Consider the following 115,343-nt stretch of genomic DNA (forward strand, 5'->3'; position numbering starts at 1 on the left):
TTTTAATTGAACCATCGTGTGCCAAAGAAGTATTATTAACCATTGAAGCCTTTGAAACAGAAGGATGTTGCGACGGATTAAAAATATACGACGGCAAGGACGAAACAGCTCCTTTGCTGGCCTCCATAAAAGGGGTAGCAGATGTTCCTATGCTCATAAAAGCAACTTCGGGCAGTATGTTTTTGGTTTTTAGTTCAGATGCCACAGTTTCGGCCAAAGGCTTTAAAGCAAGATGGAGTACGGTGGGTTTTGATAGCGGAACACAGGTAAAAGCCGATTTTTATGTAGAGGACGAAAACCTACCCGTTAACTTCGACTTGCATTTTGTGGATAACTCAAAGCCTAAGGCTAGCGTTTGGGAATGGGATTTTGGAAATGGGGACACTTCAAATGAGCCTAACCCTGTTTATAAATATACTCATTCCGGTAGCTACGAGGTGCAGCTTGCTGTAGATAATTGTGTTTCAAAAGATACTTTGAAAAAACAGCTTTCCATAAGTGCTCCCCCTCAGTTGTTAGTGGGCAACGATACCGTGCGTATAAACATCCTCAGCGGACAAAAGGTAGATAGTTTTATCAGGGTAGATAATATAAATCATGGTTTGTTGGCCTACACCGGTGAGTTAAAAGCCATCTATCAAAAAGGAAAACCGCAAAGCCCTATTCGGTATTATGATGCTACCGGTGCATATAATGGGCTTAGCGTGGGATTGGCACGAAATGTATTTTATTACATTGATTTAAAAAACAATTTAACAACGCAGGGGGCACTTTGTAAGCATATTACTAAAGCCAATCTGTCTGAGTCGCTTAATTCGTTGGATGTGCTGATAGTGGACGACTCGGCCGATTTTTTAGTTTCAGGAAAAAACGAACTGAGGGAGTGGATATGTAAAGGTGGATTTTTGATTATTCAGGGCGATGGCATTATTGCTCAATATAACGATGTGCTGCAAGGTACCGGAATAAGTTATGAGGCACAGGCCGCCAAAGGGGGCGAGGCTAATTTGTTAGCACATCAAATAACCGAATCCCTTAACGGATATTTAATTGGAAACTACGCTGAGTGTACCTTAAAGGTTAGCGCTCCTGCCGTTAGGCTTATAAATGATGGAGTAGGTAATTGCTATTCGGCATTGACAGAATTAGACAACGGAAAAATATTGGCCATGAGTGATGAGTCGTTCCAATATTTTAATGCTGCGGGTCATCAACAATTAATGTACAATGCTCTGATGCATTGTATAGCCGAATTAGGTACGAGCGTTTGCGATGTGGAAAGAGGCTATTCGTTTATGACAGGCATTCAAACAGACAGTTTAAGCTTTAAGATAAATGCGCGTAGGTTGATTCAAGGGGAGTATGTAGCCGATATTTTAATTAACAACAATGATATTGCTTCAGGCCCTGTAGTGGTTCCTGTTTTGCTTAAAGTTACCGGAATTGAGAATATTGTAACAGATGCCGACCAATTAAATTATGTGGATGTGCCCATCCATACCGAACAAACGCTCACTTTGAATATTAAAAATTCTGGCACACGCAATTTATCGCTCACCGAAATTAGCTCAACATCTGATGCCTTTAATGCGGTGTTTACTCCCATGGTACTTGTACCCGGTCAGGTATATTCGGTAGATGTTAATTTTGCACCAACCCTGAATCAAAATTATTTGGCCAATCTGAAAGTTCATTCGTCCGATCCGGATAGTCCCATTACTACTATAGTATTGCAAGGCTCAACAGTTGATGTGAGTACAGATGTAGAAAAGGCAATGGCCAATAATGCGCTACAGGTTTATCCTAATCCCGTGCAATCAGTGTTACACATTCAAACAAATAAGCGTATTGATACCTTGCAACTGATAGGTACAGACGGCAGGGTGGTTATTGTACCTTATGATTTAAATTTTGATAAAGCCCGGATTCATATGTCAGTACTGCCACATGGTGTGTACTTAGTGAAGATACGCACAGCTGACAAAGAATGGATCAGTAGAGTTATTAAAAGATAATAAACCTTCTATTGAGCTACACAGAATTATCATATTTTTACTGGATGTGGTTTTATTAAGTATCCCAACAAGACGTATAGTATATAAATGTCTTTTTGTCACAAAACATGACAGTCTTTAATGTGTTATCAACGCGCTCGTGTCAATATTTCATTATTATGTCACATTTTTATACTGGCACAGCATTTGAAACAAGGCTGTCCGAGTTAATAAAAAAGACTATTTACAAATTGTATATAAAATTAAAATAAAATGGGAAAAATAATTGGAATCGACTTAGGTACAACCAACTCATGTGTTTCTGTTATGGAAGGTAGTGAGCCCGTTGTAATCCCAAATAGCGAAGGAAAAAGAACAACACCATCTATTGTTGGATTTATTGATGGAGGAGAAAGAAAAGTAGGTGACCCTGCAAAACGACAGGCCATAACAAACCCTTCAAAAACGATATACTCTATTAAGCGTTTTATCGGAAGCAATTTCGATGAGATTCCGAAAGAGGTGTCGCGTGTACCTTATGAGGTTGTTAAAGGCGACAACAATACGCCACGTGTGCAAATTGACGACAAGAAATATTCCTCACAGGAAATTTCTGCCATGATTCTGCAGAAAATGAAGAAGACGGCGGAGGATTATCTGGGGCAGGATGTTACCGAGGCTGTTATCACCGTTCCTGCCTACTTTAACGACTCACAGCGTCAAGCGACTAAAGAAGCCGGGGAAATTGCAGGTTTAACGGTTAAGCGTATCATTAATGAGCCTACAGCTGCTTCATTGGCCTATGGTCTGGACAAGATGCACAAGGACATGAAGATAGCGGTTTTTGACCTTGGTGGAGGTACGTTCGATATTTCTATCCTTGAGCTTGGCGATGGAGTGTTTGAGGTGAAATCGACCAATGGCGACACCCACCTTGGTGGTGATGACTTCGACGATGTGATTATCGACTGGTTAGCCGAAGGTTTCCTGAAAGATGAAGGTATCGACTTACGCAAGGATCCGATGGCGCACCAACGTTTAAAAGATGCAGCCGAAAAAGCCAAGATAGAGCTTTCGAGCAGCAGCTCAACTGAGATAAACCTTCCATATATTATGCCTGTTGACGGTATACCAAAGCACTTGGTGCGTACATTGAGTCGTGCCCAGTTTGAGCAATTGGCCGACAAATTGATTCAGGCTACACTGGAGCCTTGTAAAGCTTCGTTGAAAGATGCAGGCTTATCACCATCGGATATTGATGAGGTTATTTTAGTGGGTGGTTCTACACGTATTCCTGCAATCCAGGAAATAGTAACCAAATTTTTTGGTAAAGAGCCTTCAAAAGGAGTTAACCCCGATGAGGTTGTAGCTGTGGGTGCCGCTATACAAGGTGGTGTTTTAACAGGCGAAGTTAAAGATGTGTTGCTGCTGGATGTTACCCCGCTTTCGTTGGGTATTGAAACAATGGGCGGTGTGATGACCAAATTAATTGAGTCTAACACTACCATTCCAACCAAAAAAGCAGAAACATTTACCACGGCAGCCGATAATCAGCCATCTGTAGAAATACATATATTGCAGGGTGAGCGCCCAATGGCCAATCAAAACAAAACCATCGGACGCTTCCATTTAGATGGTATTTCTCCTGCACAGCGTGGTGTGCCACAAATTGAAGTGACTTTTGATATCGACGCAAATGGTATTTTGCATGTGTCGGCCAAAGACAAAGCAACCGGTAAAGAACAGAGCATCCGTATTGAAGCTTCTTCAGGTTTGAGCGAAGAGGAAATTAAGCGTATGAAAGATGAAGCAACGGCCAACGCCGAAGCCGATAAGCAAGCCAAAGAGAAGATTGATAAGCTTAACGGAGCCGATAGCCTGATATTCCAAACAGAAAAGCAGTTGAAAGAGTTTGGCGATAAATTACCCGCCGACAAAAAGGGCCCTATTGAAGCAGCCCTGGAAAAATTGAAAACTGCACACAAAGCAGAGGATTTGCCAGGTATAGATGCGGCTACCACCGAATTGAACACCGTTTTTCAGGCGGCCTCGCAAGAAATGTACAATGCCAGTCAGGCACAGGATGGTCAGCAAGCCGGTAGTGCACAGCCAGGAGCAGAAGCACAAGGCAGCGACGACAAAGGCGGTGATGACGAAGTAACTGACGTAGATTTTGAAGAAGTGAAGTAATCCTTCTCTTTATAAAAGTATAGAATAATTAAAAGCCCCGGGATACCGGGGCTTTTTTGCTTCATGCTGTACCATGTTTCCAATCACTTACTTGTTTTTATTTAAACCGCTATATTCCTCCTTGATTTTCTGTATATTATGTTGTAATTTACCTCTTGTTGCAATCAGCTTAATTGAATAGTGCTTCTAGGATTTTATATTAATTACTCATTTAACAAAAATTATCAGTTATGGCAGAAAGTGTTTATAAAGTAATTGAATTGGTAGGTACAAGTACCGAATCATGGGAAAAAGCAGCAGCTGCTGCTATAAGCAGAGCATCCGAATCCTTGCGCGACCTTAGGGTAGCAGAGGTGTCTAAACTCGATTTAGTAATCAATGATGGTAAGGTTGAGGCTTACCGAGCCCGCCTGTCGGTTTCGTTTAAATATGAATCAGGTGAATAAAGCCGTAAGATAATAACCTTACTAAACATGTATAATTCCGCCATTTTTGCATTAAGTGGCGGTTTTTTTTACTCGTAATCATTAAGTTGATATTTCCCAGACCTTGTAGTTTCATTTTCATCTTGTTTACCTTTAAATAATAATCTATAACTTTGCTTTATGGATCATAAAGACAAAGTGTTTTTGGCCGTAGCCGAAAATTTAAGTTTTTCGAAGGCTGCCGAAGAGTTGTTTATCAGCCAACCGGCGGTAAGTAAGCATATTAAAGAGCTCGAGAGTAATTTAAACAGTACCCTATTCGAACGAAAGGGCAACAGAATATATCTTACCCAGGCAGGCAAGGTGAATTACGAGTATCTGAAAAAAATTGAATTGCAATATGCCGAACTCGAATTTGAATTGGGCAGGCTCAACAACACCTACAAAGGTATCCTGAAAATAGGTGCCAGCTCAACCATATCGCAATATGTAATTCCGGAAGTGCTGGCTTTATTTTATAAACGCTATCCCAATATCGATCTGCATCTTTATAGCTCCAACTCTTTTTACATAAAACAAATGCTTCTTGAGGGTGAAATTGACATAGCATTGGTGGAGAATGCCTCATCGCTAGCTGCTTTAAAGTACATCGACTTTTTAGATGATGAGTTAGTAGTGGTGACAGGCAGCAACAGCGTTTATGCTAAGCGTAAACAGATAGTACTGTCCGATTTTAAAGAAATGCCTATTGTGTTACGCGAAAAAGGTTCCGGCACATCGGAGGTAATTAACCGTGCCTTAAAGGCTAATAACCTACGAATAGATGATTTAAATGTGATTATACATTTGGGGAGTACCGAGGCCATTAAAAATTTTCTGTCTGATTTTGACGGAATAGCGTTGGTTTCTGAAAAAGCAATAAGTAAGGAACTGCAACTCAAAACTATTGTAAAAATTAAGGTCAAAAACCTTGTACTATCACGTAAATTCCGGATTGCATTGCGCCAGGGCAATGTGGCTAACAATGCACTTACGTTTATTAATTTACTCTCATCACATAACTTTTAGTTATCGCATATAGCAAATTTGTATTTGCTTTAGCTATTTGCATGGTTTACTTTTGTTGCATCAATTAAAACAAAATAACATGGCATTTACGGCAAAGCAAACACAAATTATTTACTTTTTGGTTGCAATACTTTGTTTTACACCCTTATTATCACCGGCTACTGCCTTGGTAATTGGTATTGTGTTTTCGTTGTTGGGGATAAAAATAAAGTCAAATCACGGATATACTTCTTTGTTTCTTAAAGCATCCATTGTTTTGATGGGCTTTGGAATGAATTTAGCGCAGGTAATAGAAACTTCGCAATCGGCTTTTTTAGAGACGGCTATTTCGGTAGTGAGCGTTATGGTGTTGGGTGTTTTTTTAGGAAAGTTGTTAAAAGTGGATTCCAAAATAAGTTTGCTGATTGCATCGGGTACTGCCATATGTGGAGGAAGTGCCATAGCTGCTGTATCGAGTGTTTTGAGCACTAAAAATTACCAGGTTTCGTTTTCGTTGGTGGTCATTTTTATTTTAAATGCGATTGCTCTGTTCTTATTTCCATACCTGGGGCATATATTTAATCTTTCGCAAGATACATTTGGCCATTGGGCTGCCATTGCTATTCACGACACAAGTTCGGTAGTAGGAGCCGGAGCCATATACGGCGAAAAGGCACTGCATATTGCCACAACGGTCAAGTTAATTAGGGCATTGTGGATAATTCCCTTGTCTGTTGTGATATCAATTGCGCAAAAGGATAAAAAAAATAAAATCCAGTTTCCTTACTTTATTTTACTTTTTGTTTTAGCCATGGTTATTGCCCATGTTGTTCCGGCTTGGGAAAGCACATATGAGCATTTTAATTGGTTGGGAAAAAAAGGAATGGTAGTGGCATTATTTTTAATTGGTACGGAAATTTCGCTGGATGAAGCAAAAGATGCAGGATTAAGAAGCTTTATCCTCGGTATTTTGCTTTGGGCTATTATCGCTTCGGGCTCCCTTATCATGCTCTTTTTAAAATAAGTGTTAGAATAGATTAGACTTTTTCGTACAAGGGAAAGCATTTGTAAATAAAATATTAGTAGGTAATTTTTAGCTTGCGATAAAAAGGAGAAAAATGGAATTATTTTGGATATTACTTATTGTTTCTGTTGCAAGCCTTATTAAAGGAATTACAGGTTTTGGATTTGCATTGGTAGCCTTGCCACCTCTGCTTATTTGGTATACACCGGTACAAATAATTCCGGTGTTGTTGCTGTGCAACCTTCTGTCATCTGTTATTATTGTGCTGCAAAAAAAAGACCAGGCGCTTGTTAAGCCGGAATACAAAACCTTAATTATTTGGGGTGGACTCTTCTCCTTAATGGGAGCGGCCTTGCTAAAGTACATACCCGAGAATATAATGATACGTGCGATAAGCGTGGTATTTATTGTGCTTACCCTTTTAAGCATATTTAGTTTTAAACGAACCGTTAGGATTTCTAAGCTTACCTACAAGATAAGCGGTGGGCTTATTGGTTTTTTAACCGGTGCCGTATCCGTTAGCGGTCCACCCTTGGCATTGTTATTAAACCTTACAAAGGTAAGCAACAGAGAGTTTCGCGAAATATTTTCGTGGTTTAACATTGTAACTTCTGTAGTTGCCATTGCAGGCTACCTTGGTATGGGCTTACTTACCCATGAAACTATAAAAACGGTGGTGTTGTTTGCACCCATTTTGTACATGGGTTCCTTTATAGGCAAACGAATTAATAGTTTTATCCCCGGCATTATTTTTAGAAATGCCACATTGGCCATTACGTTGGTTTCGTGTATTGTATTGTTGATAAGAACGGCATAGATGCTACCCGGATTGGGATAGAATATCCTTATTATTGGTTATGTGTTTTTTTTAGATTTTAGTATGTGGTTGCGGTTTAATCGATTGTAAAAAGTTGTTAGTGAGCTTGTTGTATGTGTTGCGCTTTGTGTTGAAGCCAAATGTATTGCATCCCTGTTATTCACTTCTCTCATCAAATTTTAGCTATAAATGGTTATTTCCCGCAAAAAGGTAATGAAATACCTTTGTATTGTTGAGGTGATAAAAGAATCACCTCATTTATTAAAACTAATTAAACCAACAATTGATGAAGACTATATTTTTATTTATGGCTTTAACCGCGTGTTCTATTGTAATGAGAGCTCAGGTGGCCGACAATCAAAATCAATATTTTAATGCTGCCGAAAAAATGTTGCAAACAGAGGGCAACTTACAAGTAGGCGGTTATGCCGAGGTGCACTACAATCAACCCCTAAGCTCAGCTGTTAAAAGTAATGGAAAATTAGACGTGCACAGAGTTGTAATGTTGTTTGGCTATCAATTTAACGAACGGACCCAATTTATAACCGAAATTGAATTTGAACATGTAAGCGAGGTGTATATTGAGCAGGCTTTTTTGCAGTATAAGATAAATAATGCACTTAATCTAAGAGCCGGTTTAATATTAACACCTATGGGTATCATTAACGAATATCACGAGCCTAATACTTTTAATGGGGTAGAGCGTCCGCATATAGATAAGTTAATAGCACCTACTACCTGGCGCGAGATAGGGGTAGGTTTTACGGGTGTAGTTGTTCCGGCTAATATGCGATATCAGGCTTACCTGATGAATGGTTTTAACGGTTTTAACGGGGCAGGTAAATTTCGTGGTAAGGATGGTCTGCGCAAAGGGCGGCAAAAGGGTGCGGAATCCTATATTAGTTCGCCCAACTTTACCGCTAAAGTGGAATATTTTGGTATCAGAGGACTTAATCTGGGGCTGTCGGGATATGTGGGTAAGTCGCAAAGTACATTGTATGATGGCATAAACAAAGATGATGTTAATGCCTTGGCGGTGGCCGATTCTTCTGTGATAAATATGGCTATGATTGGTGCCGACTTTCGTTATTCACGAAGTGGCCTTAGTGTAAAGGGGCAGTTCTATTATAATAGTTTGGGCAATACAAACGAGTACAATGTGTTCACGGCCAAAGATGGTAAAAATAACGATCTTGGAAAATCAATGATAGGTTACTATGCCGAAGTGGGCTATAATGTTTTTAATACCGTTGAGGAGGTTAAAACGGAGTTGATTCCATTTATTAGATTGGAGAAGTACGATACACAAAATTCATTGGAGAAAGGAATAGTGCGCAATAAGGCTTATGCAGCCAACGTTATCACTACCGGGCTTACCTGGAAAGTGGCACCCAATGCTGCATTTAAGTCCGATGTACAGTTTGTGAAAACGGAAGCCGACAATAAGGCCAAAGCCTCTTTTAATGCCGGTTTTGGTATAATGTTCTAGGCTCACATAGCCAGTAAGTTAAGAAGCAAGTGTTTTACCCTGCTATACAATTAAATCATGATGAGTAAAAATAAATGGATATTGGCCACTCTTTGCACATGGCTGCTTGTTACATCCGGTATGGCACAAGCCAATATTGATTATACCCACAGAACCTTAAAAAAGGAAATGGAAAAAAACTGGGGTGCTAAATTGGATGATCTTATTCAAATGGAAATGGCGGCAGGTACGTCGTTGGAAGGTCAGTTTTTTACGGTGATGAAACCAAATACCAAGTACGTGTATGTGGGTAGGGTGAATAGTTGCCGTAGCGGAGGATGCAATATAAGTACCGAATCCCAGGGAAGCTCAGAATATTTTGATTATTTTATTTTCTTTGATGCTAAAGCTAATGTGGAGCTGATTAAAGTGTATAACTACGCAGCTACCCATGGCCACGAAGTGATGGCAAAGGGTTGGTTAAAGCAATTTAAAGGATATAACAATAGCAAGGAACTCCGGGTGGGGAAGAATGTGGATACTATATCCGGTGCTACTATCTCAGTAAACGCAATAACGGAAGATATCCGGCAAAAAACCAACCTGATAGTCAATCTCCTTAACTCAAAAGTAGCAAGCAAATAATGAGCAGCCTACCTCGTATGGTGAATTTTATAAATTAAAATAAAAACTTCCCTCAAAACAGACTTTGAAGGGAAGTTTTTTTTATCCTTCTTGCTACTTAAAACCGGAAGCTAACACCAACACTCAGATAGCTTACGCCAAAACCTATTTCGCCAAAGGCACCTATATGAGGGGTAAAAGCATAGCGGATACCGGCAAACAAATCGGTAACCAGCTTAGTATTATTGTTTTTTAATTTTTTACTGGTGTTGGGCTCGGTGTATTTGGCACTTTCAAATTTAAGCCCCAGAAAGGCACCGCTATACACATCCAGGTTTTGCCAGTCTTTATTGCCTGTCAGGTCAACCATATCAAAGTGGTAGGCGGCCCTTGGTCCGATTAGGGTTTGACTTAACTTGTACGATACAGATTGGCTTAATATTGGTGCATTATATTCGCCACCGGCCAAGGATAGTAAACCGCCTACACCAATATAACCAATCCCAATTTTATCACTAATCCCGTATTCGTAGAGAGCGCTTATCGCAGGCGATTGTTTTGTGTAGGCGTGGTCGTACATAGACGGGATGCCAATAGAAATACCGATGCTTTGCTGCCCAAATGTTAATGGCTGGGCTAAAGTAGAACTTAAAACGCCTAAAAAAAAGGCGATAGTTAATGATAATTGTTTCATAATATGTGTGTTGCTTTTATTTGTTTTTTAACTGTTTATTTCTTATTTTTCTTTACACTCACCACTCAATACTCACCACCCGCTGCTTCCACTCATCGCACCTTGTCTCATGCGATAAAACGCACAAAAATATAAAATATTAGATAAGGTAAAAGGTTTAACATTTTGTTACAGACTGCACCTAACAATTTATTAACTTTGTAGCAGTTAAAAACAAAATGGTAGATTATGTCGGTAACAATGAATCGTCAACGAAAGGTGACTACTCATGTATTGAGTGAAATGAAGCATAATAAGGAAAAAATAGCTATGCTAACTTCTTATGATTTCTCATTGGCCAAGATTGTAGATCAGGCTGGTGTGGATGTTATATTGGTTGGCGATTCCGCATCGAACGTGATGGCGGGGTGGGAGACTACCTTACCCATTACTTTGGATCAGATGATATATCATGGTGCTTCCGTTGTACGTGGTGTAAAACGAGCACTGGTGGTGGTGGATATGCCTTTTGGTACCTATCAGGGTAATTCTAAAGAGGCACTGTCGTCGGCTATCAGAATAATGAAAGAAACAGCCGCTGATGCGGTTAAACTGGAAGGTGGTGCCGAGGTAGTAGAATGTATTACCAGAATACTTTCGGCCGGCATACCCGTAATGGGGCATCTTGGTCTTACACCACAATCTATCCATAAGTTTGGGACTTATACGGTTAGGGCCAAGCAGGAAGATGAAGCCAAAAAACTGATTGAAGATGCCCATTTGTTACAGGAAACCGGCTGTTTTGGTATCGTATTAGAAAAAATACCCGCTGATCTGGCTAAAAGAGTGGCCGATGAGCTTACCATTCCTATCGTAGGCATCGGTGCCGGTAGTGGTGTGGATGGTCAGGTATTGGTGCTGCACGATATGCTGGGCATCAATCAGGAGTTTTCGCCGCGTTTTTTGCGTCGTTACCATAATCTGTTTGCAGAGATAAGCGGCGCCGTAGGTAATTATATCCAGGATGTAAAATCGGTTGATTTCCCCAACGAAAGAGAGCAGTATTAAAGCCCCCTCCATCTCCCCCGAATGGGGGAGGGAATGGAAAACCGCTCTTTGAGCGCTTTGGGTGTGACGTGAAGATAGCCTCCAATTAACAAAGTAATTGACAGCTTGGAAAATGTCCTGAAGACATGCTTTTCTTTTTTTTATGGTGAGGGGGTCTATTTCTCTTTTACCCCAAAACCAAACTCCTTTAAATGATCCCAATACCTGGGATAGGATTTAGATACCACACCGGGATCATCAATTTGCATATCGCCAATAATTAATGCGGCAGGGGCAAAGGCCATGGCCATACGATGATCCTTATAAGTACTAATGCAGGGTTTTTCGTCTTTTTTACAAGTAGCACCGTCCCAGCTTAAATCGTCTATTTGATTAGAGTTGAGTACAAAGCCCATTTTTTTTAGTTCCACAATCAATGCGTTGATACGATCGGTTTCCTTAATTTTTAGGGTCTGCAATCCGGTAAACTTAAAGGGTATGCCTAAGCAACAGCAAGTTACGGCAAAGGTCTGGGCCAAATCGGGCTGTTCGATAAAATTATAGCTAAACTTATTTGTGGTTATTTCGCTACTTGTCAGCATCAGTCCTTTTTGCGAGAACTTAGCGTTTACTCCCAGTTGTTTAAAAAGCGCTGCCACTTTGGCATCGCCTTGTTCGCTGTATCTTTTAAGCCCTTGCAGGTTCAGCTGGCAATCTTTGCTTAAAGCAGCTATCTGGAACCAGTACGATGCGGCACTCCAGTCGGCTTCTACGCTAAAGTCGGTCGCCTGGTAATTGCCTTCGGGTACGGTAATGGTATTTCCTTTCCAATAACTTTTTACTCCAAAGGTTTCCATCATCTTCAGGGTTAATGAAATGTATGGACGTGATATAATTTCTCCGCTCAGTGTTAGTCGTAGGCCATCTTTCATGGTAGGTCCTATCATTAGTAAAGCCGAAATATACTGACTGCTCACATTACCGGACAGCTCCAGATCACCTCCCTCTAAAGCACTTCCGTAAATGCGTAGTGGGGGATAGCCTTCCTGTTCGATATACTCAATTTTGGCACCCAGCTTGTTAAGTGCTTCTACCAATATTTTTATGGGACGCTGCTTCATACGCTCGGAGCCGGTGATGGTCCATTCGCCCACTATTTTGGATAAAAAAGCTGTTAAAAAGCGCATGGTGGTGCCGGCTGCACCTACATCAAATACATTGCTTTCGGACTGAAGTGCTTTAAGCATCAACTGGGTATCGTCGCTATCGGATAAGTTTTTGATGGGCTTGGCGCTATAGGCGAGGGCATTTAAAATAAGTGCCCTGTTGCTAATGCTTTTGGAAGTAGGTAAGGCTACTTTATAGGCTGACACCTGCTTAGGCGCTGAAATGGTATATTGCATTGTTTTATTTTTTTAGTACAAAGTATCAAGTCTTTATTTACGTTTATTTTTTATTGCTATCTCCTTCCTTGCGCTCTCCACTGTATGCGCTGCGCTTTCCGTTCTCCTCCTTTTTTGCTTTTCGCTTTCCGCTATTTATCTTCGTGTCTAACATCGACTACCGAACTCCCAAACCGCAATTCCCACTCCTGGTTCTTAGGCCTCCATGTAAAAATGCAACGCCTCAAATATCTCCTCCTTCGTGCAGTGCTGGTCTATGGCAATCCGGCCAATATCCTTTAAAAGGGTAAAGTTAATCAGGTTTTTCTCGTTCTTTTTGTCATGAGTCATCAAGTTAAACAAGGCATCAAAATCACTTTCAGTAATTGTAAACTTACCATAGATGGAAATGATTATCTGAATTATCGCCTGAACTTTTTGTATAGGGAAAGCACATTTTTTATGGCAAAGGTACAATTCGGCAATCATACCATAGGCAACTGCAAAGCCGTGTAAAACAGGTTTTTTGGTACTCATGGCATAGCTTTCGAAGGCATGTCCGATGGTATGCCCAAAATTTAATGACTTACGCACGTTTTGTTCGGTTGGATCAGTTTTTACAAAGCCCTCCTTTATATGGATGGAGTTTACCACCAGAGGTTTAAGTTTTTCCAGATCGGGATGAAGTATCTTAAAGTTTTTAATCGTTTGCCAGGTGTCCTCCGAATGTATTAGGGCATGTTTTATCATTTCGGCAAAGCCCGATGAAATATTTGCCTGATCCTGTGAGGCAATAAAGTCGTTGCAAACCAATACGGCGGTGGCATGTTTAAAGGCCCCTATCTCATTTTTGTATCCGTTAAAATTAATGCCTGTCTTACCTCCAACACTGGCATCCACCTGGCTCAACAGGGTGGTAGGAATATTTATAAAGTCGATACCTCGTTTAAAAGTTGCTGCAGCAAAACCACCCAGGTCGCAAGGCATGCCACCGGCCAAATTAATGAGTAAGGATTTTCTGTCGGCACCATGGGTATTTAAAAAGTGCCATACTTTAGCCAGTGCATCCACATTTTTATGCTCATCGCCCTGTTCAATAACAAGGTAATTGCTTTCATCAATTTCGGGCAATCCTTTTATCAGTGGATAGCAATGTTGGTACGATCCGCTATCCATCAACAAAAAGACCTTACCTCGTCCATGTTTTTTTATGAGCGTTGAAAGATCCTTTTTTAAATCATCGCTTCCATATACTTTGGATTCACTATCTTCAATTACCTGCATGGTGCTATCTAGTTTGTATTTTTTGTAAAAACTTCAAAAATAGGCAAAAAAGCTTATTCTGCATAGTTAAGCTATACTATTCATGTTTTTTTGAAAATATGGATTTTAAACGAGAGAGGTATTTCCCGGACATATGAAAATTGTATTTCCTCACCCATTTTGTAATTCCCTTATTTTTAATTTTATTTGCTGAAAACAAGGAACGTATTATGAATAATAGAATTACAGCCGGCAGAATACAACTAATATTTACATTTTTTGTGCTTGCATTTTTGGCACTTTGGGTGTGTTCTTTAACCATTCAGTTGTTGATGCTAACCTGGCTTCAATGGACGAGTGCGCTTTTATTTGCTCTTACCGTGTATTGCTTTATGTATGGCGGGTATTTTTACTTTGAGATTTTGGAGAAGGATAAACATATCGAAATTAAGTATTATAATTCTTTTCCCTTTAGCCGCGAGTTTAAGATGTTTCGTATACCGGTTTCCGCTTTTGTAAAATATCAGATTCAAGGTTCCCTGTTTTTCAGACGCAAGTTGTTTGTATTCCAAAAACAAGGTGCCCAGATGGCCAAATACCCGCCCATTATGGTGTCGGCCTTTTCGAGAGAAAATAATGAGGCTTTGCATAAGTTTTTTGCTAAGGTAAAGAAGAAGGGTAAAAAGTAGAATGATATCTTGTTTGATACCTATCTTTAATTGAGGGTTTGACTAGTAATATCAGAGGGAGAATAGGAGAGAGTGTCATGCAAAAATATTTACCTTCTGAGTTGTTTTTAACTGCAGGATAGATAGGTAGGGAGTTGCTGTAATTCACCACTTGCCGGTATGTTAATAAGATAAAATATTTTCGTTGTGAATCGGCTCTTCTTCTTGCATATTGAAAAAAGGGGACTTTTCTGCTGCAAAAATGGAAGTGCCGTACCGATAAGGTGGATAGGACCCATTTTTTTAGTAAAGCGCCCCCATTATTGATTCCCTGCAGTTTGCTTAGTACCCTGTGCTTTATGTTCTTTTATTTTGAGCCTTATGCTCAGTTATTCGTTTTTTTAAATTCTTCCCGGATAAATCGCCAGTGCTTTCTCTAAAACTACCAAGGCTTTCTTTAGGTCTTCGATATTTAGCACATAAGCAATTCTCACTTCATCGTGTCCTCTATTGGGACTATTGTAAAAACCTGATCCCGGAGCCATCATAACGGTTTGTCCTTCATATTCAAAATCACTTAATATCCAACTGCAAAAATCTTCAGCATCTTTTACCGGAAGTTTTACCATGGTATAAAAAGCCCCTTTAGGAAGCAGTGATTTTACGCCCGGTATTTTATTCAACCCTTCTACCAACATATTCCTACGTTGAATATATTCGTTGTAAACTGACTCGGCATAGGCAGGAGTGGCATCAATTGAAGCGCAAGCTGCTATCTGGCCTATCAAGGGCGGACTCAAACGGGCTTGTGCAAACTTAACGGCAGCATTTATTACCTGATTGTTTCTGCTTATCAATGCACCAATCCGTAACCCACATTCGCTGTATCTTTTGCTCACCGAATCAATAATAACTACGTTATCTTCGATGCCTTTTAAACTCAATGCCGAAAAATGTTTGTTATCGTCGTAACAAAATTCGCGATATACTTCATCAGATAATAAAAACAGATCATGCTTTTTAACAAGATCTTTAAGGTCGTTCAGCTCTTCTTCGGTATATAAATAGCCGGTAGGGTTGTTGGGGTTACAGATAAATATACCTTTTGTGTTTGGGGTAATTAGTTTTTCAAACTCTTTTGCGGAAGGGAGGGAAAAGTCATCTTCAAAACTGGAACTAATAGGTTTTATCTTGATACCTACCGCGTTGGCAAAGCTGCTGTAATTCGCATAAAATGGTTCGGGTATAATAACCTCCTCGCCATAGCTAAAGCAGCATAAAAAGGCAAAATTAAATGCTTCGGAACCACCGGTGGTTACCAATATGTCTTCTTTGTTAAGATTAATGCCAAAACGATTGTAATATTCAACTAATTTTTGGCGGTACTCCAGTGTACCGGCCGAGTTGGTGTATTCCAGTACCTTACGATCAATGTTTTTTATGGCATCTATGGCAACTTGGGGTGTGGGTATATCCGGTTGGCCAATATTTAAATGATAAATTTTTACTCCCCGCTCTTCGGCGGCATCCGCTAGTGGTACAAGTTTACGAATGGGAGATAGGGGCATTTCACTACTTCTTCTGGATATTGACGGCATACACTTAGATGTTGATTAAGTTAATATTCAATTCGTTGATTACTTATAAAAGTACTTAAAGCTACATGCTTATTGCCAAATTCCAAAACTATTTACTCATATTTTACAATGAGGCATTAAAAACTTATTTCGCAGTTTATATAGGCGTATTTTATGTGAGGTGCATTATCGGCTGCAGGGGAGAGTGTACGGAAGTTAGGTGCTATTTTTATTCCTTTTACCGGATTAAATTCTGCACCTATGATAAATAAGTGGCCATCCGAGTCGGTATTCCAGTCAGCTTTGGATTTCAGCTTGTCGAAGCGTGCAAATAATTTTGCAGATTTTATTTGTAGGGTGGAGAAAAAAGAAAAACCATGCCAGTCCACTCCTTCTTTCATCTTTCGGTTGGTTTGAAGGCTGTACTCGGCTCCGAGCGCAAGTTTTTTAAATTGATATCCCACAAATAGGGCCGATGTGTTTTGACGTTTTATACTATCTTTTTCCTGGGTTGTGGTTTCGTAATACGCTCTGAGGGTTAAAGCGTCAATCGGATTTATTGTTAGTCCTGCACCGATTGAAAAAATACTGTCTTGTTCAATTTTTTTATGACCTTCGCCATTAACCATTATTAGGTCGGCACTTATTATGTTGTTGAATTGGTAGGCAGCACTGATACCTATATCGGCACTCGAAACAAAATTATGTCGGTTCTGGAAGGATTTTAACAGGTATCGGTATCCCCATTGTTGCTCCTGTGTTTTAAAAGCGGTGGTACCTATCAAACCAAAACTAACTGATAAGCCAGCATTTTTATAATTGACCAATGCGTTTTTTACATAAGCTGCCAGCTGATGTTGACCACCGTCCTTAGGGTTACCAACATCAAATATTACACGTGCCGACCATTTTTTACTAAATGTATGTGCATATCCCAAATAAGCACGTTTAATCTGAAACTGGTTAAATATTTCCCCCTCACTAAAGGTGCTGTGGTAATTGGAAAATATTTTAAGTATAGGTTTTCCTGAAGGTTCAAAAGCCGTTCTTTCTTGTGAAAAAGTTACAAGGGTAAAGCCTAAAAAAAGGACAATGGTAGTTATGATGTTTTTAATTTTCATTTTGCAATAATACAGAAACCGAATTAAAAGGACAATAAAAAAGTAAGTGTTCCAATAAGCACGCTGCATTTATAGCTCTTGTTTTATTTTTATACTGATCGCATGCGTTTAATTAATTGTGCACATTGCTAGCCCATTGGTATAGTTGTTCGCTAAAACCTGTCGCTTTAGCCAATCCATCGATGTGCGGTTGCACCTTTGGTTAGCCTTTTTTACTCAAGTATTGAAACCCTCGATGCATTCCACCTGTTATTTTACGGCTTTCGTAACCGCGTATAATCATCATAGCATGCCAGGGTGGGCTATGAATGCTAAATTTCGTGCGTAATTGGATAAACCAGAAGTGCTCGTTTTTATACGAGGAATAGGGTTCGATGTACAATGTATGTGGTAAAATAACAGCATCAGTACATCAATTCAAACGCACTGCGGTATGCGCCAATTTCATTTACATAATCCAAAAGTTGGCTGTAAAACCTATGCTGTCCTATGGTGGCACTATCGCCTATTATCACCAGCTTTTTGCGTGCCCGTGTCATAGCTACGTTCATGCGGCGGGTATCCGATAAAAAACCAATTTCTCCTTTCTCGTTACTGCGCACCAAACTAATATATATAATATCGCGTTCCTGACCCTGAAAGGAATCGATTGTATTTACCGACAGTTGCAGGGTGCATTTTTCAAATTCTGCCTCTATATCCTTAAAGATTTGCTGTAACAAATTTACCTGTGCTTTATATGGCGAAATGATACCCACGCTTGGATTGCATTGTGGCAGCTGATTTTCTGCTAAATGGATGTATTGCCTAAAATGCTTGAGCACCATATCGGCCTCTTCCGGATTAAATGAACTCTTGCTTTCTTTGACCACCTGCTCAAAAAAACCGCAGCCGGCTGTGTCGATAAATTCCAGTACCCTATCTTGGTTGAACATGCGCCAGTTTTCTGCTTCGCTGTTAGCGCGTACCTTATCCTTATAAAAATAGCGGCTCGAAAAACGCATGATATCTTTGTTCATACGATATTGTTCCTGCAGCATCACATCGGCCTTGTTGCGTTGGATGGTTTTTTCGAACAGTGTTTCGTCTAAACCCGCTCGGGCAGCTGTTATGGACTTAATGGTTGGGGGAAGTTGACAATGGTCTCCGGCAAAAATAACCCGCTTGGCTTTGGTAATAGGTATCCATGTGGCCGGTTCAAGACCTTGTGCTGCTTCGTCGATGAATACGGTGGTAAATCGTCTGTCTCTAATCTGATAATTGGATGCGCCCACCATGGTGGTGGCTATAACCTGAGCATGGGTTAAAATATCGTTTACAATATAATATGCTAACTGCTCGGCCTCTTTTTTCAACTGGGTCGATTCTTGCAACAGCAGGCGACGTTGCTGCCGTTCATCGTGCCCGAAGCTCCGTTTGTATTTTTTGGCGCTGCGAACATACTCCTCGGCCATTTTCTTTATGGCTTTTAAATCTTTATAACTACTGTGATGGGCAATTTGAGCATCCAGTGTGATGTTCAATATTTCGTTGGTTACTCTGGCCGGATGACCTATGCGTACTACCCTTATATCTTTACCTGTTAATTTTTCGCACAACAAATCAATGGCCGCATTGCTAGGTGCACACACTAATACCTGCTTTTCTTTTTTTAAGGTATGATGAATACTTTGTACCAGAGTGGTGGTTTTGCCCGTTCCGGGCGGACCGTGTACGATGGCCAGATCGCGGGCAGCAGAGATACGGTTCAGGGCATTGTTTTGGCTTGTATTTAGTTCAGGAAAGTGAATTGCCGGAACCTCGTCAAAGCTTGCCTCCTGGTCTTCCAGTAACAGTGCGCGCAGAAACAGTAAACGTTCGTCTTGCGGGTTTATCACTATGTTTAAAGCCCTTTCCATTTCCAGATATGCATTCTCATCGAACATTAGCTGTACCCCCAGGTGTCCTTTACGCAGCCATTCGGGTTCATCGTCGGCATTAAGGGTAATAATCATTTCGCTTTCGCCTACCCTGTTTACAACCGCACTTACGGCATCTTGCCGCTCCTTGTTATTGCCTGAATTGGAGAACAAAGAAACCAGTTTGCCCGACTGGAACAAATGCGACTCCCTGTGCTCTTTAGGTCGGGAAACGCGCACCAACAAACGTTCGCCTGCACTATATGCGGTACGTTCTATGGCTAACGGATACCAACAAACACCTTCCTTCCGCCTTTCGCTTAGTGAGGTGTCCGCCATTTTTCGCTTATATTGAAGTAAATCTTCTTCTTTTTCGTTTAAAAGGAGCGTACGTACTTTTTTAAGCTCTTCGACTGCTCTGTTCATTCAGTTTTTACATTTTATGCGAAAGTAACGAAAAATGGTAATTCTTTTTTGACAAAGTGGGAAGAAACCATTTTAATCATTTAATTTGTGTCGTACTAAATTTTAAAAATACATCTAACTATGAAACCGAGTAGATCGAATAAATTAAGAGTGATTAAAGACTTTGAAAAGCTCGATTCCGATATTCAGGAACAAATAAAACTGGTTTATCCGTACGGATTTAGCCAGCATTTGATTGAGTTTAAAAACAAAGACAACGAAACGGTTTATGCGCTTCCCTTCGAAACCGATGAAAAAATGTATATGGTGCGGATGTCGGTGAAAAAAGCAATTCAATTAGTAGAAGACGACGACGACTTTGATGATGAAGGTAACTTAAGGCATGACATCCGGGAGAAATATGAAGATGACCATGGTGATATCGAATACCTCGCCGAAAATGAAAACTATGATAGCTTGGAAGATTGAGCGTGAAAAAATTGAACTTAGCTTAGGTAAGCATTAATTGCAAATGCATGTATTAAATGAGCGAAAAGCTAATGTTGCAGATATCGTTTTACAACAAAGTTGTGGAGAAGTCCTTTCTTTCGTTAGAGAGGTAGTAGGCAAAGTAGGCACAATCTGTTTCAAGAGGTGTGGGTGGCGATGGAAAAGAAAATTACCCGGTGGGATCGTAAGTATTAGTTTAAATATCCGTAAGCCCTTCATTTCTATTTGCCTGCCGTATTGTGCGGACATCAAAACAAAGGATATGGCAATCTTTTGCTCCAACACACCATAGGATTTGCAACACCATAAGCAGCAAAAAATACACCTCGAGGTAAGTGTTAAAAGCGCGCATTTAATCGCCTGGTGCACAAAAATAGGGTTTTAGTACATAGGAATCGTAAGTCAATTATTATGCACGGGCAGAGGATACGGTAAAAATAGAATTGAAAATCGGCGTTACGCCTTTAACGTAAAAAGCCAGTAACGATATCAAGCAAACCAATATAGCTTTAGGATATTTAATTTCTGCAACTATATCAATACCAAAGCGATGGTTACTATGTTTCGTTATTGGCCTCGGCACGCGGACAAAGAATTATTGCGGGCAGCATAAGTATTCGTGATTTCCCCTGGCTAAGTGTTATCCATTCGGCAGCTTACGATATTGCGGGTTAACTAAAAAACTTCAGGTAGATATCTTGCAAAAGGTACCGGAGAGCGAGCTTGGGTTTGTTAATGTATCGGCGCAAAATTGTTTTTAAAAAAGGTTTAGCATCCTAAGGGTCAATTATAAGTACGATATGGCCATTTGCTTAATCCTTATAAAAGCACGCCATCCTGTTGTCAAAGGTTAAACAAGCCCCTAACCAAAAGGGTTGGTATGCGGAGCTTTTTACAAAAAAAAGATAGGGGTAAATTAAAAGAGTTCGGTACCGTGTTTTTTCGTGAAACTACCAGCGTAAACGTCATGCCTGAGAGTGCTTGAGGATGGCTTATACCGTAGGATTTATTTTTGATGATCCTTGGTCTATGTTAAGATGCTCCAACAAAAATATACCAACCCTAATTACTTAAGAAATATTAATTTTAAGTCCACCCACAACGGTCTTCATTCAATAGTTCTTCAATAAAAAGGTGCTGAGGAGAATAAATTACCTACTGGTTCTGAAAAAAAAATAACAGTGCCTTTCGTTTGCCAATATCATAGGGGAGGGTGAGGTGGAAATGCAGGCAGCTACCCACAAGCTATTTGCATATCGGATAGCAATAGCTCCTACGTGTAAAAGATTGAAATTACCGGGTAATAGATCTGCTTTATGCACTTTAATCGACTCTGTTTTTTCTTTTTAATTTTGTGGACAGCATGATGGGCATGCGTGTTTTTTTACGTACTTTTAAAAAAGTGTTTAATAATATTTGATTTTTGGCAAACATTTTACGAACCCTTTGGTTAATAAAGGAAGCCAATTATATCTATTTAGTGATGATAAAAACGCAGTCGTGTAAAAGTACAAATAACAATCAGGCGATACCGGATGAGGTGGTTGAGTTTAACCGAATTCTGCAAGGTTTGTCAAAATGTAATATGGAGCAAAAAAAGCGCCACCAGTCAAAGGCAAAGCTTTTGGCGCGTCAACGGATCGAGCTTTTGGTTGATCGCAACACACCCTTTGTAGAGCTTTCGGCATTGGCGGCCTACAATCAGTACGATAATGATTTTCCCTCGGCAGGAATCGTAACCGGTATTGGTGTTATTCAGGGGCGGGAGTCTGTTGTTATTGCCAATGATGCTACAGCCAAAGGTGGTACCTATGTAAAAGAAACCATTAAAAAACACCTACGTGCTCAGGAGATAGCCGAACAAAACAACCTGGCATGTGTGTATCTGGTGGATTCAGGGGGTGTTTTTTTGCCCGATCAAGCCAAAGTTTTTCCCGATAAAAACGATTTCGGAAGGATATTCTACAATCAGGCTCGTATGTCGGCCAAAGGCATTCCACAAATAAGTATCGTAATGGGATCGTGTACAGCCGGTGGGGCTTATATACCTGCAATGAGCGACGAAACCATTATCGTGGATAAACAGGGTACTATATTTTTAGCCGGTCCTCCCTTAGTGAAAGCAGCCACGGGCGAGGACGTTACGGCAGAAGAGCTGGGCGGTGGACGCTTGCACACATCAGAGTCCGGTGTGGCCGATCATCTGGCTCGCGACGACCATCATGCCATCCAAATATGTAGAGATATTTTTAAAACTTTACCACATCCCATCAAGGGGAGGTACAAAAGAGAAAAGCCTGAGCCCAACGGTTTTGCACCGGAAGATATTTATAAACATTTACCCACAGCCGGTGGTAAACAAAACGATGTTCGGGAGTTGATAAAGCATCTGACGGATAAAAGTGAATTGCACGAGTTTAAACCTGATTACGGTAATACCCTGGTAACAGGATATGCCAAAATAAATGGCTTTTGGGTAGGTATTCTGGCCAATAACGGAATCCTTTTTTCTGAGTCCGCTCAAAAAGGAGCACACTTTATACAATTATGTAATAACCGAAATATACCCATGGTGTTTCTGCAGAACATAACCGGTTTTATGGTGGGAAAAGCCTATGAGAAAAAGGGAATTGCCAAGGACGGTGCTAAAATGGTAAATGCGCTGGCCAATTCCCAGGTTCCGTTTTTTACCGTAATTATAGGCGGAAGCTATGGAGCCGGTAACTACGCCATGGGCGGCCGTTCGTTTGGTCCCCGCTTACTTTTTACCTGGCCGGGTTCCAGTATCTCCGTGATGGGGCCACGGCAAGCCGCCGATGTTTTGGTAACGGTTAAGCGCGATAAAGCTAATAGTACAGGAGCCCAAATATCTGACGAAGAACTTGAGCAACTCAGGGAGAAGACCCAACGTGGATACCAAAAACAAGCATCACCGTATTATGCTACCAGCCGGTTATGGGATGATGGCATTATTGATCCGGTACACACCCGTACGCTGTTATCCATTGGCTTATCCATTGCACAAAATAAATCCAATGATACCGCATCGTATGGTATCTTCAGAATGTAAAAAAGCTATGCAAAACATCACATTTTACATTGAAAACAAAATCGCATTTTTAGGACTAAACCGCCCCGATAAAAAAAATGCTCTCAACAAAGCTATGATAACGGAAATCATCGCCACGCTAAACATGCACAAGGCAAATCGTAGTTTTAGGGTTTTAATTATTTATGGCACAGGAGATTGTTTTTGTTCAGGTGCCGATTTAGATTGGATGAAGCAAGGATTAAAGCAATCCAAAACCCAAAATATTGACGATGCCAAGTTGTTTAATACTTTGTTCGAAACCATTTATACTTTCCCTGTTCCGGTGATATGCGAAGTGCGCAAATCGGCATTTGGCGGAGCCGTTGGGCTGCTGGCATGTTCCGATATTGTGGTGTGTGAAGCGGATTCTACTTTCGGTTTTCCGGAAGTTAAATTGGGTATTATACCGGCTACCATAGCGCCTTACATCATGTCGAAAATGGGAAATAGCAACGCGCGTAAACGTTTATTGATGCCGGAACCATTCTCAGCCAAAGAGGCACAAGCAGAAGCACTGGTGCATTTTATTGCTGATAAAGAGCCTGTTCGCGAAAAAACACTGGCCATTGCACGGGCGGTGGCCCAGGGAGCTCCCGATGCATTGATTCAGACCAAGGCATTGTTGCGTCGTCTTGAGGAGCACCTCGAGGACGAATCATCTAAGTTATTTTGTGCACGTATGATTGCCAGTGCCCGAATCTCGAACGAAGGACAGGAAGGTGTAACTGCATTTTTTGAAAAACGAAAGCCAGCATGGAACAAATAAATACGAAAAAACCAACTATTAATAGGATACTAATTGCCAACAGAGGGGAAATAGCTGTCCGGATAATTAAAACAGCCCGGCAAATGGGCATCGAAACTGTAGCTATTTATACCGCTGCCGAAAAATATGCACGGCATGTTGAAAATGCAGATATCAAAGTATTGTTAAAAGGGTCTACAATTGACCAAAGCTATTTGAATGCTGCGCAGATTGTAGATGTAGCATTACGTAACCAAGTGGATGCCATTCATCCGGGATATGGTTTTTTATCCGAAAATAATGACTTTGCCCAACGCTGTGCAAACAATGGTATCGTGTTTATTGGCCCTTCGCCTGCGCAAATTAAAATGATGGGCAATAAGGATGAGGCGAATAAAATAGCCGAAATCTGTAAAATTCCGTTGCTAAAAAAAGTAAAAGGAACGGTTCAACAGATACTGGAAAAGGCCGAGACCTTAAACCTGCCAATTGTAATTAAAGCCGCTGCCGGTGGTGGAGGTAAGGGGATGCGCGTAGTAAACGACTTTAAAAACCTGGAGACCGAATTGAACGTTGCAGCCGCCGAGGCTCTGCGTTATTTTGGAAATGCATCGGTTTATATTGAGGAATATGTGCAAAATACCCGCCATATCGAAGTGCAAGTTTTAGCCGACACGCATGGTAAGCTTATCCATCTTCACGAAAGGGAATGTTCGATTCAGCGCAGGCATCAAAAAGTGATTGAAGAGGCGCCAGCACCCAATTTAAGTGTTACAGTCAAAAATAACATTATAAACGATGCCTTATTATTAGCCCGGCACATCGGCTACACCAATGCCGGTACGGTTGAGTTTTTATTGACACCGAACGGAAAACATTATTTTTTGGAAATGAACACTCGTATTCAGGTAGAGCATCCGGTTACCGAAGAAATAACGGGGGTCGATATCGTAAGGGAACAGATTCGTATTGCCAATGGTTGGCCGCTTTCGATTAGCCAACAGGATATTACTGTCACAGGTCATGCTATTGAAGCGCGCATTTATGCCGAAGATCCCGGTAATAATTTTATTCCATCCTTTGGTAGTATTATCGATACCTATATGCCAAAGCATCCTCATATCAGAATAGATGCCGGTGCACATCCACAAGAAGAACTAAGCCCTAACTTCGATTCGTTGTTGACAAAAGTGATAGCCAAAGGAAAAAACAGAGCGGAGGCCATTGATCGTTTAAATGTTTTTTTAAGGGATTATGCGCTCTTTGGTATCAAAACTAACCGCGAAATAATTATGGAAGCTTTAAACGACCCGGATTTTAATGCAGGAAATTATTCTACTTCTTTTTTTAAAACAAAAAAGAAAGCACTCTTGAAACAAAAGTCAATCGATAACAATTGTATTAATATCCTATCCGCAGCCTTTGTAGCTTTAAAAAATTATCGTAAAAATCCGGGTAATGATGTGTGGAACCAACTCGGATATTGGCGTAGTTGGCATCATTATCAATTATTTATCCAAGGTAAAAGCGTGCGGGTAGACCTAAAGAATGTTTTTTCTGATTCTTTTGTCATTGTTGTGGATAATCAACAAAACTGTACTGTTTCGCATGTTAACATTGAAGCAAGAAAGCTGACCTTTCTTGTTGATAACGAGTTGTTTGAGGTGTGTTATGCGGTAAGCAAAGCGGGAATATGCTATATTCAGTACGATGGTTTGCAAGTACAGGTAACTGATATTCCCGAAAATAACCAAAAAAAGATGGAGAGCGATAACCTGGATGCTATCAGAACAATTATGGCACCCATGCCGGGTTTAATAGTTGATGTAATGGTGCAGGAGGGTGAGCAAATAAAAAAAGGAAATCCCTTACTGGTGCTGGAAGCCATGAAAACAGAAAATATAATTCATGCCTTTAAAGATACAACTATTACCAGGGTTTCGGTTGCCAAAGGGCAGCAAGTAAGTTTAAACCAATTGTTAATGGAAACGGAGTAACGGGTAGCTATCAGCTAATAACTAACAATTAAAATAGTATGAATCCTTATTACACTAAAGAAAAAGAAGAATTAAGGCAAAAAGTGCGGGAATTTGCCGAAAGAGAAATAAAACCATTGGCCCAGGAGTTGGACGCCAACGAAACATTTTCAATTGAACTGAGCCAAATGATGGGTCGTCATGGCCTGTATGGTATCGATATTCCAAAAAAGTATGGCGGACAAGGCATGGATACTTTATCGTATATTATTGCGGTGGAAGAAATTGCCCGGGTGGATGGCTCGCAGGCCGCTACTATGGCAGCCCATAACTCGCTGGGGGTAGCACCAATTTTTAATTATGGCACAAAGGAGCAAAAGCAAACTTTATTGCCCAATTTGCTCAATGGTAACGGTCTCTGGGCTTTTGGGCTTACCGAAGTAAATGCCGGTTCCGACGCCCGAGGTGTTGAATCAGAGGCTACCAAAACTCCGGACGGATGGGAGCTGAACGGTTCTAAAAGATATATTACCAACGGAAGTAACGATTTAATGGCAGGTGTTACCGTGCTTGCCAAAACAGGTGAGTTGAGCGGAAAACCCAGTTATTCTACTTTTATTGTAAAAAGAAATACTACGGGCTTTTCTTCAAAACGTACCTTGGGCAAAATGATGTGGAGAGCATCAGATACTGCGGAGATTGCCTTTGATAAATGTATGCTTAAAGAGGGTGACTTGTTAGGTGAAGAACATTATGGCTTGCCACAGATGCTAAAAACATTGGATAGCGGACGCTTGTCGATAGCCGCCATGGGATTGGGACTGGCGCAAGGGGCTTTTGAAATGGCGCTGGCTTATGCTAAAGAGCGCGAACAGTTTAAAAAGCGTATCGGTAGTTTCCAGTCCGTACAGTTTAAACTGGCCGAAATGGACATGAAAATTGAGTTAGCGCGCAATTTATTGTACAAAGCCTGTTGGCTTAAAGATAACAACCAGACTTTTGGTAAAGAAGCCGCCATGGCCAAATTGTATTGTAGTGAGGTGGCACAAGAGGTATCGGACCAGGGGATGCAAATTTTTGCCGGTGCCGGATTGTTTAAAAATCAGGATATAGAGCGTTTTTATCGCGACCACCGCATATTGCGTATTGGCGAGGGAACCACCGAAATACTTAAGATGGTGATTGGCAGACATATTGGTTTGTAATGTATTGGTTTTTTTGAGTTGGAAGAAAAGATTTGGGCTAAAGCCCGATGTGTGTTATCCAATTTCCCCAGGCTAAAGCCTAGGGCTAGTTATATGGTGAATCTAACATCTCAAAAATGCGAATGCACTTTTATAACTAGGCACGGCATTTATGCCGTGTGATAGTAATATTATGTAATTCGGTTTTAACCGAAATATAAATTGTAAGTTAACTAATAGAAAAATCACATGGAAGACCGAAAAAAAGAACACCTTCATTTGGCTTTTGAGGCAAATGTGAATCGTGCACAGGCCGACCCTCGTTTTATGTACGAACCTATGCTTTCCGCTCACCCCACCCGCGATTCTGAGCCATTTGTGTTTTTGGGAAAAACAATGAAGCTTCCTTTTTGGATATCTTCTATGACGGGTGGCACACAGCGTGCCGGAGCCATTAATTCAAATCTGGCCAAAGCAGCCGGTGAGTTTGGCTTGGGCATGGGATTGGGTTCGTGCCGATCTTTATTTTTATCAGACGATTATTGGGACGATTTTAAAGTGCGCGATCTCATTGGTAACGATTATCCTTTTTATTCTAACCTGGGCATTGCGCAGCTCGAAGAACTTTTAGTGAAAAATGAGGTCGAAAAAATCGACTACCTGAACCGTCAGCTTAAAACCGACGGAACTATTATCCATATTAATCCCTTGCAGGAAGCTTTTCAGCCCGAAGGGGATATACTGAAACGTCCTCCAATAGAGTGCATCCAGGAATTGTTAGAAAAGATAGCGTCGCCCATCATCGTAAAAGAAGTAGGGCAGGGTATGGGCTACGAGAGTATAAAGGCCTTGTTACACTTGGATATTGCGGCGCTTGAATTCGGTGCTTTAGGCGGTACCAATTTTACCAAGCTCGAACAGATGCGACGCATGGGTAATTCATCTTTATTTGAAGGCTTTACGCGGATAGGACATACCGCTGAGGAAATGACACTGATGGTAAACCAAATAGTTGAAAAGGGCGGTACTAAATGCCCACAGATTATTATCTCAGGTGGCATAAAATCATTGCTCGATGGTTATTATTTAACCCAATTATGTAAACTCCCTGCCGTGGTGGGTATGGGTGCCGCTTTTTTAAATTATGCACTCAAAGATTATACTGAGTTGCAAAATTTTATTGTTAATATGAGAAAAGGTTGGCAATTGGCCGAATCGTTTTTGCGGGTGAGGCAGCCGGAGGGAGTCGAGAGTTAAAAGTTGAGAGCAAAAAAGTTAAAAGCTAAAAGTAAAAAGATGAAAGTTACGAGTTAAGAATTTGAAAGAAAAAAGTTCGATATTACTTTTAGCCGATGGCTTTCATCTCAATACTTAACTGTTTAATACGGATACTTTTTATCTAACCTCTAATCTCTAATCTCTAACCACTAACCTTTTCTAATATCCCCCTTTCTGTTACAAATGGGGTTATCAATTGAATAACATGATTAAAGGATTTTCAAAGTTCAGCCAAGAACAAAAAGTAGATACGTTGGCAGCTCAGTTTAATTTGCCGGTATCTTTTAAAGAAACGTTAAGGTCACATCATCACCGTGAGCTTCAAGGCCTGTATAATCAGTTTGCCGAAAATACGATTAGCAATTTTTATTTACCTTATAATGTAGCGCCTGGTTTTGTTATCAATAAAAAGGAATACGCCATACCCATGGTTGTTGAGGAAAGCTCGGTGGTGGCAGCGGCTTCAAAAGCAGCTAAATTTTGGAGTGCTCATGGTGGTTTTAGCACAAAAGTACTTTCCGTCACCAAAAGTGGCCAATTGTTTTTTACTACGGAATGGAGTTTTGAGGAGCTAAGTGCTTTGATGCCTGACATTACAAGTGCATTGAGGTGCAGCGTAGGGGAAATTACTCACAACATGGAGAAAAGGGGAGGGGGTATTACGGGCTTTAAACTGACTTCCGAAAGCCTTGTTGATGAGCAAACCTATTGCTTAATGGTGAGTTTTGAAACCGCGGATTCCATGGGAGCTAATTTTATTAATACCTGTCTGGAAAAAATGGGCGATGCGTTGGTCACTTTTCTTATCCAAAAAAACGATAACCGGCATATAGAGATCAATATGGCCATTCTATCTAATTACACGCCGGAGTGTTTAGTGCAGTGTGCATTAAGTTGCCCTATTGAAGATTTACAGGCGTATAGTGGTGTTTATTCACCACAAGATTTTGCATTGCGATTTAAAAAGGCCGTCAGCTTGGCTAAACACAACCCTTCCAGAGCGGTAACGCATAACAAAGGGATAATGAACGGGATTGATGCCGTGGTGCTTGCTACCGGAAATGATTTTAGAGCCATTGAAGCTGGTGTGCATGCTTACGCCTCTCGGGCAGGTGCGTATGCATCACTCACCGACATTGTTTTGGAGAACGATACTTTTACTTACACCTTAAAGCTTCCATTGGCACTGGGAACCGTTGGCGGACTAACCTCGTTGCACCCCATGGCCAAATTATCCTTGCTGTTGCTGGACGAGCCCTCGGCATCGGAGCTGATGCAAATAGTTGCCGCTGCAGGTATGGCCAATAACTTTTCGGCAGTGGCGGCTTTGGTAACTTCCGGAATTCAGAAAGGCCATATGAAAATGCACCTGAGCAATATATTGGCTGCGTTAAATGCCGACCCTATGGAATGCCAAAAAGCCAAGAAGTATTTTAGTGAACGCGATGTCAGTCATTCTGCAGTTAAATTGTACTTGGATGCAGAGAGGCTGAAAAATAAGCGGCATGAATACTAAAAAATTGGACAAAAAACTTAAAAAAAGAGTACAAGTAACATGGTTAGCAATACTTCAGATCCCCTTATTTTTTCTTCCAGAGGCAATGGAAAGTTGTTGCTTTCGGGAGAGTATTTGGTTTTAAAAGGAGCACGTGCTTTGTCGGTTCCTTTAAAATTAGGGCAAAGTTTGGCTATTTACCAAAGCAGTGAGCCTGGCTTTGCGTGGGAGGCTCGTCACCCGCAAGGAATATGGAACACGGTGCAGTTTAATACTAAACTGAATATAAACTCGGCCAGCAATACTGATTTTGCCGAACAATTGCAAAAAATATTAAAGTTAGCTATGAACGCCGGTGGTTTTGAACCGGCCTGTTTAAAAGGAAAAAAGGCGATTACCCAAATGGATTTTATGCCAGAATGGGGGCTGGGCAGTAGCTCTACTTTAATTTATAATGTGGCTGCATTTTTTAATGTTGATGCATATCACCTGCTAAAATATACCTTTGGGGGTTCGGGTTACGATATTGCTATTGCAGGTAGGTATAAACCTATTTTTTTTAATTTAATTAAAGGTCGTCCGCAAGTTGCAGAAAGCGATTTTAATCCACCTTTTAGTAAAAATATTTACTTTGTTTATACCAATAAAAAGCAAAGCTCAAAGGAGGCGATAAAAGGTTTTAAGCAAAAAAACATTGCCTCGGAAAGAATACGACGAATAAGTGCTATTTCTGATTTAATGAGTACTTGTTCCCGCTTAGGCGAATTTCAGGAACTAATGACCGAGCACGAGGATATAATAGGAAGAATTTTGGGGGTAATTCCGGTGCAGCAAAAACATTTTAGCGACTTTGATGGTTGTATCAAATCATTGGGTGCCTGGGGTGGTGATTTTATAATGGCAGCAACCCACATGCCCCAAGACGATGTGATGGATTATTTTGGGCAAAAAAATATGAAAACCATATTTTCCTATAAGCAATTAATTATGTCTTAGTATAGATAATTAAGTTGTTGAATTGAAGGAGTTTAAAATGCGATAATAAATGAGGGTAAATAACAGAAGCTATTTGTCAAAAAGTGGATTGGTAGGTTACAGTAGTCCATCTAATATAGCCATCATCAAGTACTGGGGTAAAACAGGGGTTCAAATTCCGCTTAACCCTTCGCTTAGTTTTAGTTTAAAACATTCGGTTACCGAAACATCGGTTTCTTATGTATTAAATCCCGGGCAAAAAGACCTTTGTTTTAATTTTTATTTTGAGGAGGGTAAAAGTAAAAAGTTTGAACAAAAAATGGAGGTTTTTTTTAATCGGGTGATTGATAAATTTCTTTGGTTACATCACTATAAACTTAAAATAGAAAGTAAAAACACCTTTCCGCATTCTTCAGGAATAGCTTCATCGGCCAGTAGCTATGCTGCCATGGCTTTGTGTTTGGCAAAAATTCATCAACAAATAACAGGGATTAAACTATCTATGGAAGAGATCTCCAACATAGCACGTTTGGGCTCAGGAAGTGCATGCCGATCCGTTTTTGGAGCTTGGAATACATGGGGCAAGTTTGACATGGAGAATTCAAGTAATCTTAATGCACTTAATATCAGCCAGTACGTGCACCCTTCATTTGCAGATATTAAGGATACTATTTTAATTGTAAGTAAAGATAAAAAGGAGGTGAGTAGTACAACAGGACATCAACTGATGGAAAGCCATCCCTATAAAACAGGGCGAATACAACAAGCTAATGAGCACATGCTAAAGCTAATGGAGGTACTTAAAAATGGCGATTGGAATAGTTTTATTGAAGTAGCAGAAACTGAGGCGCTGAGCCTGCATGGTTTAATGATGAGTTCATCGCCGGGATACACTTTGCTTTTACCTAACTCTCTTCAAATTGTTCAACGTATTCGTAAATTTAGAGAACAAAACAAGATTCCTGTGTGTTTTACCATCGATGCAGGACCTAACATTCATGTGTTGTATTCAGCGTCAAATAAAAAGCAAGTCAGGGAGTTTATTCAAAAGGAATTATTACCCTATTGTGAAAATAAAAGTTTTATTAACGATGAGTTGGGCTCCGGGCCAACAGAAATAATTTAGCCGATGGCACTTAGCAAAAAAAACAGCATCTTTTATTCTAAGGTTCTCCTTTTTGGCGAATATTCCATTTTGTTGGAATCTAATGGATTAACTATTCCCTATGCCCATTTTAACGGTTCGCTAAATTTTATCAATTCCTCTGCGTATACCGATTTGGACTTTGCCAAAGAATCTAATCGTCAATTGAAGCGTTATGCGGAATTTCTGCGTGATAAGGCCAACGATATCATGGATACGGAAGAATTATTGGCAGACATCGAAAAAGGTCTTTACTTTGAATCGTCGATACCCGAAGGTTATGGTTTGGGCAGCAGTGGTGCGCTTGTGGCTGCTATTTATAAAAAATACGGCCTTAATATAATTAAGGCGAAGGCCGGACTCGATAACCACCAAACACAAAAGTTAAAAAGTCTATTTGCCAAGTTAGAATCGTACTTTCATGGAAAAAGCTCCGGTATTGATCCTCTTTTATGCTATTTAAAACACCCATTATTTATTAAAGATCAGCAGAATATTAGGGCTATTGGTATATCTCGTAAAAATATTAAATCCGACGATGCGGTTTTTATCGTTAATACCAAACAATCCGGAAAAACGGCTCCTTTGGTTGATTTGTTTATGACCAAATGTTTAAATTCTGTTTATATAGAAAGGATAAAAAAGGATTTAATTCCTACTACCAATCAATGCATTCATTCCCTGCTTCAGGGCGATATAAGTAATTTTTATAAGCATTTAAAGCAGCTGTCGAAGTTTCAGTTGGAGTATTTAAAAGAGATGATACCCAAGGAATTTATAAAGTATTGGGAAGAAGGGATAGCCAAAAATCATTATCTGCTCAAGCTATGCGGGTCGGGTGGGGGAGGATATATCCTTGGTTTTACGCGTGAGTTTAGCAAAGTAAAAATTGAACTGGCCGAGCAAGGTTTGGAAGTAATACCCGTGTATCAGGAATTTTAATAGAGCGGCTTTGTTTTTCCATAATATAAATATTCATTTGATTTTGTAGTATAATTCAATCATTGCTTTCTATTGTTGTTTTTATTTTTTAACTTCTGCCATTCAACCCCAAAACTTATCAATATGAAAACAACTTTTACACTACTGATTATCATTGGGCTAAGTATTCATACTTTTGCCCAGCACACCAATCCTTTTAACAAAAGATCGAATCAGCAAAATATTGAAAAAATAAATCAGCTCAAAAGCGGTCACCTCGGTTTTTTACCGGTTAGTATTACTATCGACAACTGGGAGGATGAAAGTTGGCAATTTAACCTAAGCAACACGTTTGAATACGACGAGCATGGTAACGTGCTGACTATGACCAGCGCTCAAGGTAAAACTATCAATACCTACGATGAAAATAATAACCTAATCACAAATATTTTTCAAGTTTATGTGCAAGGGGAAGGAAAATATGTTAACACGTTAAAATCAGAGTTTTTGTACGATGGACAAAATTTTCAATATGAAAGTCGTAGTTACATGTGGAGCAATGATGAGTGGCAGGTAACAACAGGTAACCGAACGGTTAGAGAATATGATACAAATGGTAATGTGATCAGTGAATTATTTTCCATGTATCAACCGGGCACAGGATGGTACGAATCGTATGGTTATAAAATTGAACGTATTTATTCCGGAGCATTGTTAACTACAGAGATATGGAACAACAGGGTAAGTGGAGGTTGGGAACCTGAGGAAAAAACAGAGTTTTTTTACGATACTGATAACAAACCCTATATGGCACGGGAATACGAGTACAACGGTAGCGATTTTCTGTTGCTGGGTCGGTATATCAATGTGAACTGGTATTTGTGGAATGGCAATATAATAGAAGATAGTTATCTCAATGGCTACACCTTTCAAACCTATAACGGTACGGGCGATATTGATGACGATGCCAGTTATACTAACGACGAAAAGATGACAGCTCTGTACCCCGAAGGGGTGGAAAATGGAATCCCCAGAGTGGCAGAAGAGCTGTATCAAACCTGGAAGGGGGGTGCCTGGGTAAATTCGTTAAGGGAAACGATGGAACACAGGAACAACTATGTAAGCGATAAGGAAGAGGAATGGCAGAATGACGTATGGATGACAAGTTACTACGAAAAAACATATACCACGCCAGCACTGGTTTACCACCTCCAGCATACCTATGCCGCAGGAACATTGATAAGAGTGGATCAGAATACAGAAAAGTTTGATGCATTTGCTAACCTTATTGAAGAAAAAAACGAGTGGCACAATGGTGATGCAAACTGGATACAGGAAGACGGGTATAAGTATAACATCAGCTACGAAGGTTCAACTGCTAAAATATTGGAACGTATCACCATGGTATGGAATTCATTTACCGGTGCGTATGTGAATGAAACAAGGGAAACATACGAATACGGAGCTACCAATATCAATGAGGAAGAAATAACGGTGTCAGTTTATCCAACTATTATTGATTCCAAAATTAATATTGTTTCAGATAAGGAAAGTTGGGCTACTTTTTATAGCTTAACGGGCAGTGTTGTACTGCAAAAACAGGTTTATGCCGGAGCTAATAATGTGTCAACGTCGGAATTGCCTGCAGGATATTATATTTTAAAAGTAAATAAGGATATTTTTAAAGTGATAAAAAAATAAGAAAGTCGTTCAAAAAAAACCCATCACAAATTTGTGATGGGTTTTTTTTGGGTGATTTCATGCTATTTTATAGTCTCAATATTATTTCTTAAAACTGGCAATGCTCTCCTCTATTGCTTTAATTTTAGCTTCTGCATCGGCTTGCTTCTGTTTTTCTATGGCTACTACTTTTTCGGGTGCACCCTTTACAAAACGTTCGTTGCTCAGTTTTTTTGTAACGGACAGTAAAAAGCCTTTGTTGTATTTTAAATCTTGTTCCAATCGAGCTATTTCGGCCTCTGTATCTACCAGGTCGCCCATGGGAATAAAAAACTCATTGGCCTTTACCATAAACGACAGTGCGCCGTTTACCTTTTCGTTTACAAAAATAAGTTCTTCGGCGTTGGCCAATTTTGCCAATACCGAATCGAAATATTTATCGTAGTTGCCGTTATTATCGAGTATGTTAAGGGCGATGGCATCCTTGTTGGGGATGTTTTTTTGTTTGCGTATGTTTCTCACCCCTGTAACCGCCTCTTTGGTCAGTTCAAAACCGGCCAGCAGATTTTGATCCACCTTTCCGGCAAGGGGCATATCCGATACCATGATGCTCTCACCGTCTTTTCTGTCTTCGAGCAACTGCCAGATTTCTTCCGAAATAAAAGGCATAAAGGGGTGCAACAAGCGCAACATCTTATCAAAGTTTTGGATGGTGGCAGTGTAGGTTTTAGTATCGATGGGCTGTTGGTAGCCAGGTTTTACAATTTCCAGATACCACGAGGAGAAGTCGTCGCGGAAAAGCGTATAAACGGCCATAAGCGCATCCGAAATGCGGAACTTGCTAAAATGGTCGTCCACCAAGGCTAAGGTTTGATCCAACTTATGGGCGAACCATTCTATGCCCCGGATTGAGCTTTCGGGTTGTGGTATACTGCTGTCAACCTGCCATCCTTTTACCAAACGGAAGGCGTTCCATATTTTGTTGGCAAAGTTACGTCCCTGTTCGGTCAATCCTTCATCAAAAAGCAAATCGCCTCCGGCAGGCGAGCAGAGCAGCATGCCCACGCGTACACCATCGGCACCAAATTGGGCAATCAAGTCCAGAGGATCGGGTGAGTTGCCTAATTGCTTGCTCATTTTACGGCCTAGCTTGTCGCGCACCATGCCGGTAAAATATACATTTTTAAAAGGGTAAGTGCCTTTAAATTCGTAACCGGCCATTATCATTCGCGCCACCCAAAAAAAGATAATGTCGTGTCCCGTCACCAAATCGTTGGTGGGGTAGTAGTAGTCAATCTCTTTATTGTCGGTGTTAAAACCGTCAAATACCGAGATGGGCCATATCCATGATGAGGCCCAGGTGTCAAGCACGTCTTCCTCTTGTTTTAAATCGTTTAAGGAAAGCGCAGTGTCGCCCGTTTTTTCACGGGCCTGTTTCAATGCTTCTTCAGCAGTTTTGGCTACTACATAATCACCATTGTCGAGATAATATACCGGTATGCGGTGTCCCCAATACAACTGGCGCGATATACACCAATCCTGCACGTTCTCCATCCAATGGCGGTAAACGTTTTTAAATTTGGCAGGATGAAACTGCACTTCGTCGGACATCACTGCACCGAGTGCTACCTTAGCCATATCGGTCATCTTCAGAAACCATTGTGTTGAGAGTTTAGGCTCAATCACGGCACCTGTACGTTCCGAGCAGCCCACTTTATTGTCGTAGGGTTCTACTTTTATCAGGTGTCCTGCTTTTTGTAATTCTTCTTCAATTTCCTTTCGCACCACAAAACGGTCTTTGCCAACAAATATTTCAGCCGCTTCGTTTAGGGTGCCATCGTCGTTTAAAATATCTATGCTATCCAGGTTATGACGCATACCTATTTCGTAGTCGTTTAAATCGTGTGCCGGGGTAATTTTTAAACATCCTGTACCAAATTCCATATCCACATAATCATCTTCGATAATAGGTATGGAGCGGTTAATCAAAGGCACCAAAACGCGTTTCCCTTTTAGATGTTTAAAACGCTCGTCGTTGGGGTTTATACATACGGCGGTGTCGCCCAAAATGGTTTCGGGGCGGGTGGTGGCGATGGTTACACTTTCTTCTTCGCCTTCAATTGTATAGTTTAGATAATATAGTTTAGAGTGCACTTCTTTATAGACCACCTCTTCGTCGGAAACGGCGGTAAGCGCATCAGGATCCCAGTTAACCATGCGCACACCTCTGTAAATCAAGCCTTTTTGGTACAGTTGTACAAAGGTATCCAAAACAGCATCGCTTCGCGTTTCGTCCAAAGTAAAACAGGTGCGATCCCAATCGCATGAGGCACCCAGTTTTTTGAGTTGCTCAAGGATGATACCGCCGTGCTTATGAGTCCAGTCCCAGGCGTGGCTTAGGAACTCTTCTCGTGTTAGGTCAGCTTTATCGATACCCTCCTCTTTAAGTTTACTCACCACCTTGGCTTCGGTGGCTATGGAAGCATGGTCAGTTCCTGGAACCCAGCATGCATTTTTGCCCATCATACGGGCACGGCGCACTAAAATATCCTGTATGGTGTTGTTGAGCATATGCCCCATGTGCAACATCCCCGTTACGTTGGGCGGTGGGATTACAACGGTGTAAGGTTCGCGCTCGTCGGGTTCCGAATGAAAAAACTTCTGATCCATCCAGTATTTATACCACTTATCCTCCGTATGAGCAGGGTTGTAGGTGCTTGCTAATTCCATGTGTTTTAAATTATATTTTTTAGATAAGAGATAATAGGCGGAAAATAATTCGCGTAACCCCTAGTTCTATACCATAGCTAAGCTGTGGCGCAACAGGACGGGGTACTGTTATTTTTGTTATCTCTTAATTTATATTGCTTATGTTGTTTAATTCGTTTTTATCTCTTATCAATATGCAAAAATATAAAAATATAATACATGGGCTACAATCGCTCTCTATACAAATACTTCAATTCCATTTTTTATTCAAGTACGGATAGTTCCTCTTGCGTAATGGTTAATTCTATTTTTAATTAGGCCGGGTGTACGATAAGGGATAAAATAAAAATATGATTGGCTGTTTTTTATAAAAATTATAACATCGCTGGCAATTTAAACAACTATATCAGCGGGGTAATAGCTAAGGTAACTCAGCTCCCTGGTATTATGGTACGGGCGGAGATAAATAGGGGAGCCAAATATATTTCCGCTTCATCGATACATTGTATTTGTGCAAAATATCTTATATATTGTAGTAAACTTATTATTGAATAATGGACGCTCTATGATAGGGTTTACATTTTGTGGACATTAAATATTAATTTTTTAAAAAATATAAGCATGAGCTCAGGAAAAGTATTTTTAGGATTGTTGGCCGGATTTGCCGCCGGCACTTTATTAGGTATGTTATTCGCACCTCATAATTGTGATACAGAGAACGGAAAACACTTTTGGAGCAAGGGTAAGGAGGTTGACGAAAGAGATGAGAAATTCAATGATTTTATTGAGGATATTGCGGAGAAATTTGAAGATTTAAAAGAAGAAATCGCGGTTGACAAATCAAAAGCCAAGTAAAATAGATAAGCATACATCGCCTTACATCCTTGTAGTCGCTTTTAATGTTCGTTTATACTAATTTTTCACCTATCATTCCCGCCAAAAATCCCAGGGAGGCGCCAAGCGAGGTTAAATAATTTTTTTCCAATTTACTTTCGGGTATGATATCTTGTATCAGCAAATATAGTATTCCACCACTTGCAAAGGTCATCAGGTGGGCAGTAAGGTTGGGGTAGTTACTTAATACAAAATGCCCTGTCAGTGCACCTGCGATACCAAAGAAGCTTAAAATAAAAAAGATAGTTAAGGTTTTTTTAACCGAGAAACCACTATTTACCAGATCGCGGAAGGAGTTAAATGCTTCGGGCAGGTTTTGCAATCCGATGATGATAGCCAGCAGCGTGGCCATACCTGGATGAATGGCAAATACAGCGCCCAGGGCAATCGATTCAGGTACAAAGTCCATCATCATGGCTAACAATGTTGAGGTTTGGCCGCCCTTTTTATCCAGATACCTGTCGATGAACATAAAGATGACAGCTCCGGCTAAAAATGAAGCTGACATTGGCACTAACTTAAGCTCTTCCATGCCTTTGGGTATCAGTACTAATGCTAAGGCAGATAAAATAATACCGGCTCCAAATGAAATGAGCGTATGGGTTATTTCGTATTTTACCGGGCTTTCTTTAACATGATGGTTAAAGTAGTAAGCCAAAAGTCCTCCTATAAAGACCGTTATTCCTGCAAATCCCGAGAATAATATTATTTCCGACAACATAGTTTTTTATTTATCGCGAGGCATCTTTATCACTTTTGTTATGGCAGGTTAATACTCACCCGAACGCCCCATCTATGGAAATCAACATCTTTGAAACCTACAAAAACCCCAAGGTTGGCCACGAGAAATATCCGGCTAATACCATAACCTATTTCGTTATAATTTTCAAAGTCGGGTACACTAAGGTGGCCAAAATACAGGTCCTCGTTCCATAGTTTATCTTGTAAAAAGGGCAAGTTTTTAATAAACAGGTAGGGCATGGAATAACTAAAGTGGGCTTCTACAAACCATTTGTTGGTGCTGTAGCGATAGTCGTGGAGCAGGTTAAAGCTGTTGCTCCATTTTTTGAACGATACAGGCACCTCGGCTGTATTAAAATGACTGAACTGTGAAAAGTGCATTGACGTATGATCGAAGTAATAGCCCGCCCTGGCGTTGTAATTTATTTTGTACATTAAGCTCCAATCCAATTCCTGCTCAATGCCAAGTTCCATCATGTGATAACGCGATTGGGTGTTGAACACGGCATCGGTGGCTCCTTTGTAGGTGAGGGTAAAAGTAGGGTAATCGGAGCTGACCATTCGTTTAAAATTATTTTCTATCCGGTAAAAGTATCTTGGCGTATATACCAATTTCGATTCCACCTCAAAAGCCCTGCGGTTAATGAAATGAGAATTCAGATTCCGATCGAATACCTTATTGTTGAGGCTGTAGTTTTTCTCGGGGTAGGCAAAGGAATAATCTGTTGTATTATTAAGTAGATCCATGTCGCGGTACTTTAGGTCTATAAAAAAGCGTAAACCATTGGCCAAATCCCTTCGCCCGCCTAGCCATAAGTAATTATTTCGATACAGCTTCATGTAGTTATCTTTTAGCAACAAGGAGGAAGCCATGTTTACAAAGGGAGAAATGCCCGTTTCTTCGTTAAAATCGGTGCTCCATTGGCCACCATCAACAAAAAAGCGGGTGTGGTTTATGTGCTCTGTATCTATCTTTATCCTTGCTTTCCACATAAGTTCCTGTGGTCCAAAAGCGTATTTAATCTTCGGGTAAAAATCGAGCCGCATACCATTGCTCAACAATTTTTTTATGTCGGCTTTCTGACTGAATGTTAGGGCATCTACCGAGTTAAAGTTGAAAGCGGTGGGGTTAATCAGTCCATAATATTTTATCCTGAAAGTAGAGTCGTGGTTATAATGTTTTGTTCCGGCGATGGCTTTGGCTATGAGCTCAACAAAATGTGATGTTTCCTTTTTATATTCGATGCTGTCCTCGGTAAGTCCGGCCATGGCCAGGGTAAGCGAATCGCGTATGCCAAAGCTTTGTATTTCTTTTTTACTAAGCGGAATGGGGCGATATTTGTTCCAGTCGATAGAATCGGGGCTTATGGTGTCCGTTACAATTTGAAACAGGCTGTCGCGTGATTTTAACCTTAATCCGGATTCCGATAGCTCGCGGTTTTGGTTTTCCTGCTCCATCAATCGCGATAGTTTTTTCATTTCGCGATTACTGATATTTTCTTTTTCCAGGAGCGATTCTATTTTCTGCTGTTCCTTAGTTTGCGTTTGTGTACTTTCTATTTCTTTCAGTATTTGTTTATCCGCTTCGGCCTTTGCATATGCTTTTTTTAGTGTTGTAGGCACAGGTAAGCCAAAATCTAAATCCACTTCTTTATACTTTACCGAGCCGCGGTAATTACCCGTAACATTAAATCCCAGTTTGTTTACTTCCACATCAAAATGATAGCTTACAGGCAACCAGGCTTTTCCTTTCACCGGTTCTTGTACTTGCTTTATGTGTATTTTACCCAGGAACTGCTCGTTTACCAAATCAACTGAATGAATGTTCCAGAGATTATCGACAATGTAAATGAATCCTTCGAACAGTTGTTGGTTTTTGCGTTTAGGGCTCACCTTTATCTTATTTACAAAATACTCCCCCTGCTGAAAAAAGCCTTCGTAACGGAAATCGTAAAAGGAGAATGCTTTGCGCGAAACGGGCGAGATGGCCAGCTCACTTTCGGAGTCGTAAAAACTGTAGTTTAAAAAGCCCAACACTTGTTCTTCGCCGTTGTTTGGGATAGTTGACCGTTTTGATATTTGTTTGTGCACAAACTGGTTGGGTGAATTAAAGGTGAGCTCATTCAGCGATTCGGCAACATAAGTTTTACCCTCTTCAATACCTTCATTCCTTAACTGGCGCCGAAACAAAGCAGGTATATTTTTCATTTCGAAACCACCTTTTAAGTATACAGTTGCCCTGTAATGTTTCACTTGCCTTAAAAAATAGGGAGCCAGACTAATGGTTTTACGCATAATTCCATAAGCCGGATCTTCATTGCCCGAATAAACCCGCACTTCCTTAATCATATAATCCTGGGTTTTTAATACAATATCCTTTCGTATGTCTGCTCCCTGCATGTTCACTTCCAGTTCTACTTTTATATAGCCCAAAGCTTGAATAGAAAGGTGAGTGATGCCCCTGGGCAATTCTATGCTGTATTCACCCTCGGCGTTGGTGGTGGTGCCGGTGGTGAGTTCCTTGATGTAGATAGATGCAAAAGGTATGGTTTCGCCATCGGATGAAGTGATAACGCCCGATATAACCTGAGAGAAAACAAGTGTACCTGCCATGTTTATCAGCAAAACAAGAAGCAGTGTTTTAAGCCTATAAGGCACTATATTTTTTTTAAATGTGTTTTTACTTGAGTTGTGCTGGAAGTATCGTGATAACATTCGGTTATTTTTAGTTTGCTTTATAAAATGTAATAATTATTGTAGCTCCTTTTTTATACAACAAATATACTGATTGTGTTTGGTAGGTTCACCCTTATAACAAGTTCGTTTTTGGATAGTTTAATTCATTCGGCTTGAAATGGTGATGGGTTTGATGCATGAATTTGTATTATGAACTTGAAATATGTCCTTGTACATATTGAACTCCTGAAATATATGTTGTAATTTAAGTTAAAAGTAATCAACACAAAATTTCTAAGCATGAAAAAGTCAGTCGTTATTGTTTGTGTCACTATCGCAGTTCTATTTACAGGATGCGATTTTATTAATAAAATAAAGGAGTTTTTAGGGGTAACAATACCCGATGCAACCGAACAGGCCATTGCGGTTATCGATCGGGGCATCAACCAGCTCGGCGTAGCTTCGGCCGATTGGCAGGACATTATGAGCACGGTAATAGAAGACCTGCCCGACGAAGTACAAAGCACCATTAAAAACGAGGTATCCAACCTTTTGCAACGCGGTATTGCAGCTGTGGGCGCCGAGTTTAGATGTAACGTCGATTTTTTGCGTATCCGGATGCGGCAAGGTTTGCAAAGGATTAAATCCAAATTGCTGGGCACGGAACTCCCTGCCATGGAACCGCATCTGTGCCAGGTGGTGCCCTCGGCCATTGATATGTCGCTGGAGCAGAACAGGCGCAATAAAATAGAGTTTTTTGGATATGATTTTGATGCCACCAATGTGCAGGTATTGCTGGTCAATGGATCCAGGGAAGTGAATGTCACCCGCCACCTGGACCGGCCCACCCATTACGCCATGACATTAAATTTAGGCGCTTCCGGAGTGCGGTTAAATGCGCAAAGCAAGCGTATTATTCTTCGGTGGAACGGGCGTAACATTTCTTCTATGGCTGTTATTCAGGCCGCACCAAATATTTGCGAAAGCAAGTTCAAAAATATTCTCCCATCCAACGTTTCCGGAATGCCATACCATACCGCAAAGCCGGGTAAAAGCAAGGGAGATAAAGAGTTTGACGGGCATGGGCCGCGCATGTATTGCAGCGTTACTTTAATAAACGAAGGGAACCGCGTGCGGGCCAAGGTTTATGCCACGGCAAGCGAAACAACCAGCGATTGGACTTATGGTAAAATGCAAAGGTTTTATACTTTGTATAACGTGGATCCCGGATATGTGATAGAAGATATAGTTAGCCCAACATTTGCGTCATATTCATATACGGATAGGAATCATGCCAAGGATGTGCATGCCGGGAGCGGGCCGGTGCAGAAATTTATATTAAACGGCGATGGGCCGGGCGACGATATAGGACGTAACACCAAAGTGGAGATTCAGTTTAACCCTATAAGGTTGCAGCTCAAAGAAACCGGTGATTGCGTTTCGACCGCTACCATACGTAAGTTGCAGATGGAAGGGGTAATAAGCACTGCTTTACAGAATAAAATTATAGCTACTCCCCAACTCAATTTCCTTGCCCCTTCCGAAATCGGGGAGATTGAAACAGAAACCATCCTGATGGTGGATACGCTCGGCCTAAGTGCCAACTGATAAAACAGAGCTATTGCATACCGGCTGCTACCCGTGAAAACAGCAGCCGGTTTTTTATTGCGTCAGCGAGAATCGGAAGCTCACCCCAAAATTACTGTTAGAAGTAGGGTAGGAGCTCGAAATGTAGGGTGATGTAACAGCACGGTCGTAGAACACTTGCATGTTAAAACGGTCACTTAGCACATAATCGGCTGTTACTTTTAAGGTGTTTATTTTGCGTCCCGAGGTGAGCTGGTTTACACCATCTTCAATCCTTCTGAAAATAGCAATATTGTCTTTCATGGAAAAGTCTACCCTGAGGTTCAGGTCGCTCGACATTTTTTTTGCGCCTGCTTTACTTCCCAGAATCAAATCCATTTTATCAAAACGGTAGCCCACCCCAATAGTCAGGTCGTTGTTGTGGTTTTCAATTATCTGGTTATTGCTAAGGCTTAGGTTGATGGTGCGTGTACGCTTGTTTTCAATTTTGGTAGTTAAGTTGTTTACCCAGGTGATGTTAAACCCGATAAGTGGCATAAACATTTCATTCAGCGATACGGAATTCACCTGATGCTCCGAAATAAAGTTGTCCTGTAAATTCCGAATCCAACTGATGCCATCCCCGCTGTTGCTGTTATAATCCGAATTGCTAACGAAGGAACCTACACTATAGGTAGATCGGTAACCATGTGTTATCTCAAATGTTTTGATGAGTTTTTTAACCGGCTTTATTTTGGTTAAGCCATTATAAGTAACCCGCCAGTTGGGGTGCATTTTCAGGATAGTGGGAAAAAGGTCGGTAAAAATATTATTGGCGTCCTTACCGCTGTAGGCTGCTAAAAATGCCGGAATTAGCACTTCCTGCGAGTTCAGTCCATAGCCATTCCCTCCGGCTTTGCCATCTTTGGGCAAGGGGTCGTACAGCTCGTTGGTGGCAGGGTCTACCAGGCCTACACGCTTCCGGGCCAATTTGCTGGCCAGAATCTGGCGGTTCTGCAAAAACTCATTGTAGGTCTTTGATTCGTATATACCCGTTTTGCTCACCTTTTCAAAGGCGGTGTTGATGAGGTTGAAAGTCATGGTGAAATTACCATTTTCGCGCATATTGTATGCCTGAAAACTGTCGCCTTGCTTATAGTAGTACTCGTTCATGTTATTAGAGTACCTTCTGTTTGCAGTTAAGTCAATTCTTAAACCGTCGATAGGCTCAATAGTCGATTTAATGGTAAAATCTTCCTGATGGGTCATTACATAAGCCTGATTGATGGTGTCAACGGTTACCCAACCTCTTTCTGCCGCCTTTCGGGCAAAGTCACGATCCTGCCAGCCCGCAATAAAACCATAGCCAGGTGCGTTAAAACCATTGTAGGTGGATGAACCCAAAAACTTAGATTCGGGCAGGTAACCGGGTAGAATCGTACCATTGGTTTCGGTATAGTTTACGCTGATGCTTTTAACTCCGGTAGCCAGCATTGCGGTATAATCGGCAATAGTTCCCAGGATGGTCGATTGGTCTTCGCGTGTTCCCGTTACCATCACGCGGGCGTTTTCGTAATCTACTGCGGGTATAAACTCTATTTTGTTTTGATCGATGGTAATTGATTCACCCCGTGCTGTACGTCCGTTTGCGTCGTACATGCGTGCTTTTGCGTCGTTACTACGCAATTTATGATTGATGATGTAGGATTGTCCCTTTTTAAGGTCAATGCCTTCTTTGTTGTATCTAACCGTTTGTTTGTTGCTGCTTCTGCTGCGTGGGTTGCGCCCACCGTATTTGCGCGACAGCCCTTTAAGGTAGCCCGAACGATTGTAAAGTGATTTTAAGTTGAGCTGCACACTCCCTTGTATGTTATTGGAATTACTTATGGTATTGCCCCATTCAATGGATTCGTTGGTTGATTGCGGTGCTGTTTGCCATCGGTACATGCCGCTGTAACGCACCGTTGTGTTGGTCCAATCCAGGTAGGGCAGTTTGTCAATAGGTACTTTATAGCTGGCGTTAAAGTTGTGCTGGTAATTGGTTACCCTGCCACCATTCATGATGTTGGACATAACGGAATCTTTCCATACGGTATAATCATCCTTTAAGTTTTTATCTACCACCAAAACACTTAGCGGCTCATCGATACGTGCATTGGTAACCGATTTAAAATCGAATTTTAACTGCTTGGTCAGGTTATAACGTAAGTCGAAATAGCGGTTCCAGTTAAAATCTTTACGCACGGTGATGGGTATGCTAAAATTGGGGTTATTCACATTACGTAATTGCTCCTGATTATATTGCCGGAGCATTTCGTTACGATACGATAATTGGGTGGGCATCAGGTAAAAGTTAAAGTCTTTTATCAGTTTAAAGGCTTCGCCATTCAGGGCCTTACTCTTTTTAAAGGGTTCGTACACCTTGGGTCTGTTGTTAAAGTTATAGGCCAGTACACCACGGTAATCCTTCGCTACTCTTTCCTCTGTATTGACGTTACGTGCGGTGGTAATATTGTAGGAGTAGGTGGCCGACAGGTTGGCTACGTCATAAATTTTTGATTGGTTGCTTTTGGGCATTAGGCGCACATTGGTAAAGTTTACACTCTTGCGTTTAACTACATCCTGCGACATTTTTTTAATACTGTCGCGTTGTGCACTACTGCCGGCATTGTCCAGTGCTACATCCAAGGGAATGTCCGGATCCAATGGGTAATAATCGGGGCTGGCCACCTCTTTTGAATAGCCAAAATAAAAGGGTATTGACAAGCGCGATTTAGCTCCGGTAAACTTACCCAGTTCCAGATTGGTGGCTATATCGTACTGGTAAAAATCTTCCTGGCTGCGCTCCATCACATTTTTCTCGATGCTCCCAAAACCCACGGTATGTGTGTTACCAGCCAGGGAAACGTTACCCAGATCCGATAGTTTTATGTTCATACGAGCATTGGCAGCCCAGCCACCTTCTTCGTTAAAATCGGTGAGTCTTAGTTCGTTAAACCAGGTTTCAAAAGTTACCACCTTACCTTCGGCCACGCTACGTACACCTATCATTATGTTGCGTACGTTGCTCAGGTTAGGGTTACCTTTAATTTTTACCCAGTTGCGGTTGTTCTCGTCGTCTTTGGCCGTATATACTTCATTTACCGGAGCGCCATTCTGATTTCGTTTTAACTTAACGCCCTGGAGTGCACTAAAGGCAAAGTCGAAACGGTTGTTCACCGGCCATATATCCCGCGCCGAGGTGGCACCATGCGGGGTCATCTCCAAAGGTATTTCGTACTCGTAATAATTGTTACGGCTGTCGGATCCTAATCGTATAAAAGCTCGTACATTGTTGTTGCCTATGCTGCCCTCTACAAACTCTTCGGCATGTACCTCCATCTTTAAGCGTCCGTACTGGCGCATGTCCATGTTCATGGTTTTAAACACGGCGCGACGGCTGTTTTTGGGCATGTCGCTTACTTTTAACGATATGGACTGCTCGTTTAGCTCGCGCAACTGTGGGTTGGCCGGGTCTATGATGCGGTCGATACCGGGAGGCAATACATAGTTGATGGGCGATCGGTTGGCATTTTCTTCAATGTTAACGGCGCCGGTTTCAAATTGGGTTTCTTCGTCACCTAATATTGTTTCGTTTTCGCTAAGGTCGTTGGTGTATTTGCGCCATTCGCTGCGAACCAAATCCAAGGTGGCAAAACGCAGTATGGTGGTGTCCCGGAAGTTGTGCATAAACATCCGCATAAAGCGGATAGAACGCATATCCTGGATGTTACCAATTGTGGTATCAGGCAGGCTGATGGGAATACGGAACTGATACCATTTTACGCGCTCCGTTTTTTTGTTTTTCAATTCCACCTCGGCCTCCCTCACATCGGTAATGTAGTTGGTACCCACTTCCATGTTGTTGGGGTCGAGGCTTACTTTATACTGGTAATAACTCTCGTTTTCGCTTAGAGTATTATCGCGATTGATATCCTCCATGTTAGGGGTAGATATAGAAGCTGTGGCGTAGGATTCGGGTGAATATTCGGAGGGAACCGAGTTGCCTTCCGGCCCGTTAAAATTTTTGTACCTGTCCAGAATGCTCACCTTATCACGGTCGAAGTCGCTGCCTCTGAAGTAATGGTAATCATCGGCAGCCGGATCGTTCATAATACCGTTGTAGGCCGCTTCCGACAGTGCTCCTGCTGCTCTAAGGGTTTCGATGCCTTCGATAAATTCTTTGTAGAATGTTCGTTCTTGTTCGCTGTTTAAGCCGTTTAATCCTACATCTTGTCGCAGCCGTGCATCCGGGTCGTTGCTAAAGGCGCTCACCAAACTCTGTTTGGTAGGTATTAGTCCCCATGCGGTGGAATCCACATCGAAAGGCTCGCCGGGCCCGGGCATGCCTTGCTCAAAAAACTTACGCGAATCGCTCAAAACATCTTCGGATATGTTACCAAGGTTAAAGTACAGATCGCCTGCTTTTTCGGGATTCTCATCATAAACAAACGGATCCATCATCCAAAATTCGATAAACTCGATGTTGGCGGCCTCAAAATCGCTCGTTTCCACCCGACGCTGAATGCCGCCCCAGCGGGTCTCGGGATTGATGAGGTTACCGTTGATATCAAGATCGGTGGTGAAGTTATAAGGGCCTCGTTCCTTGGGGTAGTAGGCAAAGTTTAGTACTGGTATATTGGTGGGTGTTCCTGTGGCTACATCCTGATTGGGGAATATCTCCTTGATAAATACCTCACGTGAAAAATGGTTCGACTGCAAGTCTAAATCGTTGCGCACATGGCTGGGCGTATATTGGTTGTCGCGCGAAAACAGCGGGTCGATAATATACCATGCCGCTTTGGCTCGTTCAAAGCCTGCACTCAAATCGTTGATAAGGTGGGCATTCGGAAATAAATCCGTTTGGCCTTGCGGTGTACTGGCAAGATTCCAGGCAGTCCAGTTGCGCATATCGATGGATATTTTGGTGCCTTCAAAGTCGTCGATGTATGCTTCGCCTTCGTTTTTGATTACATCGGGGTGTCCCGGTATTAATTGGGCAAATTCTCCCTCGAAGGAAATACTGGATGGTTCCTTCACTTGCAATAGGGGAATGTTATTAAGCAAATTCGTAATTACTTGCGACTCGGTAAAATACGAAGTGTTAAAACCGTAAATGGTATTGGCAATGGGTTCGTCGCCAATACTTACTTTTTGCGTAAGCGGTCTTTCGCGCAGGTGCATTATCGTACCCCCAAAATTAAAATCCTTATTGAACTGATAGTTCAAATGGGTACCCATCAGAGTTTTGGTTTGCAGGTTAAACAGGCTCTGACTTTCTAAGGATACCTGTATGGGCGAACCGCTGCCTAACAAGCCCTGATTGATTATTTTTACAGTACCAAAAGAATAATCTACCGTATAATCCACATTTTCCACCAGCTTAATTCCTCCTGCCGTAACAATGACCGAACCCTGTGGTATGTTTTGTGCGTTTAGCGATATCTCGCTTCCCGTGCTTGATTTATACTGACCTTTAAGTCGGAACTTGTTTTTCTCGGCGTTTTGTGTAGCTAATGTTTGGGTAGAATCGTAAAGCGCCTGGTAGCCATATTTTTTCCATCGTGGATCGTTTTCATCTCCACCAAACAGTTGTAATAGATGTGAGCCAAAAGGTTCCAGCACCGGAAAGATAACCCTTCCGTTTTGTGGATAGATGGTTTGGTTTTCGATATAGTCGAAGGTGCCATCAGGAATGGGATCGTAGGCTTCGTTCAGCTTGTCCAGTTCCATCAGGCTAAGCAAGAGTTTACCTTCTAAATTACCCTCGTCGGGCAGGTAATTGATCAACGCGCCGGTTGAATCGTCAACGTATACCACGTCAAAAACAAAATCTTCCCTATTCACCTGATAGGCACCGATGGCATAGATGTTTTTCATCATCAAATCCCATGTTTGTTTTACCGTTGGGGTAAGGTTGGTGCTTTTAAGCATTTTTAAAAACAGCGTTTGTGTGGATTCAATACCGTCGCCGGCAAATTCTCCTACCTGATAGGTTTGTCCGTTGTAATCGTACTCGTAGGCTACGGCCAACACTTCATCGGCATTGAGCGACATGTTTAAGGAGATAAATCCCAGGCGGCTATTTAAAGTGTACTCCGATGGCGATAGCAAACGGGCGTTCTCAATTTTTTCATAATCTCTGCCGTTAATCAATTGCGTACCGCTAAAATCTTGTGTTACGCGGTTAATATCTCTAACCGAACTGTAAGTGTTGTTGAGTTTTGAATATACGCCGTTGGCATCGTTGGCAGGGGGTGCATAGGGGCTGGTTCCCCATTCGGTTGTGTTACGGAGGTTTCTCGAGCCGGTTTCGCCCAGATCCATTAAGGCTAATATGTTACGGGCTTCATCAAATTGACCTGCCCGATTGGTAATCCATACCTCAATGCGGGTAACACTAATTTTTGAGAGCAAAGGATAATTCGACTGGGCATCGTTATATAAATCCCTAAAGTAGTTGGAGAGGAAAAAGTGGCGATTTTTATCGTATTCGTTAATGGGCAATTCATATTCTTGTTGCTGTGCACCGCCCTGGATGTCCATCACGGATGTTTCGCCCTTTTGTTGGGAAAACACAGAGGTAACACTTAGTTTGCCAAACTGCATTTCGGTTTTAACTCCAAACAAACTTTGGCTGCCCGTAATCAAGGTGCCGGGTAGGGGCAGGGAAACATTACCCGCTTCAATAGATTGTATGATGTCGTCTTCTTTACCTTCGTATTCGAGTTTCATTTCGTTTTCAAACTCAAAGGTTGCTTCGGTGTTATAGTTGATGCCCAGCTTTAGCTTATCGCCTATGTTACCCTGGATGTTCATTTGTATTTTCTCCTGAAAATCGAAGGTGGTAGTTTTTCGAAGGTTTTCCTGTAGCGTGGGATTGTCTATTTTATTACGGGTAACACCTATTTTAAGCTCGGCCATACCCTGTGGTTTTATGTTTATCAGGTTGCTGCCAAATATATTCCCCAGTTCACCGGCACCGATGTTTATGTTAGGATTAAAAATATTGAATTTATCGTTTTCTTCGGCTAGCCTGGCCCTGGACTCCCAATAGGATATCATCGAGTTGCGTGTTTGCTCATCGTTGTATTCTTCTAAAGTCATGGTATAGGGCAACTTAACATTTAGGTTGCCAATTTTACGGTACAAATGAACCTTACCTGTTTTGGCATCGTATTGGGTGGTATATTGCAAATTTTGCGGCGTAGCCAGCTCCATAGATTTTTCTTGCTCCGGATGCAAAAAAGGATTGTTGGATTGCTTTTCGATGGGGGCGAACCTGCTGCCTTGCTTTAGTTGTGCGCTGTCGGGTTGCTGTTGGATGTTTTGGTTGCCAGGAATGATGAAAGGATCAGCAAAATTGGTATCGGCACGAACTTCCAAAAATCCGGAACCCGCAAACAAAGTGACTATAAATGCACTAATTAAAATATATGGAAAAACTTTATTCAAGTTTTTTAGCATTGTTTTGGTTACTATTGATTAATACAGAGAAGGCTGGGTGTTAAATGAACGACGCACTGTAGCTATTTATTAAAGCATTTTCAGCGACCTTTTAATAACATCCTCCACTTTGCAATCCGGTTCTGAGGCTAAAATTTTATTAACTACTTTTTGTGCGCTTCCTTTCATAAAACCTAACATTACTAAAGCAGATAACGCCTCATCTTTTATTGTATTGTTTGGTTCGGTAAATATTTTTTGGTCGGCGGCCATCTTACCCAATTTGTCGGCCAGATCCACAATTATACGTTGTGCTGTTTTAACGCCGATACCTTTGATCCCTTTAAGTAAATTGACGTTTCCGGTAGCAATGGCTTCGTGTATCTCGCCCGGCGACATAGACGAAAGCATCATGCGGGCGGTATTGGCACCAATACCGCTCACCGAAATCAATTGCACAAACATATTGCGTTCGCCAGTTTCGTAAAAACCGTACAGGTTATGTGCGTCCTCGCGCAGGTGTTGGTAAATATATAATTGTATCTCTTTCTGGTTTTGTAGCTGGGTATAGGTATGCACCGAAATATTGATGAAATAACCTATCCCGTTGTTTTCGACAACACAATGTGCCGGACTCGTCTCTATAATATGACCTTTGATATATTCGTACATTTTTCTTCAGTTATCAGTAAACAGTTATCAGTAAACAGTTATCAGTAAACAGTTATCAGTAAACAGTTATCAGTAAACAGTTATCAGTAATCATAGTGTTTGTTTATTGCTTACTGTTCATTGTTTTTTGTGTATTCTTGTTGTTTTCAGAATCGAAAATAGAATTCTAGCTATTTCGTCGGCGGAATAAAATAAAATATGGTATTGTTCTTCAGGGATAAATTCTACTGCTAAAAATAAATCTAACCAAAATTTCGTCTCCAAGGTTTCTTTGTAAGCTATACTTACTTTGTTCGAAAAGTCTGCATCCGAAATTGCTCCATTTGCCTCAGCTAAGTTTGCACCTATGGATGTTCCACTACGTTGTAACTGATTGGCTAAATCAAATTCATGTTCTTCTTTTTTTAATACCCTACAAAACTTCACAATATTTACAGCAAAAATAAAGGCTTTCTGGTAAGCAATGCTTTTTTTCATGATACTAAGATTTGTATGGATGGAATTATTTCTACAATCAATTTGTCAATTGGAGTTTCTCTGCCTATGATTCAATGAGCGCAAGTACCTCTATTGTCCACTGCTAACTGTTCATTACTAACTGCTAACCGCTAACTGCTAACTGTTCATTGCTAACTGCTAACTGTTCATTGCTAACTGTTTACTGTACCGCGTTCCACCCTTGTGCTTGCAACTCCACTTCTTCATCACCATTGGTTACCAGATATTGGCCTTTACTTTCGTCGGTTATATGGCCAATAGTATATATTTTTATATCGGTTTCCTGGTTAAACTTGGCATAATCTTCTATGGAAATGGTAAAGAGGAGCTCATAATCTTCACCGCCGTTTAAAGCGGCTACAGTTGGATTCATGTTTATTTCTTCGGCAAAAAGTGAAGTGGCATGGTCAATGGGTATTTTGTTCTCATAGATACGGCACCCGGTGTTCGACTGTTTACAGATGTGCATGATTTCTGACGACAGCCCGTCCGAAATATCAATCATCGCCGTAGGCTTAACACCGATAGTTTTTAGGAACTCAATTACATCTTTGCGGGCTTCGGGTTTTAGTTGGCGTTCCAGAATGTAATCGTATCCGGATAGGTCGGGCTGGATTTCTGTATTGCCTTGATGTACACGCTTTTCGCGCTCTAACAACTGCAAGCCCATGTAGGCGGCGCCCAAATCGCCACTCACACAAATTAAATCGTTAGGTTTGGCACCGCTGCGATAAACGATGTCCTCTTTGTTGGCTTCGCCGATGGCGGTAATGCTGATGGTAAGTCCGGTAAGCGAGGTGGAGGTATCGCCACCAATTAAATCTACATTGTGCTTGTTGCAGGCCAATTTAATGCCATCGTACAGTTGCTCAACGATTGGTAAGCTGACTTTAGAACTCACACCGATAGAAACGGTTATTTGCTTTGGTGTGGCGTTCATGGCATACACATCGCTCAGGTTAACCATAACCGCTTTGTAACCTAAATGTACTATGGGCGTATATACCAAGTCGAAGTGAATGCCCTGAAGCAACAAATCCGTGGTTACGATTGTTTGTTTGTCCTTATAATCGAGCACTGCCGCATCGTCGCCTACCCCTTTAATGGTGCTGCCGTTTTTAATTTCAATGGAGTTAGTGAGGTGTTCTATCAGGCCGAACTCGCCAAGGGATTCAAGGGTTTTCTCTTTGTTTTCGCTCATATATGTTATCTTTTTTTCCTAAACCGACAAATTTAATAAAAAAACCTTGCGTGATACAAAGATATAGACTTAACTGGCTTATGCAATTTGCCGGTCAGGAACCTTTATCCGGTTGAATTAAATCTTTGCGCTGCGGGGCTTGAACCCCTTTGGATTATTCGTGTGTTTTAATGCAAGCGCTCATACCGGGCGCGCACAGGATATTGCAAATGGCACGTTTGGATACATAGTTGAAGCTTCGTGGCCAGTGCAGAGTTGAAAACAAAACTACTTTTCTTGATCTAAAAGAAAAATAAGGTATTGAATGAAGCTATTGAAAAACCGCATTGAAAAAGCCAGGAGGCCAATAGGGAAGCTGACCTTAACGTGGATGAACGTCCGCCAGCAAACAAAGGCAACGGCCAATGCAAGAAGACCTTAAGAGTTTTGCCGGTAACGTCGGTATTGAATCCCCTCAGGGGAGGCGCAGGCGCTACGGAGAAAAAACCAAACGATTGTAGCGGACAGCCTTGCGCAATAAATAATTGGCTTTTATGGGCAGGGAATGAGATGTAGGGGCATGTTGGAGTATATCCAAGAATGGTATCGCACGGCTATCTACCCTGCAGTTTTCACCCAAATAGCCAAAAAACATACCGGATGTAAAGGAATGGCAGAGCCGCCCCCTCCAGACCGTAAATGCCATTACTCGGCTGGATACTATGCACGTCAAAGTCAATGTGGGGAGGAAGGTAACCACCAACTCAATATTTTATTGTGTTGGTGGTTGTGAAAAAGGTGGCGCGGTATTAATCAACTATTTATTGGCCACCCTGAATTTCATTGTTTTGGTGCTTAGGTTGCCTAACTTATCTGTCGCTTCCACATTCACTACATACATTTTCTCCTTCTTAAATAGCTCACTGTCGAAGGGTGAATTAACCCCTCCATATTTATGTTTCACACCACCATCAATGGTGTAAAATATTTCCTGTGTGCCACAATAGCGATCGGTAGCCCCAATATACATTTTTACGTAGGGGGGATAAACATTTATTTTTTCACCTTCAATTACCTCTTCGCGCAAGGCTTTAATACTAAAATTAACATAGATAACAGGGGCTTCATTATCCACTATCAGCTCACTATGTTTCTCCGCTTCACGGTTATTAACCTTATCACTTGCCATAAAGCCAATGCTATGGAAACCGCCGTTGGGCAACTTAAAGCTATCCCCATTTTGATAGGCGCCCCCATTAATTCGATATTCAATCTGTTCTACTCCGGAATCTGCATCTTCAGATTTTAGGAGAATAGAAGTTTCGCTGGAGATGAAAAGCGTATCACGCGTGAAAAACTGAGGTCCTTCGTATTCAATTCTCGACAATGGGGGTTCGTTATCCATGAACACGGTTAGTTGTTCAATAACGGAACGGTTTTTAACAATATCAAATGCCTGAAACCATACAGTTTGCAAGCCCTGTTCGGCCTCAAGCTGTATGGGTCTGTCATAAATTTCATCCATATGTTGCTGACTCTTGCCATAGATAATATTGTGAATGGCCGATACCGTATCTCTGGCACTTAATTCGATTTTACTACGGGCTGACACATATAAAACCTCGTTTAAAAACTGATCACCAAGTACAGAATATGACGCTGTAGGTAAGGTTTTATCTACCACAAAGGCAATAACACTAGTCCCTACATCAGTCCCTTCAAAAATATTACCCACATTATCCTCAGCCCAGTATTTCAATTGGTATTCGCCAGTTGGTAAAGCACTCAAGTGGATACCGTCTTTATATATACGCACAGGCAGGTCGTTAATCTGATATCGAATCTGCTTCAAGCCTGAACGACTGTCTTTGGCCGTTATAATTATTTTAGAATTGCCGGAAGCTACTTTACCGTGCACATTACCTTCCAGGCTCCAATTGGCTATCGGCGCCGTTGCATCTATGGTAAACTCGTATGTTTTTTCTTCCTCCACATTGCCTACATGGTCAACGGCATAAGTTTTAAGCTGGTAATCACCTTCATCATCCAGCAGCAAGGTATCATTATATACAGTGTAGGGTTGCTTATTCAGACTCATATAAATATTTTCGACACCCGACATGTGATCAGTAGCCGATAGGTTAATTTTAAGTCCCTGGTTATAGTATACGGTTCCCTTGTTTACATGACGCTTAACGCCGTTCCATGCCACTTTTGTTGTAGGTGCAATGCCATCAGCATACACATCAAAAATAATATCGGCCAGCGGATACACCACCTTTTTTGTAACGGTATCCACTTGCGAAGGGGTGCGTATAGTGTTTATCCCTTCGGTATCAAGATAAAAGGGATTGGCGTATTGCGGCGTTTTTTGACTTTCTAAGCGATGCATATTTTCTGAAGGATTGGGTGTGTTTCCTACGAATAAATACAGCGGCTGCTGCTTATTGATATACAATTTGCCATCACTCGACTTGTGCATTTTAAAAGAGTGATTCAACGGTGCCTGACCGGATAATAGAAGGACATTAAAACTGAGAATCAGTAAGAATGAAAAGGTTAGATGTTTCATGTACTTTAATAATTTATTATTTGGTTAGTAAGTATCCTGTCCGCATTAATTTTTGTATGTATCCACCCTGAACTTTTATATTAATAGATTTGAAATATCCATATAGCCTGTTCTGATCCTTCCTAGCTTTGTTTTAAGCAACAGCAAGCTTAGGGTGTTCTACTTTTTATATATTATTATACTACGATAGTGCCACTTGCCGGTTGCAGTACTTTGACGGATAACAGATAAGTATTGATAAAAATAACAGAAGTTAAAAGCATAGGTTAATAAGCTGTATAGTGTAATTTATGTAAATTTCACTAAGTCAATAATATATCAGAATAGTGTAGCATAAAACGACATAGATTAAAGACTATCGATTAATAGATTTGAATTAATGCGATTCTATTGTAACATGAGATTGGTAACGCAGTAATTTATTGAACCTTCTCTATTCAGAAATTGTATTAAATAGCCCGTCTTCTATCAAACGTCATAAAGGTATAGCGTAGTAATTAGGAATGGGTTCCGCGCATTTAAAAGCTAACGACATTTCATGCAACCACCTAACTGCCTAATGCAAATATTCAAGCTTTGGAATTACACAATGTAAAATCAAATGAAGGTTAAATGGTATAAACATATTTCTTATATTTTGGAATCATATGTTCATGAAAATTAGCATACAAAGCAGAAGTAGGTTCACCCTGGTTAAATGTCCGCTGTGGGCAATAGGTCTTAAGACCTTCTCCTTGCAATTGATTAAGAAAAAATAGATGGGTGATTTAACAGCATACTTAAACCGAATATTTTTCGGAGCTGATAATAATACTACCAAATACTGCCCACATTCAAACACAAAACCTTTGTAAGCCTCCCCAATATCTGCTTAAAGAAGTAAATTGGGGTAGAGTGGTGGAGGACTGGTTTCCCTGAATAACTATACATCTGACTGTATTTTTCAATGGATTATGATAGTCCTTGTGGTTTAAAAATGAAACTTTTTGTGTAAAATTACTGAATAGGGATAAGCTAAGTAAGCTTGGGTCTACTACATAAAAAAAGGGCATGCCTTCAACCGACATGCCCTACAATGTTTTAATGGATGCACCTTTCCTTACACCATCCCGGCAAAGCCCATAAAGGCCAGCGCCAGTATCCCGGCCACCAAAAGAGCTATGGGTGTTCCTTTCATTCCTTTGGGCAGATCTACCAGATCCAATTGTTCGCGGATGCCGGCAAAAATAATCAGAGCCAAACCAAAGCCAATAGCATTGGCAGTTGAAAAGGCAACGGCTTCCAATAGATTCAAGTCTTTTTGAATGGTCATGATGGCCACACCCAGGATAGCACAGTTGGTGGTAATCAGGGGCAGGAAAACACCTAAGGCCTGATACAAGGGAGGACTTACCTTTTTCAGGATAATCTCTACCAACTGCACCAATGAGGCAATCACCAAAATAAAGGAGATAGTTTGCAGGTAGCCCACATTAAACGGCTCCAGCACAAATTTTTGCACCAAATAAGTAACTATGGTGGCGATAACCATTACAAAGGTAACGGCACCTGTCATACCGATACCCGTAGAAATTTTTTTTGATACCCCCAGGAACGGACATATTCCCAGGAACTGGGCCAGTACAATGTTGTTAACAAATATGGCCGCTATAAATATAATTACATATTCCATTTGTTAGGCTTTTTTAAGTTTATCGATTACTGCAATTAAATAGCCCAGGGCTATAAACGCTCCCGGCGCCAATACAAACACCAACATACCGTATTCTTCGGGGAATATTACCATGTCGAACATTTTACCGCTGCCCAGAAACTCCCTGATGGCGCCTAGCATGGTGAGTGCCATGGCAAACCCCAGACCCATTCCGGCTCCATCGAGGAAAGCGGAAGAAAAGTTGTTTTTTGAAGCAAAAGCTTCCGCGCGGCCCAATACCAGACAGTTAACTACGATAAGGGGTATGAAAAGTCCCAGGGACTCGAACAAGGCAGGCAGGTAGGCTTGCATCAAAAGCTCCACCACGGTTACAAAGGAGGCGATGACAACGATAAAGGCGGGGATGCGCACCTTATCGGGAATGGAATTTTTAATCAGGGAAACCACTATGTTGCTCATTATAAGCACAAAGGTAGTGGCCAGTCCCATACCCAAACCGTTGATGGCTGAGGAGGTTACACCCAGCGTGGGGCACATGCCCAACAGTAAGGTAAATACGGCATTCTCCTTAAAAAAACCTCTGGTAAAAATGGGTAACTTATTCATGATTGGTCTCCTTTCTGTAATGTTGGCACTGCGCTTTGGGCATCAGCCTTTTCTTTGTAGGTATCGTAAGCTATCATAATGGCATCTAAAAAAGCCCTGGAACTGATGGTGGCAGCAGTAATGGCATCAATATCGCCGCCATCTTTCGAAACGCTCATCCTGGTGTTCGCCGGATCACGGTTTACGATGGATTGTGAAGGATTGTCGCCCCGGAACCAATCGTCCATCTTGGTGCCCAGACCCGGTGTTTCTTTGTGCTCCAACACGGCGTAATTGATAATGGTACCATCGGGTTTCAGACCCACCATTATTTTAATTTCGCCGCTAAAGCCTTTATCCGTTTTGGAGGAGATGGCCACACCTAAAAGTTCGTCTCCTTTTTTACAAGGAAAAACTTGTAGGATATATCCCTCTTTCGAGGTCAGTTGGTACATATCGTCAGTAGGATTATTGTCGAACCCCGGTACAACCTCTTTAATGGCGTTTTGTTGTTTGGCCAATTTGGCCATGGCTATGGGTTCTTTGGTTACTTTATAAACCATGCCCAAACTCGCTCCTGCTATGGATGTAATTATAAGCAGGGCAAGCACCATATTTATTAATGTTGATTCTGTTTTTGCCATGATTGTTAATTATTTGGCATGAGCCGGTTTTTCGCCGAAGCGTTTTGGTTTTATATATTTATCGATTAAAGGAACAAAGGCATTCATTATCAGTATGGCAAATGAAATACCCTCAGGATAGGCACCAAATACCCGTATGGCTACGGTAATTACACCAATGCCGATAGCAAATATGATCCCTCCTTTTTTACTCATTGGCGAGCTGGAATAGTCGGTGGCCATAAATACGGCTCCCAAAAATAAACCTCCTGATAGTAGGTGGAACATAGGGGGGGCATACATCATGGGGTTGATATAGTGCAGGATACCCGTAAAAATAAATACTGTAGCAATAACCGCAGTGGGTATGTGCCAGGTAACTATCTTACGGAAAAGCATGATGGCTAATCCTATTAATATAGCTATACCTGCCATTTCGCCGGCGCTGCCACCCTGGAGCCCCAGGAACATATCGCGGTAGCTGGGTATTTGGTCCAGTACATTGGTGGGTAATTCGCCACTGGCGATGGCTTCTTTCATCACGGTAAGTGGTGTGGCGCTGGTTGTAACGTCGGTATAGGTAAAAGGCAGGTTTTTGGGAACAGGCCATGAGGTCATTTGTACGGGATAAGAGATCAGCAAGAAAACTCGCCCCACCAAAGCAGGGTTAAAAGGGTTGCTGCCTAATCCGCCAAACGACATTTTACCGATTCCGATAGAAACCAGTGCTCCGATAATGATAATATGGATGGGAAGGTTGCTGGGTATGTTAAAAGCCAGCAGTAAGCCTGTTATCATAGCCGAACCGTCCCATACGGTGGTTTCCTTTTTCATTAAATACACCTGAATCAGATGCTCAAAAAGCATGCATGATACAACGGCTGTGGCAGTTACAACAAAGGCGCCCAGTCCAAAGTTGTAGAAAGAAACGAGCAGTGCCGGAACAAGGGCAATAACTACTCCGTACATATTTTTTTTCACGCTGTCGCCACTGTGAATGTGCGGCGAAGGTGAAATAGTTAATGTATTCATATTAAAAATGTTTATCTATGTCGTTAGCTATTTATTTGGTTCGGCTGCGCATTATATGTCCTACCTTGCTTTTGCCAAGACGGATGTAATCCAATAAGGGACGATTAGATGGACAGGTGTAGCTGCACGAACCACACTCGATGCAGTCCATAATCTTTCTTTCTTCGGCCATATCATACATGGCTTTGTCGCTTACGGTCATTAGTAAATAAGGCTCCAGACCCATGGGGCATACGGTTATACACTTGCTGCAACGGATACAGTTTTGCATGGGTTTGCGCTTGCTTTCCTTATCTTTTATGAGAAGAATACCGGAACTACCTTTGGTAACGGGGATGTCAGTGTTCACTAAGGCCTTGCCCATCATGGGGCCACCGCCCACTATTTTACCTGTATCATCTGGCAGGCCCCCTGCGGCTTCTATCAAACTACTAATAGGTGTACCTATGCGGGTTAAAAAATTGGATGGCTGGGACACTGATTTGCCGGTAACGGTAACTATGCGCTCAAACAGGGGCTTGTTTTTTTGTACCGCCTCATAAACAGCTACGGTGGTTCCCACATTTTGAACTACGGCACCTACCTCAATGGGCAACTTGCCCGATGGAATCTGACGTTTGATGCAGGCGTCTATCAGCTGTTTTTCGCCTCCTTGCGGATATTGAACCTTTAAAGGCTCAACCGTTATTCCGGGATAGCCCAAAACTAACGTTTGCATATGCTTGATGGCATCGGGCTTGTTGTTTTCAATAGCAATTATGGCCTTATCTATCTTTAAGGCTTTCATAAAAATTTGCGTGCCCACTAATATTTCTTCACCTTTTTCCAACATCAATTGGTGGTCGGCTGTCAGGTAGGGTTCGCACTCCACGGCGTTAACAATCAGTATATCGCATGTTTTTCCGTGAGGGATGGAAAGCTTAACATGCGAGGGGAAAGTTGCCCCGCCAAGACCTACGATTCCGGCATTGGCAATGGTTTTTATAATTTCCTCGGCACTGATGGTGATTTCTTTTTTCAGTTGGGGGCTTCGGTCAATGTTTGTTTCCCATTCGTCGCCTTCTACTTTTATGATAATGGCTTCTTTTTTGTATCCGCTGGCATCCAATATTTTATCTATCTTAAACACAGTGCCCGATACCGGGGAATGAATGTTAGTAGAAACAAAGCCGCTCGACTTGGCGAGCAAAGTGCCTACTTTTACAGCATCGCCCTTTTTAACCACCGGAATGGCGGGGGCTCCTATGTGCTGGGCTATGGGTACAGCCACCTGAGCGGGTACGGGTAGTACCTCAATTTTTTTACCCGCCGAAAATTTGTTTTCGGGAGGATGAATGCCTCCGAGTGAAAAAGTTTTTAACACGTCTATTCCTCCTTATTTTTATTATCCGAAGATTTGTTGTTATCTTTTTTTACCGCATCAGCCGATTGGCTACTAGTCGGTTGTTTTGTGCTTGTTTTTTCAGAAACGTTTGTATTAGCAATGGGATTTTCAGTCGCCCCTTTATTCGCAGCCGGTTTGTCCACAACAGCTTTTTCGGTAACCCGTTTTTTCGCCGATTCTGCGGCGGGTTTTACCTTTGGTGGTGGGAAGTTAATTTCGTGAATGGCATTTGTAGGACAAACGGGAACGCATTTACGGCAGAGTTTACATTTTTCGTAGTCGATGTAGGCCAGGTTGTTTTCCATCGTTATGGCATCGAACGGACATACCTTAACACACTTTCCGCAACCGATACAGGCCACATCACAGGCTTTCCTGGCTACACCCCCTTTATCCTTGTTAATGCACGAAACAAAAATGCGGCGACCTTTAGGACCTACTTTGCGTAGTTCAATAATATCTTTGGGACAGGCATCCACGCAAGCACCACAGGCTACACAGTTATCTTTAATTACCGGCAGGCCGGTGTCAGGATCCATATACATGGCATCAAAGTTACAGGCGGCTACGCAATCCCCTTCGCCTAAACAACCGTAGGAGCAACCGGTATCGCCACCGTATAGCGATGCAGATACAGCACAGGAGCCGGCACCATCGTAGTGGTTCGTTTTGGGTCGGTTATCGCAGGTGCCAAAGCAACGCACTACCGCAATCAGCGGGGCAGCGGTGCTGGCCTCTTTGCCCAATATTTCTGCTACAGTGTTCATGGTGTCGGCACCACCAACGGGGCAGTTGAGGGCCGATATATCGTCGCTTTTTACCAAAGCTTCGGCAAAAGCCCTACAACCCGGAAGTCCACAGCCACCACAGTTGGCAGCCGGCAAGGCCTCCTCTACCAAGTCTATCCTCGGATCCTCGAAAACCTTAAACTTCTGTGCCACAAAATAGAGCACCAGTGCAGCAACCGTTCCGAGTACTGCGAGTGTTAAAATAGTTATGACTACTACGTTCATTTTATTTAGCTTTTATCTATTCTATTATTTCTTTAATTGTAAACACAAATGTTTTTTTGAGCATGGGTGTGTACATCTTAACCACAAAAAAATAAGGGATTAATATGGCCAATGATGCTATGCCTGCAATTCCCTCGCTTTTTGTAATTCCGTAAACCACAAATAAAGTGATGAATACCAATGCAAATGGATAGATGTAGGCTATTAACGAGGCTTTTAAGCCAAGTGATTTTTGTCCCTGAATAATGACTTTTTTACCAACGCTTAAATTGTTAAAGCCAAAGGGGCTAACGTCAATTGTTTTTTCTTTCATATCGGCTGCGTTGCAGGCTCCCTTAGCATGGCATGATGCACATGCCGACTCGCTTAAAATACGTACTTTGACCTGGCTCTTATCTATCGCCTCTATATATCCTGTATGCTCAACAAAGTTCAATTTCGACATCGTGTTTTAAAAATTTCAGAACAAATGTAGTTAATAGGATAGTACAGAAAAGCCAATTTTGTAATTTGGAATTGGTATAAATAAAGAAAAGTGCAATGTGGACATTGCAAAAGGCTGATGAATAGTGCAACGTAGAGATTGCAATTTGCAGAAATGAGGTGATTGTTTTTTTAATTTGTTTTTGCTGATAGCTTTGATAAAGCTATTTAATTGAACCGCCAATGGTGCGAATGACGCGAATGGAACTGCTGCGCAGTAGGGTTTGCGGCAGGTAATTTATTCGCTAAATTGGTTTAATTCGTGGTTGTAGAAGCGTGAACCGTTCATCCCTCCGGTTGCGACTTAAAGTTGCCTCCGCTGTTGTGAGTAAACGTTCTAGCTTATAAGGCTCCAGTTAAGCTTTTGGCGGGCCAGTTTGGTGAGTTGCCGTTTGAGTATTTGGTTTTCGGGGTTTTCGAGCGTGGGGTCTTTGTCGAGGATGGCATTAGCCACGTTACGGGCATGTTGCAGCAATTGGGAATCGCGGGTGAGGTTAGCTATCTTCAGGTCGAAGGGCAGACCGCTCTGTTGTGTACCTTCCATGTCGCCGGGACCACGAAGTTTCATGTCGGCCTCGGCTATTTCAAAGCCATCGTTCGTATCTACCATGATGCTCATGCGCTTTTTACTGTCTTCGCCTAGTTTATGGCCTGTCATTAAAATGCAGTAGCTTTGGTCGACTCCCCGGCCCACTCTGCCGCGTAACTGGTGCAGTTGCGAGAGGCCAAAGCGTTCTGCACTTTCGATAACCATTACGGAGGCATTGGGCACGTTAACACCCACCTCAATTACGGTGGTGGCTACTAATATATGAGCACGGCCACTGGTAAACTCCTGCATGGCTGCATCTTTCTCGGCCGGTTTCATCTTACCATGTACCATGGCTGTGGTATATTCCGGAAAAGCGGACTGCATATATTCCAGTCCTTCGGCCAGGTTTTTATAATCCATCTTTTCCGATTCTTCTATCAAAGGGTAAACCACATATATCTGTCGTCCATTATCAATTTCGGCTTTAATAAACCGGTTGAGGTTGTTACGGTGGTTATGGAAATAATGTTTGGTTTGTATGGGTTTACGGCCCGGTGGCAACTCATCAATTACGGACACATCGAGGTCGCCATAAACCGTCATAGCCAGGGTGCGGGGAATGGGTGTGGCCGTCATCACCAATACATGCGGTGGTATGCTATTTTTTTTCCAGAGCCGGGCACGTTGGGCTACCCCAAAGCGGTGCTGCTCGTCGATGATGACCATGCCCAGGTTTTTAAACTTCACTACATCTTCCAGTAGGGCATGTGTACCTATAAGTATTTGCAGCTTGCCCGATTGTAGTTCGGCATGAATCTGCTCCCGATCCTTTTTTTTGCTCGAACCGGTCAGCAGCTTTACGTTTAAATCCATCCCTTGTAATAATTCGATGATAGAATCGAAATGTTGCGAGGCGAGTATTTCGGTAGGTGCCATCAGGCAAGTCTGAAAGTTATTATCTAATGCAATGAGCATTACCATAAGAGCCACCATGGTTTTACCGCTGCCCACATCGCCTTGCAGCAGACGGTTCATCTGCCTTCCTGAGCCTACATCGTGCCTGATTTCCCGTATAACACGTTTTTGGGCTCCGGTAAGCTCAAAGGGTAAATTATGGTGAAAAAAATGATTGAAGTAATCGCCAACGGTGGTGAAGGTATGCCCGCTGATATTTAGCTTACGTTGTGTTTTTAGCCGTAGGATGCTGAGCTGAATATAAAATAGTTCCTCGAACTTCAGGCGAAACTGAGCCTGCTGCAACACCTGCGAATCGGCTGGGAAATGAATTGTACGCAATGCTTTGTCTAGTAGCATCAATTTGTATTGCTGAATGATATAGGCAGGTAGACTTTCGGATAGGGCTCCCTGAAATGAAAGGAAGATGTTTTGCTGCATCTTTTGTATGGTCTTGGAGTTCAGGTAGCTGTTCTTCATCTTTTCGGTGGTATTGTAAAAAGCTTGCAGGCCGAAGGTTATTTTCGGTTTGGCGCTGTCCACTTTTTCCATTTCGGGATGAACGATATTATAGCTCTGGTTGAATTTACTTGGTTTGCCGAAGATAATATACTCGGCTTTGGGATCCAACCCGGATTTTATTTGTTTAATATATTTAAACCACACCAGCTCTATTACGCCTGTGTCGTCGGCAAACTTGGCTACCAGACGCTGCGACCGTCCTTGTCCCATGCTGTTGAGTGAAATAACCTTACCTCGCAGTTGAATGTGCGACGAAGTGCTGCTTATCTCACCTATCTTATAAGTTCTACTCCTATCCACATATTTATAGGGGAAATGGTACAGCAAATCCTCATACGATTGAATTTTGAGTTCTTTCTTGAGTAGTTCGGCTCTCTTGGGGCCTACACCGGGCAAATAGGTTATATCTTTTGTGGATAATTCCGACATAAGGCCATTAAAACAAATTAGATTGTAGATACAAGAGACTGGTAGATAATAGACTTACATGCAAATGGTACAACATAAATAGCTTCATAGCCAGCTGTTAGACTTTGCAAAACCATAATCATTTATACAGTTACCAAAGGTCAAAAATAACGGATTAGTAACAATGTTCCAAACGTAATCCCAGCCTACTTAAGGTTTCATGGTTTAAAAAAGAGACACTTCAATTAATGATACATTGCCACGCACACCCTAGGTGTTACGGTATAATAAGGCCCTATATTACCGGGGGGGGTAAAGGAATGTCTTATCGTCAGCTTTGAAAGCGTTGACCAAAACCAAAAAGTCAACTCCTACAACCTTGTAATGATTTTGATGACAATACTCCGGTGAAACTCTTGGTACTGCATGGAAAATTCGTACCGAGTAGTTTATATTTTATATCATAAACCAATCACAATAGCTTCACTTGCGCGGTTCGCTTTTTCGCGGGCTTCTTCAATAGACGCACCTCTGGACAGACATACACCCATCCTCCGTTCGCCTTGCACCCCCGGTTTTCCGAATAATCTTATTTGGGTGTCGGGTTCGGTCAAAGCATTTTCCAGCCCCGTAAAACTCACCTGTGTTGAGTTTCCTTTTGCCATAATCACGCTGCTGGCAGCTGGGGCATGCTGTACGATGTTGGGTATGGGCAATCCGAGTATGGCACGCGCGTGCAGGGCAAATTCGCTCAAATCCTGCGAAATCATAGTCACCATGCCGGTATCGTGTGGTCGAGGCGACAGTTCGCTGAAATAAACCATGTCGCCTTTTACAAAAAACTCCACACCAAACAAGCCTCTTCCTCCCAAGGCTTTCACCACTTTTTTGGCCATTAACTGTGCATGGGCCAATGCTTTTTGGCTCATGGCCTGTGGTTGCCACGATTCCTTATAATCTCCACCCTCTTGCCTATGTCCAATGGGGGCGCAAAAAGAAACACCGTTAATATGACTGACGGTGAGCAGGGTTATTTCGTAATCAAAATCCACAAAGCCCTCAATGATAACGCGGTCGCTTTTGGCGCGGGCACCTTTAAGGGCATGATTCCAGGCGTAGTCGATATCCGCTTCACTTTTTACTATGCTCTGTCCTTTTCCCGATGAACTCATGATAGGCTTTACTACACAAGGGAAGCCTATTTTTGCAATAGCTGCTTCAAACTCCTCTTTTGTTCCGGCAAATTGGTAAGGTGACGTAAGCAACCCGAGTTCATCTGCTGCCAGGTTTCTTATGCCTTCACGATTCATAGTCAGTTGGGTGGCTTTGGCGGTGGGTATCACATTAAAACCTTCTTTTTCGAGCTCTAACAAGGTGTCGGTTGCAATGGCCTCTACTTCGGGTATGATGTAATGCGGTTTCTCTTCGCGGATTATTTTGGCCAAAGCTATCCCATCCAGCATGGATACCTGATAGCTACGGTGTGCTACCTGCATGGCTGGTGCATTTTTATATTGGTCAATGGCAATTACCTCAACACCATAGCGCTGAAATTCAATAGCCACTTCTTTACCCAGTTCGCCCGAGCCTAATAATACTATTTTGGTTGCGTTAGCTGATAAGGGCGTACCTATGCTTTTATTGGTTGTTGGGTTCATGTGTTATTTTTTTGGGAAGCACAAAAATAAGATTTATTAAAATAAAAAACGCAAAGACTTGCGATATGTCTTTGCGTTTGATTATAATTTACTTCAAAAATTTTTGCTTGATAGTACTTATTTTAAATACGAGTTCAGCATCCAAAGGGTTTTTTCGGTTTGGGCTATATAGTCGCTCATCAAGGCCACGGTTCCTTCGTCGTTGGCATCGCCGGCCAGGGCAAGTATCTCACGTTCTAAGCATACTAAAGTGGCAAAATTGTCCACTACCACTTCAACGGCTTTATCCCCTCCGCTTATGCCTTTTGCTTCTTTAATAGTTGCGGTTTTTAAATAATCGCTAAAAGTATGAAGTGGCTCTACCTCAAGGGTTAAAATTCGTTCTGCAATTTCATCTACTTTTACCACAGCATCGTCGTAAAACTCCTCGAATTTAGTATGCAGTTCAAAAAAATCGCGTCCTTTGATATTCCAATGAAAACCTCTTAGGTTCTGATAAAAAAGTTGATAATCGGCCAATAGCTCATTTAACTTTTCGGCCAATACTTTTGTTTTCTCCTTGTCTAATCCAACTAAATTCTTCATTTCGTTTAAATTTTTAGTATTTAACTTTTCGTTTGTTTTATTTTGTAGTACAAATATGTACATTTTTAAATCATCAATCAAATCGAATGTTTTGATATGTGTATAGATTATAACTATGACATCTGATTGCGAATGGTTTAAGTGGTGTGTAGTAAAAAAATAGGAATGATTACTTTAACACAGTTAGAATATGTGGTTGCCGTAGATACCTACCGCCATTTTGTAACGGCCAGCGAAAAATGCTTTGTGTCGCAACCTACTTTAAGTATGCAGGTGAAAAAACTGGAAGAAGAGTTGGGGGTGATGATATTCGACCGGAGTAAACAACCCGTGGTGCCTACGCATGTGGGTAAAGCTATTGTGGAACAGGCACGTAAAACCCTGGCAGAGAATAAACGAATTTATAACTTAGTGCAAGAGTTTACCAACCGCATGGATGGTGAGCTGAGCATTGCTATTATTCCTTCACTGGCACCCTATCTGCTACCCCTTTTTGTGGGCTCATTTTCGCGCATGTACCCAACCGTAAAAATAAAAATAGTGGAATTATTGTCGGAAGATATCATCGACCAGTTGAATAAAGATACGGTGGATGTAGGCCTGTTGGTTACACCACTGAATGAGAAAGGTATCCGGGAGAAAACCATCTTTTATGAGCGTATGTTTTTGTATGTCAATAATGAGCACCCTCTGGCAGCTTTGCCAAAGATAGATTCCGAAGATATGGACGTAGAGGGTTTATGGTTGTTAAGTAGAGGGCATTGTTTTAGAAGTCAGGTAGTTAATCTTTGTTCGTTTCGCGATAAAATGAGAGATGAAAATTCTATTGATTACGAAAGTGGTTCATTAGAAACGATAAAAAAGCTGGTGGAAATAGAAGGAGGCTATACCCTGCTGCCTGAGCTTTCGGTTGATGATAAGGTACGCAATAATAAATATGCCCGGATTAAGAATATTGGAGATAGCGATCCCTTGCGCGAGGTGAGCATGGTCTACTCCCGTAACTTTGCAAAGCAGCAGCTGCTCCATGTGTTGTTCGACTGTATAAGAGAATCTGTACCGCAACACCTACTCAACAAAAAACATGGACATATAGTGGAGTGGCGCAAGTGAGCAATTCATCTAAATAAACACACATTGTTCTGTAGGACTCAATAAGAAAGCCATTTTATCTTGAATATTAAAAATTGCAGTAATGGATAATAAAAAAATAGGAATTGCGCTTAGTGGAGGTGGAGCCAGAGGTATAGCGCATATTGGGGTGTTAAAAGCACTGGAAGAATATAAGATTGAACCGGCATATGTGTCCGGCACAAGTATGGGGGCTATCGTAGGTGTGCTGTTTGCGGCGGGTCTCAAAGCCGACGAAATAGCTACTTTATTTAAGGATGAAAAAATATTTAAATGGTTTAAGGTAGAATGGTTTAAACCCGGTTTTTTAAGTTTGGCAGGCTTAAAGGAAATTTTACTTAAATACATTGGTCACAATAAGTTTGATAAGTTGCAGCGTCATTTTTTTGTGGCTGTAACCAATCTGAATCTGGGTAAAGGTCAAATTATTCAAAAGGGGGATAAGCTCATCGATTGGGTGATTGCCAGTGCCGGATTGCCCGTTGTGTTTGCGCCGGTTCAATTGGATGGCTACATGTACGTAGATGGTGGTGTATTTCATAACCTGCCTGCCGAGGCTTTATTAGGAGAGTGTGATTTTATCATCGGTTCAAATGTGAATCCGGTAAGCCGCGACAATAAAGTGGAATCGGCCAAGCAAGTGGGTGAAAGGGTTTTTAACTTGTCTGTATCGCAAAATGTTTTACATAGCCGTTCGTACTGCGACTTTTTTATTGAACCCCGTGATATTATCAATTATTCGTTATGGGACTATTTTAAGATAGATGAGCTTATTGAGGTAGGTTATACGGCAACGCAAAAGGTTATAGAGCGGTTTATATTGCCTGAGTTTGGTGAACCAGCAAACAAGATAGCCAGGTAATGGTTTGTGTCGTTTTGCAATTTATCTATCTTAGCATACAAATTTTTTAAGGTGAACTGGTATCTGATAAAATCTTACTTAAGGTATAGATTAAAAACAAAGTACAGACCGAAAAACTCTTCTTTTATTTCTGATGTATTCGATAGGGTAGTTTGGGAGACTTATCCATATTATAACTTTACAGCTATAAGCAAAATTCGAACTGCCCTGCTTAGGTCTAAGCAAAAATTTGAGATAACTGATTTGGGGGCCGGATCAAAAAAATTTAAAAACAACAAGCGTTCCGTTCGTCATCTTGTAAAGTATAATGCCAGCTCAAAAAAACAGGGAGAATTATTGTTTCGTATGGTGGCTTACTTTAAGCCAAAAACCATTATAGAGCTGGGTACTTCGCTGGGTTTGGGCACCTTATACCTGGCAATGGGAAATCCAAGTACTCGGGTTCATACAATAGAGGGCTGCCCCGAAATTGCAAAAATAGCAGAACGAAATTTTAAAGCCGAAGGAATCGGGAATGTCACACAACATGTTGGGAGCTTTAAAAATGAATTGCCAAAACTGATTCATGTGCTACCTGCGCTGGATATGGTTTACTTTGATGGGCATCACGATTACATGGCAACCTTAATGTATTTTAATATGTGTCTGCCTAAAGCATCGGAATCGGCTCTGTTTATTTTTGACGATATTTATTGGTCGGCAGGAATGACTAAAGCTTGGAACCAGATCATAGGCCATCCCTCGGTAGCTGCTTCATTTGATTTTTTCGATTTTGGTATAGTCATATTAAAAAAGGATATGGAAAAGATACATGGCGTGGTGAAATGGAGCTAATTCTATTTAGCTGTTATTCGAAAAATAATGTAAAAAGCCATCAAACTGTATTATATGCCTGTTTTTGAGTGGCTTTACCTGTCTCAGGATTATTGTTTAGCAGCCAAATGCCATCTGTTTTCTGTTAATCGTCAATGATACTTTATCCGCCCACCATTACCTGTATAACGATCCATGTGATTAATCCGGAACATTGCTATACAACATTTAATAATTTGAGATTTTAACCTGAACAGTTCTGTTTTACTTTGTTAACTTTGCTAACGCAAAATAAGTCTGTATTAATCATTAAAATATTTAGATAGATATGTCTGAGTTTATTTATCAAAAGCCATTTCCTATAAATGGAGACCGCACCGAATACCGTCTGTTGACAAAAAATTATGTTTCAACCGTTGAGGTGGACGGGAGAAAAATTTTGAAAGTTGACCCCAAAGGGCTCGAACTTCTGGCAAAGGAAGCCATTGCGGATATCTCGTTTTATTTGCGCCCTTCACATCTCGAAAAACTATCCAACATATTAAAAGATGAGGAAGCGTCGGATAATGATAAGTTTGTTGCACATACCATGTTGATGAACCAGGTTGTATCGGCCGAAGGGGAGTTGCCAACCTGCCAGGATACCGGTACAGCTATTGTATTGGCCAAAAAGGGTGAAGATGTTTATACTGGTGCATGTGACGCCGAGCATCTGTCCAAAGGTATTTACGATACATACAAAGATAGAAATCTGCGTTATTCGCAGGTAGTGCCCCAAAACATGTTTGAGGAAAAAAATACGGGCAACAATTTACCGGCCCAAATTGATATTTATGCCGAGCAGGGCAATAAATATGAGTTTTTGTTCGTGACCAAGGGGGGAGGTTCAGGCAATAAAACTTTTTTATATCAGCAGACTAAAAGTTTGTTGACAGAGGAAAACCTAAGCCGTTTTGTAAAAGAAAAAATTAAAGACCTGGGTACATCCGCCTGTCCGCCGTACCATTTGGCACTCGTTATTGGAGGCACATCGGCCGAGGCTACCCTGGCTACGGTAAAAAAAGCATCGGCAGGTTATTTGGATCATCTGCCTACCGAAGGTAATGATAACGGGCAGGCTTTTCGTGATCTGGAATGGGAAGAAAAGGTATTGAAAATATGTCAGAACAGCGAGATAGGCGCACAGTTTGGCGGTAAGTATTTTGTGCACGATGTAAGGGTAATTCGTTTACCGCGCCATGCTGCTTCCTGCCCCGTTGGTTTGGGGGTTAGCTGTAGTGCCGACCGTAACGCCAAGGCCAGAATAACCGAAGAAGGCATATTTTTAGAGCAGTTGGAAAAGAATCCTGCACGGTTTGTACCCGAAAGGGCACCCGAGCTGGCTCCTGCTGTTGATATTGATTTGGATCAGCCCATGGAGGAGGTGTTAAAGGTGTTGACACAATATCCCATTAAAACCCGCTTGAATTTATCAGGCACCTTAATTGTGGCCAGAGATATAGCCCATGCCAATATTAAAGCCATGCTGGATAGGGGCGAAGAAATGCCCGAATACATGAAAAACCATCCTGTATATTATGCAGGGCCGGCCAAAACACCCAAGGGAATGCCATCAGGCAGTTTTGGACCTACCACTGCCGGACGAATGGATCCATACGTAGCTGATTTTCAAAGTAAAAGTGGATCTTTAATTATGTTGGCCAAAGGAAATCGATCGCAGCAGGTTACGGATGCCTGTAAAAAATATGGTGGTTTTTATTTAGGTTCAATAGGTGGCCCTGCGGCCATATTGGCCAAAACGAATATTAAATCGGTAGAAGTAATTGATTTCCCGGAGCTGGGAATGGAAGCGGTACGTAAGATACGTATTGAAAATTTCCCTGCCTTTATTATTGTGGATGATAAAGGAAACGATTTTTTTGCAGATATGAAGTAAACGCCCTGTGGGCAGATAAGAAATATATCGTTCTCGGTTACAGGTGTATCGGGAACGATATTATTTTTTAAATGGGTAGGAGGCTGCTAAGGCCTTCTGTAACAATTTTTGGTGCTGCCATCGGTTTGCGCGAAACAATATCTACAAAAGCTACTTCCGAATTGGCCCTGCTCACCAATTTGCCCAGTTCATTTTTTATCTCATACGCAAACATGAATTTAACTTTAGGTATTTCTTTTATCCGTGTAGTAATGGTAAGAAGCTCATCGTAGTGTGCCGGGTTTTTGTATTGGATGTTAAAGGAAATAACCGGCATCATAATACCGCAGCTCTCTAATTTTGCATCATGGATACCCATCGTGCGTAACATTTCGGTGCGTGCCTGATGGCAATAACTTACATGATTAGCATGGTACACGTAGCCCATTTGATCCACCTCGTTGTAGGTTGGCCTTATGTTAAAATGGTGTTCTATCATTTGTTTAAGTTTTTTAGGGGTTGTTTTTATTTTTACTTAATCTGTTCCCATATCTTTTGCACACATCTAGTTAATTCGGATGTGCTGTCATGTTCAACAATGGTTTTACCTTCAATCATAGCTTGCACCACATTTTTATCGAACGGTATATGAGCCAGTACGGGTATTTGTTCGCTGTCGAAAAACTGGCTGATCATCCGGGTCATCTCGCTGTTGATATTGGCTTTGTTGATGATGCCCCTTACCGGAATGTTAAACGATTGCGCCAATTGTACCAAACGTTTGGCATCATAAAGCCCCGACTGCGAGGGTTCTGTAATCAGTACCAGTAAATGGGTACCGGATAAGGCCGAGATAACACTGCACCCAATTCCGGGAGGGCCGTCGTTTATAATAAAGTCGGCTTGGATTTCTTTGGCAATTTCTCTGGCTTTTTTGCGTACGGTAGAAACCAATTTGCCGGAGTTCTCTTCGCCCGGTCCCATGCGGGCATGCACCAAGGGGCCAAAGCGGGTGTCCGATTCGTACCAATAGTTATTTTGGCTTCGTTCGGAAATAATGGCATTTGCCGGGCAAATACGTTCGCATAAACGACAGCCTTCGCAACTGATTGGGTTTACCTCAGGATATCCTGTGGCATTCATATGGATGGCATCAAATCTGCAATTTGTTATGCACGCATCACATTGTGTGCATTTGTTTGAATCGATGGTCGCCTGCCATGCCCCTTGAAACACATGTTTACAGCGTACTTTAGGATGGAGTATCAGGTGTAGGTCGGCGGCATCTACATCGTTATCGCATAGAACAGCCTTGTGAGCTATAGAAGCCAGAGCTGCTGTGAGGGTCGTTTTGCCCGTTCCTCCTTTTCCACTAAGTAAGGTTATTTCCTTCATGGGATAAAATTTTGGCTTGCAAGCGATTTAATACATTTTTTAAACTTTTTGTTATTTCCGGTGGCAATGTTTCCAGTAACTTCCCTTGTGCATAGTTGGAAGCAAAGGAGTTTGCAAAAGGTATTTCGCCCAACAATTCCAAGTTGTTTTGCCGGATGTAATGGTAAATATCTTCATTGCCTAAGCCGGCTTTATTAATGATTATGCCGAAGGCTTTATTGAGCTGTTTCATCAGTTCCACGGTTATTTTTAAATCGTGCAGGCCAAATGGGGTGGGTTCTGTAACCAACAGCACATAATCGGCATCGATGGTTGTTTCCACTGCTGAGCAACTGGTGCCGGGAGGACCATCATAAATTACAATTTCCCTGTTGGGAGCTACTTTTTTTTTGAGTTCCCGAATAAGCATGGTTTGCATAGCCGAACCGATGTTTAACTTCCCTTCCAGCAAGCCCTCGCCAACTTTGGTTTTGTAGTGGCTTATTTTCCCGATAGGGTGGGGGTGCTCCGTTATTGCATTGCTTGGGCATGCCACCAGGCAAGCTCCACACGAGTGACACAGCGAGGAGTTTATCTCCGCAAATTGGGCAGTGGGTAATACTACAATGGCGTTGAACTCGCAGTATTCGGCACATTTACGGCAGAAGGTACATTTTTCTGTGTCAATTGCAGGTATCATCTGCAATACATCCTCGGCACCTGCCTCCTCTGCATCGTCAAAAAAGATAAGGTCGTTGGGTTCTTCTACGTCGCAATCTACCAGTTGCACTTTGCCCTTGCTGGTTTGAGCCAACATATGATAGATGCTCACTGCCACGGTTGTTTTACCCGTTCCTCCTTTACCGCTCGCCACGGCTATTTTGCAACTCATTTTTAATGGTCGCAGTAGTTGCCGGTAAAAGACAAGGTGCCGTTTAAAAAACCTTCCACCAGCTCTTTGGCCCTTAGTTTAGGTGCACCTACAAAGGCATTCACCTTGTTGGCATTAAACAGCTGAATGGCTTTTTGACCCATTCCGCCAGCTATAATATCGCTTACATCTTTTTCGGCCAGCCATTTAGGTAAAACCCCTGGCTCGTGTGGTGGCGGTATCAGTTTTTCGGTAGATACGACTTGCCCATCGTTAACGGTGCTTATATAAAAGTATTGGCAATGACCAAAGTGGGCATCCAATACATCTTCATTGTCCACGGGAATCGCTATTTTTTTTATCATCTTATTCTTATTTATTTTTCATTTTTTGTACGATATCATCTATGCTTAAGCCTGCATTTTGCAGAATAACCATTTGAATATTAAACTTATCCAATAAGTTTTTGGCTTTGGGGCCAAAATCGCCCGACACAACTTGGGTGATACCGAGCTCTATCATACGCTCGGCCACTTTAACGCCTGCACCGGAGCTGTTGTCTTTATTCTCGTTTTTAAGAAATTTGCTTTCTCCCGTTTTGCTGTCGTAGATGCAAAAGTATTCGGCTCTGCCAAATCTCATGTCGAATAATGATGATAAACTATCGCCGGATGATGTGATTACTGTTTTCATGTTTTTTAGTATTTAGTATCAAGTATCAGGGGTTTAGTGTCAAAATAAAATGATGCATCTTTATACGCTTCCTGCCGGCAGACAAATCATATCTTGATACGTTGAACTCCTTCGCTTCGTTTAGTTTAAGCTTGTAACAATTCTATTGTTGGGGAATTACATAAAGGGCAGTGGCTACCTATCGAAGTTTTTGGCAGTGTAAACTTAGCATTACATTTGTCACATAAATACCAATTGCCTTCTAAGCTGGCATTGCCAAATACCGATTTAATTTCCTTGGTTTCTACCAAAGCAACGGCTATTTTACGTCGGGCACTTTCATAAATACGGGCAAAAGTAGGTCTCGAAACACCCATTAGCAATGCGGCCTCGTGATGGTTCATCAAATCGTAGTCGGCCAGTTTTATGGCTTCATATTCCTCGTACAACAAATCCACTGAACCGTTTGATCCTCCTCGGTTACCATAGGGTTTGTATCCTTCAAATTTGGGTGGGGCAACCACTTTTCTCAACCTTTTTCTGCGTGCCATGTAAGCTTTTAAAAAATAGTAACGAAAATATTCTCGCCACAAAAGTAATGAGAATATTCTCATTAAAAAGTTTTCAGTGTGAAAAAATTATTTTTTTTACGGATTGATGAACACCTAGGTTGAATCCAAATTATTAAAGAATTATTTCTACCTCAGTTAACGACTAAGTTTTACTCCTGTTTTTTTTAAAAAATTAAAATTCAGCTATGTTGCTTGCCTGATGCAGACAGGGGTTTAACCCTGTAAAAAAAACGGGGGCTTGGGCGGAAAGTTCTGAACTATATTCATATTTCGGAAAATTTATGAATAGTTCAGGTTAAGGGGTCTGCAAGGCGATGGCCTTATTTAATTTGCGGAACTCATAGACCGTAAAAAATACACAAACGCAAGCTGACATAGTGTCCGATACCGGAGCTGACAGCCAAACACCGGCCAAGCCAAAATAATTGGGCAGGACAAACAGGAGCGGAATGAGAAAGATAACCTGGCGTAAAACGGACAGAAAGGCCGATATGCCGGCTTTGCCGATTGATTGATAATAATTGCCAATAACGATTTGAAAACCGATTAATGGCAAGACCATTAAAAAAATGCGTAAGCCTTGTGTACCAATCCTTAGTAGTTCGGCATCTTTATTATTAAACAGTTTAATAATGGCGCCTGGCATTAGTTGTGCTATGGCAAATCCTGCAATAGAAATAACTGTAGCCGCAATAATGGAGATACGTAAAGTTTCTTTTACTCGTTTGTAGTTTTTAGCACCTATGTTAAACCCGATGATGGGCTGATTGGCCATGGTAATGGATATTACCGTCATCACCATTAACATGGAAATACTGATGATAACCCCCATAGCCCCAATTGCCATGTCGCTTCCGTATTTGATGAGTTGAATATTGTAAATGCCAAATACTGCACTGGAGGCTATTTGCATGCTAAAAGGTGCAAAGCCGATGCTTACAATATACCAAACCACATTACGGGTCAGTTTTAAACTGCGTGCCCGAAGTTGGATGACAGAACGTGAGCTTTTAAAATGGGCTATTACCCATGTGGTTAATGCGACTTGCGACAGAACCGTTGCGTAAGCCGCCCCCTTTACACCCATCTGTAAGCGCACAATAAAAATATAATCCAACAGTATATTTAGTCCGGCACTAATAAGCATGGATATCATGGCAATTTGGGCACTGCCTTCGGAACGTATCAGGTTGTTTAAGCCGTAGCCGAGAATATTAAATACGGTTCCCATTAAAATAATGTGAAGATACTCTTGTGCATAGGTGTAGGTTTGTTCGTTTACACCAAAAAATTGCAATAAGGGATGGCTTATGGTAAAGCCTATCACGGTAATTAATACCGACACTATTATCATCATAATAAAAGCGTTGCCCAAAACCAACTCTGCCCTGCTATAGTCCTTTTTACCCAGGTTAATAGAAATGCGCACGCCAGCGCCCATCCCTACCAACATGCCAAAGGCCATCATAATAATCATGATGGGGAAAATAGCGCTCAAGCCTGCCAAAGCAAGTGCATCAACATATTGCCCTATAAAAATCCGATCTACAATATTATAAAGCGAATTAATGATAACCCCGGCAAAAGCAGGTAGAAAGTAACTCCACAATAACTTGGGAATCGATTCAAATTCTAAGGCTGTAATTTTCCCTAATTTACCCATTCGTTTTTATTAGAACATCATGTGCCAACTTGCAAAATCAGCGTGCAAAGGTAACAATACATCCCCGTTAAATTGTAAAAAGTGGCTTAAACATCTAAAAAAGGAAATTTAATCTGTGCAGGTTTAATTTATCCGGAATATGATACGAGTCCAAGCTATTCATCAAAGAACCTTTTGCTCCGTCCTAATGTTTTACTCTTCTTTTTCTACGTTTCCGTTAAGAATTAGTTTTTCGGGGTTGCCGTTGTAGGTAACTCTTCCACCGGTATTTGTTTTTGCCTCCAGCTTTTCTGTGGCGTTTACCCAGGCTGTGCCACCGGTGCTTGCTTTTACAAAAGTTTGTTTACTGGTAAGCATGTTGGCGATGTATTTGCCCCCGGTATTGGTTTTTACATCCTGGAACTCGGTTTTCCCTGCTAGCTCTATCTTAGACGACGAGAGGGAGGAAGAAACTGTTCTGGTATCGATATCCAAAATAATGGTGGAACCCGATCCGGCTCTCAAATCAAGGTTTTCGGCATGTATTACGTTGTTGGCGTCAACAAAAGCACCCGTTCCGGTTTTTATGGCTTTTATCGATTTGTACGTTACATATACCTGCACGGCCACATCTTTGTATATTTTTGTTTTAAGCTTAATTTCCAGTCTGCGCCCTTTTAGTTCGGTAATTACGTCGCTCAGGTCGGCGTTTTTTATTTCTACTACCAGCTTCTCCTTGTCGCCTTCAATTAGTGTAACGTTAATGCCTTTTCCGGCATCTAATTCGTTGAATGTGCCAATGTTACGTTGCTGGCTTTTTTTATCCTGGGCAAAGACAGTTGTGAGGATTCCGAACAGAACCAGTGCTAAAAATAGTTTTTTCATCATGAATTGTTTTAAATGTTTGTTTAATTTATTCCGCTGTTTTTAAATACAGCATCAACATACGTTTCTTTCGTTAGTTTTAATGATACCTGCTGCACAATCAAAATCTGTACCATGCGATAGTAAGTGTTATAAAAACAATGCTTTAATTTCGGTTTCGTCCAGGTTTTTAAACGGATTGTTAGAATTGATAAAGGTGTCTGCCAACTCGGATTTGTGTTCCTGCATTTTTTTAATTTTTTCTTCAATGCTACCCGTTGAAATAAAACGATATACAAAAACGCTTTTTGTTTGTCCAATACGATGTGCCCTGTTTATGGCTTGTGCTTCGGCAGCCGGATTCCACCAGGGGTTCAGCATAAAAACGTAATCAGCACTTATTAAGTTTAAACCCACCCCTCCGGCTTTAAGCGAGATAAGGAAAATTCGGCAATCGTTGGTTTTTTCAAAGTAATCTACCACCTGCTGGCGGTTTTTGGTGCTACCTGTAAGCTTACTGTAATTTATTTTTTGCTTCAGCAGCACCTCTTCTATCAGTTCTAAATCTTTAACAAAGGAAGAAAAAACAAGTACTTTATGTTTTTCCTGTACAATACTTTTCAGATTGTTGATGATAAGGTTAAATTTACCCGATTCCCCTTTGTATTCGGCATCTACCAGTCTGGGATGGTTGGCCATTTGCCGCAATCGGGTTAAGCCTTGCAGAGCCAGGAATGTTGATTTGTCAGTGCTCTGGTTTTCAAAGGTTTTAAGTAGTTCGTTTCGTATGCCCGACTTTTCTGATTCGTATATTTTTTTTTGCTCTTTTGTCATATCGCAATAAACTACTTGTTCGCTTATGGGTGGTAGTTCTGTGGCCACTTTGTCCTTGGTTCTTCTAAGAATAAAAGGCGAGATGAGTCTTTGCAGTTTTTCTTCCTGTTCTTCGCTATTGGCTTTTGAAATGGGTGTTACAAACTGACGTTTAAAAAAGCTAAGCCCCCCCAATAAGCCTTTATTTACAAAGTTCATCTGTGCCCATAGATCGGTAAGGGCGTTTTCAATAGGCGTTCCGGTAAGGGCTATTTTTTTGTGGCAATTGATTTGCGTAATGGCCTGATATATCTTTGAACCGGGGTTTTTGATGTATTGGCTTTCATCTAAAATAAAATAATGAAACTTGTAATGTTGCAGGTATTCAATGTCGTTACGTACGATGCCATACGAAGTCAGTACTACATGATAGTGACGAATAATACGGCCTATCTCCTTCGATTTTAACCTGTTTGCTCCGGTGTAGATATATACTTTTAAGGAAGGTGCGAATTTTTTAAACTCGCTCAACCAGTTATGTATCAGTGAGGTGGGCATGGCGATAAGGCTGGTTGGTAGCGCACTCGTATTAAAACCTTCAATAGTAGAGGGTTCAAACAGGTTTATTTGTTGCGGAGGCCGGGTTTCGTTTGGCTTTAAACCATGGCGCTCATATATTTTGAGCAATAGGGTAATGGTTTGCAATGTTTTGCCCAAGCCCATGTCGTCGGCCAGGATGCCCCCAAAATTATTTTCGTGCAAATAATGCATCCATTTATAACCCTGGAGTTGATAGCTTCGCAAAGTAGCATTGAGCGATGCGGGTACCGGGATATCCGATTGGGAGGATATGCTTTTTATATCTGTATATTTTTGGTCAGTAGGATGGTCAAGCAGGCCGTAGCGCATCCTGCTTAACCTTATCTTTCCATCCTTTTCTTCGGCATAGGTGAGGATGTCGCCATACTTAGTAAACCATTCCTGCGGTATAATAAATATTTGCTCATTGGGTAAGTGGTATTCGTTAATACCATTAATAATGCATTTACGTAGTTTCATAAACGGAATTTCAAATTCCCCCACCTTTACCCTCATTTGCAAATCGAACCAATCGCTTTTTTTTACCGATTCGAAATGGCAACTAAAATCGCCGATAAAATATTTGCTGTCCAATTTTTTTTGTATCACAGGCACTCCTTTTTTGTGTAGTGTATTCCTGTTTTCCTGCAGCCAGCTTACTATCGAAACAGTAGTTTCGGCAGTTTCCGACTCTTCATAAGGAACAAATTGGGCTCCGCTCCTTTGCTTCAGTCCCAGGGAGGTAAGCAAGTTTACGATGCTGTTTTCCCAGGTAATATCCCGTTGGTATTTGGTGAACACATAATTATCGTAACCTGGTTTATTATTTTGATGGTTAAGTTGAACAGCAACGCCGGAATGGCTATTGGCCAGATATTCTTTTTGAGCATACTTGAACTTCAAAACCAAAACAGTAAGGTGGGTGATGTCGCGTTCTAACCACAAAGAAGCGGTAGGTCGGGTGTCATCTTCGTTAATGGTGAAGCCAGAGGCAACCACGTGATGGTTTTTTATGGCATTGGTCACAAAAGTATCCATGTATTTGGGCACGCTGCGCCATGCTACTTTAATATGTTTTTTCTCAAAAAAAGGCAAGAATTTTTTACTGTCGGTGCCGGGTATGCGATAAAGTTTCTCGCGGATGAGCAAGGTGCAGGGCGAATGGGTAATGATGATGGGTTTTTTGTGCGTTAAAGCAAGGTCGCCTTTGGCCAGCTTAAGCTTTAAGGAATAATCGAGGCCATCTCCCGTTAGGTCGAAATAAAAAACCGGCTCCACATCTTTTTCGTAAATCGATATTACATCCGATTTGTAGAGGTTGCTGTACCCACTATCCTTAAAATAAATAGGAACCTGCGGACATTTGGCCAGTTTATCGAAACAGACCGACATGTATTTTTCAATATGTGGTCGGATGAATTTTTCAAAATTATTTTGATCCAGATTGTCATAAAATGCTTTTATACTATCGTCCTTCGAAAATAACCTGAATAGGTACCTGTCGCTCAGTTTGTTTAGTGTTTTTAACAAATCCAGTTCCTTGGCCGAAAAATCGTATCCGTGGCACACCGGGTTCTCCGTGTTTACCTTTTCGTTCAGGGTCAAGGACGACGAATCTGCCAGATCTTCGGCAAGATAAGGTACAGCAAGCATGCCCAGATGCCTGTTTTTGGTTAGTACAACAATGAATTTATCCATTCAACAATTGGCTTGTTATTTTTATCAGTGAATAAAATAAGAGGGTAAAAATAGTAGGATGAGTTGAATAATTATAATCTTTGGCCTTTTCTTAAAGCCACTATTTAATATTTACAACATTTTAAGCGATAAATAACTTAAAAACAAATTGTACTTATCCGTGTTTAAACAGTTCAAGTAAGAAAAAATAAGCAATTTTATTTACAACTATTTAAAAGTAACTAATGACACATTTGATTGTATATGCACATCCATCCTCCGATAGTTTCTCAAATAAATTGGTAAACAGTATAAAGTCCTATTCAGAAACCCTAAATAAAGTAGTAGTAAGAGATTTATATGCTATGGGTTTTAATCCTGTATTAACAAAAAAGGAATTAGAAGAATTAAAAAAAGGTGTGCTGTCCGAAGATGTGGATAGGGAACAAGCGTATATAGAGGAAGCCGATATTATCTCATTCGTTTATCCGCTTTGGTGGGCTTCATTTCCGGCCATCTTAAAAGGTTATATCGACCGGGTATTTTCGTATGGCTTTGCTTATCGCGCCGGTGTGGATGGTATTCAAGGACAGCTCACCGGGCGTGGAGTGGTGATGCACACCTCCATGGGTAACGGGATAACAAAGGACGACGAAGAAAACCTGTTGCCCAATTTCACCGATACACAGGGGCACCAGGTATTTGGTTTTTGCGATATGGAGGTAATGCAGCATTTTTTTTATCCGCAAATAATGACAGCCACCGAAGAAGAAAAGCAAGGTTACATTGACAATACCATCGAATACTACAAGGAGCTTTTTATTAGTGAGAGAAATTAAGCCCAACATAGAATTCATAATAAAGGGGCAATAAAAATAAGTGCTAATGCTAATGGAAGCTAAAATCGGAAAGTACGTTCATATGAAGAAGCGATGGAAAAGCGCAATGAAGAGTGTAGCTATGCTAACTTATCGCCATACACATGAGAAGAACGAAATATTATTAGTAGACATACAAAGCAGCAGGATAAATCATTAAAATTAACGTGAAACGAAGTTTAACCAATTTTTAGGGTAACCAATATTTTTTATACTTTTGTACGCTGAAAAATAAAATATAAAAATCATGTTTGATAATCTGTCAGAAAAACTTGAGCGTTCCTTTAAGCTTTTAAAAGGTCAAGGTAAAATTAGCGAGATAAATATCGCTGAAACCCTAAAGGATGTGCGCAGGGCTCTCCTCGACGCTGATGTTAACTATAAAACGGCCAAATCATTTACCGAAGGCGTTAAAGCCAAAGCTTTGGGATCAGATGTGCTCAATGCGGTGCAGCCCGGACAGATGATGGTGAAGATTGTTCACGACGAGTTGGCGCAGCTAATGGGTGGTGAGTCGGTTGATATTGATATTAGTGGCAAGCCGGCGGTTATCTTAATGGCAGGTTTACAAGGTTCGGGTAAAACCACCCACTCCGGTAAACTGGCCCATCTCCTAAAAAATAAAAAAGGTAAAAAACCATTGTTAGTAGCTGGCGACGTGTATCGCCCTGCTGCTATTAACCAGCTTCAGGTGTTGGGTGAGCAGATAGGAGTAGACGTTTATACCGAAGAGGGCAATAACGACCCGGTTAAGTTGTCCAAAGACGGCGTTAAGCACGCCAAGGCAAACGGGCACGATGTGGTGATTGTGGATACGGCAGGTCGTTTGGCCATCGACGAGCAGATGATGAAGGAGATAGCAGCCATTAAAAATGCTGTTACACCCCATGAAATATTGTTTGTGGTGGACGCAATGACAGGACAGGATGCCGTGAACACCGCTAAGGAGTTTAACGACAAACTCAACTTTGATGGAGTAATCCTTACCAAGCTCGATGGTGATACACGCGGTGGGGCGGCACTCTCGATACGTAGTGTGGTAGAAAAGCCTATTAAATTTGTGGGTATGGGCGAAAAGATGGAAGCCCTGGATGTTTTCCATCCCAGCCGTATGGCGGACCGGATTTTGGGTATGGGCGATATCGTATCGCTGGTTGAACGTGCCCAGGAGCAATATGATGTGGACGAGGCCCGCAAGCTCCAAAAGAAAATAGCCAAAAACCAGTTCAGCTTTAACGACTTCCTGAGCCAGATACAGCAAATTAAAAAGATGGGTAACCTGAAGGATTTGGCCGGCATGATACCCGGAATGGGCAAAGCGCTTAAAAATATGGATTTCGACGACGATGCCTTCAAGGGTATTGAAGCCATTATTTATTCGATGACCCCCGAAGAGCGCGAAAACCCTGCCGTGCTAAATGGTAGTCGCCGTAAGAGAATAGCCATAGGTAGCGGAACAAATATTCAGGAAGTGAATCGTTTGATAAAACAATTTGACGATACCCGCAAGGTAATGCGCATGATGACCCAGGGAAAAAACATGGGTCGTATGATGCAAAATATGCCGTTTGGAAGAAGGTGATATTCAGTGAACAGTGAACAGTGAACAGTGAACAGTGAACAGTTATCAATTATCAGTTATCAGTGAACAGTTATCCGCGAACAGCTTGCCCATGATATTTATATTACCGTATGGGCGGGAGAAGCTTTGATACCTTCCGCTTTTGCGAGTCAGGTTATGTATGGGTATTTGGTTCTTGATACTTGATACTCTATACTTTACTTTGTACTTTTTAAAATCAACTTTATAAACTCACCGCTTATGCAAATTATTGATGGAAAGGCCACTTCGCAAATAGTAAAGGATGAGATTGCTGCCGAGGTGAAGCAAATTAAAGCCAAGGGTGGCAAAACTCCACACCTGGCGGCTATTTTAGTTGGTAACGACGGGGGTAGCGAAACTTATGTTGCGGCAAAAATAAAAGCTTGCGAATATGTAGGTTTTAACTCCTCGTTGATACGTTTTAAAGACCATGTGAGTGAGGAGGAATTATTGGCCAAAGTACAGGAACTGAACAATAATGCGGATATTGATGGCTTTATCGTGCAACTGCCCCTACCCAAGCATATTTCGGAACAAAAAGTTACCGACGCGATAGATTACCATAAAGATGTGGACGGATTCCACCCGCAGAACGTAGGCCGCATGAGCATCGGGTCGCCGTCATTTGTGTCGGCCACACCACAAGGTATTATGGAGTTGATAAAACGTTATAAGATTGAAACTTCCGGTAAACATGTGGTGGTAGTAGGCCGTAGTAACATTGTTGGCCGCCCCATGAGTATATTGCTTTCGCAAAAAGGGTATCCGGGTGATGCCACTGTTACGGTGTGCCATAGTCGTACGGCCAATCTCCGGGAGCTTTGCTTGCAGGCCGATATTATTATTGCAGCAATTGGTTCGCCGGAGTTTGTTAAAGCGGATATGGTAAAACAAGGTGCGGTGGTGATTGATGTAGGTACCACGCGCGTTAAGAGTGATACCACAAAATCGGGATGGAAACTGAAAGGCGATGTGGCCTACGACGAAGTAGCGCCAAAATGTAGCTGGATAACGCCTGTGCCCGGAGGAGTGGGCCCCATGACCATTGCCTCCTTATTGCAAAACACCCTTAAAGCAGCCAAAAAAGAGGTTTATTAGTTGGCACTACAGACCTGAATTTTTAAATGGCAATGCTTTGCTTACCTTTGTGGGTTCATTTCAGAATATACAAATGAATAACATGAGCATTGAAAAAGAATTGATTGCACGAAGCAGTTCGGCATGTGAGCTGTGTGGTGCAAAAGAAGAATTGTCGGTATATGAAGTGCCGGACTCACCCGACAATGGGGCAGAGGAGAGTGTGTACCTTTGTGCTACTTGTAAGGCCCAAATTGAAGACCATGATAAGGTAGATCCAAATCACTGGCGCTGTCTTAACGACAGCATGTGGAGCGCAGTGCCCGCGGTACAGGTGATGGCATGGCGTATGCTCACCCGCCTTAAAGCAGAGGGATGGCCGCAAGATTTGCTTGATATGATGTACTTAGAAGAGGAAACCCTTGCCTGGGCGAAAGCGGGCAGTGAGGACGAAGACGAAGAGGCCATCAAGCATATCGATAGCAATGGTGTGCGGTTGCAGCCCGGGGACACCGTGGTGTTGATAAAAGATCTGAATGTAAAAGGTGGCGGGTTTACCGCCAAACGCGGAACAGCGGTAAGAAATATTAGTTTGGTACGCGACAACCCCAAGCATATCGAAGGCAGAGTAAGCGGTCAGCAGATTGTTATTCTTACACAGTATGTTAAGAAAAGTTAAGACCAATAAGTGTTAGCTGCCCTTAGATTAATGCTCGCAGGACAATGCGTAATGCAAGAAAAAATTAAAAAGATACATTTTTTTACATTTGTCAATAAAATTTAATACTTTTGTATAGGTTTTAAATTTGTCTAATTTTAAAAATGTGACTTATGAGCTTAGTAGGTGTTATTTTAGTAGTTATTGGAATTGTGTTGGTTAGAAGAGAAAGAAACAAATTGATGGAAAAATTAGGATCAGCCGATTCCTTCAGATAAAATTAGTTAGCATTGCTTGCTAACTTGAAAATAGGTTTAATAGAGTTAAAGCAAAATAGCAAAAGCATCCCAAGCATTAGTTGGGATGCTTTTGTTTTTTAACAAGTGCTACTCTGCGCGTTTTAAAACCGTTAAGGCGTTGTCGTTTTTCTGTATCATCTTAAAAAAATCTACAAAGTCGCTGTATTCATCTGAAGTGTATATGCCGCTGTTAAATTCGATGCGCCTTGCATAAATAAGCTTATTGCCGTTTAATTTGATTTCTGATTTGTAAATTCCATATTTGCTTTCAAGGCTAACATCTTCGGGAAGCACTTCAATGATATAACTATCGGGTAGTGTATAACAGATAGTGTCGGTATTCAGAAATTCTGAATGTACATGGATGTCGAAGCTTCGATTCTTTACTTTGCGGGGTACATAATCCCACTTGCTGGCCAGGTTAAGGGGTAAAAATAGTCTTGTTCCGCTGGATGAGGCATACTTGGGCAGGGTAAGGTTTATTTCTTCAAAAAGTTTTGGCTGGCTTGTTTGGGTATTATTTAAATTAAAACTATTGATGGTAAAGTTGGGTATGTCGAAATCTTTGTATAGCATTTTCAACTGCTGTTCTTTATCCACCGCCGTAAGTCTGTGTTTTGCATCATATTCTAAACCTGTATAGGACGAAACCAGCTGCGCCGTGCAATCACCGCTTGCCATTACTTCCACCTCTGCATTACGGTACAGTTTGTTTTCTGTTTTTCCATATTTGGGTGTTTTGGCCAGTACACCTCCCTGCTCGGTTATCAAAAGCACCTGTCGGTTATCGGTAAAATTGCCCAAAAAACCACAGGGAATGGTTTGGCTGGTGCACTCTAACCATATAGTGTCTTTTTGAAGAGGGACACATAAGATGGCATGGTTAAATTGATGCCCCACGTAGTCCACATCAAAACTATAATTTTGGGCACCTGCATTTACCAGCGTAAAGTACGATTTTATACCTGCGTGTTTTAGCAGGGCATACATGTAGTTCGATAGTGCCTTGCAATCGCCATATCCATTTTCGGATACCGTTTGGGCCGGAAAGGTTTGTATACCGCCTATGCCTATTGAAATGTTCACATAGCGGGTGTGCGATTGCATATACTGATAGAGGGTTTTTACTTTAGAGGCAGCGGTGGTGCAAGTGTCCAATAAACCATCTACTTCCATTAATCTTTCTTTTGGTAGGTGGTGCCTATCGTTGTTCAGTTGGGCAATAAACATTCCAAAGTCTTTCCATGTGTCCGATTTTCCGGTATAGCCACTATAGCTAAAATCGTTGGCATCGACACTTATGTAAGGCAAATATTCTTTTTTGGAAGGTCGGTAGGGTTCGCTTTTATAAGCAGGCATATTGGTCAATTCCCATGTAGATATTAAGGGGGTGCTTTGTTTTGCGATATGTTTGTTAAAGTTATACTCTTTAAACTTTATTTTAAGATCGGATGTATTGCGCAGTACAAAGGTGCTTTTTTCGATGGACAGATTATCCTCCCAAAGGGGATGCCATCCGTCTATCATATAGGTATTGTTTCGTTCATAACTAACAGTATATTCAATGGTGTAGGGATAACTGTTGCTTACTGGTTTGCATATTAACATACGGGTATCAGAATAGGCTGTTCCAAACGGATCGTAGCTCACATCCTCCCATTTACTCTTGTTCCACTTGTCCACCTCCTGGCCTGTTGCATTGTACATACGTGCTGACAGATCGGTGATTTTTTTATTTTCATCGTACGAAAAAGCTTCCCAGGCCTTCTTTTTCCCCTTGCTGTTGAGCACGGTGATGGCTTTTATCTGCTTAACCCGGACTTTGGTTTGCGAAATTATTTCTACTTCAAAGTGTTCGTTACGTATTACTGCGGAGGCATTTTCTTTTAAGGAATCGGAAATCAAAAAAGCCGTATAAAATAAATCCTTGGCCTGTGTGCTCAGGGATATCATCAAAATGAGCAATAGGGTAGTAGATTTTTGCATGGGTTGTTGAGTTTGTAGGGTTCAGATTTTACAGGTCAGTAGTTATACAGCATTGGAGTGTTAAGTTTGTGCTTTGATTGCATGGAGCAAGGGGCAGCGTTATTTTTACCAATGACTAAATATCGCCTGCCCCTCATTATCTAATTGTTAAATTTTCTTAATCACCACTTGTTCCGCTTCTTTACCAACTATCATTTCGTTAAATTTTTTTAAGGTGGCATATTCTGTACCCGGAAATATGGTTTGGTTTATATGATACTGATTAGTCAATTGTATGGTTCTGCCCTGGGTTGCGGTAACAAACACATATTTTCCAGCGTTGTTGGGTAAAGCAACAGCCATTTTCTCCGGTAATTCATCCACGGCATAGCCTTCAGGAACTGTTATCCGGATGACAAATTGTTTTTGTATGGGGTAGTTGTAATCTACAGGGTAGGTTCTTTCTTCGCGTTTAAAAATATTCTCCACCATTCTGTTAATCACCTTGGGGTTTAGAAAAGCCATATCGCCGGCAGCATTTATCCTGTTTTTTAAGCTGATGTTGGCTTTGAATACCACCGGTTGGCTTAAGCTATCTAAATTTTCCATTTTAAAATCCGATATCTTCGCATCTTTTATTTCTTCTTCTAACCACGTGATAAAAGATTCTTCATTTTCTCGCGCGTTGTATTTTTTTCGGAACTGAACAGCACCATAATCATCGGCTTTGTAGGTTAAGGAACCTGATAAGTTAAACTCGTTGTCCATAATTAGGTTTGCCATATACATTTCTTTCTCTGCTGTTTGCGTGTATAGGTCAACCCATTCACCTTCGCCCTGGATCACCAATCTTCCTTTCCCGTTTAAACTATTGGCGGGGAGTAGGTTGTAAGGACAGTTTACGTCGGTGGCATCCATTAATAGGCGCTGATCATCTATTATAACTGCGGCAATAACGTGATTAAACTGTGAAAGGCTTATCAGTCCGGGCCTTACCATACCATGATCCCTTGTGCTTACTAAAACAGGATCTGCCTGTAGTCCAATTTTCCTGCAAAGGGCTATCAGGTTTAAATTTATGTCGGACGAATGGCCTTTGCTGTCGTTGTAGGCTTTTCGGATGGAGCTACCCGCCTGAGTGCGGTAAGTACCATCCCATACCATTTTATTATTGATGTGCTCGTAGGCCAAGCAGGCTTTCTGCTCGGGGGTGGCGGACTGGGCCACAATGCTTTCGGCAATATCCTTAAGATGTCCGTCGTTGTTTAAGGTTAGGCCAAAGTTTTGGCCGTCCAACAGTTTTTTGTTGAGTGTTTGCCAGTCTGTGGTATAGTTTTTATAGGTATCCCAGGGGTAACGGGTCGATTGTAATTCAAACTGAACCGAAGAGAGATAATCCTTTGGTGTAGTGATATGGGGCTCGTTTTTAAAGGCCGGAACATTGGTGGCCGTATAGGTCATCTGAGTTACTTCGGCATCAAAGTCAACGGTACGTGCAGGCACCCTCCCACCATTAGCTCCGCCCAATCCCGGATTTATTGTTGCTTCCGTCCTGAAACTGAATTTTTGTCGTTTTGTATTTTGTGTTTTCTCTATTGGAATATATCCTTCCGTCCAGTTTTTGTAATGGTACCACTCAATAACATCCACTTGATATTCGGAATAAAGTGTGGGTATGTCGTCCTGGAAGCGCCAGTTTTGCAAATTATAAATATACGGGCTTTGGATGAGGTAGCTCAATTCGAGGATGGAGCCTTCCTGAATATTGGGCATGGCTACTTTTACCACATTATGGTTGCTATTCAGCTCTTCTTTAAAAATATTGTCTTTTTTCAACTTTGTTTTTTCAAGCTTGCCGTCTTTTAAATTATACACAACACCTTTTAATCCCATCAGTTTTTCTTCGTTTCCCGATCGGCTTTTGTACAGGTAAATACTGAAATTCCCTTTCTCGAATGATTCCTTATTGAAAATTTTGATGCGTACATGACGGTTAAATTCAGTAAAAATATCCTTTTCGGTAATTTTAAACTCGGTATAGCCAAAAGCGCCAAGCACTACCGCGCCGGCATTGCTGTCTATGGGACAAACCGTCATTTCAATTTCAGACTGGTCAATTTTACCAAACCTCATCCGATCGCGATTGGCGTGAGTGCAAATTGTAATGGTAAATAGAATTACCAGGGTAAGTAATACTTTGAGTAGATTCATAGCTTGTAAATTTTAATATATAGTTGAATTAGTCGGTTAGGCAAGATAGGTATTTTTATGTTTGTAATGATTCTAAATTGGTAGTTTCCATTTTTTTATTAGGTAGTAAAAGTAAACGCTGTATCGAGGGTGATATTTCTTTTAAAATGCTTTACTTTTCTGTATTAGTGATATTTAAATTTTTAAAGTAAATGTTTTATTTTTTTCAATAAGTTTTTCAATATCATTGATAGTTTTGTTCTTTTATAACACACATTTTTTATAATGACTACATTTTCATACGAAAACGGAATTTCTGATGTTCCGTTGTTGGGCGTAACCATAGGCCATAAACTAAAGGAAACTGTAAAGCAATTCCCACAGCGTGAGGCACTCTCCGTGCCGTATCAGAACTATAGCGTTAACTATAAGCAATTTTGGCAGCAGATAGAAGAAGTGGCCAAAGGAATTTTAAGTTATGGTATTAAAAAGGGGGACAGGGTAGGTATATGGTCGGCCAACCGTTACGAATGGGTGCTGGTGCAGTTTGCTACTGCCCGTATAGGGGCCATTATGGTGAATATTAACCCGGCGTATAGGGCGGCCGAATTAAAGTATGCTTTAAAGCAATCGGAGGTAAAACTTTTGATTATGAGCAAGGGTTTCCGTAAAACGGATTATATGGCGATACTCAACGAGGTACGAGCGGCATGCATCCGCCTCAGGGATATATTGGTTATTGATAAGCACTGGCAAACCATGCTTGAGGCGGGTAAAAAAATATCTACACAGGAATTGGAGGAGATAGAACATGATTTGCAGTTCGACGATCCCATTAATATTCAATACACTTCCGGAACTACGGGTTTTCCTAAAGGAGCTACGTTAACGCACCATAATATTCTGAACAACGGTTACTTTATAGGTAGACGGTTAGGGTATAACGAAAACGACAAGGTGTGTATTCCGGTGCCATTGTATCATTGCTTTGGTATGGTGCTGGCCAATATGGCTTGTATAACACATGGTGCCTGTATGGTACTCACGGGCGAGGCATTTGATGCGGAGGTGGTGATGCAAACGGTGCAAGATCAAAAGTGCACCTCACTGTATGGTGTTCCTCTTATGTTTATTGCACAACTTAATCATCCACGTTTCCCTGAGTTCGACTTTAGCAGTTTGCGTACGGGTATCATGGCCGGTGCTTCCTGCCCTGAATCAACCATGAAAGACGTACGAGAAAAGATGAACATGAAACAAGTGGGTATTTGCTACGGTATGACCGAAACATCGCCCGTAAGCACCCAAACTTTTGTAGATGATGATGATTATCGCAGATGTACAACCGTAGGTAGGGTTCATCCGCATATCGAAATAAAAATAATAGACCCCGATACCGGAAAAATAGTGCCACGCGGATCCAAAGGTGAACTATGTACCAGAGGATACTCCGTTATGCTAAAATATTGGAATAACCCGGAAGCTACCGCCTCTGTGATAGACGAGGGAGGATGGATGCATACCGGCGACCTGGCTCAGATGGACGAGCATGGTTACGTTAAAATAGTAGGTAGAATTAAAGACCTTATTATCAGAGGGGGTGAAAATATATCGCCCTTCGAAATTGAGGAGTTTTTACTCAATCATCCGGCGGTCAAGGATATTCAGGTAATTGGTGTACCGGACTTTAAATATGGCGAAGAAGTGATGGCCTGGGTTATTTTAAAAAATGGAATGCAGGTAAAGCAGGAGGAGCTGAAGAAATATTGTCAAGGCCAAATAGCCACCTTTAAAATACCCAAGCACTGGAAATTTGTAGCTGAATTTCCAACTACGGTTACCGGTAAGGTGCGCAAGGTGGAAATGCGTGAAATATCCGCCAGGGAAATAAGCGTATCGCACAGGTAGTTGTTAGCTGATATAGTTAGGCGGATTGAAACGCCTGACAGGTGTTTAAAATCTGTTAGCTTTGCTTTCATTTCCAATTGCACTCTAATTTAGTTGTTTGTTTTTTGCAATTAAATTAATTTAAAACCCTATATTCGCGCTTTCATTGGTTTTCAATTTCCATCGGGCAATTGCCTAATGGAACCGAAATTAAAAGGGAATGCCGCGCAAATCGGCAACAGTTCCCGCTGCTGTAATTCTCAAAACGGCTTTAAAAGTTTTTAACCATTGTCCGGATAAATCGGGACGAGAAGGTTTTTTAAAGTGGAGATAAGTCAGAAGACCTGCCATTGAACATTTGATTTTGCAGCCTGCGGTGAACGGGTAGCTTATCAGCACGATGTTTAATGCTACTTCCTTTTTAAGCCATCGTAAGCTGCAAAATCAAACAAATTAATTGTTTAATTAAAGCAGTTGTGATGGGAAAATCAAAAATCAATCTTTCAAAGATCAATCAATGCCACGGGATTTTATCCCTTTTGGTATTGCTGGCCGCATATAGCCGCACCATACCGTATTCCCCAGTATATATGCCTGGTACCCTGGCGACGTTTGGGGTACGCTATTTTTCAATAAAATATTTCCCGCTTATAATTGCTGTTCTTTTGTTGTGCTTTAAGGTTTTTTTTATCAATACTATAATCTGCACTCAATTTAAAACCCTGCTAGTACCCTTAAACCCGCATACCGTATGAAAAAGAAATGTCCACGATGTAAGGGTAGTTTTGAGTGTAAGGGCAGCAACATTCAAAAGTGTCAGTGTAAATCAATAAAATTATCAAGCCAAGCTTATCAATTTATCCGTGATAATTATACCGATTGTTTGTGCCTGGCCTGTTTACAACAAATAGAAAAGGAACGGCAGTGTTCGCCAAAACTGTCTGCCGTTCCCAATAATCAATAATACAATCATTTAAAAATTAACAATTGCATTATGAAACAAATTTACTTTTTTCTGCTCACTTTTTTAAGTTTGAGCATCGGAACTTTTGCACAAAGCAGCTGGTTTAACACAGCGGCTAACTATGTGGGCAAAGATATTGTTGTGGACAAGGCTTTTGCCTGTCATGATATACTTGGCAACAACTTGTATGCTATTGATAGCGACGGCCTGTATTGTTACGACCTCACCACCATGGAACAGACGCATAATTTCGGAAAGGTTCCTGAATACTCCGGCTGGGTGAGCTTTGTTACTGCTGATACGGATGGAACAAAAGTTTGGCTTGGTTATACCACCGGCGGATTAACCGACGACAGGATATACAGTGTGGATATAGGCACGGGTACCTGGACCCATGAAGCCACTTTTCCCGGTAACTTTGATATGGAATGTTATAATGGTAATTATTATGTATCGGGCTTAAATACCGAAGGATGGGATGGTGTAAACGATGTAAACTGTATCTCGCTATTGGATTTATCAGGGAATAACGATCATAAAAAACTGATTGAGGTAGGTGGCAATTCAACAGGATTGGCCATCGATTCTGAAGGAAGTGTTTTCAATGCGGTGTATAGCCCCACGGGTGAGACCTCAATGTATAAATGGGAGGGTGCTGATATAAAGGCTATTATAGATGCGGCAGACAATAGTTATCTTACCCTGACCGATGGTACTGAGCTAACCCTTATTGCCGGCAATGGCCCGTACGATTGTGACGTGGATGCTGCCGGCCATCTGATATTTAACTCCAATGATTTTACCAGCGGTAGCTATGTTGCTGTATGGGATGGCAATATAGGACAAGCCCAAAACTATAATAAAATAGGCACCTACGGTGGTTCTTCTTTCGCTTGGTTTGGTATGCTCAAAGCAACGGGTGATATTACAGCCGATGGTAAGGTATATGCGTGTAACCTGGGCGACCCATTGGCCGAAGTCAGGCTAAGCAAAGCCCCCGCTATTGCACGTCCCGTAAATGATATTCTATTGCCTAAAAATGCACCCCAAACTATAATTAATCTATCAGATTATTTTACAGTTAAGGAGGGCGAAATAATTAGCTATGCTGTAGCTTCGGAAGCCAATGAAATTTTGTTGGCCACAACTATTGATGATTCCGGTGAAAATCCTCAGCTGAATATCGATTATGTTAGTGGTAAAACAGGTATTGCACAAGTTACTGTTACGGCCAGCTCTTCCGGTGATGCAAGCGAGCTAACTTTTATTATTGAGCTTCGTGATATAGATTATTCCAATGGTGTATTTATCGTAAACGAAGATTGGTTTGGACATAGTGAAGGTACAGTGAGCTACCTGGCCTCGGATGATCAATTTGTTTATCGTGCTTATCGCCAACAAAATGAGGGAAAAACTTTAGGTACTACCACACAGTTTGGATGCATATATGGTAATCAATTTTACTTTATCTCTAAGCAAGGAAACCGACTTGTTGCCGCAGATGCAGCTAACATGCAGGAGCAAACCACTGTAGCAGAATTTAACCAGGGAAATTCTGCCGACGGAAGGGCTTTTGTGGGTGTAAGCCCTGAAAAAGGTTATATCAGTACCTCAAACGGTATCTACCTATTTGATATTGCACAATCTAAAGTTGGTGCTATCGTTGAAGGAACAGGGGGCGAAGTTGGTATTATGGTTCGTGCCGGAGCTTATGTGTTTGCCGTTAAAAAATCCGAAGTTTACATTATTGATGCAGCCACTGACCGGATTGAAAAAACCATTACCGGAACCACATATGGTGCTGTGGTGCAGGCCTTCGATGGCCAGGTATATATTGCAGCAGGCACGCAGTTAATTAAAGTGAACCCATACACGTTGCAAGAGGAGGTAATAACCATGCCCGAGGGTATCGAAATTCCATCTTCATTTGGTTTTGCATGGAGCGCCAATAGCTTCTGCGCAAGTGCCACAGAAAATGCCCTTTATTGGGCAAAACCAGCAGGATGGTCGGGCAGTACTGAAATTTATAAGTATATTATCGGCGATGATAACTCTTTAAGCATGCCCTTTGTTACACTTGAGGAGGGTATGGAGTTATATGGTGCCGGTATTCGAGTTCACCCATCAAGCAACTTGCTTTATGCAACAGGCATGAAAAGTGGCTGGGGCCATAATTCCCAATACAATACCCTATATGTATTTAACGGAACAGATGGTGCCGAAGTATCGCGTCATCCTTTAGATCCCTACTATTGGTTTACAGCCATGCCGGTTTTCCCCGATGCATTTTTACCTGAATTTAATCTTGCGGATTTAACTTTTACGCAAGGAGATAATTCGCAGTCTATAGCGCTTACTTCCATAGTGTCCGATGTGGATAACAATGATGCCTCGATACTTGTAAGTGTTGTTAGCAATAGCGATGCTTCTGTTGCAACCGCTACCATTGAAAAAGGTCAATTGCTTGTTAGTCCGGTTGGTTATGGATCAGCCTCAATAACCTTGCGCGCCAACTCAAATGGTAATGTGGTTGAGGAAAGTTTTGATGTTACTGTATCTGTATCAACCGACGTAGAGGATACAAAGGCAAATGATATTAGTATTTACCCCGTTCCGTTCGATAACTACATTCATATAAATGGGTCAGCCTTAGGTGATGCAAGCTATAGCATTGTTAACCTTAGCGGAAGGGTAGTTCAAAATGGCATGTTAAACGCTCATGTTAACCGTGTAAATACTTCGGACCTAGCCAATGGATCTTATATCATCCGGGTTAAATCTGCTGTAGGAGTGGTTACCCAAAAGGCAGTGAAACAATAAGTTGTTATTTATTCTGAGATAGTCGATTATTTTATCGGCTATCTCATTTAAACTGATTAAATATGAGGATTGTATTTTTTTTGATAGTACTGCTATGCTTACATATTACTTTAAGTTTTGGTCAGGTTCAGTATGCCACAAAACTAATGGAGTACAGGCCGGCTCCCGGTCAGCACATCAATAAATCACCGGGCTTACCGGCCAATGCCGAATCTATTTTAAATGGAGCGGCCAATCCCGGTATGATGGTATCCTTAGGGTCTTGGGGAGGTTATATTGTATTAGGCTTTGATGCCCCGGTACAAAACCATCCCGATAATCCCTATGGGGTTGATTTTACTGTTTTTGGAAATCCTTTTTTGGGTAGTTCGGAGCCTGGTATTGTTCAGGTAATGAAAGATGAAAATGGAAATGGAAAAGCGGACGATACCTGGTATGAGCTCAGAGGCAGCGATCATTTTTTATCTACCACAAAAACCAATTATACCCTTACCTACACCAACCCTAAGGCTAAAGCCGATGTGCCGTGGACGGATAGCGAAGGAAACTCGGGTGTGGTGGTTTACATGAAAGCTTTTCATCCGCAAGCGCATTACCCTATGGCTACCCACTTTCCTCTTATCAATCAGGATAGTTACGGGTTTACCGGCACATTGTTGAAATCGAGAACAACAGAAGGTAGTATCGTCGTTAACGATCAGTTTGATTATGGCTATGTGGATAATAAACCCATTAAAAGAGGTGTGTCAATGGATATTCCCGATAATCCTTATACCCTCGACGTGGTTGAAGGCTGCGGGGGTGATGCTTTTGATATTAGCTGGGCTGTGGATAAAGATGGTGCTTATGTTGAGTTGGATGAAATTGACTTTATAAGAATTTATACCGGTGTAAGTCAAAATGCAGGAGCTATTGGTGAGGTTTCTACCGATGTGTGCGGAGTGGCATTGGTTAAGCCGGATAATACGCTCACGGGCAATAGGCATGTTATTGTATGCAACCAGCCCGAAAATGTGGGTACTTACCCTGTTCAGAAAGTGTATAAATGGTATAAGGATTATACCTTCCCCTTTGAAGCACATGTGCTTACCGGCGGCAAAAAAAATGCTAATCAGCAAATTAGATGGGAGTCCAGTAATCCGATAGTCGCATCTATTGATGCCGAGGGACGATTTACAGGGCATCAAATTGGCAAAACAATCCTTACTTGCTACTGGCTGCAGGACAACAGCATTTCCAGGTCATTCGAGATAGAGATTGTAGACGATGTGCCCACAGCCATCTCTGCGGTTGAAAAGCTTGACGTAAACGTTTATCCAAATCCTGCCACTGATATAATCTATGTTGAAGGGATCACTCAGGCTTGCGTTTCCATTTATAGTGCAACAGGAGTTCTGCTTAAGGAATTCCAAAATTATGACTCAGGTAAGCCTATTACAGTTGGCGAATTACCCAAAGGGGTTTATTTGCTGAGGATTAAAAGTGGCGACCAGCATAAAACGTTACGGTTTTTAAAGAGATAAACGTGGGGTTTAGGACCCAATAGAGCACAGAGGCAAAACAATGTTCATCATAATTATTAGGGCGTAGTGGCCGCTTTTAATCGCTGTCTTTGCAGGTGGGGCGAATTATAATCTCACCGAACATGCATAAAACGCAGCTATATATATGTGTTGTATTAATAAATCGAACACGCAATAAATGAAATTCATAATTACCATAACTATTTTTTTTTGTTTATCTGCCCTATCCCGGATTTCCTATTCACAGGGAATCCGGGATTCCGTTTACCACATCCGTGAAGTGTCCGTAAGGGCCGATCGTATTTTTAAAAAAGAGGAGGCGGGTAGGAAAGAAACCAGGGTAGATTCTTTGGTTGTCATGTCAAAAATTAATCGATCCATATCCGACATACTGGCCGAAAATACTACAGTTACCATAAAAGATTACGGCCGTGGTGCCCTTGCTACCGCATCGTTCCGTGGCACCTCACCAACGCACACCCAGGTATCGTGGAACGGCATTAACATTAACTCACCCATGCTGGGTATGGTGGATTTTTCTCTCGTACCGGTTTTTATTGTGGATGATATGAGCTTGCAACATGGTGCTGCATCGGTAAGCCACAATAGCGGTGGGTTGGGCGGACACATCAGTTTAAATAACAAAGTAGATTGGAACAACACTGTGAGCGGACGTTATTATCAGGGCATAGGCAGCTATAAAAGCCACGACGAATTTGGCCAGTTTAATATCGGTAACAAAAAAGTACAATCCAAAACCCGTTTGTATCATAGTTACTCAAAAAATGATTACAAACTCATCAATAAACATCAGATTGAACGCGATGAAGAAGGAGAAGTATATAATCCGGAGCAACGCAACAAAAACGGACAATACAGCAAATACGGAATTCAGCAGGAGCTCTATTATAAAATAACCCCCCACTTGTACTCGTCGGTACGGATATGGTATCAGGATGTGGAGCGCAATATTCCGGAGGTGTTGAGTAATGAGGCCGTTGACACCATTGCCAGCCGAAAAAACGAGCAGGCCGACAATACCTTGAAGGGGGTGGTGCAGTTATCGCATTATCATCAAAAATTACAAACCAAATTTACCTCGGGTTTCGATTATCAGCAATTGGATTATGTGGTAAAAATAAAAAACAGTGGATCGCAATTGAATATGCCTGTTAACTCGGGCAGTAAAATGAAAAGCTGGTACAATAAGCTGAATATGCGTTATGCTTTTAATCCTAAGCTTAGTTCGCAGTTAAAGTTGGATGTAAACTACTTTGACATCACCTCCAGGGACAATGCCAACCAGACCGGTTATACCGAACAGCGGATGGAATATTCCTTGTTTGGAGCAGGGTATGTAAACCTTACACGGTATTTAAACCTATCGTTGGAGCTGCGAAAGGATTTTATTGCTGATGTGGAGTCGCCACTTATTTATAACATGGGTATTAGTTACAAGCCTATGGCTGATAACGACCTGGTGCTGAAAGCCAATTTTGCGCGTAACTTTCATTCGCCCACTCTAAATGATCTTTATTGGCAACCCGGTGGTAATCCCGATTTGTTGCCTGAAAAGGGGTATACCGGCGAAGTGGGGCTGCATTACATTAAAAGAATACGTAAAATGGATATGGAAACACAGCTAACGGGTTATTACTCCGATATTGATAATTGGATATTGTGGTTGCCCAGCGTAAAGGGATATTGGGAAGCGCAGAACCGTAAAAAAGTACATGCCTATGGTTTAGAGTACAACCTGAAGCTCGGCTTTGTTACCAATAAAGTTAAATATACCTTGCAGGCAACTTATGGCCTCACAAAATCCATTAATGTGGGTCAGCGCCTTGGATCCAATGATGCATCTATAGGATCGCAGTTGCCTTTTATTCCAGTACACTCGGGCAACATGCTTTTGGCCGTTAAATACAAAAGTGCATATGCCCATTATCAGTACCATTACTATAGTGTGCGTAATATTTTAAGTGCCAATGAGCAAGTGCCCGAAAATGATTTTCCGTTTTATCGCCTCTATGCGCAACACCTAAACCATGTTACTTTTGGATATCAGATAAAATTGGGTAAATCCACTAGTTGCGGTACCGAATTGAAAGTACATAACCTTTTTAACGAGGTGTATAGAAGTGCTATAAACCGAATTATGCCCCGCCGTAATTATACCCTAATGCTTATGTTTAATTTTTAACCAGTGGGACTGGAGCCAATACCAAATTCAAACCTCTTCCCGCCAAAAATAAACAAAAGGCGGCGGGATGTCGCTTTGCTCCAAACTTCTAACTTCTAACTTCTAACCTCTAATCCCTAATCTCTAATCTCTAATCTCTAACCTCTAGTCCATTATGAAACAGGCATTCATCTATTTGTTATTAATTTCTGCATTATTATCCTCCTGTATGAATGATGATGCATGGTTTGAAATGAACAAATCGGATCTTCCTCCAAGGGACTCGATCAAAGGACTTTTTATTACCAATGAGGGCAATTTTATGTACGATAATGCTTCCCTCTCGTATTACGACCCATATAAACAAAAGGTATTCAATAATGTATTTTTTAATTCTGTTGGCGTACCCCTGGGCGATGTGGCCCAGTCGATGGTTATTCGCGATTCTCTGGGTTATATTGTCATTAACAACAGTAGTAAAATATACGTTATCAATATAAATACCTTTGAATATGTAGGTAAGATTATTGGATTGACCTCACCCCGCTACATTCATTTTTTAAGCGATACCAAGGCCTATGTCACCGATCTGTATGCCAAATCAATTTCCATTATTAACCCCACCACCTTTGAAATTACCGGATCCATCAATGTGGATAACGGCGAAAGCGATTTTTACCAGCATCCCACGGAGCAGATGGTGCAATACGATAAATATGTGTTTACCAACTGCTGGAGTTACGATAACAAGATACTGGTGATAGACAGCGAAACGGATCAGGTGGTGGATTCCATTTTAACTTTAAAACAGCCCAACGCGCTAGCCATAGATAAATACAATAAAATATGGGTTACAAGCGATGGCGGCTACCAGGGCAGCCCCTACGGACAGGATACTCCGGGATTAACACGTATTGATGCCAAAACACGGGAGGTAGAAAAAGTGTATCGTTTTGATATGGATGACAGCCCATCGGAGGTAAAAATGAACGGCACACGCGATACCCTCTATTATATCAATCGACATATTTATCGCCATGCCGTAAGCGCTGACAAAGCGCCGGAAATTTTTTTGGAAAGCCAATATGGCAGTGCAGCTACCGGTGGTTTTTATGGCTTGGATATCGATCCCTATACTTCCGAAATATATGTAGCTGATGCCATCGACTACGTGCAACGTGGTGTTGTTTATCGCTATTCATCTCTTGGTGCAGCCATTGATACTTTTAAAGTGGGTATAATCCCGGGAGGATTTTGTTTTAAAAGATGATGCTAGCTTTTTTTAAAGATCGGAAGAAAGCTTAGTTGCTAACAGTGACAGAAAGAATCAATGAATATGCTGGGTTAAATGTAGCTGGGTTCATTTTTTCAGCTGCACCTTTTGCTCTTCAATCTTTTTCGCATCGGTAACAAAGGAAATGCCCTGTTGGCCACTGGTGCCAATCATCACAGTCTGTATTAATAATTGATCGGCGTACTTTGTTGCGCCCCATTTAACAATGAAGTTGGCCCCTGCACCCCCGGTGATTTGCTTTTCATCTACCACAAACTCTATGGCTTCCAGTGGGGTCAATAAAATAGTGGAATCTACATAGCTATATAAATGGGTTCCATACGAATCGTGGTAATTGGCCAGGAGTATATAGGCCGAATCCGTGCGCGAAGTATTACGGATACTTAAGGTTACCGTCAGACTAAAACGTCGGGTGCCATCACGATGATAAATATCGGAATAAACCGGTACGTAATCCGTCTGCACATAGGCTAAATCAGATCCGCTGATAGGGCTGTAGTTATAAATATGGCTAGGGTGGCTTTTTTTGCTGTCGCTGTCTGATTCACGCAGCTGACAGGCATTAGTGGAAAGTATTAAGCCGAGCAAAAGAAGCCATGGGAAATTGTTTTTTTTTATAGACATAGGTGAATCGTTTTGAACTATGTTTAAATACCTTTTTTGTAAAGTTAATAAATATGGCAGGTATATTTTTGTGTGAAACGATTTATTGCAAATAATAGTAATAATATCTATCTTTAAAACGGAAGAAAACAGCAAAAGTACGATGCATTTTTTGCTGTCCTTTTGCTAGTAGAAAAGTCGATCGGATAAATGCAGAATAAGAAAAGGTGATTTCGTCTTTTGCTTTCTATGCAGTATATTAGCCGGTCTTTTTAATTTAAACGGGATATGCCGAATAATAATGCCTTTAATTCTGATGTTTTACCTGTTGCTGGCTACGGCCAAAAGCAAGGGGGCGAGGTAGCTGTGCATAGCCACCCTCAGAAGGAAAGTGGAATAGCGGTATACCCCATGCGCGGTATTCCCTGCTTAGGGATAAAGAAAAAATACTACATCTGCACCGGGCATAAAAATACAATGAAACGATTATTGATTCCCAAAATAGTGTTTCAGCCGGGAAAAGAAAAAAAAGTTCACCTATAAACAGTTTATCAACTAATTTTTAATGGTTTTTGTAATTGTCCCCGGGTTATTTGCAGGGTTGGTAAACAGTACAAATAAGTAAAGGATTTATTATAATACATATGAGAGGAGTCATAGGAATGTTATGTGTAGATGAGGTAAGTTGTTTAATGAGTTACCCGTCTACCGGACAGGCCGGCATCGAATACCAATAAAGAACAATTAATTACAATGAGATGAAAGGAAATATTAAAATTACCGAATTGGATTATGAACGCTTAAATAGTCTTATAAGCAGGGCTAAAACGGACAGTAGCATTGAGTTTAAAAATTTGGATGTGCTGGCCAGTGAAATTAAGCGAGCCACAAAAGTAGATTCTAAAAAAATTGAACCGGAATTTGTGACCATGAATTCCGTGGTAAAAGTGGTTACGGTTGGAACGAATAAACCAATGACGGTGAAGGTGGTGTATCCCAAGGATGCTGACTTTAAAAAGAGGCATGTCTCTATTTTTTCGCCACTCGGAAGTGCGCTGTTAGGTTACAAAGTGGGCGACACGGTATCCTTTGAAGCGCCCAAAGGCGAAATAGACATTAAAATTGAAAGTATTGATTATCAACCCGAATCAAGCGGCGATTTCTCCTTGTAAATAGAAGATAAGTAACGGATAGTTTTATACCTAACAGGTTTATTTGTGAAACGTAAATAAACTTGTTAGGTTTTTTATTTTTATAAGGTGTAACTATTTTTGAGCTATGGCAAATTCAGAATACCCATTATATAAGGTGGAAACCTTAATTAAATTGTGCTGGTTGGGGAATACAACAACAGGAGTGGATGCGAATATCGACCAGGATATTATTGCTTTGGGCTTGCAGCATGGCGTGGGTGCCTGGTGTTACTCCAGACTTATAAGTATCGATTCTAAATATGCGAATGATGAATTGTTGTTACCCTGGAAAAAACTATACATTCAAACATCTATTAAATATCAACAAAAGCTAAAAGTTTTCACACAAATAAAAAAGCTATTTTTAAAAGATAATATTTCTGTGATTGCTTTAAAAGGTATGGCGCTGGCTTCTGGTGTATATAAGGATGAAGGGGTTCGCCCTATGGGCGATATGGATTTACTTGTTCCCGAAGGAGAAGGGATGCGAGCGCTTCAAATATTGTTAAAGGCTGGTGCACAGATGACGGTTGTCCCACGTTCTGTATTACATGAGGAGGTTCATTCACACGTAAGAGCAATTTTATTTCATGGTATTCTTATCGAAATTCATCAGCGTTTGTTTTCAATGGGCGGTACTTTCTATATAGATAGCATCGATTTATTTGAGCATTCCATTAATATTACCAAGCAAGGTGTCAATTTGCAGATATTGAGTGATTTGCACATGGGCTATCACCTTGTGGCTCATGCAGCGTCAAATATAGTGGGGGGAGGACTCCGGCTGGGGTGGCTGTTGGATGTGGCTTTATTATGGAATCAGGTAGCGGATAAAAATAAGTATATGCTTGATGTTTTGGCTGTTAAACCCTGTCTCAAAAAAGAAATGACACGTGTCTTTTATATGGCTTCTTTATTTTTGCCTAATCTAAACCGTAGTGTATTGTTTGAAGAAAAGGAAGTTCTTCAAGATATAAGCAGCTTGATGATAGTGAGTAAGGTGGAAGAAAAACATCGCGTTATCAATATTGTTGAAATACTTAGGACGCCAGGCTTAGATAAAAAGATGAAACTTTTATGGCGAGAGTTTTTTCCCGTGGCCGAATATATGCGGTATAGATATAAAACGCACACCGTAACTCCATGGCTTTACTTTAAAAGAATATTTAGGTTTTAAGAGGAGGGAGGTGCTTAACACTTCTATTCATTCAATTCCCCTGTTTGGCTTTAAACTGAAACATATCTTTACACTGCCCCCTTTTCCAAGGGGGAATAGGCTTTGTGCTATTGCAGAAAATCTATTTGGATTAACGTTAAGTTTTCCCCCTTAACAAAGGGGGTGATGTATGTAGTTGCTTGATAGGTATAGGTGTAGGGGGATTTGTTATTGCAGATGAGGGATGGGTTTCAATCAAGCCTCTACCAATTCAACCCCCCTGCCTGGCTTTAGATTGAAATAAGACTTTAAACTACCCCCTTTTCCAAGGGGGGGAATAGGCTTTTTGTTATTGCAATATGTCTGTTTGGATTAACGGTGGGTTTTCCCCCTTTCCCAAAGGGGGTGATGCATGTAGTTGCTTGGTAAATATGGATACAGGGGGATTTGTTTTTGCAGATGAGGGATGGGTCTCAATTAAGCTTCTATCATTTCAATCCCCCTATATGGCTTTAAATTGGAATAAGACTTTAATCTGCCCCCTTTTCCAAGGGGGAATAGGCTTTTTGTTATTGCAATATGTCTGTTTGGATTAACGGTGGGTTTTCCCCCTTTCCCAAGGGGGTGATGCATGTAGTTGCTTGATAAATATGGATACAGGGGGATTTGTTTGTGTTGATGGGGGAGGTGATTTCAATTAAGCTTCTATCTATTCAATCCCCCCTATATTGCTTTAAATTTAAGCATGGTTATTAATGACCCCCTTTTCCAAGGGGGAATAGACTTTGTGCTATTCCAGTAAATCTATTTGAATTAAAAGTAGATTTTCCCCCTTAACAAAGGGGGTGATGTATGTAGTTGCTTGATAGGTATAGGTGTAGGGGGATTTGTTTGTGCAGATGAGGGCGGTGATTTCAATTAAGCTTCTATCATTTCAATCCCCCTGCCAGGCTTTAAATTGGAATAAGACTTTAATCTGCCCCCTTTTCCAAGGGGGAATGGATTTGTTTAATTGCAAGAAATCTAATTGGTTTAACGGTGGGTTTTCCCCCTTTCCCAAAGGGGGTGATGTATGTGGTTGTTTGATAAATATGGATACAGGGGGATTTGTTTGTGCAGATGAGGGCGGTGATTTCAATTAAGCTTCTATCATTTCAATCCCCCTGCCTGGCTTTAAATTGGAATAAGACTTTAAACTGCCCCCTTTTAAAAGGGGGAATGGATTTGTTTAATTGCAAGAAATCTAATTGGTTTAACGGTGGGTTTTCCCCCTTTCCCAAAGGGGGTGATGTATGTAGTTGTTTGGTAAATATGGATGCAGGGGGATTTGTTTGTGAAGATGAGGGATGGGTCTCAATCAAGCCTCTACCAATTCAATCCCCCTGCATGGCTTTAAATTGGAATAAGACTTTAAACTGCCCCCTTTTAAAAGGGGGAATAGGCTTTGTGCTATTCCAGAAAATCTATTTGGATTAACGGTAGGCTTTCCCCCTTTCCCAAAGGGGGTGATGCATGTAGTTGCTTGGTAAATATGGATACAGGGGGATTTGTTTGTGCAGATGAGGGATGGGTCTCAATTAAGCTTCTACCTATTCAATCCCCCTGTTTGGCTTTAAATTGGAATAAGACTTTAAACTGCCCCCTTTTAAAAGGGGAATAGGCTTTGTGCTATTCCAGAAAATCTATTTGGATTAACGGTAGGCTTTCCCCCTTTCTCAAAGGGGGTGATAAATGTAGTTGCTTGATAGGTATAGGTATAGGGGGATTTGTTTGTGCAGATGAGGGCGGTGATTTCAATTAAGCTTCTATCATTTCAATCCCCCTGCCTGGCTTTAGATTGAAATAAGACTTTAAACTGCCCCCTTTTCCAAGGGGGAATAGGCTTTTTGTTATTGCAAGAAATCTGTTTTCTTTGACGGTGGGTTTTCCCCCTTTCCCAAAGGGGGTGATGTATGTAGTTGTTTGATAGGTATAGGTGTAGGGGGATTTGTTTTTGCAGAAGAGGGATGGGTTTCAATCAAGCCTCTACCAATTCAATCCCCCTGTTTGGCTTTAAATTGAAAACAAGACTTTAAACTGCCCCCTTTTAAAAGGGGGATTGGATTTGTTTAATTGCAAGAAATCTAATTGGTTTAACGGTGGGTTTTCCCCCTTTCCCAAAGGGGGTGATGCATGTAGTTGCTTGATAGGTATAGATGTAGAGGGATTTGTTTGCGCAGATGAGGGATGGGTCTTAATTAAGCTTCTATCATTTCAATCCCCCTATATGGCTTTAAATTGGAATAAGGCTTTGAACTAGGCTCTTTGTTTCTTGATATCAAACTTTAAAACGACATAAATAAGTGCTATTTTTGTACTTTTTGAAACCAAATGACCCCGCAAGATGCCGCAACTAAACGGGATGATGGAACAAGTTGCTGAGAAGAGAAGCCGGAAATAATACAGAAAACAAATTATAAACATTATAAATAAAACAGCATGACACAAAAGCAAGTATGGATGATTTTATGCCTATGGGCTGGCCTGATGGCGACTCAGGCGACAGCCCAAAGCACAGCTGACTATCAGGTGGTGCCTTTGCCACAAGAGATTAACGAGGAGCAGGGGCAACCTTTTTTATTAACAACAAAAACGGTGATTGCTTATCCCGACGGCGGAGCGCAGATGGCGCAAAATGCCGCCTTTTTGAGCGAGTATATCCATGAGCAAACGGGGATGGAACTAAAAACAAAGGCTAAAGATGGTAAAAATGCCATCGTCCTGCGTATAAACGCCGACAATGAAAAGCCGGAAGGCTATACCATTAAGGTAGACAACCAAGGTGTACTAATTACCGGAGGAAGTGCAGCCGGTGTGTTTTACGGCATTCAAACCCTGCGTAAGTCCCTGCCGGTACAGCCGGTGGCAAGCGTGAAGCTGCCCGCCGTGAGCATCCAGGATGCGCCCCGCTTTGGCTACCGCGGTATGATGCTGGATGTGGCGAGACATATGTTTTCGGTAGACGAGATCAAGACCTACATTGATATGCTGGCGCTGCACAACATCAATAACTTCCATTGGCATCTGAGCGAGGATCAGGGCTGGCGTATCGAGATAAAAAAATATCCCCGCCTGACAGAGATTGGCTCTCAACGTAAAGAAACAGTGATTGGTCGCAATAGTGGGGTGTACGATGGTCAACCCTACGGCGGTTTCTACACCCAGGAGGAAATCAAAGACGTGGTGGAGTACGCGCGCAAGCGCTACATTAATGTGATTCCGGAAATCGATATGCCCGGACACATGCTGGCGGCATTGGCGGCTTATCCCGAGCTGGGGTGTACCGGCGGCCCCTACGAAGTGTGGACGCAGTGGGGTATCTCGGATGATGTATTGTGCGTGGGTAACGACAATACATTGAATTTTGTGAAGGACGTGCTGAACGAGGTGATGGATCTCTTTCCCTCAGAATTTATTCATATTGGTGGCGATGAGTGCCCCAAAGCGCGATGGAAGGAATGTGATAAGTGTCAGGCACGTATAAAGGAGCATGGTCTGGAAGCTGATGAGGCTCATAGTGCCGAAGAGCGATTGCAGAGTTATTTTATCAGCTATGCCGAGAAGGTAGTTAACGATCGGGGACGGCGTATGATTGGCTGGGACGAGATACTCGAAGGCGGTCTGGCACCCAATGCCACGGTGATGTCGTGGCGCGGTATGTCCGGCGGTATCCAGGCAGCACAGATGGGGCACGATGTAGTGATGACACCCAACTCGCATGTGTATTTCGACCATTATCAGTCCACCGATGTAGCGCGCGATCCCCTGGCTATTGGAGGTTATTCACCCTTAAGCAATGTGTATAACTTTGAGCCTGTTCCGGCAAAGCTTAAGCCCGAGCAGCAGAAGCATATCCTGGGTGCACAGGCCAACTTGTGGACTGAATATGTGCCGGTGTTTTCGCATGCCCAATTTATGGTGCTCCCCCGCATGGCGGCATTATGCGAGGTGCAATGGATGCAACCGGAAAATAAGGATTATGATGCCTTCCTGGGGCGACTGCTCAATCTGATAGAAATTTATAAGACGCAAGGGTACAATTATGCTAAACATATCTACGATATCGAAGCCTCTTATACACCCAATGCAAAAGACGAAACCATTGATGTGCATCTTAAGGCACTCACCAATAGCCCCATTTATTATACCGTGGACGGAACAGCGCCTGTGAAACACTCACCGGTGTATAAGGATGTGCTCAAGATCAACAAGGATGCTTCTATCAGCGCCCGTACTTATTTTGATGATGGTGCCAGTCGCGTGTTGCGCGAGAACATCGTATTTAGCCAGGCAACCACCAAACCCATAGAAGCATTGCAACCCGTGGATAAGCAGTATAGTTTCAAGGGTATTAGTACCCTGGTGGATGGCTTGCAAGGAAATGATAATTACCGCACCGGAAGATGGATTGCCTTCAGAAGAAATGACCTGGAGGCGGTAATCGACATGAAGCGACCAAGCAGCATTAAAGAAGCCTCCATTAACACAAACGTTGTAAAGGGCGATTGGATTTTTGATGTGAGAGAGTTTAGCGTACAGGTGTCCGACGATGGCATAGCCTACCGTACAGTGGCTACCCGAAGCTATCCATCCCTTTCGCAGAATGATGCCGATGGAATTAAAACCCATACGCTTAAGTTTGAGCCCGTACAAGCACGTTACGTGAAGGTGATAGCCGTACCCGAAAAAGAAATGCCCGCATGGCACGGCGGTAAAGGGCACCCTGCCTACTTATTTGTAGATGAAATTGTACTGAAATAATTAAAGATTAAGCTTTGATACCAAGACCTGACAGGCCGATTCGCTTGTCAGGTCTTTTTTGTTTAAGATATGCTGTTCAGCGTAGTAAGATTTAAGATTGATTTCGCTGTTGGCGGTTGCTTCTTTCAATTCAATCCCCCTGCCTGGCTTTAGATTGTAATAAGGTTTTTGAGCTGCCCCTTTTAAAAGGGGGAATAGGCTTTGTGCTATTCCAGAAAATCTATTTGGATTAACGGTAGGTTTTCCCCCTTATCAAAGGGGGTGATGAATGTGGTTGCTACTTGTAGATAGTTGCAGGGGGATTTGCTTTTGCAGTTGAGGGAAGGTTTTTGATGGAGCTTCTTCCTTTCACCACAACCACCCCGTCTGCTATTCGTGCCTCATAGCATCCACCCCTCCTTTAAAAGGCGGGGAGCCGGTAAAACTCTAATGGGGCTACCAACCCGAAGTTGTTACCACTCTGTTTACTGTTTCATGTTCCTAATTCAATCCCCCTATATGGCTTTAAATTGAAAAAGGATTTTAATCTGCCCCCTTTTCCAAGGGGGAATGGATTTGTTTAATTCCAAGAAATCAAATTGGTTTAACGGTGGGTTTTCCCCCTTTCCCAAAGGGGGGGATGAATGTAGTTGTTTGATAAATATGAATACAGGGGGATTTGTTTTTGCAGATGAGGGATGGGTCTCAATTAAGCTTCTGTCTATTTAATCCCCCTGTCTGGCTTTAAATTGAAACAAGACTTTAAACTGCCCCCTTTTCCAAAGGGGGAATAGGCTTTTTGTTATTGCAAGAAATCTGTTTTCTTTGACGGTGAGTTTTCCCCCTTTCTCAAAGGGGGGGATGAATGTAGTTGTTTGATAAATATGAATACAGGGGGATTTGTTTTTGCAGATGAGGGATGGGTCTCAATTAAGCTTCTATCATTTCAATCCCCCTATATGGCTTTAAATTGGAATAAGACTTTAAACTGCCCCCTTTCCCAAAGGGGGGGATGAATGTAGTTGTTTGATAAATATGAATACAGGGGGATTTGTTTTTGCAGATGAGGGATGGGTCTCAATCAAGCCTCTACCAATTCAATCCCCCTGTTTGGCTTTAAATTGAAAACAAGACTTTAAACTGCCCCCTTTTAAAAGGGGGATTGGATTTGTTTAATTGCAAGAAATCTAATTGGTTTAACGGTGAGTTTTCCCCCTTTCCCAAAGGGGGTGATGTATGAAGTTGCTTGGTAAATATGGATATAGGGGGATTTGTTTTTGCAGATGAGGGATGGGTCTCAATCAAGCTTCTATCATTTCAATCCCCCTATATGGCTTTAAATTGAAAACAAGACTTTAAACTGCCCCCTTTTAAAAGGGGGATTGGATTTGTTTAATTGCAAGAAATCTAATTGGTTTAACGGTGAGTTTTCCCCCTTTCTCAAAGGGGGTGATGTATGAAGTTGCTTGATAAATATGGATACAGGGGGATTTGTTTTTGCAGATGAGGGATGGGTCTCAATTAAGCTTCTATCATTTCAATCCCCCTATATGGCTTTAAATTGGAATAAGACTTTAAACTGCCCCCTTTTCTAAGGGGGAATAGGCTTTTTGTTATTGCAAGAAATCTCTTTTCTTTGACGGTGAGTTTTCCCCCTTTCCCAAAGGGGGTGATGTATGAAGTTGCTTGGTAAATATGGATATAGGGGGATTTGTTTGTGCAGATGAGGGATGGGTTTCAATCAAGCCTCTACCAATTCAATCCCCCTGTTTGGCTTTAAATTGAAAACAAGACTTTAAACTGCCCCCTTTTCTAAGGGGGATTGGATTTGTTTAATTGCAAGAAATCTAATTGGTTTAACGGTGGGTTTTCCCCCTTTCCCAAAGGGGGTGATGCATGTAGTTGCTTGATAGGTATAGATGTAGGGGGATTTGTTTTTGCAGATGAGGGATGGGTCTCAATTAAGCCTCTACCAATTCAATCCCCCTGCCTGGTTTTAGATTGAAATAAGACTTTAAACTGCCCCCTTTTCTAAGGGGGAATAGGCTTTTTGTTATTGCAAGAAATCTGTTTTCTTTGACGGTGGATTTTCCCCCTTTCCCAAAGGGGGTGATATATGTGGTTGCTTGATAGGTATAGGCGTAGGGGGATTTGTTTTTGCAGAAGAGGGATGGGTTTCAATAAAGCTTCTATCATTTCAATCCCCCTGCCTGGTTTTAGATTGAAATAAGACTTTAAACTGCCCCCTTTTCCAAGGGGGAAAAACTACCAATTACCTGCTGCTAGCTACTTTTTTACTACCTTTATCAGCAAACTAACACCTTATGCACGAGAAGAAGAAAATACTCATTTTTATCGATTGGTTTTTACCGGGATATAAAGCCGGGGGGCCGGTGCGCTCCATGGCCAATATGGTAGAATATTTGGGCGATAGATATGATTTTTATATTGTTACCCGTAATACAGATTATACAGAAACAGTACCATACGATGGAATTAGCCCTAACCAATGGATTGATTTTGCTCCTGCTGTAAAGGTGTTTTATTGCTCGCAAGCCTACCAAAATCTGTCCTTCTTTCGGAAGATCATTAAAATGGAAAAATTTGATGTGGCTTATGTAAATGGTATCTATTCCTGGAAATACTCCATCTTGCCTTTAATAGCCTTGCGAAAATTTGCAGGTAAAAAGATTGTTGCTTCCAGAGGGATGCTTGCCACGAGTGCCATCAATGTTAAGGGGGGAAAGAAAAGGCTATTTCTAAGCATGGTTAAATGGCTCAACTTATACAAAGGGGTTACTTTTCATGCCACCAACGAGCGGGAGAAAGAAGATGTTAAACGAGAGATCGGGTCGAGGAGTAAAGTAGTGATTGCCGATAACCTGCCCAAAAAAAATATGCCGGAAAAAAGAGCCCTGGAAAAAAGAGCAGGTAAACTAAAACTAGTTAGCCTGGCTCGTATCTCTCCCGAAAAAAATACCTTATTTGCTATTAAGTGTCTAAAGCAGTTAGGAGATTTTGATGGAGAAATTAACCTTGATTTATACGGACAGATTTATAATCAAACGTATTGGGAGCAATGTAAAACTATTATCCGTAGGTTGCCTAAGAACATTGCAGTTACACACAAAGGTATTGTGGATGCCGAAAAGGTGGGAGAAACCATACAGGATTATCACGTAATGTTTTTACCATCGAGGGGCGAAAATTTTGGTCATGTGATACTGGAAAGCTTTATGGCAGGAAGGCCGGTGCTTATCAGCGATCAAACGCCGTGGAGAGAATTGGAAAAAGACAGCTGCGGCTGGGATTTATCATTGGTTGAAGAGCAAGGACCAGTGAGCAAGGAGCAGGAGGCAAAGGGCAAAGAGTCCTCCAACGCTAAAGCTACGCAGGACAAAGAGTGGGGTAGGGTGCTGCATGAATTATTACGGATGCAGCAGGAGAAATTTGATATTTTGTGCGAAGGAGCCGAAAAACGTGCAACGGCGTTTATTAACGACCCTGGATTATTGAAAGCCTATGAGGGCTTGTTGGAGTGTTAGGTTATTAGGTGATTAGGTGATTAGGTCAATAGGTCATTAGGTGGTTAGGTCGATAGGTCTTTAGCGCATTTTAATACTCAGTCATTCTAACGACCTACTAATCTACCGACCTATTGACCTATAACCTACCAATCTATCAATCTATTTCATTTTTCTCCATCCAGTGGTTTAATACTATCAGAGGCCATAAACGTGAATAGGTAACACTGGGGTTGTTGTTATTAAATTGGGTCCATAAATCGGTCAATGCATCGACTTTGAAGTAGGGGCGTTGGGCTAACTGGGATATATGATGCGTACCTAATTCGTATAAATCTTTTTTGAGCCATTCGCTCCATGGGAAAACAAAGCCCATTTTCTGGCGATTAACGATATAATCGGGGAGCAGATGGGGCAGGGCATCGACCAACAATTTTTTAGGGCTGTGCGGATATTTAAATTTATCCGGAACAGAGAGCATGAACTCTACCAGTTCGTGATCCAGGAAGGGAACACGGACTTCCAGGGCGTGCGCCATGCTCATTTGGTCGCTGTCGCGCAGCAGTACGTTTTGCATGTAGGTGCTGACCTCGGATATGGATACTTTTGTGAGTATGGATTTATCGTTCAAGGAAAAGCTTTTTAGCAATTCAATGGGCAGGTGTGGGCTTTGTGCTGGGGTGTGCAACAGCTGGTTTACCCGATCGTCTAACAGCACCTGGCGCGATATGGAATATTGCGTGGCAAAGTCGTAATTTTTAAGGCTGAGCAGTGCTTTCATCTTATTGGAAGCTACTCCCGGCTTTACTTTTTGTAGTGCGCTACCCAATGTTTTTCTGAGCCCCAGCGGTAATCTATAAAGTGCTTTGTAGCTTTCGAGTTTTGCCATGCGGTTAAAGATGGGATATCCGGCAAAAAGCTCGTCGCCACCCAAGCCCGATAGTGCCATCGTAACCCCGGCCTGTTTAGTTACCTTGGAAACCACCCAGGTGTTGGGGCCATCGCCCGACGGATGGTCGATGGCATTGAGTGCGTTGGGTAGCTCCCTTAAAAAATCGTTCGGCGAAAGGTTTATCTCGGTGTGATCGGTCTGGTGCAGTTGGGCGATATGCGAAGCGTATTTGGCTTCGCTGAATTCTTTTTCGGCGAAGGATATGTTAAAGGTTTTTACCTGGCGGTTAGATACCTGTGCCATGGCGCCTACCACGGCGCTGGAGTCGATACCTCCGGAGAGGAAAGCCCCAAAGGGGACATCGGCCACCAGGCGTCGCTCAACCGACGCGTAGAATCGTTTGGCCACTTCGGCCTTTACCTCCTGATAGCTGCCCGGAACTTCGCTTTGGCATTTGTCAATATGCCACCATTTTTTTGTGATGAGGGACTTTTTATCAGCCTTTATCTCCAGATAAGAACCCGGTTCCAGCATCCGCACGTTTTTAACGATGGTATTGGGTGCTTGAACCGTTTGGTAGCGCAGGTAATCGGTGAGTCCTTCGGGGTCTATTTGGCGCGGTATTAAATTACTAGCCAACAAGGAACGCAGTTCGGAGGAAAACAATAGTTTTTCGTTATCGTAAAAATAGTACAGCGGCTTTATGCCCAGGCGGTCGCGCACGAGCGTGAGCGATTTTTCTTTATCGTCCCATATCGCAAAGGTAAACATACCATTCAGTTTGTGCAGACAAGCATTACCCCAGGTTTGCCATGCAGCCAATATTACTTCGGTATCCGTTTGCGATTGAAAGGGATAGTTGAGTTCTTTCTTTATGTCGGGGAAGTTATAAATCTCACCATTATACACAATCGTATATCTTTGATCCGGGGTGTGCATGGGCTGATGCCCTGCACTTGATAAATCGATGATGGACAGGCGCTGGTGTCCCAGGGTAATATAATCAGACGAAAAAGTACCCTTGTCGTCCGGTCCACGGTGTGCCATGGCTTTGTTCATCTGTTGCACCTGTGGCAGGTAGCTTTGTTTGTTATGGGAAAATATCCCGTTTATTCCGCACATGATTTTAGGAGTTAGGGGTTAGGTTTGCGTTTTTACGGTTTGTGGTGTGCTAGGGTCTGTTGTTATTTTACCCTTCTAATATTCTTATTAAATCATCATTGACATAATACACCTCTACGCCATCTTTTTTGGGTCTAAGGATATTATTATTCACTAGTTCATTGACATATTTGGTTAATGTTGTCCGAGATGATTTGCCAATAATTTCTCCTATTACACTTGGCTTTATATATGGCTGACTGAATATTGCTTCGTTTACTTCTTTATTATACCATTTAATTTTTCCTTTTGCATATTCAAGCGTCGCATCCATTTGTGCTAGTATTTCATTGATTCGAATATTTGTTAATATTGAAGTTTTTTCTGTTGCCTCTAACATAAATTCAATCCATGGTTCCCAAGAATTCCGTTGTGTCACAGCTCCCAATTTAAAATAGTAGTCCTCCTTATTTTGAATGATAAATTTTGACATATATAATACGGGTTGACTTAACAATCCTTTACTAAATAAATACAGGAGATTCAATATTCTTCCTGTTCGGCCATTTCCATCTTGAAATGGATGTATCGCTTCAAATTGATAGTGAGCTACGCACATTTTTAATAGTGGGTCTGCAGGAAACAAATGGTCATCATTCAAGTAGTCAACCAAATTTTCCATGAATATCTCAATCAGCCCTTCAGCTCTTGGTGGCGTATAAACTATTTCTCCTGAGCGAAAATCACTTTCACCTCTTTTTATGACAACTTGCGCTTGTGGTGGCCTATATCCTGATGTTGTTTCTTTTATTTGATTAAAAATTTGCGTAATCAGTTTGGTATCAATCTTCTGATTAATTTGTAGTTCTTTAAATCCAGCCCATAGAGCCTCTCGATATTTCAATACTTCTTTTGTTGCTGGTTTAATATTTGAGTCTTTATGCGTATCAGAAATTGCTTTATAAAGTTCATCTTCTGTTGTGAAAATATTTTCTATTTCCGTGGAAGTCTTAGCTTCTTGTAAAGCCAAAGTATTTATTAACATTAATGGATTTGGTAATCGATTTAAATTCCCATTTACTGTTGCTAAAGCTCGTGATGCAGAAACTAAACGTTTTAATATTGCCGGATTATTGTCAATATCTTTACACGGGGGTAACAAGGGTAAATTATTGTAAGGTTTTTGTCTATCAAACTTTAGCTCTTTCATGTATGTTCAATATTTGTAATTTTATGGACGCATTACAAATATATGTTCATTTATTGAAATGAAACCAATTAAATGTTCATATTTTTAAAATTATTGAACACGCACTAAATCGATGACTAAAAAATGAACAAACATTTAATCATGTTTAGAGGTTGATCTATTTTAAACCGACTAATCCGCTGCAATAAAGCGCCACTGTTTTTTACATTATACGCTAGCTCCTTCAATCACACCCCGTTCTCATATCACTATCTGTGCCCAAATATCCGGGGTATGCTTCATGCCCAGCTCATGCGAGCGCAGGCTCATATTTTTCAAGGTAGCCTGATCCATGTTCATCACCTTTTTAAGGGCTGTTTTTAAGGCTTCTTTGCTCTCGTTCTTGAATATAAATCCATTTTCTCCATGGTGCAAAAAGGTGCTTGTGGCGCCAATGGCCGAGGAGCACACCATAGGGAAGCCTGCCACCGCCATTTCGTGCACTACTACGCCCCAGGGCTCAAATCGGCTGGGCAGTACAAATACGCCTGTTTCATTTAGGTATTGCGGCATATCCGTGGGCTGCACAAAACCATGGTGCTTAATTTGGGGGTGGGAGGGACGCTGGTCGTATTGCTCACCGGCCCCCAGGCACCATAGTTCCCATGGCGATGGTGTTTCACTTTGAATCTCTATAAAGGCATCAAATAGTAAATCCAATCCCTTAGCCGTG

General features: G+C 41.5%; 82 protein-coding genes and 1 riboswitch (2 of these 83 running past the window's edge). Of the genes, 43 read left to right on the forward strand and 39 right to left on the reverse strand.

The window, feature by feature from the left end; translation table 11 throughout:
* From FN809_RS00565 to FN809_RS00600, 8 genes are all read left to right on the forward strand, one after another.
* Nucleotides 1-2,015, forward strand: the 3' portion of a protein-coding gene (locus FN809_RS00565; RefSeq protein ID WP_142531536.1) for a M4 family metallopeptidase. The gene continues 2,686 nt to the left of window position 1, outside the view; the window shows 2,015 of its 4,701 coding nt (coding positions 2,687-4,701); the start codon falls outside the window, past its left edge; its stop codon occupies nucleotides 2,013-2,015.
* Nucleotides 2,016-2,267: 252 nt separating this feature from the next.
* Nucleotides 2,268-4,184, forward strand: a complete 1,917-nt coding sequence (gene dnaK / locus FN809_RS00570) for a molecular chaperone DnaK (RefSeq protein ID WP_142531537.1) — start codon at nucleotides 2,268-2,270, stop codon at nucleotides 4,182-4,184.
* A 230-nt stretch (nucleotides 4,185-4,414) separates the two neighbouring features.
* Nucleotides 4,415-4,630: a dodecin family protein gene (locus FN809_RS00575; RefSeq protein ID WP_142531538.1), complete on the forward strand. Its 216-nt coding sequence runs from the start codon at nucleotides 4,415-4,417 to the stop codon at nucleotides 4,628-4,630.
* A 159-nt stretch (nucleotides 4,631-4,789) separates the two neighbouring features.
* Complete coding sequence (locus FN809_RS00580) at nucleotides 4,790-5,677, forward strand: LysR substrate-binding domain-containing protein (RefSeq protein ID WP_142531539.1); 888 nt, start codon at nucleotides 4,790-4,792, stop codon at nucleotides 5,675-5,677.
* Nucleotides 5,678-5,756: 79 nt separating this feature from the next.
* Complete coding sequence (locus tag FN809_RS00585; protein WP_142531540.1) at nucleotides 5,757-6,680, forward strand: YeiH family protein; 924 nt, start codon at nucleotides 5,757-5,759, stop codon at nucleotides 6,678-6,680.
* Between the two features lie 94 nt (nucleotides 6,681-6,774).
* Entirely contained in the window at nucleotides 6,775-7,497 is a 723-nt protein-coding gene (locus tag FN809_RS00590) for a sulfite exporter TauE/SafE family protein (RefSeq protein WP_142531541.1), read from the forward strand.
* Nucleotides 7,498-7,783: 286 nt separating this feature from the next.
* On the forward strand, nucleotides 7,784-8,986 hold the full coding sequence (locus tag FN809_RS00595) for a hypothetical protein (protein WP_142531542.1): 1,203 nt from the start codon (nucleotides 7,784-7,786) through the stop codon (nucleotides 8,984-8,986).
* Nucleotides 8,987-9,043: 57 nt separating this feature from the next.
* The gene (locus FN809_RS00600; protein WP_142531543.1) at nucleotides 9,044-9,610 is read left to right on the forward strand and encodes an FMN-binding protein; all 567 of its coding nucleotides are present in this window, start codon (nucleotides 9,044-9,046) and stop codon (nucleotides 9,608-9,610) included.
* A gap of 97 nt (nucleotides 9,611-9,707) precedes the next feature.
* Here the strand turns inward: FN809_RS00600 and FN809_RS00605 are convergent, their stop codons facing one another.
* Nucleotides 9,708-10,283 carry an outer membrane beta-barrel protein gene (locus FN809_RS00605; protein WP_142531544.1) on the reverse strand — a complete coding sequence of 192 codons (576 nt, stop codon included), beginning with the start codon at nucleotides 10,281-10,283 and terminating at the stop codon, nucleotides 9,708-9,710.
* Between the two features lie 228 nt (nucleotides 10,284-10,511).
* On the opposite strand from FN809_RS00605, the gene panB reads away from it, so the two are divergent.
* Nucleotides 10,512-11,330, forward strand: coding sequence for a 3-methyl-2-oxobutanoate hydroxymethyltransferase (panB, locus tag FN809_RS00610; protein ID WP_142531545.1), 819 nt, complete (start codon nucleotides 10,512-10,514; stop codon nucleotides 11,328-11,330).
* Between the two features lie 155 nt (nucleotides 11,331-11,485).
* On the opposite strand, the gene FN809_RS00615 is transcribed toward panB, so the two are convergent.
* On the reverse strand, nucleotides 11,486-12,712 hold the full coding sequence (locus tag FN809_RS00615; RefSeq protein WP_142531546.1) for a 3-phosphoshikimate 1-carboxyvinyltransferase: 1,227 nt from the start codon (nucleotides 12,710-12,712) through the stop codon (nucleotides 11,486-11,488).
* A 195-nt stretch (nucleotides 12,713-12,907) separates the two neighbouring features.
* Nucleotides 12,908-13,975, reverse strand: a complete 1,068-nt coding sequence (locus FN809_RS00620; protein ID WP_142531547.1) for a 3-dehydroquinate synthase — start codon at nucleotides 13,973-13,975, stop codon at nucleotides 12,908-12,910.
* A 209-nt stretch (nucleotides 13,976-14,184) separates the two neighbouring features.
* On the opposite strand from FN809_RS00620, the gene FN809_RS00625 reads away from it, so the two are divergent.
* Nucleotides 14,185-14,643 carry a hypothetical protein gene (locus FN809_RS00625; protein ID WP_142531548.1) on the forward strand — a complete coding sequence of 153 codons (459 nt, stop codon included), beginning with the start codon at nucleotides 14,185-14,187 and terminating at the stop codon, nucleotides 14,641-14,643.
* 380 nt (nucleotides 14,644-15,023) lie between these two features.
* Here FN809_RS00625 and FN809_RS00630 read toward each other — a convergent pair whose 3' ends face one another.
* The 3 genes from FN809_RS00630 to FN809_RS00640 all read right to left on the reverse strand — a co-directional run bounded on the left by FN809_RS00630 (nucleotide 15,024) and on the right by FN809_RS00640 (nucleotide 19,644).
* Nucleotides 15,024-16,220 carry a pyridoxal phosphate-dependent aminotransferase gene (locus tag FN809_RS00630; protein ID WP_142531549.1) on the reverse strand — a complete coding sequence of 399 codons (1,197 nt, stop codon included), beginning with the start codon at nucleotides 16,218-16,220 and terminating at the stop codon, nucleotides 15,024-15,026.
* A 116-nt stretch (nucleotides 16,221-16,336) separates the two neighbouring features.
* Complete coding sequence (locus tag FN809_RS00635; protein WP_185957383.1) at nucleotides 16,337-17,320, reverse strand: porin; 984 nt, start codon at nucleotides 17,318-17,320, stop codon at nucleotides 16,337-16,339.
* A 404-nt stretch (nucleotides 17,321-17,724) separates the two neighbouring features.
* Nucleotides 17,725-19,644 (reverse strand): AAA domain-containing protein, encoded by a 1,920-nt coding sequence (locus FN809_RS00640; protein ID WP_142531551.1) that lies wholly within the window; start codon nucleotides 19,642-19,644, stop codon nucleotides 17,725-17,727.
* Nucleotides 19,645-19,764: 120 nt separating this feature from the next.
* On the opposite strand from FN809_RS00640, the gene FN809_RS00645 reads away from it, so the two are divergent.
* From FN809_RS00645 to FN809_RS00700, 12 genes are all read left to right on the forward strand, one after another.
* On the forward strand, nucleotides 19,765-20,112 hold the full coding sequence (locus FN809_RS00645; RefSeq protein WP_142531552.1) for a hypothetical protein: 348 nt from the start codon (nucleotides 19,765-19,767) through the stop codon (nucleotides 20,110-20,112).
* Nucleotides 20,113-20,658: 546 nt separating this feature from the next.
* A complete protein-coding gene (locus FN809_RS18160; RefSeq protein ID WP_142532281.1) occupies nucleotides 20,659-20,808 on the forward strand; it encodes a RimK-like ATPgrasp N-terminal domain-containing protein in 150 nt (49 codons plus the stop codon).
* 748 nt (nucleotides 20,809-21,556) lie between these two features.
* Nucleotides 21,557-23,203, forward strand: a complete 1,647-nt coding sequence (locus FN809_RS00655) for a carboxyl transferase domain-containing protein (protein ID WP_246095368.1) — start codon at nucleotides 21,557-21,559, stop codon at nucleotides 23,201-23,203.
* A gap of 7 nt (nucleotides 23,204-23,210) precedes the next feature.
* Nucleotides 23,211-23,990, forward strand: coding sequence for an enoyl-CoA hydratase/isomerase family protein (locus FN809_RS00660; protein WP_185957385.1), 780 nt, complete (start codon nucleotides 23,211-23,213; stop codon nucleotides 23,988-23,990).
* A complete protein-coding gene (locus tag FN809_RS00665; protein ID WP_142531554.1) occupies nucleotides 23,978-25,966 on the forward strand; it encodes an acetyl/propionyl/methylcrotonyl-CoA carboxylase subunit alpha in 1,989 nt (662 codons plus the stop codon). The genes FN809_RS00660 and FN809_RS00665 overlap by 13 nt, the downstream gene beginning before the upstream one ends.
* Before the next feature lie 38 nt (nucleotides 25,967-26,004).
* Nucleotides 26,005-27,150: an acyl-CoA dehydrogenase family protein gene (locus FN809_RS00670; protein WP_142531555.1), complete on the forward strand. Its 1,146-nt coding sequence runs from the start codon at nucleotides 26,005-26,007 to the stop codon at nucleotides 27,148-27,150.
* Between the two features lie 228 nt (nucleotides 27,151-27,378).
* Complete coding sequence (locus FN809_RS00675; protein WP_142531556.1) at nucleotides 27,379-28,386, forward strand: beta/alpha barrel domain-containing protein; 1,008 nt, start codon at nucleotides 27,379-27,381, stop codon at nucleotides 28,384-28,386.
* A 226-nt stretch (nucleotides 28,387-28,612) separates the two neighbouring features.
* The gene (locus FN809_RS00680; RefSeq protein WP_246095369.1) at nucleotides 28,613-29,923 is read left to right on the forward strand and encodes a hydroxymethylglutaryl-CoA reductase; all 1,311 of its coding nucleotides are present in this window, start codon (nucleotides 28,613-28,615) and stop codon (nucleotides 29,921-29,923) included.
* A 39-nt stretch (nucleotides 29,924-29,962) separates the two neighbouring features.
* Nucleotides 29,963-30,898 carry a GYDIA family GHMP kinase gene (locus FN809_RS00685; RefSeq protein WP_142531558.1) on the forward strand — a complete coding sequence of 312 codons (936 nt, stop codon included), beginning with the start codon at nucleotides 29,963-29,965 and terminating at the stop codon, nucleotides 30,896-30,898.
* Between the two features lie 49 nt (nucleotides 30,899-30,947).
* A complete protein-coding gene (gene mvaD, locus FN809_RS00690) occupies nucleotides 30,948-32,003 on the forward strand; it encodes a diphosphomevalonate decarboxylase (RefSeq protein ID WP_142531559.1) in 1,056 nt (351 codons plus the stop codon).
* A 3-nt stretch (nucleotides 32,004-32,006) separates the two neighbouring features.
* A complete protein-coding gene (locus FN809_RS00695; protein WP_142531560.1) occupies nucleotides 32,007-32,963 on the forward strand; it encodes a mevalonate kinase family protein in 957 nt (318 codons plus the stop codon).
* A 123-nt stretch (nucleotides 32,964-33,086) separates the two neighbouring features.
* Nucleotides 33,087-34,643, forward strand: coding sequence for a T9SS type A sorting domain-containing protein (locus FN809_RS00700; RefSeq protein ID WP_142531561.1), 1,557 nt, complete (start codon nucleotides 33,087-33,089; stop codon nucleotides 34,641-34,643).
* 81 nt (nucleotides 34,644-34,724) lie between these two features.
* Here FN809_RS00700 and FN809_RS00705 read toward each other — a convergent pair whose 3' ends face one another.
* Entirely contained in the window at nucleotides 34,725-37,352 is a 2,628-nt protein-coding gene (locus FN809_RS00705; RefSeq protein ID WP_142531562.1) for a valine--tRNA ligase, read from the reverse strand.
* 600 nt (nucleotides 37,353-37,952) lie between these two features.
* Here FN809_RS00705 and FN809_RS00710 point away from each other — a divergent pair.
* The gene (locus FN809_RS00710; protein ID WP_142531563.1) at nucleotides 37,953-38,186 is read left to right on the forward strand and encodes a YtxH domain-containing protein; all 234 of its coding nucleotides are present in this window, start codon (nucleotides 37,953-37,955) and stop codon (nucleotides 38,184-38,186) included.
* A 52-nt stretch (nucleotides 38,187-38,238) separates the two neighbouring features.
* On the opposite strand, the gene FN809_RS00715 is transcribed toward FN809_RS00710, so the two are convergent.
* Nucleotides 38,239-38,946 (reverse strand): ZIP family metal transporter, encoded by a 708-nt coding sequence (locus tag FN809_RS00715; protein ID WP_142531564.1) that lies wholly within the window; start codon nucleotides 38,944-38,946, stop codon nucleotides 38,239-38,241.
* Between the two features lie 38 nt (nucleotides 38,947-38,984).
* Nucleotides 38,985-41,681 (reverse strand): DUF5686 and carboxypeptidase regulatory-like domain-containing protein, encoded by a 2,697-nt coding sequence (locus tag FN809_RS00720; protein WP_142531565.1) that lies wholly within the window; start codon nucleotides 41,679-41,681, stop codon nucleotides 38,985-38,987.
* Nucleotides 41,682-41,942: 261 nt separating this feature from the next.
* Here FN809_RS00720 and FN809_RS00725 point away from each other — a divergent pair, with 261 nt between their 5' ends.
* Complete coding sequence (locus tag FN809_RS00725) at nucleotides 41,943-43,250, forward strand: hypothetical protein (RefSeq protein ID WP_142531566.1); 1,308 nt, start codon at nucleotides 41,943-41,945, stop codon at nucleotides 43,248-43,250.
* Between the two features lie 54 nt (nucleotides 43,251-43,304).
* Here the strand turns inward: FN809_RS00725 and sov are convergent, their stop codons facing one another.
* From sov to FN809_RS00800, 15 genes are all read right to left on the reverse strand, one after another.
* The gene (sov, locus tag FN809_RS00730) at nucleotides 43,305-50,702 is read right to left on the reverse strand and encodes a T9SS outer membrane translocon Sov/SprA (protein ID WP_246095370.1); all 7,398 of its coding nucleotides are present in this window, start codon (nucleotides 50,700-50,702) and stop codon (nucleotides 43,305-43,307) included.
* 81 nt (nucleotides 50,703-50,783) lie between these two features.
* Nucleotides 50,784-51,365 carry a Holliday junction branch migration protein RuvA gene (gene ruvA, locus FN809_RS00735; RefSeq protein ID WP_142531567.1) on the reverse strand — a complete coding sequence of 194 codons (582 nt, stop codon included), beginning with the start codon at nucleotides 51,363-51,365 and terminating at the stop codon, nucleotides 50,784-50,786.
* Between the two features lie 117 nt (nucleotides 51,366-51,482).
* The gene (locus tag FN809_RS00740) at nucleotides 51,483-51,842 is read right to left on the reverse strand and encodes a four helix bundle protein (protein ID WP_185957386.1); all 360 of its coding nucleotides are present in this window, start codon (nucleotides 51,840-51,842) and stop codon (nucleotides 51,483-51,485) included.
* Between the two features lie 181 nt (nucleotides 51,843-52,023).
* The gene (thiL, locus tag FN809_RS00745) at nucleotides 52,024-53,064 is read right to left on the reverse strand and encodes a thiamine-phosphate kinase (protein ID WP_142531569.1); all 1,041 of its coding nucleotides are present in this window, start codon (nucleotides 53,062-53,064) and stop codon (nucleotides 52,024-52,026) included.
* Between the two features lie 796 nt (nucleotides 53,065-53,860).
* Complete coding sequence (locus FN809_RS00750) at nucleotides 53,861-55,615, reverse strand: OmpL47-type beta-barrel domain-containing protein (protein ID WP_185957387.1); 1,755 nt, start codon at nucleotides 55,613-55,615, stop codon at nucleotides 53,861-53,863.
* A 1,099-nt stretch (nucleotides 55,616-56,714) separates the two neighbouring features.
* Complete coding sequence (rsxA, locus tag FN809_RS00755; protein WP_142531571.1) at nucleotides 56,715-57,287, reverse strand: electron transport complex subunit RsxA; 573 nt, start codon at nucleotides 57,285-57,287, stop codon at nucleotides 56,715-56,717.
* A 3-nt stretch (nucleotides 57,288-57,290) separates the two neighbouring features.
* Nucleotides 57,291-57,875 (reverse strand): RnfABCDGE type electron transport complex subunit E, encoded by a 585-nt coding sequence (locus FN809_RS00760; RefSeq protein ID WP_142531572.1) that lies wholly within the window; start codon nucleotides 57,873-57,875, stop codon nucleotides 57,291-57,293.
* Nucleotides 57,872-58,498 carry an RnfABCDGE type electron transport complex subunit G gene (locus tag FN809_RS00765; RefSeq protein WP_142531573.1) on the reverse strand — a complete coding sequence of 209 codons (627 nt, stop codon included), beginning with the start codon at nucleotides 58,496-58,498 and terminating at the stop codon, nucleotides 57,872-57,874. Before FN809_RS00765 ends, FN809_RS00760 begins: the two co-directional genes overlap by 4 nt.
* Nucleotides 58,499-58,507: 9 nt before the next feature.
* Nucleotides 58,508-59,509 (reverse strand): RnfABCDGE type electron transport complex subunit D, encoded by a 1,002-nt coding sequence (locus FN809_RS00770; RefSeq protein WP_142531574.1) that lies wholly within the window; start codon nucleotides 59,507-59,509, stop codon nucleotides 58,508-58,510.
* A gap of 31 nt (nucleotides 59,510-59,540) precedes the next feature.
* Nucleotides 59,541-60,872 carry an electron transport complex subunit RsxC gene (gene rsxC, locus FN809_RS00775; protein WP_142531575.1) on the reverse strand — a complete coding sequence of 444 codons (1,332 nt, stop codon included), beginning with the start codon at nucleotides 60,870-60,872 and terminating at the stop codon, nucleotides 59,541-59,543.
* 2 nt (nucleotides 60,873-60,874) lie between these two features.
* Nucleotides 60,875-61,906 (reverse strand): Fe-S cluster domain-containing protein, encoded by a 1,032-nt coding sequence (locus FN809_RS00780; protein ID WP_142531576.1) that lies wholly within the window; start codon nucleotides 61,904-61,906, stop codon nucleotides 60,875-60,877.
* 16 nt (nucleotides 61,907-61,922) lie between these two features.
* Nucleotides 61,923-62,351: a SoxR reducing system RseC family protein gene (locus tag FN809_RS00785; protein WP_142531577.1), complete on the reverse strand. Its 429-nt coding sequence runs from the start codon at nucleotides 62,349-62,351 to the stop codon at nucleotides 61,923-61,925.
* Between the two features lie 375 nt (nucleotides 62,352-62,726).
* Complete coding sequence (gene recG / locus FN809_RS00790; protein ID WP_142531578.1) at nucleotides 62,727-64,826, reverse strand: ATP-dependent DNA helicase RecG; 2,100 nt, start codon at nucleotides 64,824-64,826, stop codon at nucleotides 62,727-62,729.
* A 440-nt stretch (nucleotides 64,827-65,266) separates the two neighbouring features.
* Nucleotides 65,267-66,463 (reverse strand): formate-dependent phosphoribosylglycinamide formyltransferase, encoded by a 1,197-nt coding sequence (purT, locus tag FN809_RS00795; protein ID WP_142531579.1) that lies wholly within the window; start codon nucleotides 66,461-66,463, stop codon nucleotides 65,267-65,269.
* Nucleotides 66,464-66,580: 117 nt separating this feature from the next.
* Nucleotides 66,581-67,048 (reverse strand): Dps family protein, encoded by a 468-nt coding sequence (locus tag FN809_RS00800; RefSeq protein WP_142531580.1) that lies wholly within the window; start codon nucleotides 67,046-67,048, stop codon nucleotides 66,581-66,583.
* A gap of 165 nt (nucleotides 67,049-67,213) precedes the next feature.
* Between FN809_RS00800 and FN809_RS00805 the strand changes: the two genes are divergently transcribed.
* The 4 genes from FN809_RS00805 to FN809_RS00820 all read left to right on the forward strand — a co-directional run bounded on the left by FN809_RS00805 (nucleotide 67,214) and on the right by FN809_RS00820 (nucleotide 71,790).
* Nucleotides 67,214-68,161 (forward strand): hydrogen peroxide-inducible genes activator, encoded by a 948-nt coding sequence (locus tag FN809_RS00805; protein WP_142531581.1) that lies wholly within the window; start codon nucleotides 67,214-67,216, stop codon nucleotides 68,159-68,161.
* Between the two features lie 82 nt (nucleotides 68,162-68,243).
* Entirely contained in the window at nucleotides 68,244-69,041 is a 798-nt protein-coding gene (locus tag FN809_RS00810; protein WP_142531582.1) for a patatin-like phospholipase family protein, read from the forward strand.
* A 51-nt stretch (nucleotides 69,042-69,092) separates the two neighbouring features.
* Entirely contained in the window at nucleotides 69,093-69,875 is a 783-nt protein-coding gene (locus FN809_RS00815) for an O-methyltransferase (protein WP_142531583.1), read from the forward strand.
* Nucleotides 69,876-70,182: 307 nt separating this feature from the next.
* The gene (locus tag FN809_RS00820) at nucleotides 70,183-71,790 is read left to right on the forward strand and encodes a fumarate hydratase (protein ID WP_142531584.1); all 1,608 of its coding nucleotides are present in this window, start codon (nucleotides 70,183-70,185) and stop codon (nucleotides 71,788-71,790) included.
* Nucleotides 71,791-71,857: 67 nt separating this feature from the next.
* Here the strand turns inward: FN809_RS00820 and FN809_RS00825 are convergent, their stop codons facing one another.
* From FN809_RS00825 to FN809_RS00865, 9 genes are all read right to left on the reverse strand, one after another.
* Nucleotides 71,858-72,268: an acyl-CoA thioesterase gene (locus tag FN809_RS00825; protein WP_142531585.1), complete on the reverse strand. Its 411-nt coding sequence runs from the start codon at nucleotides 72,266-72,268 to the stop codon at nucleotides 71,858-71,860.
* Nucleotides 72,269-72,300: 32 nt separating this feature from the next.
* Nucleotides 72,301-73,164 carry an ATP-binding protein gene (locus FN809_RS00830; RefSeq protein WP_142531586.1) on the reverse strand — a complete coding sequence of 288 codons (864 nt, stop codon included), beginning with the start codon at nucleotides 73,162-73,164 and terminating at the stop codon, nucleotides 72,301-72,303.
* Nucleotides 73,142-74,035 (reverse strand): nucleotide-binding protein, encoded by an 894-nt coding sequence (locus tag FN809_RS00835; protein WP_142531587.1) that lies wholly within the window; start codon nucleotides 74,033-74,035, stop codon nucleotides 73,142-73,144. The genes FN809_RS00830 and FN809_RS00835 overlap by 23 nt, the downstream gene beginning before the upstream one ends.
* Nucleotides 74,036-74,037: 2 nt before the next feature.
* Nucleotides 74,038-74,379 carry a NifB/NifX family molybdenum-iron cluster-binding protein gene (locus tag FN809_RS00840; protein WP_142531588.1) on the reverse strand — a complete coding sequence of 114 codons (342 nt, stop codon included), beginning with the start codon at nucleotides 74,377-74,379 and terminating at the stop codon, nucleotides 74,038-74,040.
* Nucleotides 74,380-74,386: 7 nt separating this feature from the next.
* Complete coding sequence (locus FN809_RS00845) at nucleotides 74,387-74,707, reverse strand: NifB/NifX family molybdenum-iron cluster-binding protein (protein WP_142531589.1); 321 nt, start codon at nucleotides 74,705-74,707, stop codon at nucleotides 74,387-74,389.
* A gap of 125 nt (nucleotides 74,708-74,832) precedes the next feature.
* Nucleotides 74,833-75,237: a DUF134 domain-containing protein gene (locus FN809_RS00850; RefSeq protein ID WP_185957388.1), complete on the reverse strand. Its 405-nt coding sequence runs from the start codon at nucleotides 75,235-75,237 to the stop codon at nucleotides 74,833-74,835.
* Between the two features lie 316 nt (nucleotides 75,238-75,553).
* Nucleotides 75,554-76,921, reverse strand: a complete 1,368-nt coding sequence (locus FN809_RS00855) for an MATE family efflux transporter (protein WP_142531590.1) — start codon at nucleotides 76,919-76,921, stop codon at nucleotides 75,554-75,556.
* Between the two features lie 192 nt (nucleotides 76,922-77,113).
* Nucleotides 77,114-77,788 carry a head GIN domain-containing protein gene (locus tag FN809_RS00860; protein ID WP_142531591.1) on the reverse strand — a complete coding sequence of 225 codons (675 nt, stop codon included), beginning with the start codon at nucleotides 77,786-77,788 and terminating at the stop codon, nucleotides 77,114-77,116.
* Between the two features lie 126 nt (nucleotides 77,789-77,914).
* Nucleotides 77,915-80,854, reverse strand: a complete 2,940-nt coding sequence (locus FN809_RS00865) for a DEAD/DEAH box helicase (protein ID WP_142531592.1) — start codon at nucleotides 80,852-80,854, stop codon at nucleotides 77,915-77,917.
* A 224-nt stretch (nucleotides 80,855-81,078) separates the two neighbouring features.
* Between FN809_RS00865 and FN809_RS00870 the strand changes: the two genes are divergently transcribed.
* The 4 genes from FN809_RS00870 (at nucleotide 81,079) to FN809_RS17925 (ending at nucleotide 85,070) form a co-directional block, all read left to right on the forward strand.
* A complete protein-coding gene (locus tag FN809_RS00870) occupies nucleotides 81,079-81,672 on the forward strand; it encodes an NAD(P)H-dependent oxidoreductase (RefSeq protein WP_142531593.1) in 594 nt (197 codons plus the stop codon).
* 286 nt (nucleotides 81,673-81,958) lie between these two features.
* Entirely contained in the window at nucleotides 81,959-83,293 is a 1,335-nt protein-coding gene (gene ffh / locus FN809_RS00875; RefSeq protein WP_142531594.1) for a signal recognition particle protein, read from the forward strand.
* A gap of 240 nt (nucleotides 83,294-83,533) precedes the next feature.
* Nucleotides 83,534-84,412: a bifunctional methylenetetrahydrofolate dehydrogenase/methenyltetrahydrofolate cyclohydrolase FolD gene (folD, locus tag FN809_RS00880; protein ID WP_142531595.1), complete on the forward strand. Its 879-nt coding sequence runs from the start codon at nucleotides 83,534-83,536 to the stop codon at nucleotides 84,410-84,412.
* 82 nt (nucleotides 84,413-84,494) lie between these two features.
* Nucleotides 84,495-85,070, forward strand: a complete 576-nt coding sequence (locus FN809_RS17925; RefSeq protein WP_142531596.1) for a PhnA domain-containing protein — start codon at nucleotides 84,495-84,497, stop codon at nucleotides 85,068-85,070.
* 365 nt (nucleotides 85,071-85,435) lie between these two features.
* Here the strand turns inward: FN809_RS17925 and FN809_RS00890 are convergent, their stop codons facing one another.
* Nucleotides 85,436-87,334, reverse strand: a complete 1,899-nt coding sequence (locus FN809_RS00890) for a DUF3857 domain-containing protein (protein ID WP_142531597.1) — start codon at nucleotides 87,332-87,334, stop codon at nucleotides 85,436-85,438.
* 147 nt (nucleotides 87,335-87,481) lie between these two features.
* Nucleotides 87,482-89,524 (reverse strand): DUF3857 domain-containing protein, encoded by a 2,043-nt coding sequence (locus FN809_RS00895; RefSeq protein ID WP_142531598.1) that lies wholly within the window; start codon nucleotides 89,522-89,524, stop codon nucleotides 87,482-87,484.
* Nucleotides 89,525-89,788: 264 nt separating this feature from the next.
* Between FN809_RS00895 and FN809_RS00900 the strand changes: the two genes are divergently transcribed.
* The 6 genes from FN809_RS00900 (at nucleotide 89,789) to FN809_RS00925 (ending at nucleotide 100,149) form a co-directional block, all read left to right on the forward strand.
* Nucleotides 89,789-91,411: an AMP-binding protein gene (locus FN809_RS00900; RefSeq protein ID WP_142531599.1), complete on the forward strand. Its 1,623-nt coding sequence runs from the start codon at nucleotides 89,789-89,791 to the stop codon at nucleotides 91,409-91,411.
* 129 nt (nucleotides 91,412-91,540) lie between these two features.
* Nucleotides 91,541-91,756, forward strand: a riboswitch (cobalamin riboswitch).
* A gap of 385 nt (nucleotides 91,757-92,141) precedes the next feature.
* Nucleotides 92,142-92,354 (forward strand): cysteine-rich CWC family protein, encoded by a 213-nt coding sequence (locus FN809_RS18165; protein WP_142531600.1) that lies wholly within the window; start codon nucleotides 92,142-92,144, stop codon nucleotides 92,352-92,354.
* Between the two features lie 30 nt (nucleotides 92,355-92,384).
* Nucleotides 92,385-95,174 (forward strand): DUF5074 domain-containing protein, encoded by a 2,790-nt coding sequence (locus tag FN809_RS00910; RefSeq protein ID WP_142531601.1) that lies wholly within the window; start codon nucleotides 92,385-92,387, stop codon nucleotides 95,172-95,174.
* A gap of 62 nt (nucleotides 95,175-95,236) precedes the next feature.
* Complete coding sequence (locus FN809_RS00915; protein ID WP_142531602.1) at nucleotides 95,237-96,697, forward strand: T9SS type A sorting domain-containing protein; 1,461 nt, start codon at nucleotides 95,237-95,239, stop codon at nucleotides 96,695-96,697.
* 178 nt (nucleotides 96,698-96,875) lie between these two features.
* Nucleotides 96,876-98,900 (forward strand): TonB-dependent receptor plug domain-containing protein, encoded by a 2,025-nt coding sequence (locus FN809_RS00920; RefSeq protein ID WP_142531603.1) that lies wholly within the window; start codon nucleotides 96,876-96,878, stop codon nucleotides 98,898-98,900.
* Nucleotides 98,901-99,054: 154 nt separating this feature from the next.
* Nucleotides 99,055-100,149: a YncE family protein gene (locus FN809_RS00925; RefSeq protein WP_246095372.1), complete on the forward strand. Its 1,095-nt coding sequence runs from the start codon at nucleotides 99,055-99,057 to the stop codon at nucleotides 100,147-100,149.
* A 90-nt stretch (nucleotides 100,150-100,239) separates the two neighbouring features.
* Here FN809_RS00925 and FN809_RS00930 read toward each other — a convergent pair whose 3' ends face one another.
* A complete protein-coding gene (locus FN809_RS00930; protein WP_142531604.1) occupies nucleotides 100,240-100,797 on the reverse strand; it encodes a DUF3124 domain-containing protein in 558 nt (185 codons plus the stop codon).
* A gap of 267 nt (nucleotides 100,798-101,064) precedes the next feature.
* Here FN809_RS00930 and FN809_RS00935 point away from each other — a divergent pair, with 267 nt between their 5' ends.
* From FN809_RS00935 to FN809_RS00955, 5 genes are all read left to right on the forward strand, one after another.
* Nucleotides 101,065-101,319, forward strand: coding sequence for a hypothetical protein (locus FN809_RS00935; protein WP_142531605.1), 255 nt, complete (start codon nucleotides 101,065-101,067; stop codon nucleotides 101,317-101,319).
* 215 nt (nucleotides 101,320-101,534) lie between these two features.
* Complete coding sequence (locus tag FN809_RS00940) at nucleotides 101,535-101,948, forward strand: GreA/GreB family elongation factor (protein ID WP_142531606.1); 414 nt, start codon at nucleotides 101,535-101,537, stop codon at nucleotides 101,946-101,948.
* Between the two features lie 136 nt (nucleotides 101,949-102,084).
* A complete protein-coding gene (locus tag FN809_RS00945; protein WP_185957389.1) occupies nucleotides 102,085-103,146 on the forward strand; it encodes a nucleotidyltransferase family protein in 1,062 nt (353 codons plus the stop codon).
* 2,457 nt (nucleotides 103,147-105,603) lie between these two features.
* On the forward strand, nucleotides 105,604-107,925 hold the full coding sequence (locus FN809_RS00950) for a glycoside hydrolase family 20 protein (protein ID WP_142531608.1): 2,322 nt from the start codon (nucleotides 105,604-105,606) through the stop codon (nucleotides 107,923-107,925).
* A 2,303-nt stretch (nucleotides 107,926-110,228) separates the two neighbouring features.
* The gene (locus tag FN809_RS00955; protein WP_142531609.1) at nucleotides 110,229-111,449 is read left to right on the forward strand and encodes a glycosyltransferase family 4 protein; all 1,221 of its coding nucleotides are present in this window, start codon (nucleotides 110,229-110,231) and stop codon (nucleotides 111,447-111,449) included.
* Between the two features lie 136 nt (nucleotides 111,450-111,585).
* Here the strand turns inward: FN809_RS00955 and asnB are convergent, their stop codons facing one another.
* The 3 genes from asnB to FN809_RS00970 all read right to left on the reverse strand — a co-directional run.
* The gene (asnB, locus tag FN809_RS00960) at nucleotides 111,586-113,442 is read right to left on the reverse strand and encodes an asparagine synthase (glutamine-hydrolyzing) (protein WP_142531610.1); all 1,857 of its coding nucleotides are present in this window, start codon (nucleotides 113,440-113,442) and stop codon (nucleotides 111,586-111,588) included.
* Nucleotides 113,443-113,509: 67 nt separating this feature from the next.
* Nucleotides 113,510-114,631 carry a Fic family protein gene (locus tag FN809_RS00965; RefSeq protein ID WP_142531611.1) on the reverse strand — a complete coding sequence of 374 codons (1,122 nt, stop codon included), beginning with the start codon at nucleotides 114,629-114,631 and terminating at the stop codon, nucleotides 113,510-113,512.
* Between the two features lie 240 nt (nucleotides 114,632-114,871).
* Nucleotides 114,872-115,343 carry the 3' end of a glycosyltransferase family 4 protein gene (locus FN809_RS00970; RefSeq protein WP_142531612.1) on the reverse strand. 554 nt of this gene lie beyond the right edge of the window, so the window shows 472 of its 1,026 coding nt (coding positions 555-1,026); its start codon lies beyond the right edge, outside the window; the stop codon is at nucleotides 114,872-114,874.

The organism is Saccharicrinis carchari, from assembly GCF_900182605.1.
In the GTDB taxonomy this organism is placed as follows: Bacteria; Bacteroidota; Bacteroidia; order Bacteroidales; family Marinilabiliaceae; genus Saccharicrinis; species Saccharicrinis carchari.

Bases quoted from the DNA above. Each gene is read 5' to 3' on its own strand.
- recG (WP_142531578.1), bottom strand. From the start codon at position 64,826: ATGTCGGAATTATCCACAAAAGATATAACCTATTTGCCCGGTGTAGGC.
- FN809_RS00670 (WP_142531555.1), top strand. From the start codon at position 26,005: ATGAATCCTTATTACACTAAAGAAAAAGAAGAATTAAGGCAAAAAGTG.
- rsxA (WP_142531571.1), bottom strand. From the start codon at position 57,287: ATGGAATATGTAATTATATTTATAGCGGCCATATTTGTTAACAACATT.
- FN809_RS00715 (WP_142531564.1), bottom strand. From the start codon at position 38,946: ATGTTGTCGGAAATAATATTATTCTCGGGATTTGCAGGAATAACGGTC.
- FN809_RS00955 (WP_142531609.1), top strand. From the start codon at position 110,229: ATGCACGAGAAGAAGAAAATACTCATTTTTATCGATTGGTTTTTACCG.
- FN809_RS00785 (WP_142531577.1), bottom strand. From the start codon at position 62,351: ATGTCGAAATTGAACTTTGTTGAGCATACAGGATATATAGAGGCGATA.
- FN809_RS00965 (WP_142531611.1), bottom strand. From the start codon at position 114,631: ATGAAAGAGCTAAAGTTTGATAGACAAAAACCTTACAATAATTTACCC.
- FN809_RS00760 (WP_142531572.1), bottom strand. From the start codon at position 57,875: ATGAATAAGTTACCCATTTTTACCAGAGGTTTTTTTAAGGAGAATGCC.
- FN809_RS00710 (WP_142531563.1), top strand. From the start codon at position 37,953: ATGAGCTCAGGAAAAGTATTTTTAGGATTGTTGGCCGGATTTGCCGCC.
- FN809_RS00935 (WP_142531605.1), top strand. From the start codon at position 101,065: ATGCCGAATAATAATGCCTTTAATTCTGATGTTTTACCTGTTGCTGGC.
- FN809_RS00855 (WP_142531590.1), bottom strand. From the start codon at position 76,921: ATGGGTAAATTAGGGAAAATTACAGCCTTAGAATTTGAATCGATTCCC.
- FN809_RS00825 (WP_142531585.1), bottom strand. From the start codon at position 72,268: ATGATAGAACACCATTTTAACATAAGGCCAACCTACAACGAGGTGGAT.
- FN809_RS00860 (WP_142531591.1), bottom strand. From the start codon at position 77,788: ATGATGAAAAAACTATTTTTAGCACTGGTTCTGTTCGGAATCCTCACA.
- FN809_RS00675 (WP_142531556.1), top strand. From the start codon at position 27,379: ATGGAAGACCGAAAAAAAGAACACCTTCATTTGGCTTTTGAGGCAAAT.
- FN809_RS00595 (WP_142531542.1), top strand. From the start codon at position 7,784: ATGAAGACTATATTTTTATTTATGGCTTTAACCGCGTGTTCTATTGTA.
- FN809_RS00695 (WP_142531560.1), top strand. From the start codon at position 32,007: ATGGCACTTAGCAAAAAAAACAGCATCTTTTATTCTAAGGTTCTCCTT.
- FN809_RS00765 (WP_142531573.1), bottom strand. From the start codon at position 58,498: ATGGCAAAAACAGAATCAACATTAATAAATATGGTGCTTGCCCTGCTT.
- FN809_RS00830 (WP_142531586.1), bottom strand. From the start codon at position 73,164: ATGAAGGAAATAACCTTACTTAGTGGAAAAGGAGGAACGGGCAAAACG.
- FN809_RS00835 (WP_142531587.1), bottom strand. From the start codon at position 74,035: ATGAGTTGCAAAATAGCCGTGGCGAGCGGTAAAGGAGGAACGGGTAAA.
- FN809_RS00640 (WP_142531551.1), bottom strand. From the start codon at position 19,644: ATGAACAGAGCAGTCGAAGAGCTTAAAAAAGTACGTACGCTCCTTTTA.
- FN809_RS00925 (WP_246095372.1), top strand. From the start codon at position 99,055: ATGAAACAGGCATTCATCTATTTGTTATTAATTTCTGCATTATTATCC.
- FN809_RS00620 (WP_142531547.1), bottom strand. From the start codon at position 13,975: ATGCAGGTAATTGAAGATAGTGAATCCAAAGTATATGGAAGCGATGAT.
- FN809_RS00720 (WP_142531565.1), bottom strand. From the start codon at position 41,681: ATGTTATCACGATACTTCCAGCACAACTCAAGTAAAAACACATTTAAA.
- FN809_RS00915 (WP_142531602.1), top strand. From the start codon at position 95,237: ATGAGGATTGTATTTTTTTTGATAGTACTGCTATGCTTACATATTACT.
- FN809_RS00575 (WP_142531538.1), top strand. From the start codon at position 4,415: ATGGCAGAAAGTGTTTATAAAGTAATTGAATTGGTAGGTACAAGTACC.
- FN809_RS00920 (WP_142531603.1), top strand. From the start codon at position 96,876: ATGAAATTCATAATTACCATAACTATTTTTTTTTGTTTATCTGCCCTA.
- FN809_RS00740 (WP_185957386.1), bottom strand. From the start codon at position 51,842: ATGAAAAAAAGCATTGCTTACCAGAAAGCCTTTATTTTTGCTGTAAAT.
- FN809_RS00685 (WP_142531558.1), top strand. From the start codon at position 29,963: ATGGTTAGCAATACTTCAGATCCCCTTATTTTTTCTTCCAGAGGCAAT.
- FN809_RS00645 (WP_142531552.1), top strand. From the start codon at position 19,765: ATGAAACCGAGTAGATCGAATAAATTAAGAGTGATTAAAGACTTTGAA.
- FN809_RS00810 (WP_142531582.1), top strand. From the start codon at position 68,244: ATGGATAATAAAAAAATAGGAATTGCGCTTAGTGGAGGTGGAGCCAGA.
- FN809_RS00805 (WP_142531581.1), top strand. From the start codon at position 67,214: ATGATTACTTTAACACAGTTAGAATATGTGGTTGCCGTAGATACCTAC.
- ruvA (WP_142531567.1), bottom strand. From the start codon at position 51,365: ATGTACGAATATATCAAAGGTCATATTATAGAGACGAGTCCGGCACAT.
- FN809_RS00700 (WP_142531561.1), top strand. From the start codon at position 33,087: ATGAAAACAACTTTTACACTACTGATTATCATTGGGCTAAGTATTCAT.
- FN809_RS00680 (WP_246095369.1), top strand. From the start codon at position 28,613: ATGATTAAAGGATTTTCAAAGTTCAGCCAAGAACAAAAAGTAGATACG.
- FN809_RS00600 (WP_142531543.1), top strand. From the start codon at position 9,044: ATGATGAGTAAAAATAAATGGATATTGGCCACTCTTTGCACATGGCTG.
- FN809_RS00590 (WP_142531541.1), top strand. From the start codon at position 6,775: ATGGAATTATTTTGGATATTACTTATTGTTTCTGTTGCAAGCCTTATT.
- FN809_RS00890 (WP_142531597.1), bottom strand. From the start codon at position 87,334: ATGCAAAAATCTACTACCCTATTGCTCATTTTGATGATATCCCTGAGC.
- FN809_RS00840 (WP_142531588.1), bottom strand. From the start codon at position 74,379: ATGATAAAAAAAATAGCGATTCCCGTGGACAATGAAGATGTATTGGAT.
- FN809_RS00725 (WP_142531566.1), top strand. From the start codon at position 41,943: ATGAAAAAGTCAGTCGTTATTGTTTGTGTCACTATCGCAGTTCTATTT.
- ffh (WP_142531594.1), top strand. From the start codon at position 81,959: ATGTTTGATAATCTGTCAGAAAAACTTGAGCGTTCCTTTAAGCTTTTA.
- FN809_RS00770 (WP_142531574.1), bottom strand. From the start codon at position 59,509: ATGAATACATTAACTATTTCACCTTCGCCGCACATTCACAGTGGCGAC.
- FN809_RS00705 (WP_142531562.1), bottom strand. From the start codon at position 37,352: ATGGAATTAGCAAGCACCTACAACCCTGCTCATACGGAGGATAAGTGG.
- FN809_RS17925 (WP_142531596.1), top strand. From the start codon at position 84,495: ATGAGCATTGAAAAAGAATTGATTGCACGAAGCAGTTCGGCATGTGAG.
- FN809_RS00910 (WP_142531601.1), top strand. From the start codon at position 92,385: ATGAAACAAATTTACTTTTTTCTGCTCACTTTTTTAAGTTTGAGCATC.
- FN809_RS00635 (WP_185957383.1), bottom strand. From the start codon at position 17,320: ATGAAAATTAAAAACATCATAACTACCATTGTCCTTTTTTTAGGCTTT.
- FN809_RS00820 (WP_142531584.1), top strand. From the start codon at position 70,183: ATGTCTGAGTTTATTTATCAAAAGCCATTTCCTATAAATGGAGACCGC.
- FN809_RS18165 (WP_142531600.1), top strand. From the start codon at position 92,142: ATGAAAAAGAAATGTCCACGATGTAAGGGTAGTTTTGAGTGTAAGGGC.
- folD (WP_142531595.1), top strand. From the start codon at position 83,534: ATGCAAATTATTGATGGAAAGGCCACTTCGCAAATAGTAAAGGATGAG.
- FN809_RS00940 (WP_142531606.1), top strand. From the start codon at position 101,535: ATGAAAGGAAATATTAAAATTACCGAATTGGATTATGAACGCTTAAAT.
- FN809_RS00665 (WP_142531554.1), top strand. From the start codon at position 23,978: ATGGAACAAATAAATACGAAAAAACCAACTATTAATAGGATACTAATT.
- FN809_RS00870 (WP_142531593.1), top strand. From the start codon at position 81,079: ATGACACATTTGATTGTATATGCACATCCATCCTCCGATAGTTTCTCA.
- FN809_RS00750 (WP_185957387.1), bottom strand. From the start codon at position 55,615: ATGAAACATCTAACCTTTTCATTCTTACTGATTCTCAGTTTTAATGTC.
- FN809_RS00800 (WP_142531580.1), bottom strand. From the start codon at position 67,048: ATGAAGAATTTAGTTGGATTAGACAAGGAGAAAACAAAAGTATTGGCC.
- FN809_RS00845 (WP_142531589.1), bottom strand. From the start codon at position 74,707: ATGAAAACAGTAATCACATCATCCGGCGATAGTTTATCATCATTATTC.
- FN809_RS00950 (WP_142531608.1), top strand. From the start codon at position 105,604: ATGACACAAAAGCAAGTATGGATGATTTTATGCCTATGGGCTGGCCTG.
- FN809_RS00605 (WP_142531544.1), bottom strand. From the start codon at position 10,283: ATGAAACAATTATCATTAACTATCGCCTTTTTTTTAGGCGTTTTAAGT.
- FN809_RS00615 (WP_142531546.1), bottom strand. From the start codon at position 12,712: ATGCAATATACCATTTCAGCGCCTAAGCAGGTGTCAGCCTATAAAGTA.
- asnB (WP_142531610.1), bottom strand. From the start codon at position 113,442: ATGTGCGGAATAAACGGGATATTTTCCCATAACAAACAAAGCTACCTG.
- FN809_RS00580 (WP_142531539.1), top strand. From the start codon at position 4,790: ATGGATCATAAAGACAAAGTGTTTTTGGCCGTAGCCGAAAATTTAAGT.
- dnaK (WP_142531537.1), top strand. From the start codon at position 2,268: ATGGGAAAAATAATTGGAATCGACTTAGGTACAACCAACTCATGTGTT.
- FN809_RS00865 (WP_142531592.1), bottom strand. From the start codon at position 80,854: ATGGATAAATTCATTGTTGTACTAACCAAAAACAGGCATCTGGGCATG.
- purT (WP_142531579.1), bottom strand. From the start codon at position 66,463: ATGAACCCAACAACCAATAAAAGCATAGGTACGCCCTTATCAGCTAAC.
- FN809_RS00585 (WP_142531540.1), top strand. From the start codon at position 5,757: ATGGCATTTACGGCAAAGCAAACACAAATTATTTACTTTTTGGTTGCA.
- thiL (WP_142531569.1), bottom strand. From the start codon at position 53,064: ATGAGCGAAAACAAAGAGAAAACCCTTGAATCCCTTGGCGAGTTCGGC.
- FN809_RS00780 (WP_142531576.1), bottom strand. From the start codon at position 61,906: ATGAACGTAGTAGTCATAACTATTTTAACACTCGCAGTACTCGGAACG.
- FN809_RS00850 (WP_185957388.1), bottom strand. From the start codon at position 75,237: ATGGCACGCAGAAAAAGGTTGAGAAAAGTGGTTGCCCCACCCAAATTT.
- FN809_RS00900 (WP_142531599.1), top strand. From the start codon at position 89,789: ATGACTACATTTTCATACGAAAACGGAATTTCTGATGTTCCGTTGTTG.
- FN809_RS00630 (WP_142531549.1), bottom strand. From the start codon at position 16,220: ATGCCGTCAATATCCAGAAGAAGTAGTGAAATGCCCCTATCTCCCATT.
- FN809_RS00895 (WP_142531598.1), bottom strand. From the start codon at position 89,524: ATGAATCTACTCAAAGTATTACTTACCCTGGTAATTCTATTTACCATT.
- FN809_RS00660 (WP_185957385.1), top strand. From the start codon at position 23,211: ATGCAAAACATCACATTTTACATTGAAAACAAAATCGCATTTTTAGGA.
- mvaD (WP_142531559.1), top strand. From the start codon at position 30,948: ATGAGGGTAAATAACAGAAGCTATTTGTCAAAAAGTGGATTGGTAGGT.
- FN809_RS00930 (WP_142531604.1), bottom strand. From the start codon at position 100,797: ATGTCTATAAAAAAAAACAATTTCCCATGGCTTCTTTTGCTCGGCTTA.
- panB (WP_142531545.1), top strand. From the start codon at position 10,512: ATGTCGGTAACAATGAATCGTCAACGAAAGGTGACTACTCATGTATTG.
- FN809_RS00625 (WP_142531548.1), top strand. From the start codon at position 14,185: ATGAATAATAGAATTACAGCCGGCAGAATACAACTAATATTTACATTT.